The organism is Thalassotalea montiporae (genome assembly GCF_053485855.1).
In genome coordinates this window covers 115344-230686 of the sequence record NZ_JBQRUO010000006.1, presented here as the reverse complement: position 1 = coordinate 230686, position 115343 = coordinate 115344, and the positions used below count along the sequence as shown (strand labels likewise).

The 115343-nt window shown below is 42.7% G+C and carries 93 protein-coding genes and 1 pseudogene (1 of these 94 only partly in view); 37 read left to right on the top strand and 57 right to left on the bottom strand.

The genetic code is table 11. From position 1 onward, the window contains the following. Window positions 1-1501, bottom strand: the 5' portion of a protein-coding gene (locus tag ACSLUR_RS16280; RefSeq protein ID WP_448556289.1) for a methyl-accepting chemotaxis protein. The gene continues 470 nt to the left of window position 1, outside the view; the window shows 1501 of its 1971 coding nt (coding positions 1-1501); its start codon is at window positions 1499-1501; the stop codon falls past the left edge of the window. 284 nt (window positions 1502-1785) lie between these two features. On the opposite strand from ACSLUR_RS16280, the pseudogene ACSLUR_RS16275 reads away from it, so the two are divergent. Continuing rightward, window positions 1786-2304, top strand: a pseudogene (locus ACSLUR_RS16275) (peroxiredoxin); the annotation flags it as partial. A 188-nt stretch (window positions 2305-2492) separates the two neighbouring features. Here ACSLUR_RS16275 and ACSLUR_RS16270 read toward each other — a convergent pair. Next, window positions 2493-4085, bottom strand: a complete 1593-nt coding sequence (locus ACSLUR_RS16270; RefSeq protein WP_448556287.1) for an isocitrate lyase — start codon at window positions 4083-4085, stop codon at window positions 2493-2495. A 266-nt stretch (window positions 4086-4351) separates the two neighbouring features. Between ACSLUR_RS16270 and ACSLUR_RS16265 the strand changes: the two genes are divergently transcribed. The 3 genes from ACSLUR_RS16265 (at window position 4352) to ACSLUR_RS16255 (ending at window position 8900) form a co-directional block, all read left to right on the top strand. After that, window positions 4352-5287: a LysR family transcriptional regulator gene (locus ACSLUR_RS16265; protein ID WP_116001058.1), complete on the top strand. Its 936-nt coding sequence runs from the start codon at window positions 4352-4354 to the stop codon at window positions 5285-5287. Between the two features lie 328 nt (window positions 5288-5615). Continuing rightward, complete coding sequence (locus ACSLUR_RS16260) at window positions 5616-7778, top strand: malate synthase G (RefSeq protein WP_448556285.1); 2163 nt, start codon at window positions 5616-5618, stop codon at window positions 7776-7778. Window positions 7779-8420: 642 nt separating this feature from the next. Further along, window positions 8421-8900 (top strand): hypothetical protein, encoded by a 480-nt coding sequence (locus ACSLUR_RS16255; RefSeq protein WP_448556283.1) that lies wholly within the window; start codon window positions 8421-8423, stop codon window positions 8898-8900. 114 nt (window positions 8901-9014) lie between these two features. Here ACSLUR_RS16255 and ACSLUR_RS16250 read toward each other — a convergent pair whose 3' ends face one another. The 10 genes from ACSLUR_RS16250 to ACSLUR_RS16205 all read right to left on the bottom strand — a co-directional run bounded on the left by ACSLUR_RS16250 (window position 9015) and on the right by ACSLUR_RS16205 (window position 21100). After that, window positions 9015-9962 (bottom strand): hypothetical protein, encoded by a 948-nt coding sequence (locus ACSLUR_RS16250; protein WP_448556281.1) that lies wholly within the window; start codon window positions 9960-9962, stop codon window positions 9015-9017. A 15-nt stretch (window positions 9963-9977) separates the two neighbouring features. Continuing rightward, window positions 9978-10718, bottom strand: a complete 741-nt coding sequence (locus tag ACSLUR_RS16245; RefSeq protein ID WP_448556279.1) for a hypothetical protein — start codon at window positions 10716-10718, stop codon at window positions 9978-9980. Beyond that, window positions 10705-11259 carry an RNA polymerase sigma factor gene (locus ACSLUR_RS16240; RefSeq protein ID WP_116017460.1) on the bottom strand — a complete coding sequence of 185 codons (555 nt, stop codon included), beginning with the start codon at window positions 11257-11259 and terminating at the stop codon, window positions 10705-10707. The genes ACSLUR_RS16245 and ACSLUR_RS16240 overlap by 14 nt, the downstream gene beginning before the upstream one ends. A gap of 223 nt (window positions 11260-11482) precedes the next feature. After that, the gene (locus tag ACSLUR_RS16235; protein WP_448556277.1) at window positions 11483-12748 is read right to left on the bottom strand and encodes an inorganic phosphate transporter; all 1266 of its coding nucleotides are present in this window, start codon (window positions 12746-12748) and stop codon (window positions 11483-11485) included. 11 nt (window positions 12749-12759) lie between these two features. After that, complete coding sequence (locus tag ACSLUR_RS16230; RefSeq protein WP_116001065.1) at window positions 12760-13440, bottom strand: TIGR00153 family protein; 681 nt, start codon at window positions 13438-13440, stop codon at window positions 12760-12762. A 205-nt stretch (window positions 13441-13645) separates the two neighbouring features. Further along, entirely contained in the window at window positions 13646-14347 is a 702-nt protein-coding gene (gene phoU / locus ACSLUR_RS16225) for a phosphate signaling complex protein PhoU (protein WP_116001066.1), read from the bottom strand. Window positions 14348-14385: 38 nt separating this feature from the next. Further along, entirely contained in the window at window positions 14386-15210 is an 825-nt protein-coding gene (pstB, locus tag ACSLUR_RS16220; RefSeq protein ID WP_116001067.1) for a phosphate ABC transporter ATP-binding protein PstB, read from the bottom strand. A gap of 116 nt (window positions 15211-15326) precedes the next feature. Then, complete coding sequence (gene pstA / locus ACSLUR_RS16215; RefSeq protein ID WP_116001068.1) at window positions 15327-16964, bottom strand: phosphate ABC transporter permease PstA; 1638 nt, start codon at window positions 16962-16964, stop codon at window positions 15327-15329. Between the two features lie 16 nt (window positions 16965-16980). After that, window positions 16981-19125: an ABC transporter permease subunit gene (locus ACSLUR_RS16210; RefSeq protein ID WP_448556273.1), complete on the bottom strand. Its 2145-nt coding sequence runs from the start codon at window positions 19123-19125 to the stop codon at window positions 16981-16983. Window positions 19126-19372: 247 nt separating this feature from the next. Next, on the bottom strand, window positions 19373-21100 hold the full coding sequence (locus ACSLUR_RS16205; RefSeq protein ID WP_448556271.1) for an AMP-binding protein: 1728 nt from the start codon (window positions 21098-21100) through the stop codon (window positions 19373-19375). A gap of 448 nt (window positions 21101-21548) precedes the next feature. Here ACSLUR_RS16205 and ettA point away from each other — a divergent pair, with 448 nt between their 5' ends. The 6 genes from ettA to ACSLUR_RS16175 all read left to right on the top strand — a co-directional run bounded on the left by ettA (window position 21549) and on the right by ACSLUR_RS16175 (window position 28993). Next, on the top strand, window positions 21549-23222 hold the full coding sequence (ettA, locus tag ACSLUR_RS16200; protein ID WP_448556269.1) for an energy-dependent translational throttle protein EttA: 1674 nt from the start codon (window positions 21549-21551) through the stop codon (window positions 23220-23222). Window positions 23223-23307: 85 nt separating this feature from the next. After that, window positions 23308-23682, top strand: a complete 375-nt coding sequence (locus tag ACSLUR_RS16195; protein WP_116001071.1) for a PilZ domain-containing protein — start codon at window positions 23308-23310, stop codon at window positions 23680-23682. A 70-nt stretch (window positions 23683-23752) separates the two neighbouring features. After that, window positions 23753-24250: a glycine cleavage system transcriptional repressor gene (locus ACSLUR_RS16190; RefSeq protein WP_448556266.1), complete on the top strand. Its 498-nt coding sequence runs from the start codon at window positions 23753-23755 to the stop codon at window positions 24248-24250. A gap of 260 nt (window positions 24251-24510) precedes the next feature. Beyond that, window positions 24511-26634 carry a polyphosphate kinase 1 gene (ppk1, locus tag ACSLUR_RS16185; protein WP_448556264.1) on the top strand — a complete coding sequence of 708 codons (2124 nt, stop codon included), beginning with the start codon at window positions 24511-24513 and terminating at the stop codon, window positions 26632-26634. Window positions 26635-26639: 5 nt separating this feature from the next. Continuing rightward, window positions 26640-28190 carry a Ppx/GppA phosphatase family protein gene (locus ACSLUR_RS16180; RefSeq protein WP_448556262.1) on the top strand — a complete coding sequence of 517 codons (1551 nt, stop codon included), beginning with the start codon at window positions 26640-26642 and terminating at the stop codon, window positions 28188-28190. A gap of 128 nt (window positions 28191-28318) precedes the next feature. Further along, entirely contained in the window at window positions 28319-28993 is a 675-nt protein-coding gene (locus tag ACSLUR_RS16175) for a type 1 glutamine amidotransferase domain-containing protein (protein WP_448556260.1), read from the top strand. 226 nt (window positions 28994-29219) lie between these two features. On the opposite strand, the gene ACSLUR_RS16170 is transcribed toward ACSLUR_RS16175, so the two are convergent. The 5 genes from ACSLUR_RS16170 to ACSLUR_RS16150 all read right to left on the bottom strand — a co-directional run bounded on the left by ACSLUR_RS16170 (window position 29220) and on the right by ACSLUR_RS16150 (window position 34833). Next, the gene (locus ACSLUR_RS16170; RefSeq protein ID WP_448556258.1) at window positions 29220-30101 is read right to left on the bottom strand and encodes a LysR family transcriptional regulator; all 882 of its coding nucleotides are present in this window, start codon (window positions 30099-30101) and stop codon (window positions 29220-29222) included. A 190-nt stretch (window positions 30102-30291) separates the two neighbouring features. Next, the gene (locus ACSLUR_RS16165) at window positions 30292-31257 is read right to left on the bottom strand and encodes a PstS family phosphate ABC transporter substrate-binding protein (RefSeq protein WP_116001077.1); all 966 of its coding nucleotides are present in this window, start codon (window positions 31255-31257) and stop codon (window positions 30292-30294) included. A gap of 263 nt (window positions 31258-31520) precedes the next feature. Beyond that, window positions 31521-32822: a phosphate regulon sensor histidine kinase PhoR gene (gene phoR, locus ACSLUR_RS16160; RefSeq protein WP_448556256.1), complete on the bottom strand. Its 1302-nt coding sequence runs from the start codon at window positions 32820-32822 to the stop codon at window positions 31521-31523. Between the two features lie 4 nt (window positions 32823-32826). Further along, the gene (gene phoB / locus ACSLUR_RS16155) at window positions 32827-33522 is read right to left on the bottom strand and encodes a phosphate regulon transcriptional regulator PhoB (RefSeq protein ID WP_116017438.1); all 696 of its coding nucleotides are present in this window, start codon (window positions 33520-33522) and stop codon (window positions 32827-32829) included. A 387-nt stretch (window positions 33523-33909) separates the two neighbouring features. Beyond that, window positions 33910-34833 carry a porin gene (locus ACSLUR_RS16150; protein WP_116017436.1) on the bottom strand — a complete coding sequence of 308 codons (924 nt, stop codon included), beginning with the start codon at window positions 34831-34833 and terminating at the stop codon, window positions 33910-33912. Between the two features lie 295 nt (window positions 34834-35128). Here ACSLUR_RS16150 and ACSLUR_RS16145 point away from each other — a divergent pair, with 295 nt between their 5' ends. Next, window positions 35129-36880 (top strand): sensor histidine kinase, encoded by a 1752-nt coding sequence (locus tag ACSLUR_RS16145; RefSeq protein WP_448556253.1) that lies wholly within the window; start codon window positions 35129-35131, stop codon window positions 36878-36880. Between the two features lie 95 nt (window positions 36881-36975). Next, window positions 36976-37905, top strand: coding sequence for a recombination-associated protein RdgC (gene rdgC / locus ACSLUR_RS16140; RefSeq protein ID WP_116017432.1), 930 nt, complete (start codon window positions 36976-36978; stop codon window positions 37903-37905). Window positions 37906-38028: 123 nt separating this feature from the next. Here the strand turns inward: rdgC and ACSLUR_RS16135 are convergent, their stop codons facing one another. Beyond that, the gene (locus tag ACSLUR_RS16135) at window positions 38029-38871 is read right to left on the bottom strand and encodes an HDOD domain-containing protein (protein WP_448556250.1); all 843 of its coding nucleotides are present in this window, start codon (window positions 38869-38871) and stop codon (window positions 38029-38031) included. A 256-nt stretch (window positions 38872-39127) separates the two neighbouring features. Here ACSLUR_RS16135 and trhP point away from each other — a divergent pair, with 256 nt between their 5' ends. Together trhP and ACSLUR_RS16125 are read left to right on the top strand one after the other, a co-directional pair. Beyond that, entirely contained in the window at window positions 39128-40501 is a 1374-nt protein-coding gene (trhP, locus tag ACSLUR_RS16130) for a prephenate-dependent tRNA uridine(34) hydroxylase TrhP (RefSeq protein WP_448556248.1), read from the top strand. 22 nt (window positions 40502-40523) lie between these two features. Continuing rightward, window positions 40524-40775: a YfhL family 4Fe-4S dicluster ferredoxin gene (locus ACSLUR_RS16125; RefSeq protein ID WP_116017426.1), complete on the top strand. Its 252-nt coding sequence runs from the start codon at window positions 40524-40526 to the stop codon at window positions 40773-40775. 194 nt (window positions 40776-40969) lie between these two features. Here the strand turns inward: ACSLUR_RS16125 and ACSLUR_RS16120 are convergent, their stop codons facing one another. The 7 genes from ACSLUR_RS16120 to minC all read right to left on the bottom strand — a co-directional run bounded on the left by ACSLUR_RS16120 (window position 40970) and on the right by minC (window position 50962). After that, window positions 40970-42217, bottom strand: coding sequence for a putative porin (locus tag ACSLUR_RS16120; protein WP_448556246.1), 1248 nt, complete (start codon window positions 42215-42217; stop codon window positions 40970-40972). Further along, on the bottom strand, window positions 42218-44482 hold the full coding sequence (locus ACSLUR_RS16115) for a bifunctional diguanylate cyclase/phosphodiesterase (RefSeq protein WP_448556244.1): 2265 nt from the start codon (window positions 44480-44482) through the stop codon (window positions 42218-42220). 84 nt (window positions 44483-44566) lie between these two features. Next, a complete protein-coding gene (locus ACSLUR_RS16110; protein ID WP_147302303.1) occupies window positions 44567-45226 on the bottom strand; it encodes a cupredoxin domain-containing protein in 660 nt (219 codons plus the stop codon). Window positions 45227-45598: 372 nt separating this feature from the next. Continuing rightward, the gene (locus ACSLUR_RS16105; RefSeq protein ID WP_448556241.1) at window positions 45599-48274 is read right to left on the bottom strand and encodes a TonB-dependent receptor plug domain-containing protein; all 2676 of its coding nucleotides are present in this window, start codon (window positions 48272-48274) and stop codon (window positions 45599-45601) included. An 864-nt stretch (window positions 48275-49138) separates the two neighbouring features. Next, a complete protein-coding gene (minE, locus tag ACSLUR_RS16100; protein ID WP_116001090.1) occupies window positions 49139-49399 on the bottom strand; it encodes a cell division topological specificity factor MinE in 261 nt (86 codons plus the stop codon). Window positions 49400-49402: 3 nt separating this feature from the next. Beyond that, window positions 49403-50209: a septum site-determining protein MinD gene (minD, locus tag ACSLUR_RS16095; RefSeq protein ID WP_116017416.1), complete on the bottom strand. Its 807-nt coding sequence runs from the start codon at window positions 50207-50209 to the stop codon at window positions 49403-49405. Between the two features lie 12 nt (window positions 50210-50221). Next, on the bottom strand, window positions 50222-50962 hold the full coding sequence (gene minC / locus ACSLUR_RS16090; RefSeq protein WP_448556238.1) for a septum site-determining protein MinC: 741 nt from the start codon (window positions 50960-50962) through the stop codon (window positions 50222-50224). Window positions 50963-51364: 402 nt separating this feature from the next. On the opposite strand from minC, the gene ACSLUR_RS16085 reads away from it, so the two are divergent. After that, window positions 51365-52384 (top strand): XdhC family protein, encoded by a 1020-nt coding sequence (locus ACSLUR_RS16085; RefSeq protein ID WP_448556236.1) that lies wholly within the window; start codon window positions 51365-51367, stop codon window positions 52382-52384. A gap of 100 nt (window positions 52385-52484) precedes the next feature. Here ACSLUR_RS16085 and fdx read toward each other — a convergent pair whose 3' ends face one another. From fdx to trmJ, 9 genes are all read right to left on the bottom strand, one after another. Continuing rightward, window positions 52485-52823 (bottom strand): ISC system 2Fe-2S type ferredoxin, encoded by a 339-nt coding sequence (gene fdx, locus ACSLUR_RS16080; protein ID WP_116001094.1) that lies wholly within the window; start codon window positions 52821-52823, stop codon window positions 52485-52487. Window positions 52824-52827: 4 nt separating this feature from the next. Beyond that, a complete protein-coding gene (gene hscA / locus ACSLUR_RS16075) occupies window positions 52828-54690 on the bottom strand; it encodes a Fe-S protein assembly chaperone HscA (protein ID WP_448556234.1) in 1863 nt (620 codons plus the stop codon). Between the two features lie 144 nt (window positions 54691-54834). After that, entirely contained in the window at window positions 54835-55362 is a 528-nt protein-coding gene (gene hscB / locus ACSLUR_RS16070; protein ID WP_448556232.1) for a co-chaperone HscB, read from the bottom strand. Window positions 55363-55465: 103 nt separating this feature from the next. Beyond that, on the bottom strand, window positions 55466-55789 hold the full coding sequence (gene iscA / locus ACSLUR_RS16065) for an iron-sulfur cluster assembly protein IscA (protein ID WP_116001097.1): 324 nt from the start codon (window positions 55787-55789) through the stop codon (window positions 55466-55468). 51 nt (window positions 55790-55840) lie between these two features. After that, window positions 55841-56224 (bottom strand): Fe-S cluster assembly scaffold IscU, encoded by a 384-nt coding sequence (iscU, locus tag ACSLUR_RS16060; protein WP_116001098.1) that lies wholly within the window; start codon window positions 56222-56224, stop codon window positions 55841-55843. Between the two features lie 26 nt (window positions 56225-56250). After that, window positions 56251-57465 carry an IscS subfamily cysteine desulfurase gene (locus ACSLUR_RS16055; protein WP_116001099.1) on the bottom strand — a complete coding sequence of 405 codons (1215 nt, stop codon included), beginning with the start codon at window positions 57463-57465 and terminating at the stop codon, window positions 56251-56253. Between the two features lie 36 nt (window positions 57466-57501). After that, window positions 57502-58005 (bottom strand): Fe-S cluster assembly transcriptional regulator IscR, encoded by a 504-nt coding sequence (iscR, locus tag ACSLUR_RS16050; protein WP_116001100.1) that lies wholly within the window; start codon window positions 58003-58005, stop codon window positions 57502-57504. A gap of 196 nt (window positions 58006-58201) precedes the next feature. After that, window positions 58202-59011: a serine O-acetyltransferase gene (gene cysE, locus ACSLUR_RS16045; protein WP_116001101.1), complete on the bottom strand. Its 810-nt coding sequence runs from the start codon at window positions 59009-59011 to the stop codon at window positions 58202-58204. A gap of 201 nt (window positions 59012-59212) precedes the next feature. Beyond that, the gene (gene trmJ / locus ACSLUR_RS16040; protein ID WP_448556228.1) at window positions 59213-60049 is read right to left on the bottom strand and encodes a tRNA (cytosine(32)/uridine(32)-2'-O)-methyltransferase TrmJ; all 837 of its coding nucleotides are present in this window, start codon (window positions 60047-60049) and stop codon (window positions 59213-59215) included. Between the two features lie 498 nt (window positions 60050-60547). Between trmJ and ACSLUR_RS16035 the strand changes: the two genes are divergently transcribed. Beyond that, a complete protein-coding gene (locus ACSLUR_RS16035; protein WP_448556226.1) occupies window positions 60548-61390 on the top strand; it encodes an HDOD domain-containing protein in 843 nt (280 codons plus the stop codon). Between the two features lie 152 nt (window positions 61391-61542). Beyond that, a complete protein-coding gene (suhB, locus tag ACSLUR_RS16030; protein ID WP_116001104.1) occupies window positions 61543-62346 on the top strand; it encodes an inositol-1-monophosphatase in 804 nt (267 codons plus the stop codon). A 135-nt stretch (window positions 62347-62481) separates the two neighbouring features. Here the strand turns inward: suhB and ACSLUR_RS16025 are convergent, their stop codons facing one another. Continuing rightward, complete coding sequence (locus ACSLUR_RS16025; protein ID WP_448556224.1) at window positions 62482-63924, bottom strand: M28 family peptidase; 1443 nt, start codon at window positions 63922-63924, stop codon at window positions 62482-62484. A 231-nt stretch (window positions 63925-64155) separates the two neighbouring features. On the opposite strand from ACSLUR_RS16025, the gene cobA reads away from it, so the two are divergent. Further along, window positions 64156-64959: a uroporphyrinogen-III C-methyltransferase gene (gene cobA, locus ACSLUR_RS16020; RefSeq protein ID WP_448556222.1), complete on the top strand. Its 804-nt coding sequence runs from the start codon at window positions 64156-64158 to the stop codon at window positions 64957-64959. A 107-nt stretch (window positions 64960-65066) separates the two neighbouring features. On the opposite strand, the gene ACSLUR_RS16015 is transcribed toward cobA, so the two are convergent. The 3 genes from ACSLUR_RS16015 to gshA form a co-directional block, all read right to left on the bottom strand. Next, window positions 65067-66641: a DEAD/DEAH box helicase gene (locus ACSLUR_RS16015; protein WP_448556220.1), complete on the bottom strand. Its 1575-nt coding sequence runs from the start codon at window positions 66639-66641 to the stop codon at window positions 65067-65069. Between the two features lie 146 nt (window positions 66642-66787). Continuing rightward, window positions 66788-67408 (bottom strand): transglycosylase SLT domain-containing protein, encoded by a 621-nt coding sequence (locus ACSLUR_RS16010; RefSeq protein ID WP_116001108.1) that lies wholly within the window; start codon window positions 67406-67408, stop codon window positions 66788-66790. A gap of 908 nt (window positions 67409-68316) precedes the next feature. Continuing rightward, on the bottom strand, window positions 68317-69888 hold the full coding sequence (gene gshA / locus ACSLUR_RS16005) for a glutamate--cysteine ligase (protein WP_448556217.1): 1572 nt from the start codon (window positions 69886-69888) through the stop codon (window positions 68317-68319). Between the two features lie 190 nt (window positions 69889-70078). Here gshA and ACSLUR_RS16000 point away from each other — a divergent pair, with 190 nt between their 5' ends. Together ACSLUR_RS16000 and ACSLUR_RS15995 are read left to right on the top strand one after the other, a co-directional pair. Next, window positions 70079-71437, top strand: coding sequence for a Na+/H+ antiporter NhaC family protein (locus ACSLUR_RS16000; protein WP_448556215.1), 1359 nt, complete (start codon window positions 70079-70081; stop codon window positions 71435-71437). Then, window positions 71437-72138 (top strand): TIGR01621 family pseudouridine synthase, encoded by a 702-nt coding sequence (locus ACSLUR_RS15995; RefSeq protein ID WP_448556213.1) that lies wholly within the window; start codon window positions 71437-71439, stop codon window positions 72136-72138. Before ACSLUR_RS16000 ends, ACSLUR_RS15995 begins: the two co-directional genes overlap by 1 nt. A 257-nt stretch (window positions 72139-72395) precedes the next feature. On the opposite strand, the gene ACSLUR_RS15990 is transcribed toward ACSLUR_RS15995, so the two are convergent. Continuing rightward, window positions 72396-73745, bottom strand: coding sequence for a sodium-dependent transporter (locus ACSLUR_RS15990; protein ID WP_448556211.1), 1350 nt, complete (start codon window positions 73743-73745; stop codon window positions 72396-72398). A gap of 257 nt (window positions 73746-74002) precedes the next feature. After that, on the bottom strand, window positions 74003-74485 hold the full coding sequence (locus ACSLUR_RS15985) for a YajQ family cyclic di-GMP-binding protein (protein ID WP_116001113.1): 483 nt from the start codon (window positions 74483-74485) through the stop codon (window positions 74003-74005). A gap of 205 nt (window positions 74486-74690) precedes the next feature. Here ACSLUR_RS15985 and ACSLUR_RS15980 point away from each other — a divergent pair, with 205 nt between their 5' ends. Both ACSLUR_RS15980 and ACSLUR_RS15975 read left to right on the top strand, forming a co-directional pair. Continuing rightward, the gene (locus tag ACSLUR_RS15980) at window positions 74691-75080 is read left to right on the top strand and encodes a VanZ family protein (protein WP_448556209.1); all 390 of its coding nucleotides are present in this window, start codon (window positions 74691-74693) and stop codon (window positions 75078-75080) included. Next, a complete protein-coding gene (locus ACSLUR_RS15975) occupies window positions 75077-76108 on the top strand; it encodes a ketopantoate reductase family protein (protein WP_448556207.1) in 1032 nt (343 codons plus the stop codon). The genes ACSLUR_RS15980 and ACSLUR_RS15975 overlap by 4 nt, the downstream gene beginning before the upstream one ends. Before the next feature lie 148 nt (window positions 76109-76256). On the opposite strand, the gene thiI is transcribed toward ACSLUR_RS15975, so the two are convergent. The 4 genes from thiI to pomA all read right to left on the bottom strand — a co-directional run bounded on the left by thiI (window position 76257) and on the right by pomA (window position 80357). Next, window positions 76257-77711: a tRNA uracil 4-sulfurtransferase ThiI gene (gene thiI / locus ACSLUR_RS15970; RefSeq protein WP_116017374.1), complete on the bottom strand. Its 1455-nt coding sequence runs from the start codon at window positions 77709-77711 to the stop codon at window positions 76257-76259. Window positions 77712-77823: 112 nt separating this feature from the next. After that, window positions 77824-78411, bottom strand: coding sequence for a cytochrome b (locus ACSLUR_RS15965; RefSeq protein ID WP_448556204.1), 588 nt, complete (start codon window positions 78409-78411; stop codon window positions 77824-77826). 210 nt (window positions 78412-78621) lie between these two features. Next, the gene (locus ACSLUR_RS15960; RefSeq protein ID WP_448556202.1) at window positions 78622-79581 is read right to left on the bottom strand and encodes a flagellar motor protein MotB; all 960 of its coding nucleotides are present in this window, start codon (window positions 79579-79581) and stop codon (window positions 78622-78624) included. A gap of 11 nt (window positions 79582-79592) precedes the next feature. After that, window positions 79593-80357, bottom strand: coding sequence for a flagellar motor protein PomA (gene pomA / locus ACSLUR_RS15955; RefSeq protein WP_448556200.1), 765 nt, complete (start codon window positions 80355-80357; stop codon window positions 79593-79595). A gap of 342 nt (window positions 80358-80699) precedes the next feature. Here pomA and xseB point away from each other — a divergent pair, with 342 nt between their 5' ends. From xseB to dxs, 3 genes are read left to right on the top strand one after another with little or no spacing between them, the layout of a single operon-like run. Next, a complete protein-coding gene (xseB, locus tag ACSLUR_RS15950) occupies window positions 80700-80945 on the top strand; it encodes an exodeoxyribonuclease VII small subunit (RefSeq protein ID WP_448556198.1) in 246 nt (81 codons plus the stop codon). A gap of 18 nt (window positions 80946-80963) precedes the next feature. Continuing rightward, the gene (gene ispA / locus ACSLUR_RS15945; protein WP_448556196.1) at window positions 80964-81854 is read left to right on the top strand and encodes a (2E,6E)-farnesyl diphosphate synthase; all 891 of its coding nucleotides are present in this window, start codon (window positions 80964-80966) and stop codon (window positions 81852-81854) included. 14 nt (window positions 81855-81868) lie between these two features. Then, window positions 81869-83731 (top strand): 1-deoxy-D-xylulose-5-phosphate synthase, encoded by a 1863-nt coding sequence (gene dxs / locus ACSLUR_RS15940; protein WP_448556194.1) that lies wholly within the window; start codon window positions 81869-81871, stop codon window positions 83729-83731. 99 nt (window positions 83732-83830) lie between these two features. Here the strand turns inward: dxs and ACSLUR_RS15935 are convergent, their stop codons facing one another. The 6 genes from ACSLUR_RS15935 to acs all read right to left on the bottom strand — a co-directional run bounded on the left by ACSLUR_RS15935 (window position 83831) and on the right by acs (window position 92328). Next, entirely contained in the window at window positions 83831-85864 is a 2034-nt protein-coding gene (locus ACSLUR_RS15935) for a methyl-accepting chemotaxis protein (protein ID WP_448556192.1), read from the bottom strand. Window positions 85865-86422: 558 nt separating this feature from the next. After that, window positions 86423-87532, bottom strand: a complete 1110-nt coding sequence (ribBA, locus tag ACSLUR_RS15930; RefSeq protein WP_116001123.1) for a bifunctional 3,4-dihydroxy-2-butanone-4-phosphate synthase/GTP cyclohydrolase II — start codon at window positions 87530-87532, stop codon at window positions 86423-86425. A 24-nt stretch (window positions 87533-87556) separates the two neighbouring features. Next, entirely contained in the window at window positions 87557-88213 is a 657-nt protein-coding gene (locus ACSLUR_RS15925) for a riboflavin synthase (RefSeq protein WP_116001124.1), read from the bottom strand. A 57-nt stretch (window positions 88214-88270) separates the two neighbouring features. Further along, the gene (ribD, locus tag ACSLUR_RS15920) at window positions 88271-89395 is read right to left on the bottom strand and encodes a bifunctional diaminohydroxyphosphoribosylaminopyrimidine deaminase/5-amino-6-(5-phosphoribosylamino)uracil reductase RibD (protein ID WP_448556189.1); all 1125 of its coding nucleotides are present in this window, start codon (window positions 89393-89395) and stop codon (window positions 88271-88273) included. 74 nt (window positions 89396-89469) lie between these two features. Further along, complete coding sequence (gene nrdR / locus ACSLUR_RS15915) at window positions 89470-89925, bottom strand: transcriptional regulator NrdR (RefSeq protein ID WP_116001126.1); 456 nt, start codon at window positions 89923-89925, stop codon at window positions 89470-89472. 459 nt (window positions 89926-90384) lie between these two features. Continuing rightward, window positions 90385-92328: an acetate--CoA ligase gene (gene acs, locus ACSLUR_RS15910; RefSeq protein ID WP_448556187.1), complete on the bottom strand. Its 1944-nt coding sequence runs from the start codon at window positions 92326-92328 to the stop codon at window positions 90385-90387. Window positions 92329-92911: 583 nt separating this feature from the next. Here acs and ACSLUR_RS15905 point away from each other — a divergent pair. The 4 genes from ACSLUR_RS15905 to ACSLUR_RS15890 all read left to right on the top strand — a co-directional run bounded on the left by ACSLUR_RS15905 (window position 92912) and on the right by ACSLUR_RS15890 (window position 97164). Then, complete coding sequence (locus ACSLUR_RS15905; protein WP_448556185.1) at window positions 92912-94531, top strand: methyl-accepting chemotaxis protein; 1620 nt, start codon at window positions 92912-92914, stop codon at window positions 94529-94531. A gap of 73 nt (window positions 94532-94604) precedes the next feature. Continuing rightward, window positions 94605-95795, top strand: a complete 1191-nt coding sequence (locus ACSLUR_RS15900; RefSeq protein ID WP_448556183.1) for a porin — start codon at window positions 94605-94607, stop codon at window positions 95793-95795. 9 nt (window positions 95796-95804) lie between these two features. Next, complete coding sequence (locus tag ACSLUR_RS15895; RefSeq protein ID WP_116001131.1) at window positions 95805-96212, top strand: type 2 periplasmic-binding domain-containing protein; 408 nt, start codon at window positions 95805-95807, stop codon at window positions 96210-96212. A 235-nt stretch (window positions 96213-96447) separates the two neighbouring features. Next, complete coding sequence (locus ACSLUR_RS15890; protein WP_448556180.1) at window positions 96448-97164, top strand: ZIP family metal transporter; 717 nt, start codon at window positions 96448-96450, stop codon at window positions 97162-97164. A gap of 148 nt (window positions 97165-97312) precedes the next feature. Here ACSLUR_RS15890 and parE read toward each other — a convergent pair whose 3' ends face one another. From parE to ACSLUR_RS15865, 5 genes are all read right to left on the bottom strand, one after another. After that, on the bottom strand, window positions 97313-99199 hold the full coding sequence (gene parE / locus ACSLUR_RS15885; RefSeq protein WP_448556178.1) for a DNA topoisomerase IV subunit B: 1887 nt from the start codon (window positions 99197-99199) through the stop codon (window positions 97313-97315). A 30-nt stretch (window positions 99200-99229) separates the two neighbouring features. Continuing rightward, window positions 99230-99811, bottom strand: coding sequence for a YqiA/YcfP family alpha/beta fold hydrolase (locus ACSLUR_RS15880; RefSeq protein ID WP_448556176.1), 582 nt, complete (start codon window positions 99809-99811; stop codon window positions 99230-99232). A gap of 82 nt (window positions 99812-99893) precedes the next feature. Next, entirely contained in the window at window positions 99894-100745 is an 852-nt protein-coding gene (locus tag ACSLUR_RS15875; protein WP_448556174.1) for a metallophosphoesterase, read from the bottom strand. Between the two features lie 47 nt (window positions 100746-100792). Further along, window positions 100793-101260 carry a DUF1249 domain-containing protein gene (locus ACSLUR_RS15870; RefSeq protein ID WP_448556172.1) on the bottom strand — a complete coding sequence of 156 codons (468 nt, stop codon included), beginning with the start codon at window positions 101258-101260 and terminating at the stop codon, window positions 100793-100795. Beyond that, the gene (locus ACSLUR_RS15865) at window positions 101247-101894 is read right to left on the bottom strand and encodes an NUDIX domain-containing protein (protein ID WP_448556170.1); all 648 of its coding nucleotides are present in this window, start codon (window positions 101892-101894) and stop codon (window positions 101247-101249) included. Before ACSLUR_RS15865 ends, ACSLUR_RS15870 begins: the two co-directional genes overlap by 14 nt. Before the next feature lie 154 nt (window positions 101895-102048). Between ACSLUR_RS15865 and tolC the strand changes: the two genes are divergently transcribed. Further along, on the top strand, window positions 102049-103425 hold the full coding sequence (gene tolC, locus ACSLUR_RS15860) for an outer membrane channel protein TolC (RefSeq protein WP_116001137.1): 1377 nt from the start codon (window positions 102049-102051) through the stop codon (window positions 103423-103425). Window positions 103426-103677: 252 nt separating this feature from the next. On the opposite strand, the gene hldE is transcribed toward tolC, so the two are convergent. Beyond that, the gene (gene hldE / locus ACSLUR_RS15855) at window positions 103678-105105 is read right to left on the bottom strand and encodes a bifunctional D-glycero-beta-D-manno-heptose-7-phosphate kinase/D-glycero-beta-D-manno-heptose 1-phosphate adenylyltransferase HldE (RefSeq protein WP_448556168.1); all 1428 of its coding nucleotides are present in this window, start codon (window positions 105103-105105) and stop codon (window positions 103678-103680) included. Window positions 105106-105152: 47 nt separating this feature from the next. Between hldE and lpxL the strand changes: the two genes are divergently transcribed. Further along, a complete protein-coding gene (lpxL, locus tag ACSLUR_RS15850; RefSeq protein ID WP_448556318.1) occupies window positions 105153-106097 on the top strand; it encodes an LpxL/LpxP family Kdo(2)-lipid IV(A) lauroyl/palmitoleoyl acyltransferase in 945 nt (314 codons plus the stop codon). A gap of 97 nt (window positions 106098-106194) precedes the next feature. Continuing rightward, window positions 106195-106917, top strand: coding sequence for a TcpQ domain-containing protein (locus tag ACSLUR_RS15845; RefSeq protein WP_116001140.1), 723 nt, complete (start codon window positions 106195-106197; stop codon window positions 106915-106917). A 64-nt stretch (window positions 106918-106981) separates the two neighbouring features. Here the strand turns inward: ACSLUR_RS15845 and glnE are convergent, their stop codons facing one another. Continuing rightward, complete coding sequence (gene glnE, locus ACSLUR_RS15840; protein WP_448556165.1) at window positions 106982-109870, bottom strand: bifunctional [glutamate--ammonia ligase]-adenylyl-L-tyrosine phosphorylase/[glutamate--ammonia-ligase] adenylyltransferase; 2889 nt, start codon at window positions 109868-109870, stop codon at window positions 106982-106984. A gap of 275 nt (window positions 109871-110145) precedes the next feature. On the opposite strand from glnE, the gene ACSLUR_RS15835 reads away from it, so the two are divergent. The 5 genes from ACSLUR_RS15835 (at window position 110146) to ACSLUR_RS15815 (ending at window position 115281) form a co-directional block, all read left to right on the top strand. After that, complete coding sequence (locus tag ACSLUR_RS15835; RefSeq protein WP_245961490.1) at window positions 110146-111192, top strand: hypothetical protein; 1047 nt, start codon at window positions 110146-110148, stop codon at window positions 111190-111192. Window positions 111193-111209: 17 nt separating this feature from the next. Beyond that, on the top strand, window positions 111210-112115 hold the full coding sequence (locus ACSLUR_RS15830) for a DUF350 domain-containing protein (RefSeq protein WP_116001142.1): 906 nt from the start codon (window positions 111210-111212) through the stop codon (window positions 112113-112115). Window positions 112116-112242: 127 nt separating this feature from the next. After that, window positions 112243-113937 carry a polyamine aminopropyltransferase gene (locus tag ACSLUR_RS15825; protein ID WP_448556162.1) on the top strand — a complete coding sequence of 565 codons (1695 nt, stop codon included), beginning with the start codon at window positions 112243-112245 and terminating at the stop codon, window positions 113935-113937. A 206-nt stretch (window positions 113938-114143) separates the two neighbouring features. Further along, the gene (locus ACSLUR_RS15820; protein ID WP_448556161.1) at window positions 114144-114557 is read left to right on the top strand and encodes a YjfI family protein; all 414 of its coding nucleotides are present in this window, start codon (window positions 114144-114146) and stop codon (window positions 114555-114557) included. A 28-nt stretch (window positions 114558-114585) separates the two neighbouring features. Next, window positions 114586-115281 (top strand): PspA/IM30 family protein, encoded by a 696-nt coding sequence (locus ACSLUR_RS15815; RefSeq protein WP_448556159.1) that lies wholly within the window; start codon window positions 114586-114588, stop codon window positions 115279-115281. Window positions 115282-115343: the final 62 nt, after the last annotated feature.

Below are 115343 nucleotides of genomic sequence, written 5' to 3'. Positions count from 1 at the left end.
TAGTTTGCTCTGCTATACCACGAATAACTTCTAATACCGCACTGATATTATGAGACTCCTGCTCTAGGGCAAGAATAACATTGTGAGCTTCACCAATTTCCTGATCTAACTGGTTAATGTCTGTAATGGTATGTTGTAACTGCTGATTCGAATTACCCGACTGCTGCTGGGCATTGTGCACCGATGTCGCCACTTGTGACGCATTGTTAGCAACTTCACTAATACTCGCAGACATTTGCTGAATAGCAGTTGCTAACTGTTCAATTTTCTTTTGTTGCTCAGCAAGGTTATTCGACGCTTGCAAGCTAGCAACACTGCACTCCTCAGAAGAGCTTGCCAAACTATTACTATCATCAACAATTTCACTGATCATCGCCTGTAAACGCAGAGACATCTTATTCATAGCCAAGTAGACACCGCTTGCGGAATCACCTTGTTCAAATTCTATCGTTAAATCACCATCTGCTATGGTGTTGGCAATATCGACCATATCATTTGGCTCTCCCCCTAATGGTTTTGTCACCGTTTTTGCCACATAAACGGCTGTAGCAATAACCACTAGCACACAGAGCAAAATCACCAATGAGATTGTAAAATAAAGCTCGTCTATTGCTGCAAATGCCTCTGCCACGTCAATTTCAGAGAGCAATGCCCAACGAATACCGTGAATATCAATTGGTGTATATGCAGAAAGCACTGGATTACCGTTATAATCAATGATCTCTTGTGTGCCACTATTACCAGCAATGGCAAGTTTAGCGGCTGTAGTATCAACGCCGTTATTACTAACGTTTCCAGCAAAAGAAGCTATCACCGAATGCCCTTGTGGATCTAAGTAGGAGTCTGAGCGCATCAGAAGATCACTGCCCACTAGATAAGTTTCCCCAGTCTCCCCCATACCAGAGCGTTGTTGCATAATTTGGTTAATACTGTCGATCGACAGTTGCAAGGCAATGACAACCGATTCACCGTTAATTTGAGCTGCTAAGCTAATAAAGCTAGCCGGCTCATTGTTACTAGGGGCATAGCGGCTAAAATCTTCCATCGCGAATGCTTGGTGATTTATGCTCGTATTAAATGCCTTTCCTAGACCTGAATTAGCATATGGGCCAGTGATCAAGTTAGATTGATAGTCAGCCTCTTTAGTGACGCTATAAAACACATCACCATTTTCATCGACAAGAAAAAAGTCGTAGTAGCCATAAGATTGAATGAAGCCTGAAAAGTAGTCATGATGCTGATGTGCGGCTTCTGCCAAGGTTAATTGGGAAGACGATAATAACTTACTAACGCTTCGTGCAAGTACTTCAATATCGCCTTTGCGTTCATTGAAATAGCTAGTGACTTGAGCGGTTTTGATGTCTCTAACGGCAGTTAGCTGAGCAAATGCTTGCTGTTCAATTGACTGGCTCGCGACGTAAGTAGAAGTAATACCTATAATCAGTGACGGTAGTAATGCTATAAATAAGAAGGTAATGATAAGCTTGTTTTTTAACTTCATCGTTAATCCCTGTCGGATGAGTAACCACGTGTATTAGTGTAGTAGGTAACTGTTGATAAATAGCGTGGCCTTAGCAATAGGTTCTCGCCAATTATCAAATGATAATTAATCGCAGTAACTTTACCAGCATTTCCTGACTAACTGGTCAGTCTTTTACATTCTTAAAAGGACTAAACATATAGCATTAGGTTATTGCAAGATATGACTTTTCTCCTATGGTTAAGATAGACTTAGCCACGTATATTTCATTCACCACACATACATTAATTTCAAAGAGGATAAAAATAATGAGTAATATAGTCCCTCAGGTCACTTTTAAAACCCGCGTTCGCGACGAGGCCGTTGGTGGCGACAACCCATTCCGCTGGCAAGATGTTACTACTGATGATATTTTTGCCGGTAAAAGCGTTGTTATTTTTTCACTGCCAGGTGCATTCACTCCAACGTGTTCAAGCACTCACTTACCAGGTTACGAAGCTAACTTTGACAAGCTGCAAGCATTAGGCGTTGATGATGTTTACTGCTTAAGCGTTAACGATGCCTTCACTATGTACCAATGGGCACAGCGTTTAGGTGCGGACAAGGTTAAAATGTTACCTGACGGTAACGGTGATTTTACTCGTTTAATGGGTATGTTAGTGAAGAAAGAAAACCTAGGCTTTGGTGATCGCTCGTGGCGTTATTCAATGCATGTGGTTGATGGCGAAATCAAACAAATGTTTGTTGAGCCAGGCAAAATGGATAACTGCCCTACTGACCCATTTGAAGTGAGTGATGTTGATACTATGCTTGCCTATCTAAGCAAGTAATAGACATAAAGCAAGCAATAAACATAGTGTAGTTAAATAACACGTTTATTTAACTACACAAATAAAACACAAATAAAAAGAAGCCACTTAGCGGTTGGGAGCTAGCGGCTTCTTTGACTACTTAACTGATTGTTAGGCTCAGCGTGTTGAACATGCTGAGCTTATTTCTTCTAAGTTCTAGATTAGAACTGGTTCATGGTGTTGTCTTTACCACCAGCTTTTAATGCAGCTTCACCAGCGAAGTATTCTTTGTGATCATCACCGATATCAGAACCTGCCATGTTTTGGTGTTTAACACACGCGATACCTTGGCGGATTTCTTTACGCTGTACACCTTTCACGTAACCTAGCATACCTTGCTCACCGAAGTACTCTTTCGCTAAGTTATCAGTTGATAACGCCGCAGTATGGTAAGTAGGAAGTGTGATTAGGTGATGGAAAATACCCGCTTCACGTGCTGCATCAGCTTGGAAGGTACGGATTTTCTCATCAGCTGCTGCAGAAAGTTCGCTATCGTCATACTCAGCGCTCATTAAGTTGGCACGCTCGTAACCTGATACATCTTTACCTTCTTCAGACCATGCATCGAATACTTGTTGACGGAAGTTTAATGTCCAGTTAAATGAAGGCGAGTTGTTGTAAACAAGTTTCGCATTTGGCACAACTTCACGGATGCGGTTAACCATGCCACCGATTTGACCAACGTGTGGCTTCTCAGTTTCAATCCAAAGTAAGTCAGCACCGTTTTGTAGTGACGTAATACAGTCAAGTACACAGCGATCTTCACCAGTACCTTGACGGAATTGGAATAAGTTACTTGGTAAGCGCTTAGGACGAAGCAACTTGCCGCCACGGTTGATAACAACATCACCGTTCGCCATGTTCGCTACATCAACTTCTTCACAGTCAAGGAAAGAGTTGTATTGGTCGCCTAAATCGCCTGGCTCAGTTGTGTAAGCGATTTGCTTAGTTAGGCCAGCACCTAAAGAGTCAGTACGAGCAACAATAACACCATCGTCAACACCAAGCTCTAAGAATGCGTAACGCACTGCGCGGATTTTTGCTAAGAAGTCTTCGTGTGGAACCGTAACTTTACCGTCTTGGTGACCACATTGCTTCTCGTCAGATACTTGGTTTTCGATTTGGATACAACAAGCACCCGCTTCAATCATGCGCTTAGCAAGTAAGTAAGTTGCTTCAGCGTTACCAAAACCTGCATCGATATCTGCAATAATTGGCACAACATGCGTTACATGGTTGTCGATCTTGTCTTGGATTTCAGCAGCTTTAGCGCTGTCACCTGCTTCACGAGCATCATCTAATTCGCGGAATAAACCACCTAACTCACGCGCATCTGCTTGGCGTAAGAAGGTGTAAAGCTCTTCGATAAGACCAGCTACAGAGGTTTTCTCATGCATTGACTGATCAGGTAATGGGCCGAAGTCTGAGCGAAGTGCTGCAACCATCCAACCAGAGAGGTATAGGTAGCGGCGGTCAGTGTTTTCGAAGTGCTTTTTAATCGAAATCATTTTTTGCTGACCGATGAAACCGTGCCAACAACCTAATGATTGAGTGTACTGGCTAGGGTCTTTGTCATATGCTTCCATATCTTTGCGCATGATCGACGCAGTGTATTTCGCAATGTCTAAACCGGTTTTGAATTGGTTTTGTAAACGCATACGCGCTGCATACTCAGGGCTAATAGCATCCCAACCTTGGTTTTGAGTTGCTTTTAAGCTTGCTAATTGCTCGATGTTTTCATTGTAGCTAGACATAGGTATACCCTTCTCTTCTGTCTGTTAAATTCTTTACTGCGTTAATTGTTGTTCTTAACGCTTGCTAACCATCCTATGCCACCAACAACCAATCATCATAATTTATACATTTTATCACTATCATTCACATGATTTATTAAAAGAATGATTAGATCAATCTAAGGCATACCATAAAAGAATAGCACTAGATTTCATTCAGGTGTTTACAAACGAAAACAAGACAAATATATTCAGTAGAAATAACAAACCCCAAAAGGATATATTTGGTGAATATTTCTAAAATAGATCTAAATTTACTTATCTACTTAGATGTTCTGTTGCGCGAGAAAAACGTAACGCGAGCAGCGAGTCAGCTAAATATCACTCAACCTGCCATGAGTAATGGTTTAAAGCGTTTGCGCAACCTGTTTAACGATCCGATCTTAGTGAGAACATCTGATGGTATGGTGCCAACCGAACGCGCCCGCTCATTGTCGCCAGTTATCCGAAAAATTCTGTTGGAATTGGAAGAAGCGCTGCAAGGTGAAGAAGATTTCAATCAAGAGCACAGCCAACGTGTGTTTCGTATCATGGCGAGCGATTACGCCGCTTCAACCTTACTGCCTAAGCTTTTGAAAAAAATTAATAAAATCGCCCCCAATGTCACTATGGATATCATGACGCCGAGTGACGTTAACTTCCATGACGTGGAAGCTGGCAAAATTGATATGGCGATCAACCGCTTTGACGAGTTGCCACAATCCTTCCATCAAAAAACCGTGTGGCGCGACAGCTTCTCTTGCTTACTGAGCGCTGACAACGAGGTAGTCACTAAATTCAACCTTAACAGTTACTTAGCCTCAAAACATGTTTGGGTGTCGAAAACAGGCTTTGGTGTCGGTGTCGGTATGGACCCTAAAGACGTGCAAAAGCTAGGCTGGGTAGATGAAGCGTTAGCACGTCTTGGTAAAAAGCGTGATATCAAAGTATTCACACGTAACTATCACGTTGCGATGCAATTGGCGTATGAAGACGATTTAATTGCAACGTTACCAACGAAGGCTGCACTGCTACACAAAGACGATGCAAACTTTACTATTGTAAAACCACCATTTGATATTCCAGACATTGAGCTGAAGATGATTTGGAGTCCACTGCTGCACCATGATGCTAGCCATATCTGGTTCCGTGGACTGGTCATGGAAGCAGCGGCAGATTGCTGATGCTAGCAGTTGATTAAGTTGTAATGAAAGCGCAGTAAGATCATTACACAAGATCGCGCTTTCACTAATAACTAGTATGACTAGTAGAAATAGCACCAAATTTAGCAAGCTAAATATAATTAACTAGAATACCAAAGATAACAATCAAAAATAAAAGTTATAAAAGATTCTGCAACAAGCTTAAGTCATTGTAATAAATAACTTTTAAGTATTTGCTCAGTTAAAATGGCAAGATTATATTTCGTACATTTATATTTAACCCCTTGCGATTATAACCTTGAGTGAATAGATTTTATAATCATCAATAAATAGAAGTGATGTTACCGCCATGAGTGAACGAATTTCCCAATTTGGTTTACAAGTTTCAAAAGAGCTTAACCAATTCATCGAACAACAAGTATTACCGTTAACCGAATACAACGCAGAGCAATTTTGGCAACAAGCTGCCGACATTATCCACGACCTAGCGCCAAAGAATAAACAGCTGTTAGAAAAACGTGATGCGCTGCAGTCACAAATTGATCAGTGGCACCAAGAAAATACCTACAGCGCTGACACCTTTGCTGACTACAAAGCGTTTCTAACCGATATTGGCTACATCGAGCCTGTCGTTGAAGACTTTAGCGTCGATACAGAAAATGTTGACGCTGAGCTCGCAACTATGGCAGGTCCACAACTCGTTGTACCTATTATGAATGCGCGCTTTGCGCTAAACGCTGTAAATGCGCGTTGGGGTAGCTTATACGATGCGCTTTATGGTTCTGATCTTATTCCTGCAGAAGAGAATCAAGCAAAAGGTTACGACCCGGTACGCGGCGCAAAAGTTATCGCGTTTGCTAAAGACTTTTTAGATAAGCGCTTACCATTAGTATCAGGTAGCCACGCTGACGCCAAACAATACCAAGTTGACGGTGAGCAAATCGTGGTGACATTAGCCGATGGTAGCCAAACTCAGCTGCAAACAGCTAGCGCATTTGTTGGCCAAGCACAGCATTCTGATAGCTTCCACAGCTACCTGTTCAAACATAATCAACTGCTGATTGAACTTTGTTTTGATCAATCAAGCCCAATTTCACAGCAAGACCAAGCACAACTATCAGACATTTTGCTCGAGTCAGCATTAACCACCATTATGGATTGTGAAGACTCGGTTGCGGCCGTTGATGCCGCCGATAAAGTGCTGGCTTACAGCAACTGGTTAGGCTTGATTAAAGGTGATTTAACCGAAGAAATCTCAAAAGGCGGAAAAACCACTACTCGCCGTATGAACCAAGACAAACAATTTGTTGGTGCCAACGGCGAGCCATTATCGGTGAACGCCCGCAGTGTTATGTTCGTGCGCAACGTTGGTCATTTAATGACAAACAATGCGATTTTAGATAAAGACGGCCAAGAAGTACCAGAAGGTATTTTGGACGCAATTGTTACCAGCTTGATTGCAAGTCTAGATGTTCAAGGTGAGTTTGCTGGCCAAAATAGTCAGCAAGGCTCTATCTATATCGTAAAACCCAAAATGCATGGCAGCGAAGAAGTAGCGTTTGCTAATGAGCTATTTGGGCGCGTCGAAACGATGCTGTCATTACCAGCCAATACAATCAAAATGGGTATTATGGATGAAGAGCGCCGTACCAGTTTGAATTTGAAAAACTGTATTTACCAAGCGAAATCACGTGTCGTGTTTATCAACACCGGCTTCCTTGACCGCACTGGTGACGAAATTCATACCTCGATGTTAGCAGGACCAATGACGCGCAAGAATGATATTAAGCTAACTCAGTGGATAGGCGCTTACGAGCAAAACAACGTTGATGTTGGCTTAAGCTGTGGTTTAAGTGGTAAAGCGCAAATTGGTAAAGGTATGTGGCCTGTGCCAGATAACATGAAAGATATGTATGAAGCTAAAATTGGTCATGTGCAATCGGGCGCTAATACCGCTTGGGTACCATCGCCAACAGCAGCAACCATTCATGCGCTGCACTACCATGAAATTAGTGTTGCTGACCTACAGCAAACATTAAAATCACGCACACCAGCAAACATTGACGATATCTTAAAAATACCACTATCGGAATCAACTGACTGGACTGAAGCAGAGATCACCCAAGAATTAGATAATAACGCCCAAGGTATTTTAGGTTATGTAGTTCGCTGGATTGATCAAGGGGTTGGCTGTTCAAAAGTACCAGATATCAACGATGTCGGTCTGATGGAAGACAGAGCAACATTACGTATTTCTAGCCAACATATTGCTAACTGGTTGAAGCACGATATCTGTACTGAAGCACAAGTCATGGCCAGTATGCAGAAAATGGCGAAAGTGGTTGATCAGCAAAACCAAGCAGATCCACTTTATGTTGCCATGGCGGATAACTTTGATAACAGCATCGCCTTTAAAGCGGCATGTGATCTAGTATTTAAAGGTGATGTCCAGCCTTCAGGATATACTGAACCATTGCTACACCACTACCGCCAAGTTCATAAGTCAGCCTAGTTATATCGCTGACTCACTAGGCGACAAGGTAATACAAATAGTGAGTTAGACAAGGCTATACAAAGTAGCTTGTGCGATTAAACGCATAAAAAATGCCGAGCAGTTGCTCGGCATTTTCATATTGGCTAGCAACAACTTTGTTCTGACTAACAATTTAGTCAGGCTAGCTTTCAAATTCACTTTGCAAATTTACCTTGTAAAGTATTCCAACAAAGCCATACAACAAACAGAACTAACACTAATCGCAATAGCTAGCCACCAACACTAGTGACAATAGAAGTAACTTTTTTGACAAACAGCAAGTTACTAAGTTGAACTAATAAAAGGTTAATACGTCAAAGCATTGCCCGAGAGTTTTTCGTGCTAGTAGGCTGTCTAATGAGTAAGCTTTTAGTAGCAGTTAACCCTATAACGTTAACTGACTGTTAATATAAAATTTAAGTTCGCTGCTTATCTCAACAACATTGCCGTTCATCCCATAAGGCTCGCGCAATCAGTCGTAACAATTTATAGTAAAATGGTGCAGTTTAGTTACATACGCAGTTCTTTTTTACTGCCTTATGTATTACGTGACAAAGTTATTACGTTACAGAATTATTAACACAATAGAATCTTTTTAACATTGGGTTAGAGGATGAGACGATGAACAACAAACTTAAAGGAATTACCAGCGCAATTGCGTTAAGTACAGTCGGTTTATGTTTTGCTGTTTCACATGCCGCTCCAACCATCAGTGATAAAGAAGAAGCCAAATATTTTGTTATCAAAAAAGTGTCGATAACTACTGCTCCTGTTATTTCTGCCAACAAGCATTTCGACGCGCTGCGCGGTGTAGAATCATCAACGCTCTTTCAACGTGAAGTGTTTGCTCAAATGTTCGACAAACCGCTTGTTCGCATTCCGCTAGACCAGCAACATATCGCTGATAGCCAAGTGGCAAAATCAAAGCCGCAAAAAACCAACGACTTTTTTGCATTAGCAACCGTGTTGAATGACAAATTACAGCAACTTATTGCTAAATTTACCCAGAGTTCACCAAGTTATTCAGTGAATGAGGAAGGGGTTATGGCGCTGAACAAGCCATCAAATGAAACCTGCAACGTAAAAAAAGCACGTTTTTAAAACTAATTCATTTAAAACCAGCTTTCCCTAGCGGTACTAGCTCAGCAGATACATTCATAAAAAAGGCCACGCATTTGCGTGGCCTTTTGCTTTCGATTGAACCGCCCTAGGCGATTAAAACTGATACGCGCTACTCTTTTCCAGTAACTGCGCCGTTGTAATTTTATCGGTGGCACAGCCATTAATATCTCGTTTGCTGAACACGTGAATTTTATCTTGATAATGTCGGCCAACTCTATCGCCACCTGACTTCAACACCACAGTGACATACTCCCCTTTTGGTAATGCTTTAAGGCCATTACCATACAAACATAACGCTTCGGCAATTTCACCGCTCAGCTGGGTAAAATAGCTTTGGCGAGCCTGTTCAGACTTCTTGGCGGATTCCGCCTGCTTTACGCGAAATTCTTGACCGCGCTTGGCGAGCGCCTGCTTACTTTCTAGAAGAGCTTTCTTCTGTTTCTCTAATTGCTTTTGCTTTTCTTTTAGCTCAGCTTTCTGTTCTTTGTCTGCACGGCGAATTTGAAATTCTACGTCGCGGTTTTCACGTTCTACATCCCTTAACTCGTAAACTATATCGCGCTCTTCTTCACGCAAGTCGCGATACACCTCACGCTCATCACGATGAATTTCAATGACTCGCTCGTATGCACGTGAAGCACTCTCCATAGCTTTTGCCACTTCCCTTTCAACATCTATATTGGGGTACTCGTCGGCCACTTCGGCAACAGTGGCTTCAATATCGGCAATTTGATCTGGTGATAAAAGCGTAATTGGTGGTGCTGGCGGCACAGGAGGTACCGAAACTTGAAAGTTATAACTTCCCCAACTTCCTCTGCTGCTCTTGGACCTAACAGTAAACATCACACCTTGTTTTTGTAGATAGGTACTTTCAATACCGGATAATTTAATCGATTGTTTCGCTTTGCCAGTAGTGATCGACGATTCAATAATATTACTCATAATATCAAGCTGCTTGTGGAGCTGCTCATAGTTGACGTCTGCGGCGGTGGCAAGGTTTGCCGTTAAGGCACTCGACACTAACATTGCTAATTTTTTCATCGTAATTTCCCTCGCTTAATTAGCCCAGTTAGCAGGCTGCATCGTGGTTGTTTGATTGATAAAGGTGCTTTGCTGTAACAAGGCATCTTCAAGTTGTTGAAAACGTATACGCTGATCTAGCGCATCATCATTACGCTGGGCGTTAACAAACTGAATAAAGTCGCTAATATCTTCTTTTCGCTCTTGTCTTGAGGTTTCAAGAATATAGCTAGCAAGTTGTAAGTTGCTCTGCTGCTGCTTATCGCTCAATTCATTGGTGAAGTTGGCTAAAGCGAGCTGCTGGCTTTGCTGGTATTGGTTAAGCTTGTCGTCGACTAGCTGATTAACGCGCTCGGTAACTTGGCTTTCAATCACCTCGGGGTCAACCTCTGACTTGCCAAAGGTCAATAACATACCTTGGTCACTAACTGTGAATTGCACATTGAACAACACTAAAGCCATGGCAAAACAAGAAAATGCCATTGATAACGCGGGTAAACCACTCCACTGCCACCATTTGTGACTAGTATGTTGACTATCCATGTCCATCACTGCCGTGCGATCCCAGTTAGGAACCTTTTTTGGCGCTTCCTGACTGGCTAAATATTCCACGTATTTAGCCGTTGCAATATGCTGTTTCATTGCGCTCTCATGTGCGTGATTATTCTCAAATTCGGCAGCTTGCTCGGGCGACAATTGCTTGTCGAGCCACTTTTCAAATTGCTTATCTTCGAATTGCTTATCTTCGAATTGATCAGATTTATCATGCGGCGACATCTTCCACCTCCAAATAATCTTTCAGTTTATCAAGGGCACTGTACAGTCGAGACTTGGCGGTATTGGTCGATATGCCCAGTTGCTGTGCAATTTCCTCAAAGGTGAATTGTTGAAAAAACTTCATCTCCACCATAATTTTTTGATTAAATGCCAAACGTTGCATCGCTTGATGCAATGCTTGGCTCTGCTGTCCCTGAGTAAGCCCAGTATCTAAACAAGCATCTTGGCTTTCATCTACTTGCTCAGGCACATCATCTATCGACTGCAGTGGCCTTTTCTTTCGATAATATTCAATGCAACGGTAGTGGGCGATTTTAAACAACCAGCCTTTAAATGGGCTGTCGCCACGAAACGTACTTAAATTACGGTAAACCGCAATAAATATATCCTGCATTAAATCCATAGCATCATCTGGATGATTGACCATGCGGTAGGCGTAGTTATAAATGCCACTTTCGTAGCGTTTTACTAAACTCACCCACGCAGATTTTTTCCCTTTGAGTGCTTGCTTGATGAGCGACTCATCGCTTCGTTCGAACACTTATCTTCCTGCGATATATTGGCTTTGTTATTTAATAAGGTAGAGGCAAGCATATAAAAAGTTTGAAAATAATTTAAATTTTTAAACTTTTTTATTTTTTGTTTTTCTTATTTTTCTTACTTTTTCTTATATTGAGTGAGAGCGCCCTTATTGCAGGCACAAAAAACCGCTTAGCAAGCTAACTCACTAAGCGGTTTTTAAATGTTTTTTTTGGGGCTTGGTTTTAGCCTAGCGAGCTAGATAAAATCCAGAAGAACACAATAGATAAACCTGCACCTACTGGTAAGGTAATAACCCAAGACACAACAATATTGCGCACCACACCTAAATTAATTGCTGCGATACCACGCGCCATACCAACACCTAATACAGCACCAACTAATGTTTGTGTTGTTGAAATTGGTAAGCCAGTACCTGAAGCGATAACTACCGTACATGCAGCCGCTAATTCAGCAGCGAAACCACGGCTTGGTGTTAAGTGAGTAATACCTTTACCGATAGTTGCGATAACGCGATGACCGAAAATCGCAAGGCCGGCAACAATACCTAAGCCACCTAAAGGTAGAATCCACCACTCTAGTGCAGCTTTCTTAACGATTTGACCTTCATTGCCAACAATACTAACAACAGCCGCTAATGGGCCAATAGCGTTAGCAACATCGTTTGAACCATGGGCAAATGCCATACAACAAGCAGTAATAACCATTAATACCGCAAACACTTTCTCAACGTTAACGTAGTGGCTTTGCTTGTCAGCTGTTTCATCGAACTTGATGCGTGCGATAAAGAATTTACCCACTATTGCAACAATTACCGCAACGGCAACTGCGTAGACATAACCTTCAACAGTACCTACGTCTAAACCAATGTGCTTCAAACCTTTTTTGATCGTTACTAGCGATAATACGAAGCCCGCTAGGAACATGTATAACGGCACCCAACGCTTCGCTTGGCGAAGTGGTTGTTCAGTGTCGAAAATAAGTTTTTGTGCACTGTTGAAGATAAGGAATGCAATCACACCAGATAGCAATGGCGTAACAATCCAACTACCGACAATGCCACCTACTTTGCCCCATACAACCGTGTCCATGCTCACGCCAATCGCGGCAAAGCCAATGATAGCGCCAACAATAGAGTGCGTTGTAGAGACTGGCCAGCCTAGTGCTGATGCAACCAATAACCAAGTTGCCGCAGCTAATAGTGCTGAAATCATACCGTAAACAAGTAAATGAGGAATATCAGTAAAGTAAGACGGATCGATAATCCCTTTACGAATAGTTGATGTAACTTCACCACCTGCTAAGTAAGCACCAGCGAATTCAAACACCATCGCGATAATAATCGCTTGCTTAATGGTTAGTGCTTTTGAACCAACCGAAGTACCCATGGCATTCGCTACGTCGTTCGCACCAATACCCCAAGCCATAAAAAAGCCGACAATAGCGGCTATCATGACCAACATTGGGCCATGTGTAATTAAAATGTCCATTAAAACGAACCTTAGTTTTTCGCTAATAAAATTTCTAAACGAGCACCAACACGCTCAGCTAAATCGGCTAGATCGCCGACCCATTCGATGATTTGATAAAGAAACATCACATCAACTGGGTTTAAGTCTTTTTCGATCGCTAGCAGTCCTGTACGCAAACCAATTTGCATTGAGTCTGTGTCGTCCTCAATTTCATCAAGCTTGTGGATCATTTTTTCAACTAAATCGACTTCACGGCCTCTAAAGCCCGTTTCTAATAAGTCATCCAATTCATTAATCGCGTCAGCCGCCATATCAATGGCATCTAAACAACGCGCTAAATATTTGAAAAAGTCGTTCTCTAAGTCAGCAGGAATAGACAATTCGCGACCGATAACACGACCAGAAATATCTTTTGCTTTATTAGCAATGCGATCTTGCTGAGTAAGTAGCTCTAATAAGTCAGCACGGTCAACAGGCATAAATAAGCCACCTGGTAACTCTAAACGTAACTGTCTTTTTAGTGCATCGGCATCCTTTTCAAGTTGCGAAATTTCTTTGCGCATCTTCGCCGCTCGGTCCCAATCCTTGGCTTTTACCGCATCAAAAAACGGATGTAACTGGCGAGCACACTTATTCACGATGCGAATGTGTTTCTCCAGCGGTTTAATTGGTGATTTAGCAAATACACCTAGTATTGAATTGTTCGGCATAATCTTATGTCCCGGATACAAATCTCTGTTTTATTTTTCGACGCGGATTCTAGCTGAATGTCCACCATTTGCAACTAATTCCCGCATTTTAGTTGACCAATCAGTCATGAATTTAATTAAAATCAAACACAAAAAAAGGTACATAAACTATGTACCTTTTCTACTTTAACTATAGTTCTTTTAAGATATATTTAAAAACAATGAGTTAGACGTTTTTCATATCTTCTGGGCTGGTGTGACGGAATACTTTACCTTTCACGAAATACATAATGTATTCACAAATATTCTGACAGCGATCACCAATGCGCTCTAGCGCACGTGCTGACCAAATAACACTCATAATTTGTGGAATTGAACGCGGGTCTTCCATCATATACGTCATTAGTTGGCGCATTAATGCTTCGTATTCACGGTCAATTTTACTATCGCGTTGATGCACTTTCATTGCTGCATCAAAGTCCATACGAGTGAACGCATCTAACGTTTTTTGCAACATTTTCAATACGCTATTACCTAGATTCTCTAGGTTTAATAGCAAGTCACGTTGTTCTTTAGAGAAGCTTTCTTGTGCCACGTTGGCAATTTTCTCAGCTTCATCACCAATCCGCTCTAAATCAGTGATGGTTTTGATAATCGCCATAATCAAACGCAAGTCACCCGCCGCTGGTTGACGCTTAGCAATAATACGCGAGCACTCTTCATCAATGTAAACTTCAAATTCATTGATTTTGTAGTCGTTTTTTAGAACTTCTTTCGCAAGGTCTTCATCTGCCTCAATCATTGCCGTGATAGAGTCTTGTAGTTGCTTTTCAACCAAGCCCCCCATCGACATCACGTGATTGATAACCGTTTCTAAGTCTTCGTTAAATTGCCCAGAAATGTGACGGCTAATATTGATAGTATCCATAATAAACTCTTATCCACCCTTTACCTTAATTATAACGATTAACCGTAACGTCCGGTAATGTAATCTTCGGTTTGTTTCTTCGCAGGTGTTGTAAACAGCGTGTTAGTGTCGCTGTATTCAATTAAATCACCCATGTACATAAACGCTGTTTGATCAGAAACACGTGCCGCTTGTTGCATGTTGTGAGTCACGATAACAACGGTGAATTGTTTCTTAAGGTCGTTGATTAGCTCTTCAATCGTTAATGTTGAAATCGGGTCAAGTGCAGACGTTGGTTCATCAAGTAATAACACTTCTGGCTCAATCGCAATCGCACGCGCAATTACCAAACGCTGTTGCTGACCACCCGATAGGCCAAGTGCACTGTCGTGTAAACGGTCTTTAACTTCGTCCCAAAGCGCCGCGGCTTTTAATGAGCGTTCAACTGCTTCATCAAGTACACGACGGTTTTTCTCTCCAGTAATACGCAAGCCGTAAATCACATTTTCGTAGATACTTTTCGGGAATGGGTTAGGACGTTGGAACACCATGCCCACTTTACGGCGAAGCGCTGCAACATCAACATGCTTGCCGTAAATGTTCTCACCGTGTAAGTGAATGCCACCTTCAATACGACACGTATCAACTAAGTCGTTCATACGGTTGATACAACGCAATAGTGTTGATTTACCACAACCACTTGGACCGATAAATGCTGTTACCTGACCTTTTGGTATTTTCATATCAATGCCGTGAAGCGCTTGTTTGTCACCGTAGAACAAGTTCAGGTTCTTAATTTCCAGTGCTGTTTGCTCTGGTGACAAGTTCGCTAAATCTAATGGTGCAGGTACATCACCGAGTGTTTTTGGGGTTACTGTAATCATAACTAATTCTTTTAACCTTTTTTACGGCGCCGCCAGTGCAGCGCTGATGAAATCTTTGTCTATTTTCAGCCGCTAGCCTTTTGGAGCTAGCGATTTACTCTTTGCTGTTATTAGTTCTAGTGCTCTAGTGCGCGATATTTTTCACGTAGCTTGTTACGAATATTAACCGCGGTCATATTCAAGCTAACGATAATGGTCACTAGCAGTAATGCAGTTGCATAAACTAATGGGCGCGCCGCTTCAACATTCGGACTTTGGAAACCAACATCATAAATGTGGAAGCCAAGGTGCATAAACTTGCGTTCTAAATGTAAGAACGGGAAGTTGCCATCAAGCGGTAATGTTGGAGCCATTTTTACCACACCAACCAACATCAGTGGTGCTACTTCACCCGCAGCACGGGCAATTGCTAAAATAATACCGGTCATAATTGCAGGGCTCGCAATTGGCAAAATAATACGCCATAAAGTTTCCGCTTTCGTTGCGCCTAGTGCCAAGCTACCGTGACGCATTGACGACGGAATACGTGCTAAGCCTTCTTCCGTTGAAACAATCACAACAGGTAGCGTTAGAATCGCTAATGTTAGCGCTGACCAAAGTACACCTGGTGTACCAAATGTTGGGCTAGGCAATGTTTCTGGGTAGAACAAACGGTCTAAGTTGCCACCAACCATGTAAACAAAGAAACCTAAGCCAAATACACCGTAAACAATTGATGGTACACCGGCTAAGTTGATTACCGCGATGCGGATCAGCTTAGTAAAGGCATTTTTCGCCGCATATTCATGTAAGTAAATCGCGGCAATCACACCAAATGGTGCCACAATCACTGTCATTAACAGTACCATTAAAACCGTACCGAAAATCGCTGGGAATACCCCGCCCTCGGTGTTAGCTTCGCGGGGCTCATCGAAAATGAAACCAGCGATTTGGTCAAAGAAAGTCGCTACTTTGCCGAAAAAGCTCAACTGGTTATTGAATGAGATCTTGATGATTTGATCAAAGTTAATCGTCACTAGCTCGCCGCCCATCGCGCGCATTACCACTTGGTCGCGTGATACTTGGCTGCGCAGTGCCATCAAGTCTTTTTCAAGCACTTCATATTCTTTGCGCAGCTCTGCCGCTTGTGCATCTAATTCAGCTTTAACTTCGTCAGTTAACTCGCCATCAATAATGTATTTGCGCTCTCTTAAACGCAAACGCTCAAGGTTGTAGTTAATTGCACCAATATCAACTTTTTGTAACTCGCTGATCTCTTCTTGGAACTCATTAACACGCTCTAGCAATTCATCAAGCTTTGATGCATCGGCTTCTTGACCATCAAGAATCACTTTTTCAACAAAACCATAGAAGTTACCGTTGCTACGACGCTCAACTACAGCAACGTCAGCAGGTAGGCTACGCTCAGTAATTTGCGGCGCTAAAATCCAACGGAAATCTAGGCTAACCAATTCACGGTTACCAGTTTTTACCAATAAACGTTCAATGGTGTCTTCGGTAATTTCAACACCTAAGTCAACATGCGATAACTGGCTCGCTGGTATACGCTCACGGTCGTAAACTTCACCGATCACTACTAATTGCTGACCTTTTTCATCCACCATATTGAACTGATGAATTTTCGACGGCCAGAAGTACGATAAACCGTTTGAGGCAATTAACCACAATAGGCCAACTACTGAGATTAAACTTAAGCTAACCCCACCCGCTGATAACCAAACCCAAGGGGAGCCTGTTTTAAACCAATCTTTCATTTAATCAATCCTTCCCTTACAACGAGCTGTATTTTTCTCTGAGACGTTGGCGTACAAATTCCGCCAGCGTATTGAATACGAATGTGAACACGAATAGCACGAATGCGGCTAAGAATAGAATGCGGTAATGCGAGCTACCTACTTCCGATTCTGGCATTTCAACGGCGATATTCGCTGATAAAGTACGCATACCTTGGAAGATACTCCAATCGAGTACTGGCGTATTACCCGTTGCCATTAATACGATCATGGTTTCACCAACCGCACGACCAAGCCCCATCATAATCGCTGAGAAAATACCTGGACTTGCCGTTAATAAAACAACTTTTACCAGTGTTTGCCATGGCGTAGCACCTAGTGCTAGTGAACCACTGGTTAAGTGCTTAGGTACACTGAAAATCGCATCTTCAGCCATTGAGAAAATGGTTGGAACTACGGCAAAGCCCATTGCAATACCAACAACTAGTGCATTACGTTGGTCAAATGAAATACCTAAATCGTTCGTAATGTATTGACGAATATCGCCACCAAAGAACAAGCTTTCCATCACTGGTGATAACGCGAATGCTAAGAAGCCCGCTAAAATCAGAATAGGAATCAAGATGATAGGAGCCCACTCTTCAGGCAGTTTCGCCTTGTATTCACGTGGCAACTTGAACCAAGTGAAAGCAGTTAAAAACGTCGCTACAGGTAGGAAAATTAGCAGTAGGACAATTGCAGGCAAGTAATCTTCAATCAATGGTGCTAACCAAAGACCCGCTAAGAAACCAAGAATTACCGTTGGTAATGCTTCCATTAACTCGATGGTAGGTTTTACTTTTTTGCGCAATGCTGGTGGCATAAAGTAAGCCGTGTAGATTGCTGCACTTAATGCTAACGGTACAGCAAATAGCATCGCATAAGCAGCTGCTTTCATCGTACCGAATGAAATAGGAACTAACGAGAATTTCGATTCGAAATCATCGGCACCACCGGTTGATTGCCAGATGTAGTCTGGCTCAGGGTAACCTTCATACCAAACTTCTTGCCATAACGCCTTCCACGTTACTTCAGGGTGTTCATTGTGCAGCGCGATTAGCGCTAAGCTGCTACCGTCAGCGGCGATTAAGGCATCGGCACGTGGCGCAATCGCCAAGGCTTTTGGCATTTCTTTCGCAATGGCACCATGCCATAAGTCTGCATCACTTGTGGTATAGAAAATACCCATTTCACCAGATGCGGTCATGGTGTAGAAACTCTTACGGAACATCTCAGTGTAGATGCCTGCAACCGCTTCAGTTTCGCTTGCGGTAAAGCGACGGATTTCTTGGAATTGACGGCCTTTTTTACCCGCGACTTCAAACCACTGGCTAACTTGGCCTTGGCTATCACCAAACAGTACTGATGAACCACCAGAAAGCAAGGCCATCGCAGTAATATCAACGTTTTCGGCAACAATGTTCGTTAGCTCGGCTTTAACATCTACGCTGAATTCATCGTCCATGTCGTAGACAGTAACTTGATTGCCAGAACGAACAAACGCCATCATTAAGTCAGGTGTGATCATGATGTCATCAACCTTTGTGCCGTCAAACTCAATTTCTTGATAAACAGGCTCAAATGCAGGGTCATAGTTAAAGTCATCATCTGCAACTAAGGTTGTTTTGATCAGGCGCTGATCATCAGTAAAAGCCACAAACGTTGCTTTTTCATCGTTCATCGCAAAACCAAGCTTAGTAATACCTTGTTCTTGCTCATCAATTGGCAAGGCTTCTTCACCTAACGGGTAGATAATTGAAGGCGTAATATCACGGCTATCTCTTGGGTAAATTGCCGTAAATTTCGCTGCGATTAAGCTAACTTCACCTTCGTTATCGATAATTAAGTGGCGACCGTTATCCGCTGCAATAACCTTAGCAATACCGCCAGCAAACAATTGCTCAGACAAGATTTGGCTACCTTGTGCGCGAAAATCACTTTCCGACATTTGGTAGAAAGTCATATAACCTTCTGAATCTAGTTGATAAGCAACTTCTTTTAGCTCATCTAGGCCCGTTGCCAAAATGTTTCCATTGGCTTGAACACTGATTTCATTAACTGGCTCGACGTCAGCTGATTCGAAAATCGGCTTAATCACGTAAAGCAAGTACAAGAAGATTAAGATCAAAGTAAATAGCACCATGACACCTCCCAAGGAGATGAACCATTTGGCTAGCTTATTTTTCACCTGACGTATGTCAGCTGATTGAGACGCTATAGACACTCAATTTACCTACATTAAATGATGGGATTAAAAAACTGGCGAGAGTATAAGACAGAAATATGACAGTTATGTGACAAAGAGAAATTCACAAAACTGTCATAAATAGAGATACCCCTTATTTAATCAGGGGTATAGGGATTTTTGACCTTTTGGTCAGTTGTGATTTTTACGCGCTTCTCAGCTCACGGCGTAAGATTTTACCAACGGTAGACTTTGGTAACTCATCAATAAATGCGACTTTCTTCGGTACCTTGTATGGCGTTAAGTGCTCTTTACAAAAGCCTCGCACGTCTTCTTCAGTTAAGCCTGCATCAGGTTTTAATACCACGAAGGCAGCAACTTTTTCACCCGTACCGTCGTCAGGTTCGCCAATTACCGCCGCTTCCAAAATATCATCGTGACGGCTAAGCACGTCTTCTACTTCATTGGGGTAAACATTGAAACCTGAGACAATAATCATATCTTTTAGGCGATCAACAATGCGAATGCGTCCATCTTCATCAATAACACCAACATCGCCGGTTTTAAAATAACCATTAATAATAGATTTAGCCGTTGCTTCTTCTTGTTGCCAGTACCCTGACATCACTTGTGGGCCTTTGGCAACAATTTCACCCTCTTGACCCTGTGCTACGGCTTGGTTGTTTTCATCCCATATCTGCAGGTCAGTATCGACAAGCGGGAAGCCAATTGTGCCTAAGCGCTCATTACCCGGTTGGTTAAAGCAAAGTACCGGCGAGGTTTCTGATAAGCCGTAACCTTCAGAAATCGTACAGCCGGTAACTTTTAGCCAAATATCAGCAGCACTATGGGTTAGCGCCGTACCGCCAGAAATCGTCATACGTAGCGAGCTGAAATCTAACTTCACGAAATCTGGATGCTGGCACAAGCCAACGAACAAAGTATTAATACCAGTAAAGTGGGTAAAGCGATATGCCGATAAGGTTTTGACAAAGGCATCAATATCACGAGGGTTTGGAATGAGTACATTGTGGGCGCCATGAGAAGCAGCCAAGATCAAGTTCACTAAGAAGGCATAAATATGGTAAAGCGGCAGTGGACAAATATAGACATCTTCGCCATCGACACATTTAGGCTTAAAGCGCTGGAATGATTGTTCAGCATTTGCCAGCAAGTTAATTTGCGACAGCATAGCCCCTTTCGATAACCCTGTTGTCCCGCCTGTGTATTGCAGCACCGCCAAGTCGCTTAGCTCACCAGCGACAGGTGTTAAGCTTTCAACCTTGGCGCCCTGCTCAAGACAATCTAAAAGAGAAAGGTATTCACCTTGGTAGCGTTTATCAGGCATTAAAAAGTCAGTTGCCTGTGTGACAATCACCTGCTCAATGTCAGTATTATCGATAATTTGGGTAAGGTTAGGTAACAAGTCCGCCAGAATAACAATCGCTTTGGCGCCAGAATCTTTAAACTGATGCTGCATTTCACGTGGCGTGTAGAGCGGGTTAGTGTTAACTAACACAACACCAGCAAGCAAGGCACCGTATGCAACAACAGGAAATTGGATCAGATTAGGAAGCTGCACCGCAATACGGTCGCCAGCCTTAATATTGGTATGCTGTTGTAAGTATTTACTGAAATTTAATGCCTGCTCGTAAGTTTGTGCGAAAGAAAATGTTTGGCCTAAACAACTAAATGCGGGCTTGTCGGCAAACTTTGTACAGCTTTCTGTAATAAGTTCAGCCAGTGACGAAAGACCATGAAGATCAATATTATTTTCATTTTTTGTCATTTTGTTATTCCCTGTATTTACATCAAATCGGTCAATCAATGATGCAACAATTTCTATGATGCTAAGATCATACCCCGTGAACTGTTTGGTAAGAATGATCAACATGTAACCCATTGTTGAAACATTCAACAATAGAATGTGCATTCCCTCTCGCCTAATGTCAACAATGGTAATTTTATCAATCACTTTTGCGAACAATCAGTTACATAACTGACAACAAGACTTAGCACCTAGCCTAACTCTTGTCGGCACTGGCTAGCCAAGTCACTTAAGCAAATGATTTAAATAGGCGTTTTAGCTAGGCTATCTAATACATGTAAGACAATCGTTCAGCAAAAGAGTGTTTAAACACCTACTTGAAATAGCACGCTGGCAAGTACGTAAACAAACTTAAAACTGTTCTATAACGTGTTAAGTCGGTGCACTGTGCTACGACGCGTTAATCTTCTATTGCCTATTTCTTTGGCTATTTCTTTGGCTATTTCTTTGGCTATTTATTTCATTATTTATTTGTCATTGAAACTCGCATCTTACCTAGCCTTGGGTATAAAATATTGGTCATTCAAACATTCATTTATTAAGAAGGTTTTTCATGGCATTGCCAGATAAATTTATTTACTCGATGCACCGTGTCTCAAAAGTGGTGCCACCTAAGCGCACTATATTAAAAGACATTTCATTATCGTTTTTCCCTGGCGCAAAAATTGGTGTGTTAGGTTTAAACGGTGCTGGTAAGTCAACATTACTTCGCATTATGGCGGGCGTTGACAGGGAATTTGAAGGTGAAGCGCACGCGTTAGCTGGCACCAATATTGGCTACTTGCCGCAAGAACCTGAGCTTGACGAAAACAAAACTGTTCGCGAAGTGGTTGAAGAAGGTGTTTCTATTGTAAAAGATGCTATGGCACGCCTTGATCAAGTTTACGCAGCCTACGCTGAACCTGACGCAGACTTCGACGCATTAGCTAAAGAGCAAGGTGAATTAGAGGCTATTTTAGCCAGCGCTGATGGTCACAACTTAGATAACCAACTTGAACGTGCTGCTGATGCCCTTCGCCTACCTGATTGGGACCAAAAAGTTGGCGTATTAAGTGGTGGTGAGCGCCGCCGTGTTGCACTTTGTCGTTTATTACTGCAAAAACCAGACATGTTGTTACTCGACGAACCGACTAACCACTTGGATGCAGAATCTGTTGCTTGGTTAGAGCGCTTCTTACACGACTACACAGGTACTGTTGTGGCTATTACCCATGACCGTTACTTCCTTGATAACGTTGCTGGCTGGATTCTAGAGCTTGACCGTGGTGAAGGTATTCCATGGGAAGGTAACTACTCTTCATGGCTAGAGCAAAAAGAAAAACGCTTAGAAATTGAAGCGAAATCTGAAAGTGCTCGCCAAAAAACCATCAAGCAAGAACTTGAATGGGTGCGTCAAAGCCCGAAAGCACGTCAATCAAAGAACAAAGCCCGTATGGCACGTTTTGAAGAGCTTAACAGTCAAGATCATCAAAAACGTAACGAAACCAACGAGCTATACATTCCACCTGGACCGCGTTTAGGTGACAAAGTACTAGAAGTTAACAACCTGACCAAATCATTTGGCGATCGCGTACTGATTGACGATTTAAGCTTCTCAATTCCTAAAGGGGCGATTGTCGGTATTATTGGTGCTAACGGTGCGGGTAAATCTACACTATTCAAAATGTTGTCAAAGACTGAGCAACCAGACTCAGGTACCGTCGAATTAGGGGACACGGTAAAACTGGCCAGTGTTGACCAATTCCGTGACGACATGGATGGCAAAAATACCGTTTATCAAGAAATTTCTGAAGGCCACGACATTATTGAAATTGGCACATACGAAATTAACGCCCGCGCCTATTGTTCACGCTTTAATTTCAAAGGTAATGACCAACAGAAATTCATTGGTGACTTATCAGGTGGTGAGCGCAACCGTGTACATTTAGCTAAGCTAGTGAAAACTGGTGGTAACTTATTGCTACTGGATGAGCCAACCAATGACCTTGATGTTGAAACCTTACGTGCACTTGAGGAAGCTTTATTAGAATTCCCAGGTTGTGCCATGGTAATTTCCCATGACCGTTGGTTCCTTGACCGTATTGCCACCCATATCATTGATTACCGTGACGAGGGTCAAGTTAACTTCTTCGAGGGCAACTTTACCGATTACGATGCATGGCTGAAAAAAACGCTTGGACCTGATGCAAATCAACCACATCGCATTAAATACAAAAAAATCAGTTAATTGATAAATTATTAAGGCACCTAAGGGTGCCTTTTTTAGTTACAAAGGCTATGCTAAAGCTAAAATCGGTAACAAAATTTAAGTAATGGAAAATCGACGTCAATTCACCCGTATTCTGTTTTCTATCAAAGCGACCTTGTATGTTGAGGAGCAATTAGAAGAACAAGCATTTCCTGTTTCTATTCACGACATTTCCCTCAACGGCGCGTTGGTCACTAACCCGAAATGTAATACACCACTGCAAGGTAAATTAGGTCGTTTAGTGTTTAAATTAGGCGACAGCGATGCTTTAGTGGAAATGCATATTGGCGTGGTACACCAAGAGGCCGATACCATGGGGCTGCAGTGCAACGCCATTGATATTGACAGTGTGACGCACCTACGTCGATTGGTAGAACTTAACTTAGGTGACCAATCTCAGTTAGAAAAAGAACTTTCCCAACTTTCCAAAAGCCAATAGCAGTGATAAAAATCACACCATATTCAATCAACAATTGGCGCCTTTAAGCAACTCATTCAGCGAGGAAATCATGGATCATTTAGTTATAAGTTTTGTTGGTAAAGACCAACCAGGTATCGTTGATCAGCTATCAGCCATTATTCAGCAGCACCAAGGTAATTGGCAAAACAGTAGCTTGCACCACCTGACCGGTACATTTGCTGGTGTTATTGAAGTGTCAGCAAGCGCTAATGATATTCAAGCACTCGATAGCGCATTAAAACAGCTGCCTGACTTGCAAGTGCAAACTCAAATCACCTCACCTGCAGATAGCGATGAGCAGGCCGCAATCACGTTAGAATTAACGGCCAATGATCGCCAAGGTATCGTACAAGACATTTCTTCTGTGATTCATCATCAAGGTGGCAACTTGATCAAATTAGTCAGTAAACAAGGGGCGGCGCCACATACTGGCCAAACCATGTTTAACGCCAAAGCGCAAATTCAAGTGAATCAAACTCAGTTAGACGAGCTTATCTGTGCACTTGAAAACCTAGCGGATGATTTAATGGTAGATATTAGCCAGTAGTATTCTGGCGCTAGACTCTACCCCTAGATTCTGGCGCTAGTACTTTGACGTAGCATTCTGGCAGTAACATTTGGGCAATAAGCAGCACCACCTACTGGGCTTTTTCTACTGGGCTTTGCTGCATTAAAATGCGCAAATTGACCTGCCACCTCAGGCGAGTAACGGAAAATACATGACAATTTAATGACAAGTGTCGTTTGATTGTCACAATTTTCAGATAACTTATCGGTATTAATGGAAATAAGCAGTATAAGTAGTAAATGAACGACTCACGCATCTATTTTGATAAAGAACTCAGTTGGCTTTCGTTTAACGAACGAGTATTACAAGAAGCCGCAGACCCCAATGTCCCTTTAATTGAACGAATCCGTTTTCTTGGCATTTACTCATCTAATCTTGATGAATTTTTTCGCGTTCGAGTTGCCAATATCCGACGCAAACTGATTGTTACCCAAGCCACAACGACCGACAGTTCGAGCCAGCTCAATGAAGATCAAACCTTACTTGATGAAATTATCGTCAAAGTAAAACAGCTTACGGATAAATTTCAGCCGATTGCGGCCGAAGCATTTGAACAATTGCAAAGCCACAATATTGAATTGTTGTTTAACGATGAAAAATCAAAAATATTCAAAAAGCAGTTGTCTAAAAGTCAAAAAACTTGGCTAAAAACCTTCTTTGAACACCAAGTTGTTCGCCATATTACTCCTATTATTATTTCGTCGAATACACATTTAGTTAACTGCTTGGATGATGATGGCATTTATCTTTTGGTTGCGCTGAAACAAGGGAATAACTTGCAATATGCGCTGATTGAGATCCCTCGTGAAGAGGTCAGCCGATTTATCATATTGCCCAAAGAAGACGACGAGAGCATGCAACGCGTGGTAATGCTTGATGATATCGTGCATTACTTTTTAGACGATATCTTTAACGGTATTTTCGAATACGAAGATATGGACGCCTATTCCGTTAAGTTAACCCGTGATGCGGAATATGACTTAAATGACGAGCTAGATCAAAGCTTGCTAGACAAAATGTCAAAAGGCTTAAAACAAAGGCTAAACGCAGCGCCGGCTCGTTTAGGCTTTGACCGTCATATGCCGGAATACATGGTTAAGTTTCTGCGCAAAGCACTGAAAATTAAAGATGAAAACAACCTAGTACCCGGTGTACGTTATCGCCATTTTAAAGACTTTATCGGCTTTCCTAACTTGGGTGATGAAACGCTCGAAAAGCAAGAGATAACGGCATTAGACTCTGAGCGTTTTTCTGCTTTCAATAACGTATTTGATGCCATCAGCCATCAAGATGTACTGGTGTATTACCCCTACTATAAGTTTAGGCACTTTACCGAATTTGTTCGCCAAGCATCGTACGACCCTTCGGTCAGGCATATTAAAATTAATATCTATCGCGTTGCCAAAAACTCTGAAATTTTAAACTCGCTGATGGAAGCGGTGAAAAACGGTAAGCAAGTGACAGTGGTTGTTGAGCTGCGCGCCCGTTTTGATGAAGAAGCCAATATCGAGTGGGCAATGCGGATGAAGGATGCGGGCATTCACGTTGAATTCGGTATCGAATCACTCAAAGTACACGCCAAGCTTTGTATCGTGTCCAGAGTCGAAAACGAACGCCTTGTTCGTTACGCTCATATCGGCACAGGTAATTTTCACGAGAAAAATGCGCGTATTTATACCGACTACTCACTGTTTACCAAACACAAAGAGATCACCCAAGAAGTAGATAACGTTTTCTCTTTTATTGCCCACAGTTATAAGCGTTTTCGCTTTAATCACTTGATAGTGTCGCCACTAACATCGCGTCGTCGCTTCTATCAGCTTATCGACAATGAGATTGCCCAAGCCGAGCAAGGTCATAAAGCGCAAATTACCATCAAGATTAATAACCTTGTCGATAAAGGGTTGATAGACCGCTTATACCGCGCCAGCAGCGCAGGCGTAAAAGTTCGTATGATAGTGCGTGGTATGTGTACGCTAATTCCGCAAATGGCGGGTGTGAGTGACAATATCGAAGTGATTTCCATTGTCGACCAGTTTTTAGAGCATCCACGGGTATTAATGTTTCACAACAATGGCGAGAACAATCTCTTTATCAGTTCTGGCGATTGGATGGAGCGCAATATCGACCAACGTGTGGAAGTCGGCTGTCCAGTCTATGATGAAACCTTAAAGCAACGCATTATTGATATGCTAGAACTTCAGCTTTGTGATAACCAAAAAGCGCGCATCATTAACCAAGCACAAGACAATCAATACGTGAAACAAGGTAAACGTGAAGCGGTACGTTCACAAATGGCAATATATGATTACTTGCAAGCACAAGAACGCCTTGATAAAAAGGCGCTGAAAAACGTGGAGTAGCCTGAATGACCTTAGCAAATGACAAACAATTAGCGTCTGATATTAATGCCCAAAGTATCAACAGTGCCAACAGTGATAATTATCATATTGGCGCATTAGATATTGGCTCCAATAGCTTTCATTTTGTCTTTGCTCGCGTCGTTAATGACAACTTGCAAATTTTGCACTCAGAAAAGTATCGCGTGCGGTTGGCTCAAGGGCTTGACCACGATGGCATGCTTGATCAGGCGGCAATAGAGCGCGGCGTCAAAGCACTAGGCGATTTGGCACCGTTAACTGAAAAACTGTCACCAGAAAACTTTCGGGTTGTTGCCACGTTTACCCTACGACAAGCGCGCAATGCTCAGGCTTTTCTAGATGCTGCTGCGCAAGTGTTTCCGTTCGACATTGAGGTTATCTCAGGCCATGAAGAGGCGCGTTTAATTTATCAAGGTGTTGCTCATTATCTACCGCCAGCAACCCAACGTTTAATCATCGATATTGGTGGCGGCAGCACAGAATGTGTGATTGGCAAAGATTTACAAACGTCACAGCTCACCAGCCTTAACATTGGTTGTGTCAGCTTTTCGCGCTTTTACTTTGCCAATGGCGAGATTACAGAACAAGCCTTTGCCAGAGCAATTTTGCACGCCAAACAGGAAATTGAATCTCACGTCAGCCGTTTTAAAAATGCTGGCTGGCAAGAAGTGATTGGCACTTCCGGCACGCTAAAGACTATTTTTCAGCAACTCAACCTTAGTCGCGGCAATAACCAAGCCTTTAATTTAGCAGAGTTACACAGCTTTAAAGATCAGTTAATCGCTTTTGGTCACGCCGACAACATACAACTGCCCAGCCTTAAAGAAAGCCGTCGCCATATTATTGCCCCAGGTGTTGCAATTTTAATTGGTATTGCCGAATTGCTGGCGATAGACAGTATTGATTATTGTGATTACTCATTGCGAGAAGGCGTACTTTCCGAACAACTTGAAGCCATTCAGTTTGACGATATTCGCGATCGCACGATTAATAGCCTATCTACTCGCTTTAATATTGATCAGCAACAAGTCGAGAAAGTAGAGCAGCTGGCGACTCGCATATATCAAGCAACCCGTCGATTGTGGCAACTGGACAAGAAAACCTATCAGCAACTACTCAATTGGGCAATTTGGGTGCATGAAATCGGCTACGACATTAACCCTTCCGCTTATCATAAACACAGCCGCTATATTTTGCTAAACGCCGACTTACCAGGCTTCAACCTTGAACAACAACAAGCACTTGCGTGGTTGGTGGGCAATCAACGTAAAAAAATACAATTTGAAGACAACCAGTTATGGTACCTGCTTGATGAGCTTCGCCTAGCCAAGTTGCTCGCTATTTTGCGTCTATCCATTTTACTCAGCCAACAGCGTCAGCTAACAGAGCACGCTGACATACAAATGAACGTTGAAAAAGACACCCTAAACTTACATTTTCCCGCAAACTGGCTAAACGAAAAACCACTTGTTGAGGCGGATTTAGCGCAAGAGCGCAAACAACTTAGCCTAGTTGGTATTACCATCAACTTTCATTAGTTCGTATCCTTGCAATATAACTATTGCTGTATAGCAATAGTTATTTTCTTATTGCCACCATTATCAGCCATATGAAAACACTTTATGATAGTTGCCACTATTAGATTGATGTTATTACTGAGGCAAAAATGAAAAAAGTTCTTATTCCATTAACAAACCACGCGACACTTGGCGAAACCGATCAAGTAAACGGCACCTACGCGCCAGAATTAACTCATGTTGTTGATGTGTTAGACGCCGCAGGTATTGCTTATCAACTTGCCTCTATCAAAGGTGGCGAAGTTCCCGTTTATGGTACTGATATCGAAGACGATAACATTAATACAAAGGTACTTTCACAACCCGATTTTCAAGCGCAATTAGCTGATACAACACCTGTTTCAGAGGTTAATATCGACGAATTTGATGCTGTTTTCTACCCGGGTGGTTTTGGCCTACTATCTGATCTAGCTGAAAACCGTGAGTTTGGTGCACTAGCAGCCAAGCATTATGAACAAGGTGGCATTATTGCTGCGGTCTGTCATGGCCCAGCATGTTTACTGCCGATTCAACTTTCATCGGGTGACAAGCTGTTATCAACATTAGCGGTAACCGGTTTCACTCGCGAAGAAGAAATTGATTACAACACAATTAATGATATTCCGTTTTTGTTAGAAGAGTCGTTAGCACGAAATGCTGCACAATACCGTAAAATTCAGCCATGGGGTGAATTCATTGTTGAAGACAAGCGAGTGATCACAGGCCAAAACCCAGCAAGTGCTCACGCAGTGGGTAGTGCACTAGTTAATCATTTAAAAGGCTAATCACTTAAAAGACTAGTCACTTAAAAGGTTAATCACTTAAAAGTGATAGTCGATTAGCTGGCTCAATCTCAGTGACTTTCTACAGGCGACATAGCTATTGTCGCCTGTAATACCACTCAAGCGCTCATGACGCTTTGTTTACTAACCTATCTCTTTAGCAATCTTTCCCTTTAACAACCTCAACCCGAACCAATCTCAGCCCTAACCAATCTATCCCTCTACCAATCTACTCATGCCAGTTTTCAAAATACGTAACTAAATGGTCAATAGCGGCGCGTGCCCTACTGGGTAAATAGCGGCGATCTTGATAAACAATTGAGCTACTAATATCGGTATTCCAGAAAGGCTCTAGTATCGGAACAACAGCTTTTTCAGCGAGCAATTGAGTAAAGTTACTTTTGGGTAAATAGGCAATGCCGTGCCCTGCTTGGCAAGCATTCATGACTGCGTTGGCATTATTACAAACAAATCGCCCAGTCACTTTAGTCACAACTTCTTGCCCATCTTGCATAAACCGCCAATGGTCATTGTTACTGATGATGCATTGGTGTGTTTTTAGCTCATCAATCGATTGCGGTTCACCAAACTGTGCTAGATATTCTGGACTTGCGGCTGCCATCATGGACCGGTTAACCAACTTCCGCGCAATTAACCCAGAATCCTTTAACTGGCCATAACGTATCGCGAAATCAAAACCGTCTTCGACAAAGTTCACCATGCGACTGTTAAAGTCGATCTCTAACCTAAGCGCAGGGTGTTTATTGATAAAAGCTAATAATGCCGGCACTACATACATTTCAGCAAACGTACCCGCAACACTAACTCGTAATGTGCCACTCAATTCTACTTGCTGGCTACTTACTGCTTCATTGGCTTGTTGCAAGCCGAGCACTAAGTCTTTGCATTGCTGGTAATAGGCCTCACCAGCTCGTGTTAAACTTACCATGCGGGTGTTACGCGCTAATAAGGCACAACCTAGTCTTGCTTCTAAACGATTGACCTGACGGCTAACATGGCTGGTACTGCACGCTAAATGCTTTGCCGCCGCGGTAAAACCTTGCTTTTCAGCGACAGTAACAAATTCAATAACACCTTCAAAGCTTTCCATTAAGTACTCAAGTCTAGTTCAGATAGTTGCGCGTTATGTTATCAGCTTTGCATTAATGACTAAAAACTCACTCGCAGAAATGCTGCGTGTATAAAGAAATAGGCACAAAACTAATGCGCACAAAAAAGGCCAGCAATGCTGGCCTTTCGAAACTTATCCGCTAAGAGATTAGCGAATCAGCTAAATTAGATTAAAGCGTAATACCTAACTTTTTGAATTCTTTTGCTACAACTTTAGCTGGCAATGGAATGTAACCGTCTTTTTCTACAATCTTTTGACCAGACTTAGACAATACCATTTTTAAGAACTCAGTTGTCATTGGATCTAATGGCTTGTTCGGGTGCTTGTTCACGTAAACGTATAAGTAACGAGAAAGTGGGTACTTACCAGAAACAGCGTTGTTCATTGAAGCTTCAACAAAGTTGTCGCCTTTCTTAGCTAGTGGTAATGCGCGAACACCTGAAGTTTTGTAACCAATACCAGAGTAACCGATACCGTTAAGTGATGCTGATACTGATTGTACAACAGATGCAGAACCTGGTTGCTCGTTTACCGTGTTTTTGAAGTCGCCTTTACAAAGTGCTTTCTTCTTGAAGTAACCGTATGTACCAGATACAGAGTTACGGCCGTATAATTGAATGTCTTTACCAGTCCACTCGCCGCTTAGGCCTAAATCACCCCAACGATCTGCATCTTCAGCTGCGCCACACTTGCGGTTGCTAGAGAAAATGGCATCAACTTGGTCGATACGTAAACCTTCGATTGGGTTATCTTTGTGAACAAATACTGCTAACGCATCAATTGCAACGCGAACAGCTGTTGGCTTGTAGCCGTAACGCTTTTCGAACGATTCAATTTCACGAGATTTCATCTTACGGCTCATTGGGCCTAAGTTTGAAGTAGCTTCTGTTAATGCAGGTGGCGCAGTAGAAGAACCCGCCGCTTGGATTTGTACATTAACATTTGGGTAAGTGCGCTTAAATTCTTCTGCCCAGAACGTCATCATGTTAGCTAAAGTATCTGAACCAACAGATGATAAGTTACCAGAGATACCACTAACCTTGTTGTACTCAGGTAAGTCTTTGTCGATAGCAAGGGCTGAAAAGTTAACTAAGCTTGCTAAACCAATTGCGCTTAATGCACGTTTGAAACTCATAATATTCTCCAATGAGCGTTTGTAATAATTAGCACCAAATTTGCACTTTCACGTATATGCATAACTTGGTCATATGTAAGATTTGTGAACACTATATAAATCAATTATGACAATTATATTTCCACTTTGTGACACTTATATTACAGCCAACAAACTAAAATAAATTGCTCAAAAGGATGGAGAAAAAGGCGCTTAAAGCGCGCCTTTTAGATGAGGTTGTCACCGGCGAAAAGGTGATTATGCAACCCTAGTACAGAAGGTTTTTACACCGAAGTCACAGAGTTTTCTTCAAAGACAATGGAAAATTCACTGCCTTGCTGCCAGCGACTGCTAATCACCAACTCGGCATTGTGATGGTGCAGCACGTGTTTGACAATTGCTAAGCCTAAACCTGAACCGCCAGTATTACGCGAACGTGACTTATCAACCCGATAGAAACGCTCAGTTAATCGGTTGACATCTTCAGGGCGAATACCTGGACCATTGTCTTTCACCGTAAATTTCGCTTTGCCGCCATAGCGCTGCCACGATACCAATATATCACCACCTTCCTGCGTATAGGCAATGGCGTTTGACAGCAAGTTGGCAAAGGCACTTTTAATTTCTGTATCAATACCGAGAATGCCCAAACCATCGGCAATTTCAGCACTGATAGCATGTTTCTTCTCTTGGTTAAGCCAATGCGCGTCTTTGAGCAATTGTTGCAGTATTTCAGGAACGTTTAAAACCTGCTTAATTTCATCATCAGTATTGACTTCAACTCTTGATAACACCAAAAGCTGTTCAACCAAGCGATCCATACGAGACACTTGCCCTTCAATAACATCAATCGCTTGCTGCCAATGCGGTGCTAAGCTGCTGCCATCAGCTTGGATCATTTCAACATAACCACGCATTACCGTCAGCGGTGTTTTTAGCTCGTGCGATACATTAGCAACAAAGTCACGGCGCATCTCTTCAACGCGATGCACTTTACTTACATCACGCGCTAGTAACAATAAATCGCCTTTACCGTAATCCATAAAGCGCAATTCTAATTGAATATCCGTATTGACTGGCGAAGCCAACAAACAAGGGTTTTCAAAGTCGCCTTTGTCTAAGTAGTGGGCAAATTCTGGTGCACGTAGCAAATTGTCAATGCGTTGACCCTGGTCGCCTGGCCAGCGAACACCTAGAAACTTCGCTGCACGCTTGTTGCTCCATTGAATCGTTAAATCGCTGCCCAGCACAACGCCACCATCAGGAATTGCTTCAGCGCCATCTCGAAAGCGGCGAATGCGCTCATTCAAGCGCTTTTGTTTCTTTCGATGTTTGCGCACTAATCGATCTAAGCCATCAAAAATTCTCCCCCAAAGGCCATCTGCCTCTGGTGGTGATATTGACTTAGTGCGCCAAAGCCAGGTCGACAAAGTAAAAATGTATTTATATTGATACGCTATTATCGCTAACGCGACTAACAGCATTACAAAGAAAACGTGCCCTATTAGAAAACCTAATAGAGCACTGATAGAGAAAATAAAGACAAGTTTAACAACAACTTGTCGTGTAGAAATTCTAAAGGGCATACAACTAGTTTAGTATCTTTCCGGAAAACCGATAGCCGGCTCCACGCACAGTTTGAATAAAGTCTTCATGACCATGGCCAGAAATTGCTTTGCGTAGGCGACGAATATGAACATCAACGGTTCGGTCTTCCACGTAAACATTCGTTCCCCAAACATTATCAAGCAATTGCTCACGCGAATATACGCGCTCTGTATGAGTCATAAAGAAGTGTAGCAAGCGAAATTCGGTTGGACCTAGATCAAGATCACTATTATTGATAGTAACGCGATGAGCTACCGGATCTAATTTCATGCCATGAAATTCAATCGCCTCTTCCAACGCCGTTGGCGAAACGCGACGAATAACTGCTTTGATGCGAGCGATTAGCTCTTTGGGTGAAAACGGTTTGGTAACGTAATCATCAACGCCCGCGTCAAAGCCTTTTACTTTGTCTTCTTCATCGGCACGCGCCGTTAGCATGATAATCGGAATGTTGCGCGTGTATTCGTTTTGCTTCAACGTTTTAGCTAACTTTACACCAGTGCCACCAGGTAACATCCAGTCAAGTAGAATCAAATCTGGATACGGTTCAACTACCTTAGCCATCGCTTGATCAATGTCTTGCGCTTCTACTGCATTAAAGCCATTTTGCTCTAATACAAAAGTTATCATTTCCCTGATAGGGGCTTCATCCTCAACCACTAAGATTTGTCTGTTCATTCAAAATGTACCTGAAATAACTTAATCAATAATTAGCTCGCCACATCACTGAATGGGTTATCAATAATAGGAATTGAACAATGGTAATTATTGATTCAGTCATTAAAGCAATAATTAACTCGACTCTACGTTCCCACTATTATTACAGAAATACTGTGACTAGCTCTAGTTAATAAGTCCATTGTGATAAACTTTGATTACACTTTTATTACACTACAAGCAATAACTGCAATCGTCGCGTAATATCAAAATTCACAAGGCCGTTAGCTAATACATATGACTGATTAAGCAATTTATTAAATGATTTACTAAATGACTTACTCAATAAAAATTGCAATAAAAAAGCCGCACAGGGCGGCTTTTCTTATTTCAAACTAACAACGCAGTTTAGAATTTGTACTCTACACCAACTGCTAAGTAATCTTCGTCTGCTTGGCTATCCATATCAAATGATGTGAAGTAACCGAATACTTTTGTGCTTTTCGCTAACTTGTAGTCAGCACCAACTGTGAAGCCAGACTTGTCGTCACCGCCATCAGTGTCAGCAGTTTGAACTTGTGCTTTAAGGTCTAAGTTCTTCATAACGCTGTATTTAGCAGAAACCATGAAGCCGTCTGTTTCAACGTCGCTATCAACTTTCTCTTGAGTTTGAGCAATAGCACCTAAAGTAACACCAGCCACTTTAGTTGAAGCAACAATACGCGCTACGTCGTAACCATTAACTTCTGAGTCAACAGCAACTGCTGCGTAGAATTTTGACTTCTTAAGGCCTGCATCACCGTATGCTAATGAAGCAGAAATACCGTCTTCCGCATCAAGGCTGTCTTCAGCAATGTATGTTAGTGCTAATTTGAAGTTGGCAAATTTTGGCGACTTGTAAGTGATGGTATCAGCAAGACGGTTTTCACCTTTCCAAATTTGCTTAATATCACCATCAAGGTCGCTGAATAAATCTACTTTACCTTGAGCTTTTTTCAATGCCGTATCGTTTTTACCTAACAATACTTCACCGAAACCACCTTTAAGGCCAACGTATTGATTACGAGAACTAATGTTGTCATCGCTATCACCGTCCATATCAACTTTGAACTCAGCCTTGTAAACAACTTCTAAACCATGGCGTAACTCGTGGCTACCTTTTAAACCAATGCGAGAGTTATGGCTTTTAACTTCAGTGAAAGAACCTTCGCCTTCGTCAGAGTTTTGCACTGTTAGAATAGCTTTACCGTATACATCAACAGTAGCCGCAGAAGCTGCGAATGAAGAAGCAGAAAGAATCGCTAAAGCGATAGCTTGCTTTGTAAATTTCATGCTCATTACCTTTAAATCAATAGGCGGTTTTCAATTGCCGCGCATTGTGACAATCCTATGTGACACTTTTATTACAGTGTGTACTTTTTTTGAAACTTTTATGACTTTTTAAAGTCTTTTACGTTGCAATATTGTTACAAGTCGCTGATTGTAATGAACAATTACCTTTATTGCACGCAATCTCTGAAATTGATGAAGACATGTATTCAGAAACCGAACACGTGAAAAAAGGCTGTTAACTTAACGTAAAGTGGCTAGAATCAAATACTAAGAATAAGAACCCGAAAGGCACTCAATGAAGGTTACCAGTATATCACGTAAGCTATTGGCGCGTGTGCTGTCGTTATACTTTGTTCTCACACTTATCGTTACTTGTGTTCAGATTGCGGCGGAGTATTACAACGCCAAAAGCCACATTAACAGCGAATTATTAACGCTTGAAAAAACATTCAGCGGTAGTTTAACGCGTGCGGTATGGGAGTTAAATACACAGCAAGCTATTGATATTGCAGAAGGCTTAGTCGCTATTCCCATGATCAAAGGGATTAAGGTAACCGACGAAAATAACCAAATAATCACCGAACTAGGTGAGACACAAGCGCTTAACGGGCAAGACTTTGATAACACCCTCATCGATATAAACGCTGAGCGGCATCTTGATATGGGAACGCTCGCGGGTCGCTCATTCGGCCACACGTTTCCGTTAGTTTTCGAGTTTTCTGGCCGCACCACTACAGTTGGCTCTGTAACCTTATTATCGAGTAACGAGGTTATTTTTAATCGTATTGAAGTAGGTATTTACTTTTTAATAGGCAACGCCATGGTAAAAACCGCGGCGCTAGTGATCCTATTTAGCCTTGCCTTTAACAAGCTCCTCACTGTGCCACTTAGCGGCTTAACTGAGCAGCTTAACCGGCTAGACCTTGACGACCCTGAAGCGTCAAAATTTCACTCTGCGAACTTTGAAAGGAACGAGTTAAATATACTGGAAGATGCGTACAACAACTTGATTGACGAATTAGTACAATTTAAAGAAAAGCTTGCGCTAGCACAGACCGATTTATTGAACGCCAACCAACAGTTAGATGAACAGAACCTGCTGTTGGAACAAGAAGTTGCGAAAAAAACCTCATCTTTGAGTACCAGTATGCTGCGCATGGAGATGCAGCAAAGAGAGTTACTAAAACAACAAGAGCAGCTAACCGAAGAAAACCAACGCCGTAAAAAAACAGAGCTAACCTTAACGCAAACCAACCGCGACCTAAAAGATTCCATTATTGAGCTAAATAAAGCGCAGGCGCGATTACTTGACGCAGAAAAAATGGCTGTACTTGGTAATCTATCGGCAGAAGTTTCACACGAAATAAATACGCCTATCGGGGTGAGTATTACTTCGACTAGTTATTTGTCAGACCTGCTCAACAAATTAAAGCGTGATGTTGATGAACAAGTGATCACCAAGCGCAGCATGGACGACTTTTTATTAAATGCCGAGCAAAGTATCAATTTATTGCTCAATAACCTGAGCCGTGCCTCTGATTTAATTGCCAGCTATAAACAAGTCGCTGTTGACCAAACCAGCGATAAAATTCGCCCAATAAATATGGCCCAGTATGTTGATGAAGTAATCCAATCGCTGCACCCTAAGCTCAAGAAAACGACCCACCGCGTGAAAGTAAACTGCCCAGGTAATATAGATGTTCATGTCCATGCCGGTGCAATTTCGCAAATATTCACGAATTTAATTATCAACTCAATCATTCACGGCTTTGACGGCTTAAACCGCGGCGAAATTCAAATAGATATTAGCTACCAGCAGGAGCGCATTTATATTGACTACCGTGACAATGGCCATGGCGTAAAACCAGAAGCCCTGCCCTATTTGTTTGAACCGTTTTACACCACTAAATCAAGTGAAGGCGGCACAGGTCTTGGCACTCATATAGTCCATAGCCTAGTCACTGACACGTTAAATGGTGTAATTCGTGCTGAAAGTGAGCCTGACCAAGGGTTAGCTTTCCATATTGAATTTAACAATATGAAATAATTCACCTAAAACGACCATTCGAACTGCGTGATTCACGTATTTAATTACGGTATGATCTCGGCCGTTTTCATATTTACCCTAAAAGGATAGCTTTGATGTGGTTTAAAAACCTTTACTTCTTCGCTTTTACGCGCCCATTTAAATGGAGCGAACAAGAACTAGAACAGCATTTAGCGGAGCACCCGTACACACCATGTGCATCGACAGAGCAATCTCACTTTGGTTGGGTAAATGCACTGGGTAAGCATGGCAACACGCTAGTACATGGCGCAAACGGCAATTTTTTAATGTGTGCACGTAAAGAAGAAAAGATTCTGCCTGCACCTGTCATTAAAGAAATGCTTGAAGAGCGCTGCGCCAAGCTTGAAGAAGAACAAGGGCGAAGTGCAACGAAAAAAGAAAAAGAACAATTTAAGGAAGACATCACCTTTGAGTTACTGCCTCGCGCTTTTAGCCGTTACAGCGACACACACGGTTATGTTTCGCCACAGCACAACATTATCGTAGTTAACTCAAGCTCTCGCGGCAAAGCCGAAGACTTTCTTGCCCTGCTTCGAAAAGTACTAGGTACGCTGCCAGTCACTAGCTTTAGCCCTGACCAAGCGCCAGATGAAGTCATGACAGATTGGATCACCGAGCGCAGCTTAGGGGAAAACTTCCAACTTGGTATGGAAGCTGAATTCAATGCATTGGGTGATGACGGAGCGGTTGTTCGCGTTAAAAACCAAGACCTGACCAGCGATGAAATCAAAACGCATATTGATGCGGAAAAATATGCGGTAAAAGTTGCCCTAGAGTGGGATGAAGCGATGTCATGTATTCTTTGTGATGACTTGGCTGTGAAACGCTTGAAGTTCTTTGATGTACTGCATGAACAAAACGACGACATTGATAAAGACGATATCGTTGCACGCCTTGATGCCGATTTTGCGTTAATGTCTGGTGAAATAAATCGTTTCATCACCGATTTGTTAGCAGAATTCTCGTTGAAAACGACTGACTATCTTGATGACGAAGATAAGTAATATCATTAATTTAAGTTAATAAAACTAGCGTATCCCCAATGGCTGCGCTTAATGGATTGTCCGACTAAAAAAGCCGCATCTGCGGCTTTTTTGATCGTCTTTTAACTAGAGTAGAAATCAGCGCTATATAAACATTGAGCGGGCACTTTCGTACATTTCGATAAACTCTTCAGTTTTCATAAAGCCTTCATCCGGCATAATGCCTTTCCCTACATAGCTTCTCAGTAAAGCTTCTTGAGTAGACTCATTTTTGAAAATTCCGTGATACACAGCGCCAGCACGTATAAAGTCCAAATAATGTACTTCTGTTGGCAATACCGTTAAATCACTCCAACTTTCCACTAGTTCACTAAACTCTTCAGAAAAACCCCAAGCTTGAGTTACAGCCGCCCCTATTTTGCTACCCAGCTTAACTATCGCCTGCTGCAAGAACGTTGGATTGGCAAAAACATCAGGGTGCTTTTCCGCCTCGGTCAATATCGGTAAAACCCCAATATTATGCACCAGTGCGCCAAGCGCTAAGGTATCTAGCCCAAGTGACGTATGTTTGTTGTCTTTTAGATAAAAAGTCATTAAGGCGATGGCCACAGACGTGACATCTATAGTTTTTTGCCATGAGCTTTTCATATGCATAGCAACAATTTCATTTTCAGATACGAAAACTTGCTCTATTGCCATGGCGGTCGCAATACTTTTGATCTCTCTTAAGCCAATTCGAGTAACCGCTTGGTTGACCGTTTCAACTTTAACTGAACGCCCCATTAGTGCGCTGTTAGCGACCTTAAGCATACCAAGTGATAATGCAGGGTCTTGAGAGATGATATCGCTCATGCGATTTAAATTAATGTCAGGATCATCAGCCGCTTCACGCACTTTTAGTGCAATCTCAGGTAAGGTAGGTAAAACGAGTGCATCATGCTTAATTTTTTCCACTAAAATGGTGTACAGAGCATTTTCCGTAGACATGAATTATCCTTATGTTTTGATATGCTTATCTAAAAAAGTAGCACAGTTATCACTATTTCGACGAGTTAATTTTTACGGATTTATTCAGCACTAAACAGACATTAAATAGTCACAGCTTAACCCAGCGCACAAAACTTGATTTACATCAAACTTTCCTCAAGTAAGTGACTCACATATACATATTTAATTGCCGTTTGTTTTTCAGACACTAGAATGTGCGAACTTTTACGTTCCCATAATTTATAGAAGTTGTTATATGTTTAAGCCAGAACTGTTATCACCGGCAGGAAGCCTTAAAAACATGCGTTATGCCTTTGCATACGGTGCGGATGCTGTATATGCAGGCCAACCTAGATATTCTTTACGCGTAAGAAACAACGAATTTAATCACCAAAACTTAGCACAAGGTATTCAAGAAGCCCATCAGCTGGGTAAAAAGTTTTATGTGGTCAACAACATAGCACCTCATAACAGTAAATTGAAAACTTTTATTAAAGACCTTAAGCCTGTCATCGAAATGCAACCCGATGCGATGATTATGTCTGATCCTGGTCTTATCATGATGACCAAAGAAGCATTCCCCGATATGCCATTGCACTTATCAGTGCAAGCGAATGCAGTAAACTGGGCAACAGTGAAGTTCTGGCAGCAGCAAGGCATAGATCGCGTCATTTTATCGAGAGAGTTATCGCTTGATGAAATTGAAGAGATTCGTATGCGTTGCCCAGAAATGGAAATTGAAGTTTTCGTACACGGTGCACTTTGCATGGCTTACTCAGGCCGCTGTTTATTATCAGGCTACATGAACAAACGCGATCCAAACCAAGGTACCTGCACCAATGCTTGTCGCTGGAACTACAACGTTCATTCGGCAACACAAACTGAAACAGGTGATGTCATTGCCAGTGCACCTGTAGAGTTTGATCCGCAAGCGGGTAAAGGCTTTGATGATGTAGTACTAATTCAAGAGCAACATAAGCCGGATGAGTACATGCCTGCGTTTGAAGATGAGCATGGCACTTACATTATGAACTCGAAAGATCTACGTGCTGTAGAACATGTAGAGCGACTGGTGAAAATGGGCGTGCACTCGTTAAAAATTGAAGGTCGTACAAAGTCATTCTATTACTGTGCGCGTACTGCACGTGTTTACAATCAAGCGATATTAGACGCTATGGCAGGCCAATCATTTGACCAGCAACTTAACGGCGAGCTTGAGCACTTAGCACATCGCGGTTACACCGCAGGCTTCTTACAGCGCCACAAGCACACTGAAACACAAAACTATGACTATGGTTATTCAAAAAGTGACACCCAACAGTTTGTTGGTGAAGTGCTTGGCCGCAACGAAGACAATGGCTTAATTGAAATTGAAGTGAAGAATAAGTTCTTGGTCGGTGACGAACTTGAGTTAATGACGCCAAATGGCTGTCAGACCTTCACTTTAACACACATGGAGTCACGCAAAGGTGAAGTTATTCGTGATGCCAAAGGTTCAGGCCATATCGTCAACATTTCGCTCGATACCGAGATGAAACTTGATTTCGGCATATTAATGCGAAACCTGGACAATGGTGAGACAACTCGTCATCCGTTTTCGCAAAATCAAGCAGCCGGTCAATCTGCATAGCTACTGACAGGAGCACCTCACAATGGCACTGAAGATTTTAGCGAGTTGTATTAACTGTGATATGTGTGAGCCTGAGTGCCCAAACCAGGCGATCGCATTAGGTGAAGAAGTCTACGAAATCGACCCTGCCCGCTGTACTGAGTGTTTAGGGCATTACGATGAACCAACGTGTGTCAAAGTATGCCCTATTGACTGTGTCGTGCCAGACCCAGAGCATGAAGAAACCGAGGAAACCTTGGTGAAAAAGTTTGAGCTTCTATATCAATTGAATTAACGAGTTGAACAATTATGGCGTAGGAAAAAGGTTTATAAATAAGGCGTTATTTTTAGTAACTAGTCGCTCTAATTTCAAAAATAACAACGCAATTTATAAGCGCTTTAACAAGCCAGAATGTTCAAGTGGTTATTGAAATTGATATTGTATCAGCTCGACGTCAAATCAGCGTAAAAGACCTCTATTTACCGCTACTAGAAGTAGTAGCGGTAACCTATCTGGAATTGGCGCTCAATTAATTCAATTGGTTGTTCGAGATAAGCTCGGGCTTGGCGATCAGAGTCAATCCAATTGTATTCTGCCAGCATAAAGCTCTTTTTGTTCAAACGGTAGCGGTAAGCAATAGAAATAGCGTTACCATTTTCGTTGTTGTTGTCGCCTTGCGTATCATCAAGATCATCAACGTTAAAGTGTTCTAATCGCAGTGCAAGATGATGGTTTGACCAAAAATGACGAAGCATCAAAAAGCCACTGTCGTAATCATTATTAACGACATCTTCAAACGTTGGTGATGTCATATAGGTGCTACCTTGCATATACTGCCCAATCAATTCCCATTGCTTGGCTAAGCGGTACTTGACCCCGATATGACTAAACTCGGTTGTCCAAGTGTATTGCCCTTGTTTAACAATACCCTCTTGCGCATGGTTATCGTAGTAGCCAATATTAACTCGCAACGCTCTATCATATCGCCATGAGGCGGCGACATGGACTCCCCAGCGATCATCCAATTCACGAAATGGATCTGAGTCGCGCGCTTGCTCATCTAATTCGCCACTTAATGCAGGAAAATAGGGAATGCGGAGTTTTTCGTGTAGCAATGTTTGGCGACTGCCAATTGTCCAGCCATGCCAAGCTAACATAGCGCCTGCTGGGTCATTATTTTGGAACAAAGAAACGGTTGCACCAAATGAATGTGCGGAGTCTGTAAATTTGCCTAGCTTCTCAAGCGTTAGTTGTCCGCCAGTACTTCTGAGCTCTTCACCAATCCAGTTGTTAATCGTACTAGAGGTAAGGGTGTAAGGAGTAGACCAAGCAGTAGCAATGTTTTCCATACTGATCTGTGGATAAAATATGCCTAATTTAGATTGCCAACGCCAACCTTTTTCACTAGGTACACCTTTATATGATATGTAACCTTCGGTAAAGCCAATAGCGTTGTTTCCTCGATCAGCAAAGCCGTTACCGACCAAGGTCAAAGAAACGTTATTTTCCCAATCGACGTGGTATTGAAGCCCTAGCTGACCAATAGCAACACCTGCACCGTCATCAAAACGGAACTTTCCATAATCGCCTTTTAAGTAGCTATTTCCATCTGCGCTACTGTTAACATTGTAAAATCGTAAATCGACAAGTCCTTTTATGGAGGCATCAGCTGCCACAGCTGTGCCACTTAGCATTAGTCCTGAAAATGCTAAAACCTTAAAAAGCGATTGGTGCATTTAATTTTTCGTTCTGCTTATATGGTATGGGGTATTCTCAATCCATTGCTCAAATACGTCAGCGGGTAATGGTTTACTGATGAAATATCCCTGTGCTAATTGGCACCCTTGCGCTTTTAACCACAGCAAGGCTGTTTCGTCTTCAATGCCTTCAGCCACCACAGAAAGCCCCATATTATGTGCAAGTTCTAAAGTTGACCGTACTATTATCTTATCACTTTCATCAGTTGAAAGGTGTTGAACAAATGACCGATCGATCTTTAATTCATGAACAGGCAAATGTTTTAGCTGTGCCAGTGATGAGTAACCTGTACCGTAGTCATCTATTGATAGCTTAAAGCCATGTTCACGTAAGTAACAAAGGATCTCTGTTGCTTTTTGTGCGTCTTCAACCACAGCCTCCTCAGTTACTTCCAAGGTAATTGCGTTGTCACATAGCTGGTGTTGCTCTTTGAGACTGATAACATAATCAGGGTAAGACTTGTCCATGATATTAGCAGCAGAAATATTGATCGCGATATTGATATCAAAACCCATTTTTTGCCAGCTAACATACTGACTTACTGCCGCGCTGGTAACCCATCGTGTTAACGCATCCATTTGCCCAGTTTTCTCAGCAATGCTAATAAAAGCGTCCGGCGGAATAAGCCCTTTCTCTGGATGCTGCCAGCGAACCAAAGCTTCAACATGGCTTATTGTCATGTCTGAAAGCCTAAGCTTTGGTTGATAGAATAGCGTTAGTTCATCCTGCTCAATCGCTTGTTTTAAACTATTGGTTAGGAATAAGCGTTCAACAGCGTGTTGGTCGAACTGCGGATCGTAGACTTGATAGGCTTGCTTATTCTTTTTGGCATGTTGCAAAGCAACGTTAGACTTTTGCAGTAATTCAGTTTCATCGCCGCCATTGTGCAGTGAAGAAATCGCGATACCAACCGCAAACTGTAAATGCAAGCTTATGTTCTCGTATTGGCACCGAATAGTTAATTGTTGAAGCAATTGTTCAATCAGGGGCTCCACTTCTTGCATATCAGCTAATAATACAAAATTTTCACCGCCAAGATGGAAGCACGAAAGCCCTAACTTGGTTTTTACAATGCGCTCGGCGACTTCATTAATGACATCGTCACCGACTTGATAGCCCAGTGTGTCAGTAATATCTTCAGCGCCTAAATAGCAAAGTTGGATAACAATAAAATCTTGCTGAGCTTGTTTACGCTTAGCTAAAGCCTTGATGAGTGAGTTGCGGTTTGGTAAGTGTGAAAGTGAATCATGGAATGCTTGGAAGCTTATCGTTTGCTCACGAGAAACAATGGCCTCAGTCATATGGTTAAATTCATCAGAGAGCTCTTTAAGTTCTTTACTACCATCAACCGCAACGCTTTTGTCGTAATTTCCTTGTGATATTAATTTCACTTGGCTTACAAGCTGCGTAATCGGTTGGGTTAAGCCACGTGCAATTGCTACAGCGCCAATGACTGAAAGAGCAACTGTCAGTGCAATAAGCAGTGCTAAACGCAACCATTCAACACCGATACTTGCTAACAAGTCTGCTTTTGACTTATAAAGCACAGCATTAATATTGGAATCAACTAACTGCCCTACTAGCACCTCTTCGTGGACATAAGCGCCATCGTCGTTTTTAAGAATATTGTCGATGCTAACTATGCCATCGCTCAAACGCTTGTATTGGTTGGCTGCAATCAGCTCTGAGCTTTCCCCGTCATTGAGCACAAACGCAATATTAACATCAGTAAGGTTAGCTAAATCTAAGGCAAGGTCTTCATCAATCAAATAACCAAAACCAATCCAACCGATATCGCGGCTACCACTTTTAATCGGTGCTAAGCTTAACTGATACAATCTATCGTTTAGCTTGATTAGCTGGGTATTGGCCTCGGCAAATAATTCTCGCTTTTGGCCAAAATACGCACCTTGCCCTTTACCAACAACAACACGTGTTTTGCCTTCAGGCGTTTTAAGGGTAACAAGTTGCGCAAACACTAATCCATCATTATCAATCGCCATCGCAAGATCACTATTAATGCGTTTTCGATGATTGTTAAGCGCAACTAAAAAGCTTTTGTTATCTTCTTGCAGGACTGATTTAAGACCGTAGTCCTTCGCGGCTGTTTCAGCGAACGCTGATAAATAATAGCTACGATTGGTAAACTGGGTTTCAAAAACATCTTTTGCATTGCTAAGACGATTTGTTAATTGGATGTCCTCAAGCTGTTTACTAGCTTGAAAGGTAGAAAAAAAAGACACCAGTTGAACAACCAAGAGCAAAAATAGAAAGAGACTTAAAATTTTGCTCTGAATGCTACGGATTTTAAAAAAAGACATACGTGCTTAGTACTCTTCTAAAAAGTCAAACTCTTCTTGGTTCTCTTGCAATGGGATTGGCAAAAGTTTATCAGCTAATCGCACTTGATAAGTATTACTTAAGGTACTTTCATTAATCACGGTGATACTGCTTTGCTGTCGATTGTCATTGTCTAGCTGAGGATGCCAAACAGAAACTTGGTATTCACCTAGGTTAGCCAGCACAAAGCTAACAATTCCTTGGCCGTTTGTTTTTCCGAAATAAGGGGTGTCAACCACTAGAGCATAGCCACTCATCCAATCGTGGATATTACACCCCATAGCGATTTCTTCTGTCGCCTGCATAGCTTCAGTATTTTTGCTTTTGCCCGCTTTTAATTTGAACTCAAAGCGGTTTTCACCCGAAACAGAGTAAATATGGTGGGTAATATCATCGCGATTACTAAACTGGATAGTTTGCCCTTTTTGCATCACGCTTAAATACGGTGCAAACTTTTTTCCTTTCTGGTCGACAATCAACTGCTCGGTATTAGCTGCTAAGCCTTCAATCCCGTTTGTTGGCGTAACAAAAACAACAATATCTTGTTGCGGTTGACCACTTTTATTCAACACTTGTACATTGAAATTGTTTGCCCACAAAGGTGCTGAACTCAATGCGCAGGCAAAAAATATAAATAATCTATTCAATTCAAATTCCACTATGTTAATTAGCGACTACGGAGAATAGTTAATGCTACCGATTATGCTCAACAGAAAAAGGTGAGCTAATGTCAGCACTATAACAGCTAATTTGGTCGCTAGCAGTTAAACCTTAGATGTAATATGAGCGGATAATCAAGAAAAAACTTCTAAAATTTAATCAATTAACTAAAGTTTTGAATACACTAACACTTATCAGACCAGCTTACAGGGCAATTAAATTGGGAACTGTATTTAAATGTTATTAACATTTATGAAACCTTATTCAAGAGAAGTCTAAAAAATAAAAGGGAGCAATTGCTCCCTTTTATTTTTTATTTTCAAGCTATCGCCCGAGATTTTGTTTTAACATTGGTTACACTAAAACTCTATTGCCACTCGTGCATACAACTGGCGACCTCGTGGGTCGTGCACTTTTGAGTCAAAACCAGAGTTGGTAAATACTTGCGGTGGATCTTGATCAGTAATATTCGTACCGCCTAGTGTTAACACGTAGCTGTTTTCGGTATCGAACATGGCGCCAAGGTTTACGTTATATTGAAAATCAACAGTTACGTGACTATCAATCTCTCTAAAACCATCTGGACAACCGTCAGCCAGTGCACTGCCGTCAGCACAGTTTTGATCGTCATCGTAACTATCAATGTAACGGACAAATAAGTTAGCCGAATGATTCTCAACCGCCCAGTTCAAGCCAAAGTTCATTCTCAGCTCAGGCGTTGATACGCCGATATTGCCGAAGTTCCTAAAACCTACGCCATCAATACGACCAGCTTGTGGGTCATCTAGGTCATAGTCAAGAATATAGGTAGCATGAAGACTAGGGGTTAGCTGACCAAAATCAGTGTCAATGCGGTAGCTACTGACTAAATCTAAACCTGCAGTTTCTAACGATGTAGCATTCACGTAGGTGGTATTAACCTGCAGTAGCGGACCATTTAGAGGATCACCCGCCCTAATAACGCGGCTTGTATCTTGCGGGTCTGCATTTAATATCGCTTGGAAGTTTTCTTGGATAATTAAATCCTCGAACTCAAAATTCCAGTAATCAATTTCTATTGAGAAATCATCAACAGGCTCTAGAGAGAAACCAAGGTTATATGCTGTAGACTCTTCCGGCTTCAAGTCTTCATTACCACTTGCTCGAGCCGCAGCGAAAGCCGTCGCACCAGTAAGTGGATCAACCATTTGGTTTAATGAAGTTGCACCACCATCACGTTGGAAAATAGAAGGCGCACGGAAAGATGTCGAATATGAACCACGTAACGAGAAGCTTTCATTAACTCGCCATGAAGCCGCAACTTTCGGGTCAACCGTATCACCTGTGCTTCCGCCATAGTCTTCATAACGAACAGCAAGTTGCACGTCTAAATCTTCAGTAAGCGGTAATGCCACTTCAGCAAATGCAGCCCAAGTATCTTGATCACCTTTTACATCAGGGTTACCAATAACAAATGAGAATCTATCCTGGTTAGATAAAGCGTCGTAATCTTGCGTTAGATCTTGATAGCGGTACTGAATACCAAACGCGATACCTGCCGCACCGGCATCCATTTCAAATAAATCAGTTGAAATTAATGCTTCAGCAACTTCAAGGTTCGATTCAGAGTCAATTTGCTGTTGTGCAGTAAACGAATCAATAACGTTTTGCGAATTAGGCAACACAGTATAAGAAGTTGCAAACGGGTTGAAGTATTCACAAGGACCTACACCTGCACTACCAGTAAATGGGTCACAACCTTGCCCACCAAAACCATTTAACGCATTTTGAAACTCCTGCGCTAACGTGTCGTTAACCGTGAACAAAAAGTCATTACGCGCTGCCGTATAACTCAACTCCCAAAAACCATCTTCTAACTCACCCGTCAATGTCGTGCTAAAGCGTGCTGTGTCAGATTCAGTGTTGGCAGGGTCGCCAGGAGCACCAAAGCCAATAGCTCGGCCAAAGAATGATACTGGGGCCCCAAAGACGTTACTAGGGTGATCTGCTGGTACCGTTGGGAAAGTTAGTATAGGGAACGATGGAGAGCCACCACGCTCGGCTCTGTTGCGCGCATAACTGACCTCGGTTGTCCATTTGATGTCATCAGAAAACTCTTTAGTGGCCTTAAAGTAAGAAGATACACGCGATTCATCCGCTACGTATGAATAGGTTCTTACGAAGTCAAACCCACAAAAACCAATATCTAGTCCAGGAACAGTACCTGAAGGAGCTAATAATTGCGGGAAGCCGCCAAATTCAGAACAGCCTGTTGGATCAATAAATGGCGTCGCGCCAAGGAAGAACGAACCAGGGTTACCTAGCGCACTGATGTCATCCTCAATCCGGCTTAGCCTGCGATCAGTCAGAAACATCGGTGAGCGGTTAGTATAGCTTACTGCTGCCATCAAACTGCTGTCATCACCTACCGTTCCCCATAAGCCTTGAATTACGTATTCTTTGTTGTCACCGTACTTACCGTCTTGATATTCGGCCGTTACTTTAACGCCCTCGTAGTCATTTTTGGTAATGAAGTTCACTACACCAGCAACCGCATCAGAGCCATAAAGTGCGGAAGCACCATCTTTTACGATCTCCATACGACCAATAGCAATCATAGGAACAAGTGAGCTGGTATCAACAAAATTCACACCGCCATTGTTGGGCTGCGCTGTAACTACTTGCCGTTTGTTGTTAAGCAATACGAGTGTTGACGCTACACCAAGCCCCCTTAGGTTAATATTCGATGTACCTGCTGTTGCGTTTTGCGTAAAAGCATCAGGGTTGTTTTCTGCCCCCGTATTAATCGTTAAGGTTTGTGTGATATCACTGATGTTTTTCGCCCCTAGCGCATCAATTGCAACACTGTCGACAACAGCCAAAGGAGAAGGTGATTCGAAGTTTTCACTGCGACGGACAAAACTACCGGTAACAAGAATAAGTTCAACTTCTTGTTCATCGGCACTAGTTTCTTGTTGAGCGTAAACTATTTGGGTCGGCAATAGGGTTGCAGCCACTATTGCACTAATAGCGCTTATTTTAGTTTTTAGTTCCATGTAGACACCTGAATGTTGTTGTTATAATTAGCCATGGCGTCTTGTTTTGTCATATTTATAATTGAAAACGCACAGCTAGTTAAAATATAGACACGTGCGCTAGATTGTTCAAACTGCAACTTTCTTAAAAAACAGATAGATACGCAATATTTTTGAAGTATTTATTCTATTTTTATCATGCCAATTCTCAAATCCAAATGTGTCATTTTTTGTACAAGATAAACATCATGGTGTTTATTTATTCATCAACCCCTTGAGTAATAAAGGATAGGTGAGTCTGGGTGTCTTGCTGATCACGATTAAAACACTGGTTAAATAACAAGCAACCATTAACACTCAAGTACGCCAAATATCACCCGTACTTATTGTGAAAATTCATTATTTTTATCTATAAACACAAAGCTAGAGCTAGCTTGACCTGTAGAAGAGAATTTAAAAGCTTTTTAAATCGCCACTCTAAATAATTCACATGAATTTAAGAGTATAAATAGCCCTTATAGCTTCGACAGATTTAAAGCTTTGGTTGGAGCGATAGCAGTTGCCATTTAGGAGGCAATATTTATTCGCTTTTAATAGATAGTTTCTCTGGCTTTAGCACATCGGTTAGTGAACGTCATAAAGCGAGTGAATAAAAAGAGGGGATATTGCCACACAGTTTTTGAATATTGGTGACTCTTTAATATTTGCGGCAGCAAGTCCTACAGCAATCGATAGTTTAAGAGAGTAAAGCAATCAAGAGCAGGCGTTATTGGTTCAAATAAATATCTACCAACAACGCCAATTTAAGCTGAATAAGCTAGCACTGATAAAGCGCTTCCATGCACCGCAAAGCAAGGCAAAGTAAGGCAACGCTTTAAAACTAGGCTAGTTTTTTTCAGGCAATGTAACGTTGAGTTCCAGTACTGCTAGATCATCGTCTTTTTGTTCCAGCTGAACAGACACTTGATCAGAGTTGATGCTTGGCACATATTTACTGATAACTTCAATGATGTCACGCTTCATTTGCGGCAAATAATCAGGGCCAGAGCGGGCATTTCGCTCATGGGCAACAATGATTTGCAAGCGCTCTTTGGCTAGCGACGCTGAAGTTTTCTTTGACGAACGAAAATAATCTAATAAAGCCATCACTTAACTCCCAAATAAGCGGTTTAATAATCCTTTTTTCTTCGCCGTTAAGAAGCGAAAATCAACTTTCTCACCAAGTAATCTTTCAACTGCATCAATGTAGGCTTGGCCAGCATCACTTTGCTCATCCAAGATGACTGGTTGTCCGGCATTTGAAGCACTAAGCACAGCTTTAGACTCAGGAATAACCCCAATGAGCTCAATCGCCAAAATTTCTTTTACGTCTTCGACACTCAGCATTTCCCCCATATCAACGCGCTCTGGATTGTAACGGGTTAATAATAGATGTTCAGGAATACTGCTACCTTGCTCTGCATGGCGCGATTTACTTTGCAAAATACCTAAAATACGGTCTGAGTCACGCACTGATGATACTTCTGGGTTAGTGACCACAATTGCCTCATCGGCAAAATAAAGCGCCATTTGCGCGCCAGCTTCAATACCCGCTGGCGAATCACATAGAATGTAATCAAAATCTTTACTTAAATCGTCTAGTACCTTGCCGACGCCTTCTTTCGTTAGCGCATCTTTATCACGCGTTTGTGAAGCAGGTAGAATATACAGGTTGTCCACGCGCTTATCTTTGATTAACGCTTGGTTTAAGTTGGCTTCACCATTGATAACGTTAACAAAGTCATAAACTACGCGACGCTCAACGCCCATAATCAAATCAAGATTACGGAGGCCGATATCAAAATCTAGAATAACGGTTTTTTTACCTTTTAACGCCAAACCTGTGCCAATTGCCGCACTTGACGTAGTTTTACCAACACCACCTTTACCTGATGTCACTACAATAATTTTTGCCATACAGCTCTTCCTTTATTTTAAATCTTCTACGGTTAACTGATCATCAACTAATCTAACGCTTGCCGCTTGTGCCCATGCTTTCTCTTGCAAGGAATCACTTAACCAATAATTACCATTGATTGACACCAACTCAGCTTGCAAATTGCTACAGTAAATTCTGGCTGTCTTATCGCCTTTAGCGCCTGCAATGGCTCGCCCCCTGAGCGTGCCATAGATGTGAATATTGCCGTCGGCAATAACTTCTGCGCCAGCACTAACCTGACCTTTAATTATCAAGTCGGTATCTTTTGCATAAATTTGCTGACCAGAGCGAATAGTGTGCTCAATAACTTTGGCAGGCTGAAATACCGGCTTTTCAACGAGCTTTTCTACTGTTTTCTCGACAACCTTTTCCACAATTTTCTCAGGTTTAGCCGCCACATTTGGCTTTGCTGTACCCGCTTTATCTTGGCTATGAGCGACTACCGCCAATCCTGCTTCTTTCGCAGCTTCCTTCTGTGCCTTGCTGCCACCGCTAATACCAACGAAAATAAAATCGTGACGCTCAACCACGGCTTTAACCGCGGCGAAGTCAATAACGCTTTCCGCCACTGCGGCTATATTGATGATTAAGGGAGCTCGGTAGAAAAATCCTGGGGCTTGTTCAACTTTGGCTTTTAGCCAAGCCGACAACTTATTTAAATCATATTCAGTCATCTGCAGCGCAGATAATGTAAATAAGCTACCTTTGAGTTCAAACTCAGCTTGCGACATAAACTAGAAAACTCCAACAACCTAACAACCAGATGTCAAAAACTGATCTAAACGAGTGCCTCAATAAATCCAGCTAGCGGTAAGCTATGTATCAAGGCTTGTGAATAATGAAATGGTATAGTTAGCGATCTGCGATAGCAAGTAAAAATAGTGCCTTGAGCAATGTAATCTACAAAATTTGGTACATAACAAGTACCCATCTGAAAAATTATCGCGCAACTATCAAAAAAGTTGGTTTACAGTTAAGCCAAACCATAACAATAGAGGGCTCGTATAGGCCTCTCGTAAACTTTTAGTGCACTTCTCGTACATTAGAATAATTCGACTGAAGTGCCCTGCTAGGATATAAATAAGCGCATTAACTCAAAACCTAAAACTACGTTTAATTAAACTCTGTCATCTATGTCAACTTCCTTACAAGATATTTTAACCACTTGGCACTCTCGAAAAGACCAAACTGAATGGGTACTTTGCACCCTCTATAAAACTGAAGGATCTAGCTATCGCAAGCCGGGTGCCATGATGATGTTTTCCGGAGATGGCGCCCAGTTAGGCTTGCTATCTGGTGGTTGCTTAGAAGGAGATATTCAGCAACATGCTAAACAAGTCATTGCTAATCAGCTAACGAAACAACTGACCTATGATGCCACAGATGAAGACGACCTCACGTTTCAACTCGGGATTGGTTGTGGCGGTATTGTCCATATTTTAATGCAACCAGTTAGCAAAGCGAACGAGTACCTAGCGTTAGACAAGCTGTTGGCATCGCTTCAGCAAGAAGGTAGTGGTATTTACCGCCAGCAAATACCGGGTAGCCCTAGTGCAGCGATAGGACAATTTGAAGCTATTGAACAAACAGGAAAATGGTCTACTGATCGCAAGGCGACATTAGTGGAACTAGATAATACCACTTGGCTAGAAACTCACATTTACCCCGACCCTCACTTGCTAATCGTTGGCGGTGGTTATGATGCTCGGCCATTATCAAGCATGGCAAAAAACATGGGCTGGCAAGTTTCGGTATGGGATTCAAGAGCAGCAAATGCCCGTAAAGCCTATTTTCAAGATGCCGATCATATCCTTAACGGCAGTATTGAAGCGCTCGCAGAATTTACTCACCAGCATAAAATTGCCGGTATTGTCTATATGTGTCACAGCGTTAGCTTAGATGCTAAAACACTGGCAGCACTCCATCAAATGCCTGTTGCTTACATGGGGTTACTTGGCCCTGCACATCGTAAGGACCAGGTAATAGAAGCTAGCTGTATTGATATCAATAAAGTATCAGCGCCACTTTCAGGGCCAATAGGGCTAAATCTAGGCGGGGAAACACCAGAAAGTATCGCACTGGCGATCTTGGCAGAAATGCATGCGGTGATTTGCCAAAGAGATGGGAGCTCGTTAAGTAACGTTATCCAGTAGCTCTTTGGTTAGCTATTTCGTTAGCGCATCATTGAGAAACAAAAAGGGTAATAACATCGCTGTTATTACCCTTTTAATTTTCGAATTTTAACGCTAAACGCTAGTGATTTTCAGACACCATATTCACTGTGTACTTAGGAATCTCTACCACTAAATCTTCATCTTTAATAATCGCTTGGCAACCTAAGCGAGATTCTGGCTCTAAGCCCCATGCTTTATCAAGCATATCGTCTTCAAGTTCATCTGATTCATCTAATGAGTCAAAACCTTCACGAATGATTACGTGACAGGTAGTACAGGCACAAACTTTTTCACAGGCGTGTTCAATGCCAATGTCATTTTTAAGGGCAACGTTTAATACGCTTTCACCCTGCTCTGCTTCAACAACAGCGCCATCTGGGCAAAGCTCTTCATGTGGTAAGAAAATAATTTGTGGCATGCTTTTACACCTTATCTACCGATTGGCCAGCCAGCGCAGTGCGTATTGATGAATCCATACGCTTTTCGGCAAAGCTTGCCGTTACCTGATTAACCACTTCAATTTGTTGTTCAATATCGTTAGTTGCCGTTGTTTTTGCAACCGCTTCTAACGTCGTTAACGCTGCGTCAATCTTTTCGATTTCTTCAGCATCTAATAAATCTTTATCTGCATCCAGCGCGGCGCGCACTGACTCTAATACACGAGCAGCCTCTACTTGTTGCTCTTTAAGCATACGCGCTTGCATATCTTGCTTGGCATTAGTCATAGAGTCTTTGATCATATTGGCGATTTGATTTTCCTCAAGGCCAAATGATGGTTTAACTTCAATGCTGGCTTCAACACCCGTCGATTTTTCCATGGCGCTAACTTCTAACAGGCCATCTGCGTCCACTTTAAAGGTCACACGAATATGAGCCGCACCCGCCGCCATTGGTGGAATACCGCGAAGTTCAAAGCGCGCCAATGACCGACAGGCATCCACAAGTTCACGTTCACCTTGTAACACATGAATAGACATCGCCGTTTGGCCGTCTTTAAACGTGGTGAATTCTTGCGCCTTAGCGACAGGAATTGTGGTGTTACGCTGAATAACTTTTTCCACTAAGCCGCCCATAGTCTCTAGACCAAGTGATAGTGGAATAACATCAAGCAATAACATATCACTGTCAGGTTTATTACCTGCCAAAATATCGGCTTGAATCGCAGCGCCAATTGCGACCACTTTATCAGGGTCGATTGAAGTTAGTGGCAGTTGACCAAAGAATTTTTCTACTTCTGTGCGCACAAGTGGCACACGTGTCGAGCCTCCGACCATGACCACTTCAATTACTTCATCGGTCGCAACATCCGCATCTTTTAAAGCGCGGCGACAAGCACGTAAGGTTTGATTAACCAGCTTGCCAATTAAAGCGTCAAAAGTAGCTTTAGTTAACTCATGCTGCCACGACTCACCATTTTCCAGCGCTAAACTTACTGTATGTAGTTCGGTGTTCGACAGAGCTTCTTTGGCTAAGCACGCTTGTTGGTTGATTTGGCGTTCCATTGAAGCGGAAAGTGGTCGCTGTAAGCCGGCTTGCTCAACTAGGTAGTCGGCAACCGCAATATCAAAATCATCACCACCTAAAGCTGAATCGCCACCGGTTGCTAATACTTCAAATACACCTTTATTTAAGCGCAGAATTGAAATATCAAAGGTACCACCACCTAAGTCGTATACCGCGATAACGCCTTCTTTGCCTGAGTCCAAACCATAAGCTACCGCTGCAGCAGTTGGTTCGTTCAGTAAGCGAAGCACATTCAAACCAGCTAATTTCGCTGCGTCTTTTGTGCTTTGGCGCTGTGCATCATCAAAGTAGGCAGGTACTGTGATCACCGCACCTACTAGTTCGCCACCTAAAGCAGATTCCGCACGTTCGCGTAACGTTGCGAGTACTTCACCCGAAACTTGTACTGGGTTGATTTGCCCTTGGCGGGTAATTAATTCAGGGTGATTCTCATCACCGCCGAACTCATACGGTAAGGTAGGATATTTACTTTGAATATCAGCCAATGAACGACCAATTAAGCGCTTGGCAGACACAATCGTATTTTGCGGATCGGCTACTGAAAATTCTTTGGCGGCATAGCCCACTAACGTTTGGTCTGCTTGATAGCTAACGATAGATGGCAGTATGTCTTTGCCATTTTTATCTTTTAAAGTGGTACTTTCGCCACTTTGGACACTGGCAACTAAGGAATTGGTGGTGCCTAAGTCAATACCCACGGCAAGGCGATGTTCATGAGGGACAGTACTTTGTCCAGGTTCTGCGATTTGTAGTAACGCCATGGCGGTCTCTAATGTCGATATTCTTAACTAGTTTGGTGGTATGGCTAGGTATTGAGAAAGTTGTCAGCCTTATTAACTTGTTCAGTTATTGGCGAAACCCTAGCCGAATAATTGTGCTTTCTTTTGTTTTGCTTGGCTTTTTTGTTAGCTCTCGAACAATAAGTCTTCTAAGCGATCAAGTTCTACATTCAATTTATGATAAAACTTGAGTTTGCGTAAAATCTCACTGGCTGCTTGATTAGCATCAGCCGTTTGCTCTGCCAGTTTTACCTGCATCGCTTTGTAAAGCTCAGTAAATTCACTTTCAAGTACCTGATTAGCTTCAAAGATAGCGGCATCGATATCGTCGGCAAACTTCACTTCTGCCAGCATTTCGCGCAATTCCATCTGGCGCATCAAAAACATATTGTCTTTAAATGATGCTTGCTCGTTAGGCATTTCGGTGCCGCGCAGCGTCAGCATATATTCAGCACGTTTTAGTGGTTTTTTCAGGGTTTGGTAAGCATCGTTAATGAGCGATGACTTTTGCACCGCTAACATTTGCTCTTGGCTTGAGGCATGCGCGAAGCGATCAGGGTGAACGCTTCGCTGTAGTTGTTGATAAACTTGCGTTAAGTGAGAGGTATCAATGTTGAATTTCTCGTCAAGCGCAAACAATTCAAAGTAATTCAAAACAACTCCACTTATGTCTTACAAATTACAATCTGACTTAATTAAAAGTTAAGTTAAAAGTTAAGTTAAAAGTTAAGTTAAAAGTTAAACTACAATTAACGGCTTAAACGTTAAAGCTTTCACCACAACCACATTCACCTTTGGCATTCGGGTTGGTAAATTTAAAGCCTTCGTTAAGCCCTTCCTTAACAAAGTCTAACTCAACACCTTCAAGATAAACTAGGCTTTTACCATCAATGATAATATTCACATCATCGATATTGTAAAGCTCGTCATCTTCATTGAGTTCATCAACAAACTCTAAAACATAGGCAAGACCGGAGCAGCCAGTGGTTTTAATACCTAAACGCAAGCCAAGACCTTTACCTCGGTTGGTTAAGAACGATCTAACGCGATCGGCTGCTGCTGTTGTCATGGTTACTGCCATAAATACCTCTTAGCTGTATGCCTTCTTTTACTGAACCGACTATTATCTTGGCTAGTTTGCTTGTTTAGTCTGGTAATCTTCAAGCGCAGCTTTAATTGCGTCTTCCGCTAAGATAGAGCAGTGAATTTTCACTGGTGGTAATGCTAGCTCTTCAGCGATTGCTGTGTTTTTAATTTCAGCCGCTTCTTCAATGCTCTTGCCTTTTACCCACTCTGTTACCAGTGAGCTTGAAGCGATTGCTGAACCACAACCGTAAGTTTTGAATTTTGCATCTTCGATAATACCTGCATCAGATATTTTCAACTGCAACTTCATTACGTCACCACAAGCTGGTGCACCCACCATGCCAGTTGCAACTTGTGGATCGTTTTTGTCTAGAGAGCCAACGTTACGTGGGTTCTCGTAATGATCGATTACTTTTTCACTGTATGCCATTATTCTTTACTCCTAGCTGTCAGCGCTTAGTGCGCTACCCACTCAACTGATTCTAAATCGATACCATCTTGGAACATTTCCCAAAGTGGCGACATTTCACGTAGGTGACCGATTGCGTTTTGAATAAGCTCAATTGCGTAGTCAATTTCTTCTTCTGTGGTGAAGCGACCAAAGCTAAAACGAATTGAACTGTGTGCTAACTCATCATTTAAACCTAACGCACGTAATACATACGAAGGTTCAAGGCTGGCGGATGTACATGCCGAACCACTTGATACGGCTAAGTCTTTCAACGCCATAATGAGTGATTCACCTTCAACAAAGTTGAAGCTTACGTTTAGGTTACCTGGGTAACGCTTATCAAAATCACCATTTACAAATACTTGCTCCATATCCTTGATACCCGCCCATAAGCGGTCACGCATTTTGATTACGTGTTCAAGGTCTTGTGCCATTTCTTCTTTGGCGATACGGAATGCTTCCCCCATACCAACGATTTGATGCGTTGGTAAAGTACCACTGCGCATACCACGCTCATGACCACCACCGTGGATTTGCGACTCTAAACGGATACGAGGCTTACGACGCACGTATAAGGCACCAATGCCTTTCGGGCCGTAAATTTTGTGTGCAGAGAAAGACATTAAGTCAACTTTCAAGGTCTGCATATCAATTGGTAATTTACCTGCACTTTGCGCCGCATCTACGTGGAATACGATTTTGCGAGCACGACACATTTCACCAATTTCTTGAATATCTTGAACCACACCAATCTCGTTATTGATGTGCATAATAGAAACCAACACGGTGTCTTCACGCATTGCCGCTTCTAGTTTAGTAAGGTCGATTAAACCGTTTGGCTCTGGGTCAAGGTAAGTGACTTCATAACCGTGACGCTCAAGTTCACGAGTGGTATCAAGTACCGCTTTGTGCTCAGTTTTACTGGTAATAATGTGCTTACCTTTTTTGCTGTAAAACTGCGCAGCACCTTTGATCGCCAAGTTGTTTGATTCGGTTGCACCAGAGGTGAATACGATCTCGCGCGAATCAGCATTAATTAGATCAGCAATTTGGTTACGAGCGATATCAACCGCTTCTTCTGCCTGCCAACCGAACTTGTGCGAGCGTGACGCTGGGTTACCATAATGGCCATCCGTTGTAAGGTACGCCATCATTTTTTCGGCGACACGTTTGTCTACTGGGGTAGTAGCTGAATAGTCAAAATAAATCGGTAATTTCATGGAATCGTATTCTCCAATATTGGTAACAACTGGTCCTTACCAGTCATTTACTATCTTTTGTGTTGCAATCAAGGTTTCGAGTCCGCTATCAGCGATACTTTGCTGATCTTTGTCCTGTCGCTGTGAAACCGATTTCACATCTCTTTGTTCTACGAGCTCAGCCAAAGAAATGTTTTGTAAAAACTCTTCGATGCGTTTACTTAAATCTGACCATAACGTATGAGTTAAACATTGGTGCCCGCCTTGGCAGTTACCTTGTCCCATACATTTAGTGGCATCTACGCTTTCATCTACCGCACTGATGACATCAGCCACGGCAATTTGCGCAGAGCACTTACCTAAGCGGTAGCCACCACCTGGGCCACGAACACTGGTCACTAAACCGTGTTTGCGTAAACGCGAAAATAATTGCTCTAGGTAAGAAAGAGATATCCCTTGTCTTTCGGAAATATCAGCCAGAGGCACAGGACCAGAGGCAGCATGAATCGCTACATCTAACATCGCTGTCACGGCATAACGCCCTTTGGAAGTTAATTTCATAGTGTGCCCTAGTTAATTTGCCGCGCAATTTTACATAACCTAGTAAATTAGTCAAACAAATACCTGAGTGATTTACTCAGGTATTTTAGATTCTTTACTTGAATACAGTCAAGAAATACTTGAGTAAAACACTCAAGTATTTTTCAGGGGACAAATTTTAAAGGAAATTAACGAACAATTTGAACGAACTAGGCAATTAGATTTTAGGGTCAAATGACTCTACTGTTTTTAAACGTCGGGCCGCAGCCTTTTGCTCATCTTCTACAAATTCACCAACGCGTAATTCAGGTAATTCTTTGTCGCAAACGTTACCACCTAGATTGTTCACTTCTTTACATAAATCACCCACTTTATTGTCCATCAAGTGGATGTGGTCAAGTAAGCGGCCTATCGCTTTAGCCACAGGATCTGGGTTGTCTTCAGATACAGCGTAAGCGTCAAAGCCATACTTTTTGGCGACTTCATCGCGAGTGCCGTTGCTTTTCTTCTTGCCGTTTGAGTTCACAATTTTACCCGGAATACCAACTGCTGTTGAGTTAGCAGGCACATCTTTAACCACGACAGAGTTCGAGCCAACTTTACCGCCATCATCAATAAGAATTGGGCCTAACACTTTGGCGCCTGCGCCAATAACCACATTGTTGCCCAAAGTTGGGTGGCGCTTACCCTCTTTCCAGCTCGTGCCGCCAAGAGTAACGCCTTGATAAAGCGTCACATCATCGCCAATTTCAGCCGTACCACCAATGACCACCCCCATACCATGATCGATAAAAAAGCGGCGACCTATGGTTGCACCAGGGTGAATTTCAATGCCTGTTAACCAGCGTGAAAAGGTTGAAATCGTACGGGCCAGCCATTTCCAATCACGTTTCCATAGCTTGTGTGCAAGGCGATGAAACCAAATGGCATGCAAGCCTGGGTAATTGGTTAATACTTCAAAGCTGTTGCGCGCTGCTGGGTCGCGATCAAAGACACTGTTAATATCTTCTTTGATTCGGCTAAACATATTTCTTCCTAATATCTAAAAATCGAATGAATCGATAACGAATCAATAACGAATCGAAAGTTAAAGCGATTTATTTTCATTATTGTTGGCTAAAAGCATTACGCTTATTAAGCGCTAATCTAGCGGCAAACGCGACCCTGATTACAATTTAAAACAATTATTTGGCCTATTCGCCCAGCTTATCGGCTTTTTATCGTCTTCTTACTGGCCCTTTGACTCAGCGTCACCTTTGTCAGAGCCTTCGCCAGTTAACTTGGCAAGCTGCTTAGCCGTTTTCTCAACTGACGACAAAATACCGCGCCACATTTTCACTTCTTTGGTGTCTGGACGTGCGCGGTTGATAAAGCGACGTAACTTAGTCATTACCAAACCAGGGTGACTCGGCACGATAAAACCAGTGGCTTTTAGTGCTTCCTCAAAGTGAGTAAACATACGCTCTGTTTCTTCTACAACAGGGTATTCTTCTTCATCTTCAGCACTCGCCGGCTTAGCAAACTGCGCTTCATTGGCAGCTAAATATGCCATACGCACTTCGTAGCTTAACGTTTGTACCGCCATTGCAAGGTTCAATGAACTGTACTCAGGATTTGCTGGAATTTGCACATGGAAATGACAAAGCTGCAGTTCATCATTGGTCAAGCCACTGCTTTCGCGACCAAATACTAATGCCACTGGATAATTAGGCACTTCTTCAATCAGCTTTTCACCGCAGCTGCGAGGCTCGAGCATCGGCCAAGGCAGGGTGCGCGAGCGAGCACTGGTACCAACGACAAGGCCACAATCTTCAATCGCTTCTTCAAGCGTGCTAACGACTTGCGCATTGGCTAATACATCAGTCGCACCTGCCGCTAGTGCTTGCGCTTGACCATTTGGCATTTCGATAGGATCAACTAAGACTAATTGGCTTAATCCCATGGTTTTCATGGCGCGTGCTGCCGAGCCAATATTACGGCAATCGGAGGTATTCACGAGCACAATTTTTACATTGGCTAGATTTGGCGTATTGGTTGATGCGTTTGCTGTTGAGTCGTTTGACATTATAACTATCTAGATGGCTAAAAATCCTGACATTTTATCACAAGAATATCAGGGGTGATTAGCGTATTTTGCATTTTATCAATAAAGCCCGCTATTTTGATTCGATCTCTATTAGTGCGTTTTGTTCTATATTCGAACTTTTCATACAGGATTAAGATCTTCTATTCGTCTGCTCTAGCCAACTGGACACAATTCAAACTAACTACTCAACCCTGTCGGCTTTTTCGCTTTCAACTATACTTTTCTATGATTTAAATCATGTTCAGCTACATATTGATACAGGCTTAAACTAGCGACGCACAATGGTGAGTAGTAAAATAGCGCGCGAAAATTTGGTGGGTGGTCATACCATTTATGTTTTGATTAATAATGCAATAAACAGCACGTTAAGTTTCTTCGTTATTGATCCGAAAATGAGCAGACCTTATGCAACCAAATCAATTTAAAATTAACGCGAAATTAAAAATTACCACAACAAAGTGAGGACAAAAGCAGGCCATGTTCAACCTTGATCAACAACAAATTCAATCGGTAATGTCGAGTTTTCAAATTCCAGTGAAGCCAGAAGTGCTATCGGAAATTGAAAACTTAATGGACGAGGAATACCCAGATTTGGGTAAGATCTCTGACGTAATTGCCCGTGATGTTGGTCTATCAGCCGCTATTTTAAAAGTTATCAACTCACCTTTTTACGGTATGAATCGCCGTATTTCTGAAATTAAGCAAGCGGCGATGATGCTTGGGCTAACCACCATCAAAGCACTCGTAACAGCCTTATTGTTGAAGAAGTCATTCTCTGGCAATGCCAGTATTTCACTAGAGCGTTTTTGGGATGACGCTATCGATACTGCCAATGCGATGCAGTTTATTGGCAACCGCGTTAAAAACGAAGTGCCGGTAGACATGCTATTTACCATTGGACTATTTCACGATTGCGGTATTCCTTTACTAGCACTTAAGTATGACAACTATAAAGACATCTTGATTGCCGCCAACAATAATCACGAAAACCCAATTGCCTTAGAAGAAAAGCATTACGGCTGTAACCATGCTGTATTGGGCTATTACGTTGCGACTTCTTGGCACTTACCGAAAGATATTTGCCAATTAATTTTGCGCCACCATGACTTCAGCTTTATCAAGTCAGCGACCTGTGGCAAAGAAGAGTTAGTTTTTTGCGTATTAAAGGCAGCAGAAAACTTAACAGAAAACGTGAAACGTTATGGTAATTCACCTGACTGGCAAATTATCAGCAATCAAGCTTTATCTATTTTAGGTTTATCCGAAGAAGATTATCGCGACCTAATGGACGATTACACAGAACTTTATCACGAGCAGTAATTTCGCCATTAACAAATATTGACCATTTATTAGGCGCATTCCGGTAGTAATTACTAAACTTAGCTGCTAGAATGCGCGCCGCTTTGACGACGAGTGCGTTCGTCAACCCTGTTCTTTGACATGCTGTTTTACAAATTTAAATAGGTAGCCCTATGCATCCAATGTTAAATATTGCTGTACGTGCCGCACGTTCAGCTGGAAATGTTATCGCTCGCGCATTCGAGCAATTAGATAAAGTGGAAGTTGAGTCAAAAGGCACTAACGACTTAGTGACCAACATCGATAAGCAAGCTGAACAAGTGATTATCGATACGATTCGTAAAGCTTACCCAAACCACAGTATTGTTGGTGAAGAGCACGGCATTTTAGAAGGTGAAGATACGGACTACCAATGGGTTATCGATCCACTCGATGGCACAACAAACTTTGTAAAAGGCATTCCTCACTTTGCTGTATCTATTGCTTTAAAAGTAAAAGGCAAATTAGATCAAGCTGTTATTTTTGACCCGATTCGCGGCGAACTGTTTACTGCTAGCCGTGGTAAAGGTGCGCAACTTAACGGTTTCCGTATTCGCGTATCAAACGCAAAAGAACTTAATGGCACCGTATTAGCGACTGGTTTCCCATTCAAGAAAAAACAACATACCGATGCTTACCTAAACATGTTTAAGGCAATGTTTACTAAAACTGCGGATATGCGTCGTGCTGGCTCTGCAGCGCTTGACCTAGCTTATGTTGCTGCTGGCCGTATTGATGGTTTCTTCGAAATCGGCTTAAAACCTTGGGATACTGCCGCAGGTGAACTATTAGTTGTTGAAGCGGGTGGTTTAGTCAGTGACTTTGCTGGCGGTAACAACCACGCAAAATCAGGCAACATTGTTGCTGGCAGCACCAAAGTACTACGTGAAATCTTAAAAGATATTCGCCCTTTCCTAGGCGACAGCCTTAACAAATAGGTGAAAGCCTAAATAGGCGATAGCTTAAACAAGTAAGCAAGACTTTATAGTCGAATAACTAAAAGCCGCTTATCGAAAGATAAGCGGCTTTTTTATCTCTAATTCTTTTTGTCTCTTACACCTGCGCGGACGAAACTAGTTGTAAGCACCAAACGAACCTGCTGGCCCTGGAAAAACTACAGGCGACTCAAAACCATCTTTAGCAACACTACTGACACCGAAGAAGTAGTTATCAATGACGATATTCTCTAGTGTAAATTCACTCACATCACCGACATATTGGCTTTTTGTCCATGTTGGTTCAGTGGTTAAACGCCAGTGAATACGATAGCCCGCAAGATTATCAGCCATTTTACCCGTCGGCTTTTGCCAGCTAAGCGTGGTTGAGGGCTGAACAGCGCCTTTAATTTGTACATTGGCTGGCGGCGCTGGCGCCCATGCCATCGAAGCCATTGTCACCGCATTAAGCGAAGTTAGCTTGGCATTAAAATCAAAATCAACGCCCGCCAAGACATCACCATATTCGCGGCCATTTTCTGTGCGCAAATCTTGGTGTTGGCGATCATAGTGCTCATTGGTTTCCATAATTCTTACCGCTGGAAAACCCACTTCATTAAATGGGCGATGATGGCCACCACGACGGAAACGGTCTAAACGATAAACCATCATCACATCTAGATTGGGAATATAATCATCGGCGATTTTATCAATGTAGCGAGCAACATTACGCGATGGTGAATCTACTTCGCCACCAGCAAAACGACGTAATCTCGCTTCTTCTGGAGTTTCAATAACACGCACACCTTCTGAAAATACTCGTGCTGTGGTGTTATTAATCACCCCATTGATACCCGCGATATTGCCGATCATGTCATTATTAATAACGGCTTCAACTCGCCAGTTTTCCTGTTTGGCAATATCCGCCATAATTTTGCCACCAAACAAGCCTTGCTCTTCACCCGAAAGCGCCGCATAAACAATGGTGCCATCAAATTTGTATTGCGAAAGTACACGCGCTGCTTCTATCGCGCCAGCAACACCAGTAGCATTATCGTTGGCCCCTGGTGAATCACTGGTAAAGTCGAGAGGGTCACTCACCCTTGAATCTATATCACCGCTCATCACAATATAACGATTAGGGTCGGTTTGGCCGCGTTGTATCGCCAGCACGTTTACCACTTCAGTTGGGTTAGGAATTCTTGTTTCACCCGAAAAAGTGCGTTTTTGATAGACCACTTCCAAACAACCACCACATTCAGCTGATATTTTTTCAAACTCCGCCTTTATCCAACGTCGTGCAGCGCCAATACCACGGCTATCAGACTTTGTTTTTGACAAGGTATGCCGTGTACCAAAACTCACTAACTTAGTCACATCTTGCTTTAATCGCTCAGCGCTTATCTGCTTTTGAATATCACGCAGCACAAGCTGCTCACTAGGTGGTACCTGCACAGCACTAGCTGCAGCACTGACGAATGTTGCACAAATAGCACTAGCTATTAGGCTGATACTTTTTGCATAAGTTGCTGAAGGGCGCTTTAAATTAACATGCGCTTGAAGACTCAATTGTAGACTCATAAGAAGGCCTTACCTTTTATAATCGTTATTAGTAATGGCAACCACGTTACCTGCTAAGCTAAATATCGAATAGTTTAATCAGCTTAATCGTCAGTTTATTGAGATAAACGTCTAGTCACCAAAACTTATATTTTAAATTGATATATGAAACCATCTTTTAATATGGATAGTGTTATAAGGGGTGTTAGAATGGAACATAATTCAGCACATCAGTAGTAGGCCAGTGTCGTTATGCCAAAAAACTTCAATCCCAATAAACAAGCTTTTACCGCAGGAGAAGCTGCCTTAGTCGGTGCCGGCCCTGGCGATCCTGACTTGCTAACCCTGCAAGCCTATCGTTTTATTACTCAGGCAGAAGTCGCGATTTACGATCGATTGGTCAGTGATGAAATAATGGCGCTGTTACCCGAAGGCTGTGAAAAAATTTATGTGGGTAAGAAGCAAGCTGAGCATAAAGTACCGCAAACGCGCATTAATGAAATTATTGTTGAACAAGCTAAGTTAGGTAAACGAGTAGTCCGCTTAAAAGGTGGCGACCCACTCGTCTTTGGCCGTGGTGGCGAAGAAGCGCAATACGCACTCAGCCAAGGCGTGGCCTGCCATATTGTGCCAGGTATGACAGCAGCATCTTCTTGCGCGGCTTATGCTGGAATTCCATTGACTCACCGCCAAGTGTCACGCGCGTGCACCTTAATTACTGGCCATGTCCAAAATGATGGTAGCTTAGATTTACCCTGGTCATCACTGCAAGATCAGCAGCAAACCATTGTTTTTTACATGGGCGTAAAAACACTCGGTACGATAGTGCAGCAGTTAGAGAAAGCAGGACGACCACTATCAACCCCTGTCGCGTTAATTGAACGCGGCACCACACAAGCGCAGAAATTAGTGAAAGGCACTTTGGAAAATATTGAAGCCCTCGTCGCAGAGCACCATATTAAACCACCATCATTGATTATTATCGGCGATGTGGTAACCACCTTTGAACAAGCACAACTTGCTAATTTAGGTTACCTTTTACCAAGTAACAATTAATACCAATTCACTCTTAACTCAAATAAAACGGCTATAGCACAATCAAAAAGAGCGACAGTAAGTCGCTCTTTTGGGATTAGTATAGATATCAAATAGTATTCGCTGCTTTAGTTACTACCAGTATTTTTCGCATTGTTCACTTTACGTGGCTTAGGCTTCTTGACTTGTGGACTACTCGCGTATGGGGTGTTTGCTTTAGTGCCACTACGAGCGCCACTGCCCTGCTTGCCTGACGAAGCAGAGCTTGATTTACCTCCTCGCTTATTTGAGCGAGTTTCTGAATTCTTGCTACTGCCACTTTTATGCCTGTCATCAGCACTTTTTGCATTTGGCTTTCTGCCCTTACTAGAGTTACTGCCGTGCTTAGGCTTGGTGTCGCTTCGCTTCTGCGATTTTTGCTCTTTGCCTGCTTCACTGGCATTGCCTTGAGTGTGCTTACCAGCTTTAGCATTAGGCTTGTGAATAGCTTCAGGGGATTTAGCTTTTTTCGGCTTTTTCGGTTTCTTTTTCTTTAGTGGTCGAATCGGGCGTGATTCATCTAATGGATTGGCAGGCGTAAAACCATCAACTTCTTTTCTCGGAATGTGCTGCTGAATAACGTGTTCGATATCAACTAATTGCTTATATTCATCTGCTGCAACCAATGAAATCGCTTCACCGTCAACACCCGCGCGACCCGTTCGGCCGATACGATGAACGTAGTCTTCCTGCACATTAGGCAGCTCAAAGTTGACCACTACTGGCAGCTGACTAATATCAATACCACGGGCAGCAATATCAGTTGCCACTAACACTTGAATAGTTTTGTCTTTAAACTGCGCAAGTGCTTTGGTGCGTGCACCTTGGCTTTTATTGCCGTGGATTGCCAATGCTTTATGGCCTTGACCGTCAAGGTAACGAGTTAAACGGTTAGCTCCGTGTTTAGTACGGGTAAAAACCAAGACTTGTGACCACTGTTGACCGGTAATCAGTTTATCTAGTAAGGCAGGCTTCTTCTTTTTATCAACTGCTACTAGCCAATGTTCAATGGTGGCAGCAGTCGTGTTCTCTTGGGCAACCGAAATCTCGACCGGCTGCTTTACTAAGGTTTTCGCTAACTCGCGAATTTCTGGTGAGAAAGTCGCTGAAAATAGCAAGCTTTGGCGCTGCTTAGGTAGTAACGCCAGTATTTTTTTGATATCGCGAATAAAACCCATGTCGAGCATGCGATCAGCTTCATCAAGCACGACCGCTTCAAGTTCATCAAATTTAACAGCATTTTGCTGATATAAATCTAACAAACGGCCAGGCGTTGCGGTCAGCACTTCAACCCCAGCGCGCAAGCGCATCATTTGTGGGTTAATTTTGACGCCGCCAAAAACTACGTCACTGCGAATATTTAAATGTTGGCTATAACGCGACACATTATCTGCAACCTGCGCCGCTAGCTCGCGCGTCGGCGTTAATACTAAAACTTTTACTTGGTTCGCAGACGAACGTGATTTGTTGCTTGCTAGCTGATGCAAAATGGGCAAGGTAAAGCCCGCAGTTTTACCTGTGCCTGTTTGCGCGGCCGCCATGATATCGCGGCCAGTAAGAATCGCAGGGATCGCTTTCGCTTGAATGGGAGAAGGTGTTTGATAGCCTTGCTCAGTTACCGCTTGAACTAATTCAGGTAATAAGCCTAATGCTGAAAACGACATAGAATTCCTTAACGCAAGCCACCCCGAAAGATTTCTTGACAGCAGATAATAAAAAAGCGCGGCAGTCTATCATATTCACAGCTGCCGCGCTTATTAATTAAACGTTAAAAATTGTTTGTCTATGCCTATTAGTTATAGCTGACGATTTAACCAAAGAATAATCGCCATAACCAGCCATGATCTAATTCTTCTTCACAGCTTTTTAATTGGCTTGAGTAGCGGCGAGCACGGTTGTCTACCTTACGCGACACCTTCACCAACCAAGGTTTTTTCTTGTATGTTTTACGTTTAAAGCCGCCCCAGCCTTCGTGATAGTTCAAGTACTGATTGTAGGCATCCCATTTTGATACTTTATTGATTTTTTGCGTTTTAAAAATAAACCAGCCCATAAAATCAATTGCATCATCAAAGTCATCGCGATCGGCACCCGAGTTATCGGTTTCGCGAATGTAGTCATCCCATGTCATCGTCTTAGCCTGAGAGTAGCCGTAGGCACTACTTACGCGCCCCCACGGAATAAAACCAAGCAAGTAATCACGCGGTGGCAGCGCATCATGCCTAAACGAGCTTTCTTGATACATCATCGCCATTGGCACATGAATAGGAACGCCCCAGCGCTCGCGTGCATCTTTTGCAGCAAAATACCAATCACGGTGCTCGCGAAAGATTTCACAGATATTTTCAGGATTTTTTGGAGGAGGCGTTGCACAGCCAGCAAGTAATATTGTGCTGAGCAAGCTAATCAGAAACAGCTTAGTTTTACGCATAAAACAACTAAATTGAAAAAGTAAGCGACTTGGTATGGTTATGATGCCAGAGCATTAAAAAAAAATCTTACCTTTCTTGGAACTTTTTGTTTTTACATCACTCTTACTAAACGAGAGACTTTTGTTATATTCCCCTTTTGGATATTCATCGCGCTATTCTTTTTAAGCATAGCGCGTTTTTTTTGCCCTGAATTTGCTGCCCAAATCACTATTCAAAACTTAGCCACACATCTCACTTTTACTTTTCTTAAAATTTTTTCAATTTAATTGAACTTTACTATCAAGCATGACTCAAACAAAGTGAGAGAATTACTCCCTTAGTGTTTTTATGCTTTTGAGCGCGTTTACCTGATAACAGTGTAAACGCGTTTTTTTTGCCTGTTATTTATCTCTGCTTTTATCTCAGCTTTCGACAATTCTTATTGTTTAACGAAAAAGTCAAAACTTTGTGAACTTTTAGCGCAATACCCTGTCCTATTAATTGAGAGACTTATTTTCCCTTAGTGTTTCATGAGATTTGATGCGTTTAACTGATTTTTACCAGTAAACGCATTTTTTTTGTCTGAAATTTGAGAGTTTTTGAAAAGCTAGAGAGTTGTTAGAGAAAAGTCAAATAAGAACAATGACTTGCTATTAGATTCAGAGAATAAGTTAGCGATTAGAGAAATATAACAGAAATATATTGAACATTTTTTGAACTAAATGGGTTGCTACTGGTCGAAGTGTTTGAGAGCAAAACCTCCCTGGACTGCTTTCATATTTTAGTAGCGCGTTGCCCTAACGCGCTTTTTTTTGTCTGATACTTTCGTCTGATATTTTTCTGATCAGTGCCTAACGATTCGCAACACTAATTGTGGTAAGTGTATTTGCATTATCGAAAAAAGAGCTAGAGGTAACCCTAGCTCGCATTATGCTTTGAAATAGTCAGCTAAGAAGCTATCAAAGTCTAGCGTATCGCTTTCTTCAATCGCTTTCTGATCAAGGTGAGATTGTTTTGCCGCTTGCGCTAACATCGCCTGATCAAATGTTTGATAGCCATTAGCCATTTGCTGTTCGCGGTATTCACTCGCTTTACCTAATGCCAGTGCTGTGTATTTCGCTTCTTGATTGACCACCATATCCACTAACTTCGCAGAAGGCGTTAAGCTCGCATCTTTTACTTTGGCAAACTCGTTACTCGTCACTACTTGATAATCGTTTGCACCGTAGGCCTTATCTAACAGCTTAGCCACTTGCATAAACTCTTCAAATAGCTCACCGCCCCACTCTGGGATGGTTTTACATTGATTGTCATCGTTAAGCTTTAACTCAGGTTCGCGGCCGCGTAGCACCACTTTATCCATATTGTGCTCATAGCGTTTTTGTAGCTCAGCAGTCATCTCTGGGCTAGGTGCTAGCGCACAGTAGGTTAAAAACACATCGAGGAAACGCATTTGCTCAAGGCTAATGCCCGTTGCGGAGAATGGGTTAACATCTAACGCACGCACTTCAATATATTCAACACCGCGACGCTGCAATGCTTCTGAAGGCTTTTCACCTGACTCGGCCACGCGTTTAGGTCGAATAGGTGCATAAAGTTCATTTTCAATTTGCAACACATTGCTGTTTAGTTGGCGATATTCGCCATCTACCTTAACGCCAATTTTATCGAAATCATCTGAAGCCAATGAAATTGCTTCTTTAACCCCTTCAACATATGACGTTAAATTGTTGTAGCAAATATTCAGCGCTGATTGTGCGCTGTTAGTGTAGCCTAAATCGCTCATGCGCAGCGACGTGGCATGCTCTAAATACAAATACCCCGTTTTAGAGCGTTTGAATGGCAATTGATGCGGCTTGTCTTGCAAGAACGAACTACACAGTATTGGTGAACTGCCAAACAAGTAAGGAATTAACCAGCACAGTCGTTTGTAATTGCGAATAAGAGCAAAGTAACGCTCTGAAACAAAGGTTTGTAAATCTCGTGTATCACCATCTATTTGCTGAATAGCACGCCAAAAGTCTTCAGAAAAAGAAAAATTAAAATGAATGCCCGCGATTACCTGCATCATGCTGCCATAGCGGTTTTTCAGCCCTTGGCGATATACGGTTTTCATACGGCCAACGTTAGAGCTGCCGTATTGCGCTAGCGGAATTTGGTCATCGTCTTCAACAAAGCAAGGCATACTTAATGGCCATAACAACTCACCATCAATATTTTCGTAGGCATATTTTTGAATATCTTCCAGCTGAGCAATGGTTTGCTCTGCTGAATCACTTACCGGCGTAATAAACTCAAGTAAAGTTTCTGAATAGTCAGTCGTAATGTATGGATGTGTTAGTGCAGATCCTAAATTTTCGCGATGAGGCTGAGTTGATAGCCTTCCCTCACTTACCACCCGCAAAGCTTCGCGCTCAACACCACGCTTGATTCCTGAAACGGCAGCTAAATGTTCATCGGCTGATAAGGCTTGTAAATACTGATTAAGAGATGAGATCAAAATGGCTCCGCCGCCTAGCGTATAATTCGAATTGCTTACAATGTAAGGGTAATTGATGATAATTCAATACGCTAGCTAGTAAACTTTACCAAAAGTTACAAAATAAAAAGATGCGCCCAGTGTCAATGGGTGCGAAAATAACATCCATTATTAGTATTTCGTATAAACAGCCCAATTTAAAGAACACTTTATGCAAGACTCCGCTCTCAGTTTACTTCCTCCATTTGTCGCTATTTTAATTGCCGTTTGGCGACGCAATGCCTTAATGGCACTGCTCGTTGGTGTACTACTTAGTCATTTAATGGTTGCGAACTGGCAACCGTTGAGTGGCGCATCAGGTGCGATTTCCGGCTTTGCTGACGTGTTTTCGTCAACGGGTAATGTTTATATTATTTGTTTCAGTTTATTAATTGGCGCTATGGTAAAGCTGCTCAGTGAAGCTGGTGCAGTTAATGGCTTTATTGAACACTTAGCTAAGTTAAAACTGGTTAAAACCAAGCGCCAAGCCAGCATGTTGCCGACACTGATCGGTTCCAGCATTTTCACCGACACAAATCTGAGTATGTTTACAGCCGGCATGGCAAGCCAACAGTTATTCGATCGCCATAAACTAAGCCGCGCTCGCTTAGCTTATTTGCTCGACTCTACTTGCGCCCCGATAAGCATTTTGTTCTTAATTAATGGCTGGGGCGCTTATGTTCTTGGCTTGCTAGATGGTTTTAGTTTTGACGACCCAGTTAGCGTACTAATTGGCACAATAGGCTATAACTTTTATGCCATTATTGCCGTTGCTCTGGCTTATTACACCGCTTATTCAGGTAAAGCTTTTGGCCCTCTGGCAAGCGCAACAAGCTTAGTGAACACACCAAATGAGTCAGGCGACACAAAAATTGGCCCTGCACGCGTGATGTGGGTGCCATTAATTGCACTACTAGCAATTACTTTAACCTTGTTATTTATCACGGGTGACGGCGACATGCGTCGCGGCTCTGGCTCATTCTCAGTGTTTTGTGCCATCGTTAGTAGCTGCGTGTTAGTGATTGGCATGATCAGCTATTACCGCCTGCTTAGTGTGCAAGCAATGGCTAAAATATTCGTTAATGGGCTTTGGTATATGGCACCTGTGGTCATGATTTTAGTATTGTCGTTCGCCTTTGGTGATGTCATTAAAGCGCTTGGTACTGGCACTTATGTTAGTGAATTAATGCAGGTGGAAGTGCCACTATTTTTAATTGCACCAATTATCTTTTTAGTTGCTGCGGTAATGGCATTTGCCACCGGGACCTCATGGGGTACCTTTGCAATCTTGATCCCAATTGCCGTACCAATTGCCATGCAAACTGGGCTGCCCGTGTCTTTCCTTGTTGCGGCTGTGCTAGGTGGCGGTATTTTTGGTGATCATTCTTCGCCAATTTCAGACACCACAGTGGTTGCTTCTATTGCCAGCGGCTGTGATCATTACGAACACGTAAAAACCCAACTTCCTTACGCTTTATTTGGCGCCATGTTAACGATAGTGATCTACATCTTGATTGGTCTTAGTTTTTAATGGCTTGTGGTTTTGAACTGGTCGATGAGCAACCAGATTTTGTGTTAGTAAACAAAGCGCCAAACGTTAACTTTCACGATGAGGGTGAGCTTGGCGCAGGCTTATTTTCACAAGTAAAAAGCCAGCTTGAACTGACTGAGCTTTACCCGGTTCATCGACTAGATAAGCTAACTTCAGGCTTAGTTATCTTTGCCAAAAACCTTGCTGCAGCGCGTACCTTTGAGCAGCTTTTTCGTAAACATCAAATTGATAAGTATTACATTGCGTTAAGCGATAAAAAGCCGAAAAAAAAGCAAGGGCTAATCAAAGGCGATATGACGAAAAGCCGCCGTGGTATGTGGAAGTTAATGCGTACTATGGACAATCCGGCGATTACTCAGTTTTTTAGCACCAGTTTAGTTGCTGGCCTGCGCGCTTATTTGCTTAAACCACACAGTGGCAAGACTCATCAGATTCGCGTTGCACTAAGCAGTAATGGTGCGCCCATACTAGGAGATACTTTGTATGGTAATCCTAGTTCAGAAAAATTTGTTGCCGATCGCGGTTATCTACACGCCTACGCGCTGCGCTTTACTTACCAAGATAAAGTCTTTGAATACCTTCAAGAACCGACTTTTGGAAAACATTTTCAGTCTGCTGAGGCGTTAGCATGGCTTTCGAGTATTTCGCCACCATGGCAACAGGCTTGGCCTAAGTGCTAGAAACTTTGCTAAATAACCTCAGCTCTGGATAACTAATGTGCTTCTAGCGGCTATTTTTACTGCTACCAGCGTTAAATTTACTTGCAATAGACCAGCTATTGACGCGCAAATTTGCCTTGATATCAGCAAAAATTTCTCGCAAGAAGATAAAAGCCAACATCAGTATTTGAATTGATTTGTTATTCACTATTTCTTATCCAAACCTGAGGTTAAATAAAAATGGCAGTCAATTGACTGCCATTTTTGTTTGATACCTATTAGAGCAAGCTATGAACAAACACGCCACCAATTGCCACAGGGCAAACAAACTTGGTATACCACGGCCAGACTTTCCAGAACAAGCTGTCTTCAACCGTTTCATTGCCTTGCTTTATTTCTGCTAATAGTGAGCTACGTTGCCAGATCCAGCCAGCAAACACACAGCAAAGCATGGCAATAATTGGCTGACCATATTCTGTTGAAAGGGTCGCCACAAAACCTAACATCACACCTAGATTAGAAATAATACCGAAGCTTATGAGTAAAATAACCAAGCCAATGATGGTTGTTGCCTTCTTGCGATCGATATTATGGCGCTCAACCGCATAAGAAACTGGCCCTTCAAGCATTGAAATAGAGGAAGTTAGCGCTGCAATTGACATTAACAAGAAGAAGGCTAAACCAATAAACAAACCTAAACTGCCCATACCATCAAACAGGCTAGGTAACACGGTAAAAACTAAAGTCGGCCCTGCAATTAAACTACCGTCGTCAGCAAAAATTTGCACGCCTTGTGCTTGTGCGACATACATCGCAGGGATAATTAACAAGCCAGCAAGGAAAGCAATAGAAACATCAATCAGGGTAACTTGCGCCCCTATGGTGACCATGTTTTCTTTCTTGGCAATATAGGAGCCGTAAATCACCATCACCGAGGTACCAAGTGACAATGAGAAGAACGCCTGACCTAAAGCACTAACCAGTAGGTTCGGCTCTAACACACGGCTGATATCAGGGTTTAGATAAGCTTCTAACCCTTGCATTGCACCGTCTAGGGTCATGACATAGCCAATCAGCAATATCAATAAGCCGATCATCATTGGCATTAAGCGCTTTGACCATTTTTCGATGCCTTGCTCGACACCGCGGCGAATAATAAACACGGTGAGAAACATAAATAAGGTGGTGAAAAAGACATTACGGGCAACGGAGTCGTTCACCGCCCAAGACGCGATAGATTGCAATCCGGCGATTTCAGCGGCAGATTCAACGGCAAACGACATCATCCAGCCGGCTAAAATGCCGTAAAAACTCAAAATGAGTGAGGCACAGATAATACCGCCAAAGCCAACTATAAACGCAAAGCGCTTTTGCCAAGCCTTACTCGACATTTTTTGTAAGCTAGTAACGGCATTTGCTTGGCCATAGCGACCAATTAATATTTCTGCCATGAAAGCGGGATATGCTAAACAAAACGCCAGCACTAAATACACTAGTACGAACGCTGCACCACCATTACTCGCAGTTTGTGTAGGAAAGCCCCAAACGTTACCCAGACCAACCGCAGAGCCTGCGGCCGCCATAATAAACCCGATGCGCGAGCTAAACTCGCCTCTAGAAACAGCCATAAACTATCTACTTTTATTATTATATTTACGTTGTTAGCGACATAATTTACGTAAAACCGACCCTCGAAGACAAGCCAGTGGCGTAAAATAGTTGACTGACAACTTAAATAGACTGTGCACAATAATGTGCACAAAGATCAATCAATTTCTTTACAGGTAAGCATGCAGCTAGGTTGTAGTAACTCAAAGCAATGTAAACCTGTAAATGGGCGCAACAAAAAACGAGCTTAACGCTCGTTCTTTGTTTACATTTTTGACTAGTCGCGGAAGTTGTTAAACTGGAATGGCTGGTCTAACTCTGCTTCACGTACTAACTGCATTACCGCTTGCAAATCGTCACGCTTTTTACCGGTAACGCGTACTTGTTCGCCTTGAATAGCTGCTTGAACTTTGATTTTGCTATCTTTAATCAACTTAACAACTTTCTTAGCCACGTCTTTTTCAATGCCTTCTTGAAAAGTAACACGTTGCGTACAGTTCTTGCCCGAAAACTCAGGATCAGAGATTTGCATTGCTCTTGGGTCGATTTGTCGTTTAACCAGTTGATTACGCAAAATATCAACCATTTGCTTAACCTGAAAATCACCTTCAGCTTTAACTGCCACTGCTGGCGACTTCCATTCAAAGCTCGCCTCTACTCCGCGAAAATCGAAACGAGTGCTCAACTCACGTGTTGAATTTTCCGTGGCATTGCGCACTTCTTCTAAATTAATTTCTGAAACAATATCAAATGACGGCATAGTGTGCCCTTCGCTAAAATTTTTCGCCAGTTTATCAAAATAGCCAAGAATTTCTAACTAACTCAACCGTTTTTTCTTACCTTTGCCATGATATGATGATGCTTTAGAGCAATTGCCAATTATCTGGCTCAGTTTAAGAGCTACTAAGAACAACAAAGGCAGTATTGAAGCCCAGTTTTACAACAACGTTAAGAAATAATTTAGTTTGAAAAATCTCCATCACATTCTATTTTTTCTCATACTTGCACTTACCAGTATCGCATTCTTTTTCTCACCAGAATTACGCGACATTGTCGTGAGCAACACGCAAATCGACACGATAGGTCATGCCATCGGTTTTTTCGTGCTGACATGGCTACTCAGTAGTTTATTCAAACTACCTGCTTGGCCACTGACCATAGCGTTAATTGGCTATGCAGCACTCAGTGAAGTTGCACAATACTCTTTAGGTTTTAGAAATGGCGAATTCAAAGATTTTGTTGGCGATACAATTGGCATTTTACTCTTTATGTTACTGAAATGGTTATGGTTAGTTTACGGCCCAGCCAATACCTCGAGTGTTGAGAACCAAAGCAAAAGCCAAATGAAAGTATGAGTAAAACACCTGAGATGAAAGCTTCCTACCCAGCAACTGACAAGTGTAAGCATTTAAACATTGTGGTGGCTGGACAAGGCGCTATTGGCTCACTTTGGTGTTGGTATTTAAACCAATGCTCGGCGGTTAATTTGTCGCTCGTCACCCGAGCACCTTCTCTTCCTACTTCTCCAACGCCCTCTAGTTTTGCTAATGTTCCTAGTTTCCCTAATGTCCCTAAGCTAAAAAAACAGCTCAGCTTTAGCCATTTCAACGGTCAAACTTACCAATATCACTGCCACCTAGCCGATGACAAAACACTAAACAATGCTGACTTGCTTGTTGTGTGTTTAAAGTCCTACGATGCTGCACAGCTCGTTAATAACATCGCCAATAAATTAGCACCGACAACCGATGTTTTATTAGTGCACAACGGCATGGGAGTATACGAAGCGCTGTCAGGTAAGACTAAGGCAACACATAACACCTATACATGCCTAACCACCCACGGCGCATTTCGACCAACAAAAAGCCACGTAATTCATACCGGCTTGGGCAGTTTTGATATGGGCCGTCATGCTTTCGTGCAAAACGAACCAGCACCTTGGTTTAACGCACTGAAATGCGCACTCCCAAATGCCCACTGGCAATCAGATATCAAAACCAAGCAATGGCAAAAATTAGCGATTAACTGCGTGATTAACCCATTAACGGCGCTTAACAATGTGTGTAATGGTGAAATTACGCAAGCTCAATATTTGCCGCAGATATCGGCCATCGCGAAAGAGGTCTCGGAAGTTGCAAGTAGCCAAGGCATTACGCTTGAAGCGAACACTATTGTTGAACAAGCATTAGCGGTTGCCCAAGCCACCGCCAACAATGTTTCATCAACATTAGCAGATGTTCGCGCTGATCGAACAACCGAAATCAATGCCATTAATGGCTACATTTGTCAGTTAGCGATAATGGCTGGTATTAGTGTTCCGAGCAACTCGGCATTAGTTAAGCAGGTGAATGCGTTATTAAAGAGTGCTGCACCTAGTCAGTGATTTGCTAGCGTCAATGAGTTGTTAGCGAAACAGTAAAATAAAAAAAGCCGTGGTTAGCAAAGGCTAACCACGGCTTTTTGTGCTTTGGCTGACCCGCCCTAAATAAAGGGGGTTAACTAGGCCACTTTTCTATGGGCGATAAACGTGTCTATGGGCGATAAACGTGCACATTGCTAAAGCCATTATCGTGCAGGTATAGCGCTTGTAGCTTACTCATCACACCGCGATCACAGTACAACAAGTACTCTTTTGATTGGTCCAGGTCGCCAAACTGAGTACCGAGCTTAAAGAATGGAATATGCTTAACTTCAATACCGTCTAGCTCCAGTGGGCTATCATCTTCTTCCTCTGGGCTGCGGATATCCAAAATTACGGTATTTTCACCAACTTCTGCTAGCTCTTTAACGGCATGTACTTCTTCTTCGGTTTCTTGACCAATATCGCGAATATCAAATACACGGGCATTTTCAACAACTTGGTCGATAATGTTTAAGTCAAACTTAGTTTCTTCTTCTTCAACTTTCGCCAATACCGCTTTTACTGTTGGCTTTTTGGAAATAACACCACAGTACTCTGGAATGGTTTTCGCAAAATCTTCAGTGCCAATAGCGCGGGCAATATCAATAATATCTTGCTTATCGTAAGCCGCTAAAGGGCGCAGAATAAGGGTTTCTGTAACTCGATCAATAACGTTTAAGTTAGTCAACGTTTGGCTAGAGACTTGACCTAGCGCTTCACCAGTTACCAGTGCTTGAATACCTAGTTTTTCCGCGACTTTTGAACCAGCACGCATCATCATGCGCTTAAGTACAACGCCCATATGGCCATTGTCTATTTTTTCTAAGATTTCAGTCACTACTGGATCAAAGTCAACTGCAATAAATTTCACGCGGTGAGATGCGCCAAATTTATTCCACAGGAAATGACTCACTTGCTTAACACCCACTTCATGAGCACTGCCACCTAAGTTGAAGAAACAAAAGTGAGTACGCGAGCCCTTTTTGATCATTTGGTAACTAGAAACACCAGAGTCAAAGCCGCCTGACATCAACGACAACACGTCTTCTTGTGTTGCAATTGGGAAGCCGCCTAAACCTTTGTGAAGCTCAGTCACGATAAATAACTTGCTCTTGTTGATTTCAAGGCGAATCGTGACGTCCGGCTTTTTCAATTTTACCTTAGCTGACTCAACCGCTTGATTTAAGCCGCCGCCAATATATTGCTCTGCTTTAATCGAGTTAAAGTCGTGTTCACCACTGCGTTTAACTCGCACACAAAAGGTTTTATTTTCAATTGTGCTGGCATGTACCGCTAAGGTTTTTTCGTAGATGTCATGCAAATCGGTGAATTCGTCTTGCTGAACTTCTAAAAACGAGGCAATACCCGGAATACACTTTAGCGTTTCAACTAACGCAGCACGGTTCTGTGCAGTGTCATTTTTGGTATTAATTTCAATGCTATCCCAGTTAAGTTGCGTGGTGACTTGCTCGTCTATACGTCTTAAAACATTCTTGATATTTGACTCAAGCATCTTAGTAAAACGTTTACGAACAGAGCGACTTTTAACGGCGATTTCAGCCTGCAATTTAACGATGAATTTCATTGATTCCCCCAGCGCTGGATAAAGTGGCGCGCATTATACACTATTTCTAAGAAAATGCGCGTTAGTCAGCTTCACGGGATAAGTAAGTACTCTCAAGTGAGCGCTTTAGAACTTATGGCTTACCTGATGTCATTTTCTTAAGGGTACGATCGCCCTTACCGTAATGATGATAAAGCGCCGCTAACACATGACCTAGAATTAGTAGCCATACCAACCAAGCACCGAATATCTCTTTATGGATAAAATCAATCGGAGTTTCAAAAGCTTTAAACGACAGTCCCATCAAATCCTGAACGATGACAGTAAATAGCCATGTATCTTCAAATTTTGGTATATCAAATAAGAAGAATTCGGTATTAACACCTGTTCCTAAATAGCCGGTCAGCGGCATAATAATCATGACCGCATACAGCGCATAATGACCAAGGTGGGCAGCCAAGTGCTCTAGTTTGCTGCCAGGTTCAGATTCAGGAGCTTGATTCATCCCCCGCCAGATAATGCGCAAAACAACGATAACCCCAAGCGACACACCAACTGATAGGTGAAGTTGTAATGCGGTCCAATTCTCCGGCGTTTTAGCCTCGGTAAACCATTGGCGGTAATAAACACTCACATAAGATGCTAAAAATAAAAGTGCCGTTCCCCAGTGAAAACACTTGGCAATGAAACCATAGTCGGTTGATGAATTTTTTAACATCATAAAGCTAGTCCTGTAATTTATGTCTGATTAGCGAATAAACATTGAGTTTAGACTATGCTAACCAAGCGCTAGGCGTATAGCAGATTTACCTTTATTTACATCGACAATGCATTAAGCTAGGTGAGCTGAAAAAAGGCAAAAAAATGGCCGACTATACAGGTATAGTCAGCCATTTTTGGTGCACCTTAAATTCTGTTAGAGAATCAGTCGTTAATTGCCACTGCTCTCACTGATAGAAATAGGTTCAGTGACTTTCGCTTTACCTTGGTTAATCGAAATCTCGACTCGGCGATTGCGACGGCGATTCAAGGCATTGGTGTTTGGCACTAACGGACGCGTGTCAGCGTGACCCACAACAAGTAATCGCGTGGGATCAAAATTCGGCACTTTCACCATTTCATGAGCAATTGCCACAGCACGTTGGCTAGAAAGATCCCAATTTGAGCGGTAAAGCTCTGAATCAATACCTTGGTTATCGGTATTACCTGAAATCATGATCTCGCCCGGTACATTGTTAAGCAAGACACCAATCTCTTGAATAATTGGCTTAAACTTCGGCTGCAAAAATGCAGAGCCTGAAGGGAACGAGCCATTTTCGCGAATACGTATGGTGATTTGTTGCCCTAGTGACTCCAGTTCAATCGCACCGTCTTGAATTTGTTGTTCAAGCTGCTCGGCAATTTTCTTGACGAGCTCATTCACTTGCTCTTGTTGCGCCTGTTCCAGTTGTTGCTGAGCTTGCTCAATTTGTTGTTGTGACATTTGCGTGTCGGTGCTTTGCGATTGACCACCACGTTCAGTACCGCGTTGCTCTTGGCGACCACCCGCAGAAGTTTCATCGCCCGCTTGGAATTCCAACATTTGTTGAGTCATTTCCATGGTTTGCTGCTGGATAACTTCTATCGGCGTTGGCTCAGGCTTACCTGGGCGAAACTCTTTCGCAATGATGCTGGTTCCCTTAGGAATATCTTTCACCTCAATTTTATTTTGCACACCGAAGGCAAACTTCATCGAGCCAGCAATTTGCTTGAACTTCAATACGTCCATTTCCGAGAAGCTCAATAGCAAAACGAAAAAGCACATTAACAGTGACATCAAATCCGCGAAAGTTCCCATCCACGCAGGTAGACCTGCGGGCGGGCACTTACACTCAGGAGGTGGAGATGACATGGCTTACCTCACTACTCTTCAGTGGTGTCTATTTTTCGCTTACTTTCTGCTAAATAGTTTTTCAGCAGACCTTCAATAACACGTGGGTTTTGGCCGTCTTGAATCCCCAAAACCGCATCTAAGATAAGCTCTTGGTTTAACTTTTCTTCTGCCATTCGAAGCGATAACTTGTTCGAAATTGGAATGGCAATAACGTTTGCTAAGAAAGCACCGTACAACGTCGTTAATAGTGCAACCGCCATCGCGGGACCAATCGCCTTAGGGTCATCCATGTTAGATAACATCGCAACCAGACCAATCAAGGTACCAATCATCCCCATCGCTGGTGCAACTTCAGCAAGTGCGCCTAGCATGCCAACGCCAGTATCATGACGCTCAGTTGTTAGTGCGATGTCTTTTTGCATGGTGGCACGCACCACGTCGGCATCGTGACCATCAACCAGCATGTCGACACCTTTTTGCATAAAGGCATTAGATATCTCGGCCTCTTCCAGGGCTAAAAAACCGCCTTTTCGCGCTGCGTCCGCCATTTCAACAGACTTTTCAATCAACTCTTCTGGCTTTTCCAGCTTGAACATAAATGCCTTGCCAATGATCTTACCAATGGTAAAAAACTGGCCAAGGTTGTAATTCGATAAGACAACGAAAATTGAACCACAGAATACGATAAGAATTGATTGGGTATCGACAAACATTGAAATGTCGCCACCTAAAATCATCGCCATCACGATGAAACCAATTGCGCCTAACATCCCAATTAGCGTAGCTAAATCCACAAATGCCTCCTAATGTGTGTCTTTAACGAGCAGAACTCTGCTGATAATACATTATCAATAAATGAATCGCGACCTGTATTACAGCCTGTTACACAGATAGTATCGCCCGCAAGGTCAATAACTTAACTTGTTTTTGATTCAGTTCAGCTATCGTTACTATAAGCGGGCGAATATGTGCCATTGATTGACCTAGACGCGCCGCTCATGTACCTTTGCGCCTTATTACTAGGTTGCAATGCTAAACTAACCTTAACCAATCGAAGCGATGCTTATTAAACAGGCAGAGAGTACGTTTGGTCATCACTTGTTTATCATCAAAAACGGGCTATCCGTGGTATAGAAATGGCAAAGAAGAAACTGGAAAATCTATCGTTCGAAGAGGCGCTTGGCGAACTTGACACTATTGTTCAACAATTAGAACAGGGTGAATTAAGTTTAGAAGAGTCAATGGCGATTTTTGAACGCGGCTTAAAGCTTAGTCAATTAAGTCAGCAAAAACTGCAAGGCGCAGAGCAAAAAGTGCAAATGCTGATTAATCAAAATGGTCAAGGTACTTTAACGAACTTTGAACAAGACGATAACGCTTAGTTTAAGGCGATAAAGATTTTGACGACTTTACCTCAACTTAGTGAATATCAAGCACGCGTTAACCAGTTACTTGCCAACAAACTTGATAGTTTACCCGTTAATGACACTAAGCTATTAGAAGCGATGCGCTATGGCCTGTTAATCGGCGGTAAACGCATGCGTCCATATTTGGTCTATACCACAGGTCTAGCTTTAGGTGCCAAACTTGAAGATTTAGACGGCATTGCCTGCGCCTTAGAGTGCATTCATGCGTATTCATTATTACACGATGATTTACCAGCAATGGACGACGATGATCTACGACGCGGCCAACCAACTTGTCACAAGGCTTTTGACGAAGCAACAGCTATTTTGGCCGGCGATAGCTTGCAAACACTGGCGTTTGATTTTCTTGCCAATCACCCGTTTTCAGACTTTGGTCAACAAAAAATGCCAATGCTGTTACAGCAACTAGTTGCCGCGGCGGGTTACCAAGGCATGTGTGGTGGCCAAGCACTGGATTTAAGTGCAACCGATAAGCATGTTTCATTGAACGAGCTTGAAACCATTCACAGACTCAAAACCGGCGCATTATTAAAAGCCTCGGTTACGATGGCCTCAGAATGTGCACCACAAGTTACTGATGAGCAAAAAACGACGCTGGCAACATTTGCCGAGCTCATTGGGCTGGCTTATCAAGTGCAGGACGATATTATCGATATTACATCGACACAAGAGCAGCTTGGTAAGCCTAAAGGCTCAGATATTGAAGCCAATAAATCAACTTACCCAGCACTACTTGGCTTAGCAAATGCTCAACAAAAAGCAGAAACGCTATACCAAGAATCGCTTCAAGCTTTAGCTACTTTGCCCTACAATACCGACACTTTGGCAGACTTTGCGACCTTTATTGTTCGCCGTACTCATTAATTACTAATAAGACTATGACCATTAATCTAGCTGATTATCCTTTATTATCAACGATCAATTCCCCTGACGATTTGCGTTTACTGAGCCAAGATCAGTTAACTAAAGTCAGTGATGAGTTACGAAGCTATTTATTAAACTCTGTCAGTAAAAGCAGCGGCCATTTCGCCTCTGGTTTAGGCACAATCGAGCTAACGGTTGCACTGCATTATGTTTATCGCACGCCGTTTGATCACCTAATTTGGGATGTTGGCCACCAAGCCTACCCACACAAAATTCTAACGGGTCGTCGCGACCAACTACACACGATTCGTCAAAAAGACGGCTTACACCCGTTCCCGTGGCGCGAAGAAAGTGAATACGATGTGCTGAGTGTCGGTCACTCAAGTACGTCAATTTCTGCGGCACTAGGTTTAGCCGTTGCTGCCGAAAAAGAAGCCAAAGATCGCAAAGTAGTTGCCGTTATTGGTGACGGTGCGATGACAGCAGGTATGGCTTTTGAAGCATTAAACCACGGCGGTGACATCAACAAAGATATGTTAGTCATCTTAAATGACAACGAGATGTCAATTTCGGAAAACGTGGGGGCGTTAAATAATCATTTAGCCAAACTACTTTCGGGTAGTTTATTTACGGGCTTTAGAGAAGGTAGTAAACGCTTACTAAACAACATTCCGCCGATCAAAGAATTAGCCAGTCGTGCAGAAGAACACCTCAAAGGCATGGTAGTACCTAGCACTTTCTTTGAAGAATTGGGCTTTAACTACATAGGGCCAATTGACGGCCACGACGTTAATGGCTTAGTTGATACCATTCGCAATATGCGCAACCTGAAAGGGCCGCAAATTTTGCATATCGCAACCAAGAAAGGTAAAGGCTACCAAGCAGCAGAGCAAGACCCGATTAAGTACCACGCGGTACCTAAATTTAACCCTGCTGAAACGTCACTGCCGAAAAGCAAACCAAGCTTACCAACTTATTCTAAGATTTTTGGTGACTGGCTATGTGGCATGGCCGAGCGCGATAGCAAGTTAATGGCAATTACGCCAGCGATGCGCGAAGGCTCGGGTATGGTTGAATTTAGCCAGCGTTTCCCTGATCAATATTTCGATGTTGCCATTGCCGAACAGCATGCCGTGACCTACGCAGCAGGTCTTGCCATTGGCGGCCAAAATGCCGTTGTCGCAATTTACTCAAGCTTCTTGCAACGCGGTTATGATCAGCTGATTCACGATATTGCCATTCAAAACTTACCAGTTTTATTTGCAATTGACCGTGCTGGTATTGTCGGCGCTGACGGCCCTACACACCAAGGTGCGTTCGACTTAAGCTTTATGCGCTGCATTCCAAATATGGTGATTATGACACCGTCTGACGAACGCGAGTGTCAGTTGATGTTAACCACAGGCCACCTGCATAATGGCCCAGCAGCAGTGCGCTATCCACGTGGCAGTGGCACGGGCGCTGAATTGCCGACGCTTGATGAAACCATCACACTAGGCAAAGGCGTGAAAAAGCGCCAAGGTGAAAAAATTGCGATTTTGAACTTTGGTACGGTGTTGGGCGAAGCCTCACAAGCTGCCGAAGCACTTGATGCAAGCTTAGCTGATATGCGCTTTGTTAAACCAATTGATGAAACACTTATCAATGAACTTGCCGACAATCACGATGTGATTGTAACGGTTGAAGATAATGCCATTGCCGGTGGCGCAGGCTCTGCGGTAAATGAGTATTTATTAAGCCAAGGGCGTGCAATAAAAGTGCTTAATATTGGCTTACCAGATGTTTTCATTAAACACGGTACGCAAGAAGAAATTCACCAAGAGTTAGGCTTAGATTGTCAGGGTATTATCGATAAAGTTAACGCGTTTATTGGTTAGTCTCTACGACTCAAACTTCTATGCCTAAAAACCAAAAAAGCCGCTATTGCGGCTTTTTTGGTTTTTCAGTCCATGATCTTCAATTCAGTTAATATTAGCCTAGGTACCTGTTCTAACATTAAAAGCATCAACCGCGCTTTCTAGCGATTGAGCAAGTTTTGCGACCTCTTCACTGTAGCCAAGAGTTACTGTCGATTTTTCACTACTTTGCTGACTCACTAAGGCTACTTGCGAAATACTGTCGTTGATTTCACTACTCAAGTTATTCTGCTGTTGTGCTGCACTTGAAATATCAATACTCATTGAATGCATTTGTGAAATCGCTTGGCTTATCGTCGTCAGTGTTTCTAACAGTAACTCAGTGTCTGTCTGACAACGGGTTGCGTTGTTTTTCCCTTGCTCAATCTCCTCTACAACACTGCTCGTTTGTGCCTGTAGCGAATCAATCATGGCATTAATTTCAGAGGTTGATTCTTGTGTACGACTGGCAAGCATACGTACCTCATCGGCAACCACTGAGAAGCCTCGACCTGCTTCACCAGCACGTGCAGCTTCAATTGCAGCATTAAGCGCCAATAGGTTAGTTTGATCAGCAATACTTTGGATGGTTTCTAAAATACTACTGATATTGGTTGCTTCTTGATTCAACAAGCTGACTTTGCCAGCGGTATTTTGCAGCAACATCGTCAAATCATTAATCTTACCTGCCGTGCTATTAGCACGCTGTTCAAGTTCATTACTGCGATTTAAAGCCTCAGTCATCTGATTTTCAGCATCGGTTGACTTAGCCAATACTTCGTCCGCATGTTCACTGAGCGACAGGGTATTATGATTAACTTCATCAACCGTTGATTGCTGAGAATCTAGTGAGGTAGCTACCGCTTGTAACTCAGTTTGTGAGCGATTAGCCGCTTGCGCCAGTGCATTAGCATTTTGCCCAATATCATCAATTAGGGTTTTTAAGTGTGATACCACAGAGTTGACGTTTTTCGATAGCTGACCGTATTCATCCTCACTAACCACATCCAACTGCTTAGTCAGATCCCCCTGAGCAATACGATTCAACACTTCATTGATATGAAAGAGCGGCTTGATCATCGCACGAATTGTCAAAATTGCGATGGTGACACTGACAAGCATAATAACCGCCAAAATAATTAAGGTTAGTGCTTGGCCATTATCAACATCGTCAAAAACATTTTGCTGTAAATTCGATAAGTTAGAATCAACTTGTTCAAGCAGTTTATCTATGGTCGCGAGCGCTTGTTCTATTTGCTGTTCAGAGCGATTAGCAGCCTGTATTAGGTTTGCTCTGTTTTCCAATTGTTCACGCTTGATAACAAACAAACTACGTTCATTGGTGAGCTTGTCATTCGCCTGTTCAAACTCACTGACAAACTGCTCAATAAGCCCTTGCGTGTCATAGTCTTCGCCTTGCCTAACCAAATAGCCGACTAAATCTTTAATATTCAATAAAGACTGTTCGATTAGCTCTTGGCTTTGATTTAGCTCCTCTAAATCATTGATACTAAGTACACTATTAGCGGCATCGGCAAGGTTGATTACATAACCCTCTATTTGCCCAGCAGAGCCGATAATCCGGTCGACAATTGCTTGCTCTTTATCATCTTCCAAATACGTTAAGTCAACGAGCAAAGCTCCCGCTTCATTAAGATTAGCACCAACCTGTTGCTCAACACTTGTGAGTGACTGGGCTAGAGAAAGTGATTTAGACTGAAAGCTAAACATATTCGTCACTGTTTGTGCGAATAGTGACTGCTCTTGCTCAAAGGCGCTTAGCTGCTGGGCTAGCGCAGTAGGTAATGATAATCGATCGAGGTTTTGCTTTGCTTCGCTAAGCCTGACGCCTTGATTGCCAAAGCCTGATTTAAGAATTGAAAGCTGCTGCTCGCTATCTACGGTGGTAATTTGGGAAGCTTGCTTAGCTTGTTTTAGCAAGCCGATTTGCAGCCCAGTACTTTGTTTTTGCACGGGTATCGCAATACTGTCAACTTCTTTAGTCGCCTGCTCGATATCGGCGAGAATGCCAATGGAGCTGACACTAGCAAAGATGAGCAGTAAAAGTATGACAACGAAGCCAAGAATGATCTTATGGGCAACCTTTACATTCATATGAACACCTACTTGTAATATCTGTATTTATTATTTTTTTGCTGAATTACTGCTATTCAAATTACATTATTATGTAGCTGAATTTATTAGCTTATTTTTTATATCAGACACGGTTATTAAAACAGCGATACAGGTAAATGAAAAGATAAAATGAAAGTTTTTTGAGCGAAACTATGTCGTTATCTTGTTAGCGGTTGTGTCAGACGTTTAGGCTTATATCATTAATTAAACGTGTAGGCATAAAAAAAGCTACTGACATCAGTAGCTTTTAATACCAACTTGAATAATTATTTGATCACTCAGCGAGAATTTAAAGGCTCATAGACAAGGCTTGGCGTGTAGAGAATGGTTATTCCCTTGTCAAACGCCATAACGCAGTATATGAGCCTTTAAAACTCGCCCTTGGGAATGCATAAGCAGCATGATAACTGCACAAAATTCACTTGATGTAGAACAACTATATCGTCATACATTTCGTTTGTTCTAATACTGCTTATGTCATTCTGAGAGACTAAATAATTAATCAAGTTGGTATAAATTGGTTAAATCTTATCTAACTTACTCTGCAAGATACTCAACTACTTCTAAACCAAAGCCCGACAGTGAGTGGTATTTGGTTTGTGAACTCAATAAACGCATCTTGCTAACACCTAAGTTAGCTAAAATTTGCGAACCGACACCAACGTTACGCGAACCAATATGGCGCTTCACTTCTTTGATAGTCTCGCCAGCATCAAGCTTGGCGTATTTTTCAACTTGCTCAATTAAGCTTTGCGGTGACTCGTGCTTACCCAGTAACACCAATACGCCACCTTCTTCAGCAATGCGCTCTAACGCTTTGCCAATTGGCCACTTATTGATGCTATCGCGCTGGCTAAATAATAGATCGCGGAAAGTGTTTTCCAAGTGCACACGAACTAAGGTCGGCTCTTCAGCTTTGATTTCACCTTTGGTCAGTGCGAAATGTGTTTGGCCATCAATGGTGTCTTTGAATACCGTTAGATCAAAATCACCAAAAGCGGTTGGCAGCTTACACTGTGAAATACGCTCAATCGTGGTTTCATTAGCATTGCGGTATTCAATTAAGTCGGCAATGGTGCCCATTTTAATACCGTGCTTTTCTGCGATTTTTTCTAAATCAGGACGACGCGCCATGGTGCCGTCTTCATTCAAAATTTCAACAATCACCGCTGCTGGCTCTAAGCCTGCTAAGCGCGCTAAATCAACACCTGCTTCGGTATGGCCAGCACGATTTAACACGCCACCGTCTTTAGCAATCAACGGGAAAATGTGGCCCGGTTGCACAATAGAGTTTTGGTCGGCATCTTTTGCCACCGCCGCTAAAATCGTGGTTGCGCGATCCGCTGCTGAAATACCCGTTGTTACACCCTCAGCAGCTTCAATTGATACGGTAAAGTTAGTGGTAAACTGTGCGTCATTTTTTTCTACCATCAAAGGTAACTTAAGCTTTTGACAACGCTCAGCCGACATAGGTAAACAAATCAAACCACGACCGTGAGTAGCCATAAAGTTAATCGCTTCTGGCGTTACCAACTCGGCAGCCATAATGAAGTCACCCTCATTTTCGCGATCTTCATCATCCATCAAGATCACCATTTTACCGAGCTTGATGTCATCAATAATTTCTTGTGGCGTATTTAATTGCATAGCTGCCTCTTGTTTAGCCTTTCGTTACTTAATAAAGCCACTGCGTGCTAGTAAGTCATGACTAACACCAGAGGAAGTGGTTGGCTGATGGGATTTTGTTAATAAACGCTCGATATAACGAGCAACCACATCAACTTCAATATTGAGCTTAGTGCCGACTTGGTAGTCAGCAATGATAGTTTCTTGCGCTGTGTGTGGCACAATCGTTAAGCGGAATTGGTCACTGGCAAGGCTATTAACCGTTAAGCTTACGCCATCAATGGTAATAGACCCCTTTTCCGCGATATAAGGGGCGATATCCGCCGCCATCGTAATCCAATAATCCCAGCTATTACCTGATTGTGTAATCGACGTTACTTCTGCTACCGCATCAACATGGCCTGAGACCATATGACCGCCAAAGCGCGTTGTTGGTAGCATGGCTTTTTCCAAGTTAACCTTTTGGCCTACTTGATAATTCGCAAAGCCGGTGCGCTTTAAGGTTTCGTTTGAAACATCTGCGGTAAAGCTGCTATCGCTATAGTGCACGACCGTTAGGCATATACCATTGGTGGCTATTGAGTCGCCTAATTTGACATCAGCCATGTCTAATTTACCGACATTAACGGTAATCGCAGCCCCTTGCTGGTTCATTTGAATCGCTGCGATGGTGCCCACAGCTTCAATAATTCCGGTAAACATATCTTTTCTCTTTACGTTATAAGCTCAATGACTTACCGCGCTTAGCTTTGACAAAGCTTAACGACTAGTAAATTGCGCGGTCACTTTAATATCTGTGCCAACCATAGTGACATCACGAATATTAAGCGCCTTTGCTTGCTTAAGTTTTGTAATACTTGGCATTGCGCATAAGCCTTTGCCATCAGCCCCCATCAATTTGGGCGCTTGATACAAGATTAATTCATCTACCAAGTTTTGTTCGATAAACGCACCAGCTAAGCGCTGACCCGACTCAAGTAAAATATCGTTTAAGCCAAGCGTGCCGAGATAAGCCAACGCCGCCGCTAAATCAATTTTTCCATCATGTTCTTTTATCGCTACTTGGCTGACAAAATGCGGCCAGTCTTGCTCATTTTCAACCTTAGTTCGCAGTAAAATTAAGGGATGAGGAGATTCGAACATCGGCAAGTCTGGTGTTAAACGCTGCTGACCATCAATCACTACTCGCACTGGCTGACGTAAAGCCTCTGCAGGATAATCGCTGGCAAGTGAGCCAAGCTCTTGATGTCGCACGGTCATTTTCGCACCATCCATTAACACAGAGTCAGCACCCGTCAGCACAGCACAGCTTTGCGCGCGCAAACGTTGTACGTCTTTACGTGCTTCTGGAGAGGTAATCCACTGACTTTCACCGGATGCCATTGCCGTTTGACCGTCCAAGCTGGCTGCAAGTTTACAACGAACATAAGGCATTTGGGTGCGCATCAATTTAAGAAAGCCTTGATTGAGCTGCTCGGCTTCATTAGCAAGTAAACCATAGGCAGTTTCAATACCTGCGCCTGCGAGCATATCAAGGCCACGACCGGCAACTTGCGGATTAGGGTCAACGTTGGCGGCAATCACTTTTGCCAAGCCATTATCAATCAAGGCCTGTGCACAAGGTGGTGTGCGGCCAAAGTGTGAGCAAGGTTCCAATGTGACATATGCTGTGGCACCACGTGCCTGCTCACCTGCTTCACGCAATGCATGAACTTCAGCATGTGGCGTACCAGCTTTTAGATGCGCACCTTGGCCAACAATTTGACCGTGTTTAACAATGACACAACCAACACGAGGGTTAGGTGAAGTGGTGTAATGCCCTTGTTTTGCCAGCTTTATGGCTAGTGCCATATATTGATGATCTTGGTTGCTAAATTGTGTCAACGTTGTTCTCAATCAAACCTAACTTAAACTTTAAAATACACCTAAAAAACTTAGATATTCTGCTTGGTGTTTTGTTACTTCTCATCGCCCAGACGAGCAATCTCTTCACCGAACTCTTTGATATCTTCAAATGAACGATATACCGAGGCAAAGCGAATATAAGCAACTTTGTCGAGTTCTTTAAGCTGCTCCATAATTAAGTTACCTAGCATTTCTGAGTCTAGCTCGCGCTCACCGGTTGCACGCAATTGCGATTTAACCTTATTTACCGACAGCTCAATTTTTTCGATGCTAACAGGTCGCTTTTCCAGTGCACGTTGCAAACCGCTGCGCATTTTGTCTTCGTTAAACGGCTCTCTTGAGCCATCGCGTTTAATAATACGCGGCATCACCAATTCGGCAGTTTCAAAAGTGGTAAAACGCTCATGACACTCGCTACATTCGCGACGACGTCTGATTTGGTGACCATCAGCCACAAGTCGTGAATCGATCACTTTAGTATCAGTTGCAGAGCAAAAAGGACAATACATGAAATCGCTCGATAGGTTTTAAATTGTCGAGCATTTTAATCGAAAACAAACAGTTAAGCGAAAGCTTTATGATGCCTTTTATCGCAATTAGGTGAGTAAATGATATACCCATGCTGTTTCAAGATGCTTGAGGTCAGCGCTGTCACAGGGATTCAATGTCAAGGCGCAGCTTGCCGGAATGGTCACTCCCTTTCAATAAGCTGCAACGCAGAGATTGAATTCCTGTGAAGCGCCCTCTCTCTACCTCAAAAAAATGGGTTGGATTAAAAGCGATTTATGCTGCTTTATTGATTTTGCTTTCCATGCAACAAAAGAGGTGCGTTCATTCTCTGTAATCAATGCCTTCCCTAAAGCGCTTTTAATTCCAACTGAAACAAGCACTTTGAAGTAGCATGGGTATTTGACACACCGAAAACAGCAAACTAGCAGCACTCGGTGTGTTTTAACTAACTAAGACAGCTAGCCATGAACGATGCGATTGTCGATAAGATCATTAACGACACTTGGGTCGGCTAAGGTTGAAGTATCGCCGAGATTCTCCAACTCATTTTCCGCTATTTTACGCAAGATACGGCGCATGATTTTACCAGAGCGTGTTTTTGGTAAACCCGGCGCAAATTGAATGTAATCAGGCTTAGCAAAGCGGCCTAGCTCTTCTGCGACCAAGGCTTGCAACTCTTCGGTAAGGGATTGTTGGCAGTCAACTCCCGACATCAAGGTAACGTAGCAGTATATGCCCTGTCCTTTGATTTCATGCGGATAGCCAACCACTGCTGCTTCAGCCACTTTAGGGTGCAAGACCAACGCACTTTCGATTTCTGCTGTTCCTAATCGGTGACCGGAGACATTAAGCACATCGTCAATGCGGCCGGTGATCCAGTAAAAATCATCGGCATCACGCTTAGCGCCATCACCTGTAAAATAATAGCCCGAGTATTGGCTAAAGTAGGTATCAAAAAAACGCTGATGATCGCCGTATACAGTGCGCATTTGTCCAGGCCAGCTGCCTGTCATCACTAAGCGACCACGTGCTTCACCCTCAAGAACGTCGCCCTCTTTGCTGACAATCGCTGGTTTTACACCAAAAAATGGTTTGCCCGCCGCACCTGGTTTCATATCGACAGCCCCAGGTAGTGAGGTAATTAAAATGCCACCAGTTTCAGTTTGCCACCAAGTATCAACAATTGAACAGCGGCTTTGGCCAACCACTTCATAATACCAGTGCCAAGCCTCAGGGTTAATTGGCTCGCCAACCGTGCCTAACAAACGAATACTTGAGCGGTCATGCTTTTCTACCAGTTCATCACCTTGCCCCATTAGTGCACGTATTGCCGTTGGTGCGGTATAAAAAATATTAACCTGATGTTTCTCACACACCTGCCAACATCGTCCTGCATCTGGATAAGTCGGTACGCCTTCAAACACTAAGGTCGTTGCACCATTGGCCAATGGACCATAGAAAATATACGAATGACCCGTTATCCAACCGGCGTCAGCGGTACACCAATAAATCTCACCTTCTTGGTAGTCAAACACATATTTATGCGTCATCGCGGCATACAAAATATAACCGCCACAGGTATGCAGTACCCCTTTAGGTTTACCGGTTGACCCTGAGGTATAAAGAATAAATAAAGGGTCTTCAGCGTCCATCACTTCAGGCTCACACATTGGCTCGTAGTGATTAATCACTTCCTGATAATTGACATCTCGCTGATCTTGCCAGTTAACTTCAACGCCAGTACGTTCGACCATGATCACCGAGTGGACATCGGGGCAATCAACCAGCGCTGCATCAACATTTGCTTTCAGCGGTATTTTTTTACCGCCACGAACACCTTCATCAGCAGTGATCACTACCTGACAGTCAGCATCTAGCACACGTGCTTTTATCGATTCGGTAGAAAAACCGCCAAACACCACTGAGTGCACCGCGCCAATGCGTGCACAAGCGAGCATGGCATAGCCCACTTCGGGGATCATCGGCATGTAAATACAAACTCTATCGCCTTTGTTAACACCGCGAGCTTTTAACAAATTAGCCAAACGACAGACGTTATCGTGCAACTCTTGATAGCTAACTCGAAAGTCATCCGTTGGCTCATCACCTTCAAAAATAATGGCGGTTTGGTTTGCTTTACTCGCTAAATGGCGGTCGATACAGTTGTAGCTAACATTGAGTTGCGCCCCTTTAAACCAACTGATGCCTGCGGTTTGAAAATCAACCTCAGAGACTTTTTCCCAAGGTTTATACCAATCAATAAATTGCTCTGCTTGTTCAGCCCAAAATACGTCTGGTTGTTCAATCGATTGCTGATACATTTGCTGATATTTATTAGCGTTAATATGTGTATTTTGTGTTGCCTGTGGTGATACCGGATAACGGCTCAATAGTTCCTTCATATCCTGACTCTTATTGTTGTAATAGTTTGCTGTATTAGCGTGTATATGTTGTATTAGCGTGTTGTAATCGTTTGTTTTTATTATTTTTTGATAGTGGATAAAAACGTCTGCGCTAGCTGTTCATTTATGTTTCTTCTTGTGCTGTATTCGAATGTTTTGGCTTCATTCTTAATCGCTTTGTATAAACTATCATCAAATTATCATTAGCACTACACCTTGACTTCTGTCTGTACTACTACAGCAATGCATCTAGCTACGCTTGCCGAATAGCAACTTCTTCCGCTCCTCATTGAAATGCTATTCGACCACTTACTTAGCAAGTGGCGCCAGCTAATTTTATGAAGTTTTTGTTTAACTATTTATCTAACTAATTATCTAACTATTTATCTAACTAAAAGGTTCGTTGCAGATTTCTAGTTTTAGAATTTTTCCCAACCGCGCCATTGCTGCATTTAAAGTGCAAAAAAGCAGGAAAAGTCAACAGGATATATTAGCGAATCGGAACGCTACTTTTAGTGGCAAAACTTCTCAAAATTGAAATTTATGTTCTACAGTTTAGATAGCTAAAATTAGAGGACAAAGTATGAATTTTCTTTATCGACTTTCTATTGCTCAAAAAATTTATTTGATACCAGTAATAGGCACGATCAGTTTTACCATTTACCTCGCCCTCTCCATTTTTAATGCCACTAACAACGTTGAACAGCTTTCACGCGTTAAAGACGTTCAGTTTCCTGTCGTCCAGTTATCTGAAGCTGCTGCCGTTGATATTGTAAGGCTATCGGAAATTCTCAATGCTGCGGTAACCACAGGGGATGAAGATGGTATTGCTTCAGCAGACGAGTTATCAGAAAAGATCATCGATTCCATCACCCAAATAGGTGCAACTGACCAGCAGTTTATATCTGATCAGCAAAGCCTGTTAAACGACTTCAATAGCTATTACCAACAGGCTAGAACGCTGAGCAGTGGCATGATCAATGACACCATAGATTTTGAAAAATTGCCCGAAATGGGTAAAGCCATGAATGCTGCCTTTGAGCAGGCAAAAGGTGGTCTGGAAAGCTTTAATAAAACGCGAGTACAAGAATTTGAGCAGGCAATTACCGATGCTAATAGCTCCGCAGAAACCTTAGTTAATATTGGGTTTATTGTCGGTATTATTACGATTATTCTGCTATTTGGCACCGCAATACCGATTATTTCAGGCATTAGATCGTCGTTATCGAGCGTAGTTAATTCTTTGCAAGACATCGCAGAGGGTGAAGGAGATCTAACGGTACGACTAAACTCGAAAAGCATCGATGAAATAGGTGAGCTTGTTAATCGCTTTAATATGTTCATTGAAAAGCTGCAAAACACCATCAAACAAGTGGTCGATATCGCCTTACCGCTTTCACAAATGGCAAACTCAGTCAGTGCTAATGCGGAACAAACCAATACCATTACTCAGCTCCAACAAGATGGTGCACACAACACCAAAGCCGCTGTTGATGATTTAAACCACAGTGTCAAAAGCGTTGCTGATAGCGCCGCCCTAGCTGCCGACACAGCAACACAAACTCGTACAATTTCTACTGAAGGCGCGGATGTTGTTGCCAAGACGGTTGAAACAATTCACCAACTGGCGAAAACCGTTGAAGATTCTTCCGAAGTGATTGACCACCTAGATAGTGACGCTAATCAAGTAGGCGTTGTGCTTGACGTGATCAGAGGCATTGCCGAACAAACTAATTTATTGGCGCTTAACGCAGCAATTGAAGCGGCGCGAGCGGGCGAGCAAGGACGTGGTTTTGCCGTTGTTGCTGACGAGGTGAGAACGCTGGCTTCTAGAACACAAGACTCGACGGTTGAGATTCAAACCACCATTGAAAAGCTTCAGCAAGCTGCCCGTAAAGCTGTAGGAGCAATGAGCAATGGTCGATCGTTGGCGGAAAGCAGTGTTGAACAAGTGACCATGGCGGGCACTTCGCTTGCAGAGATTACTACATCAGTTTCTCAAATCAGTGAAATGACCACCAATATAGCTCACGCGACCGATTCGCAATCACAAGCTGCAGGCCAAATCGTGTCGCATGTAGACGATATCAGCCAAAGCACCAATCAAACTCACAGTGCTTCTCAAGAATTAGCGTCAGTGAGCAGCGAATTAGCGGGCTTAGCACACAACTTAGAAATTATTGCCAAAGGCTTTAAGGTTTAAAGGTTTAAAAATTCATGCAAAAACAAACCATTTAGCCTTAATTATTAAATTATTCCACAGAGGGTCTCTCATAATGAAGAAACAATATCTCGCAACCGCAATTGCCACAATATTGTGCGCTCCTCAAGTGCTTGCTCAAATAGAATTTAACGGTTTTGGCTCAGTTCGAGCCAGCTATTCGGATTCTGACGAGGGGGCTCCACCCTTTACTTACCTTGATGAAGGCGAGGTCACCTTTAAAGGCGAGTCCTTGTTCGCCTTGCAAGCCAGAGGAGAGCTGGGCGAAGGCCTGTCAGCGACAATTCAACTTTTCGCCGAGGGCAGAGAAGACTTTGATGTCGAGGCGAGGTGGGCATACCTTAGCTATCAAATTAACGATATACACCAAGTACATATAGGTAAGCTCGCTAACCCAATCTTTCACCAATCCGAATATGAAAAAGTTGGTTACGCCCACAACTTTTCGCGACTGCCAACAGCGGTTTATTCGAATTTCGAATTTGCCACAATGGAAGGTATTTCACTAAACAGTCAGTTTTCACTCGCTGATGGTGATTATACCTTAGATACCAAATTGTCATTTGGTAACTGGGATGGCGGCTTATTTCTATCAGCCATTGGCGGTGAAGTACCCTTAGCACTAGATCAAATAATCTCGGTGAACCTCACTTTATCTAGCGATTGGTGGAAAGTGTTTGCTGGGGTATTCACAGCTGAAATTCAAGCAGAACAGTTTGACCAAGCAGTGGTGTTGGCAAGCGTTCAACCTGGTATCGATTTAGCCCTTGCTCAAGGAGCAACCGCCAATGATGTTAATAACTTTATTAACGGTTTGGGCTGGCACGAGAAAGATGGCCTTTATTGGTTTTCCGGTTTTGGTATCGACTACAATAATATATTGCTTGATGCAGAATATGTTAGTTACGGCGTTGAAGAATCTTCTGACTCGACAAATGAAGGTTGGTACGTCGCACTTGGCTATCGCTTTAATGAATTTGTCATTACTGTTCACGCAGAAGAACAAACACAGGAAATTGACTACAGTGAGGGATTATCTGGGGTGCAATCGCCAATTTTATTGGCAACGGGGCAAACTTTTATCGAGGTGTTAGGGCAACCAGAATTTGATGCGGTTGGCATTACACTGCGATATGATTTTCATCCCAATGCGGCATTCAAAGTCGATTATATTAGTGGAGATCATACTCGCCCAGATATAGGTGATTACTCTATCATGTCCGCTGGCATTGATGTTGTTTTCTAGGAGCTCATTATGAATAAATTAAAATTATTATTGTTGTCTTCGTGTTTCACGGCCTTTAGCAGCCAAGCAGTCACTGTTATTGTGCACCCTTCCAATGCCGATGCCCTTGATAAAAAGGCGGTCAAAAAAATATTCTTAGGAAAAACTAAGAAGTTTCCTAATGGCGATGAAGCAATTCCTATTGATCTAAAATCTGGGCAACTCAGAGGAGATTTTCTCAAAGCCGTTGTTGGAAAATCTGAAAGCCAATTTAAAGCTTACTGGTCAAAATTGGTCTTCACTGGTAAAGGCCAAGCCCCGAGAAGTGTTGATTCTGAAGCCGAGATAGTCGATCTGATCAGTAAAAATCCAAACTTAATCGGCTATGTCAGTGACGGGGCTGTCAACGATAGTGTTAAATCGGTTGGACAGTTCTAACTAAACATTAGTCATATCTAACTAACCATTGGCGAGCTCTAAATAAGTTAAAAAACACTTATAGCGCTACTCTATTGCCGAATACTGAAAAGCTTCAGTATTCGGCTTTCTTTATCCTATTCACTTTCCATAAAACAACGTGCAAGTGATAACACTTTTCCATAAGACTTTTTACATTCTGATTTGTACTATTAACGTAGAATAACCACTTTATCTTATTGTTATCTGGTGATTTATGAGTGACACACTGATCATAATTCTTCTCACGACCTTAGCGGGCTTATGTATTCCACTCGGCGCCTTTTTCGCCAGTCACGAAAACATTCAAAATCAATGGTTGGAACAAGAGTTTCGCCATTTTGTTATCGCATTTGGTGGCGGTATTTTACTCGGGGCGACAACACTCGTACTAATTCCCGAAGGCAGCTACTATATTGAGCCTGACTCACTAAGCGTAGCTATTATTTTGGCTGGTGGTATATGCTTTTTCTTACTAGAGCGTTACCTAGGATTAAAGCGGCGGGAAAACCCTCAGCTAATGGGCATGATTCTAGACTATATTCCGGAAGCCATTGCATTAGGCGGCTTAGTTGCTACGCAATCACCAACCGCGTTGCTACTGGCAGTGTTAATAGGCTTACAAAATTTGCCGGAAGGCTTTAATAGTTATAAAGAACTGCAAGCCAATAAAGTAAAAAACACAACAATTTTTAGCTACATGTTCATTCTTGTTTTTGTTGGCCCTGCTGCTGGTTTAGCTGGATTTTATTGGCTCTCAAGCAATCAAAGCTTGCTGGGCATTATGATGCTATTTGCGGCTGGTGGTATCTTGTATTTAATCTTCCAAGATATTGCCCCACAATCTCGCCTAGAAAAACACTGGGCGCCACCACTAGGTGCAGTACTTGGTTTTTGTTTAACACTCTATGGTCAACAACTGCTAGGACACTAACCGCAGCCCTAGCGTCTATTAGAGAGACAAAACAACTAAATTAAACTAAACAAAACAATTGAATAAAAAACCGAGCAAACTAAAAAGCCCGTAACTATGAGGTCACGGGCTTTTTTAGTTACTTGTTGAAATTAGTTCAACATTAGAACTAAAGCTGAACCATATCACCTTTACTCTGCAGCCAATCTTTGCGATCACCAGAGCGTTTTTTCGAAAGCAGCATATCCATGGTTTCCATGGTTTCATCGTGTTCATCTACAGTAAGCTGAACTAAACGACGCGTATTTGGATCCATGGTGGTTTCACGTAGCTGCATAGGGTTCATTTCACCCAAGCCTTTGAAGCGCTGTACATTGACTTTACCGCGTTTCTTTTCCGCTTCAATACGGTCTAACACACCTTCTTTCTCACTTTCATCCAGTGCGTAATACACCTCTTTGCCGATATCGATACGGTATAAAGGTGGCATCGCCACATATACATGCCCCGCGCGAACTAGTGGTAAGAAGTGTTGCGTAAAGAGCGCACACAATAATGTCGCGATATGAAGTCCGTCTGAATCCGCATCCGCAAGAATACAAATTTTACCGTAACGCAGTGCAGATAAATCTTCACTGTCTGGATCAATACCCAGTGCAACGGAAATATCGTGAACCTCTTGCGAAGCAAGAATTTGGCCTGACTCCACTTCCCAAGTGTTAAGAATTTTACCACGTAGCGGCATCACCGCTTGGAACTCGCGATCGCGAGCCTGTTTGGCACTACCGCCAGCTGAGTCACCTTCCACTAAAAACAGCTCGGTTTTTTCTGGATCTTGGCTACCGCAATCGGTCAATTTACCCGGCAGAGCAGGCCCTTGGGTGACCTTTTTACGGACAACTTTTTTACTGGCTTTTAAGCGGCGTTGAGCGTTTGAAATACAAAATTCAGCAAGCGCTTCGGCAATTTCAGTATGTTCATTTAGCCACAAGCTAAATGCGTCTTTAACCACACCAGTAACAAAAGCGGCGCATTGTCGCGATGACAAACGCTCTTTGGTCTGACCGGCAAATTGCGGGTCTTGCATTTTCACCGACAAGATAAAGCTACATTTATCCCAAATATCATCAGGCGTTAGCTTCACCCCTCTAGGGATCAAGTTACGGAACTCACAAAACTCACGCATCGATTCCAACAGGCCTTGGCGTAAACCATTAACATGTGTACCACCTTGAATGGTTGGGATTAGGTTTACATAACTTTCAGAAACCGTTTCACCACCTTCAGGTAGCCAAGTAACTGCCCAGTCTGCTGCTTCATGCTGTGCACTAAAGCTGCCAATAAATGGCTCTTGTGGCAGGCTAACACTGTCACCAACGCTTTCTTTAATGTAGTCACTTAGGCCATCTTCATAACACCAAACGTGCTTTTCGCCTTCGTTTTTGTCATGGAATTTGATGGTTAAGCCAGGGCATAAAACAGCCTTCGCTTTAAGTAAACGTTTTAACTTAGTGGTTGAGAATTTAGCCGAATCGAAATAACTAGCATCTGGCCAAAACTTCACGCGAGAGCCAGTATTTCTGCGACCTACTGTGCCAGTTTCTGTCAGTTCTTGTACTTTTTCACCGTGCTCAAACGCCATTTCAAACACTTTGCTGTCGCGTCTTACCGTCACTTCAACGCGTGTCGATAGCGCATTAACGACCGAAATACCGACCCCGTGCAAACCACCAGAGAACTGATAGTTTTTATTAGAGAATTTACCGCCAGCGTGTAGCTTACAAAAGATCAGTTCCACGCCTGAAACGCCTTCTTCAGGGTGAATATCCGTTGGCATACCACGGCCATCATCAATCACTTCTAACGACTGATCTTTATCTAAAATAACCGTGATGTTTTGGGCAAACCCCGCTAAGGCTTCATCCACCGAGTTATCAATAACCTCTTGCCCTAAATGATTAGGTCGATCTGTGTCGGTATACATGCCAGGACGGCGGCGTACGGGCTCTAGGCCACTTAAAACTTCAATGGATTCGGAATTGTATTGTTCACTCATCGGGTTTTCTAATCGTCGTTATTATTTTAGTTAGGCGTTTACTAAATCTAGGAAATCAGTGATTGCTGGTAACATATCAGCGAAATTAATAAAGCTGTGATCACCACCTTGCTGCACAATTAATTGGCTATTGGAGAATTTGTTCACGGCAAGTTGGTAATCTAACACTTCATCCCCTGTTTGTACCATGACTTGATACAAGTTTTCTGTGATTTTTTGCTGTTCAAGCAGCTTAAGTTCGGCCATATGTGCTGACTTTACTTCATAGCGCTCTTGCGTATAGGGGTTGGTTTGCCAACCAATATAATCGCTAAGTAACAAATAAGGTGTAATTGCAGGATTAACCAGAACCGCTTTACATTGATACTTTTGTGCTAAATAAGTTGAGAAATAACCTCCCAACGAAGAGCCGATAAAGTGCCAGCTAACATCAGTTTTGCTGTTGATGATTTCTTCTAACTGCGCAATCGCAGCATTAGGTGAATTCATTATTTGTGGGCAGTGAAACTCCACTTCTGGGCAATGTTTTGCCAAATAGGTGCGAGTGAGTTCCGCTTTCATTGATTGTGGCGAAGAATTAAAACCGTGAATGTATAAAACCTCTTTAGACATAATAAAGACTCATCATAATGTGCTTAATAACCTCAAGTTAGATGGACAACCTTAAGCTAAATAAACTTTGAGCTAAACAAGCTTAAGTTAAATAAACAACCTGCGTTTTAATATCACCATTGGCGAAGAAATCAAACAAACGATACCCGGGTTGTAAACTCTCTGCGATAAGTTGTTCTGTATCGAGAGCAAACTTAATTGACGTTGCTGGGCAGGTATAAACCGGTACATTTCTCAGTCCCGATTGTGCAGGAATATCAAAAGCACGGTGCACGTGACCGCAGGCAATACCTTTGAGTGAACGCCAGTTGTTCATACATTGCCAAAATTCACTATGGTTGGTTAACCCATGGCGATCAATAAAGTAACCCAGATCAACTGGGTGGTGATGCATAAAACAAAACTGAAACAGTTCTTCATCTGCTTTATCATTTTCTAGGCTACTGTCATCGCTCACGCTATTTTCTGCGTTGCTATTGTTCGTGCTTAAGTTTACCGCAGCAGAAACAAATTCACTCAGTTGCTCAATATCAACATAGCCAGCTGGCGTAGCAGATTTCGAATTAAGCAAATGAAAGCGCCAGTTTCTCTGTGAAAATGATCTTGCTTGGTTAAATGGTTTACCCGTCAGCACATCATTTAACACAGTAATATCATCGTGGTTACCAGCAAGAAAGTAGACGGTTTTATCGCATAACAGGGTTTCAACAAGTGCCTTAAAGCGGTGATAAGACTCTACTGTATGATCTTGTGTTAAATCACCAGTGAACACCACAATATCAATCGCCTTGTTATTGGCAATGTGGTGACAAGTCTTAACAAGGTTTTGATAAACATCTGCGCCATAATGCATCGCTTGCTTATCAGCAAATAAATGGCTGTCGCTAAACTGAGCAATCGTAAAACAAGGCGCAGAGTCAAGGTGTTTGGTCATGGTGTTTCAGCAAAGTTAAAGCAACATAAGAACTAATAAATAAGACGCTATTGCGCAGTATTGCTCACCGCTGAGCGACCGTGCATTAAACAAACTTGCAACCACTCTTTTAAAAACGCATTAACTTGCAATTTTTCATCTGGCAGTAACATTAAATCATTCGGGTAATGATACTTAGGCTGAATGTTGCGAATAGCTTGGCTACTGATGACCTCTGCAGCTTGTGCATCGTGATACAAACGGATCATCATCTTAGGAGCGAGTAAATTATCTAGGCCAGAAAAATCAAACTGCTGAACTTGCTCAACCGTAATAAGTGACGTGTACTTGGTAACTTCTTTAACCGTAATAGCATAGTGCAGCTTATCGGCGATAAAAAACTCTCTGACCTCTCCCACTTCTTCCTTATTTGCCAGTAACTTTAGCGCCAGCATATAGTTGACAGCACATAGCTCCATCAAACTGGGCAAGTTAGGGCGATAAGCAGGTTTTGCTGATGCATTAGTTGAGGTCATTGATATTCCAGTGGTTAACAAGCTGTTGCGCGTTTAATGCCAGCCACTGTATACCAATGATGGTCATCGCATTGTTAATTGTACCATCATTTACTAGAGCGAGCGCATCAGTAAGCGATAAGACGTGTACTTTTATATCTTCGCCTTCGTCATCTAGCCCATAAACGCCGCCAAGGTTTTCACTGTCGATTGGCGCAGCAAATAAATGAATTTGCTCAGAAGTACCACCCGGTGATGAAAAATAACTGGTGAGGTGAATAAGTTGCTCTTGCGATAGATTAAGGTTCGCTTCTTCTTTTGCTTCGCGCACTGCAACTTCCTCTGGCGCTTCGTCTTGGCCGAACATGCCCGCAATAAATTCAATCAACCACGGATTTTCTGCTGAACGCAGCACCCCTGCTCGGAACTGTTCAACAACAACGATTGAATTGTTTTTGGGATCAAAAGGTATCACCGCAACGGCATCACCTCGTTCAAAAATTTCACGAGACAAAACTTTGCTTTCACCACCATTAAACAGTTGATGACTCACTACGTATTCATCAATGCGAAAAAAGCCTTGATAACGGCATCGCTGCTCGTGCAAGTTCACATCGCATCTATCGTATTGATGAATTTTGTTTTTAACTTTCACGCGAAATATCCTATCATTCCACTGTTTAATAATATTTTGTTACATAAGCATAACACTGGTAAACACTTATTTGTTTCAGTTAGTTATTTAAGCCTAGTACCATATCCGGCTTACAAGAATAAGAGTAAATCGCACACTAAGGAATTGCTTGCCCATGAAAAAAACACTAACTTCCCTGGTTGTAGGGATGTCACTTGCGATGAGCGCGACATCAGCATTTGCTGATGACCTAATGCAAGTCTACCAACAGGCACTAACTAATGATCCTGTGCTACTAAAAGCCGCTGCGCAATTTGAAGCATCAAAAGAAGGCATTGAACAAGCTCGTGCGGTATTGCTACCACAGATCAGTGCAACTGGCTCATATACAGAAACCGATGTAGACAATATTGCTCGTCAAAATAACGGTTTTGGTATTCCTGCGGGCGCAGTATACACCGCTGAGAATGACAACATTTCGTACGGTGCTAGCCTTAGCATGCAACTTTATCATCACGATACTTGGTTGCGTTTAGACAATGCCGAAAAATCAGCGCACCAAGCTGACCTTGCTTATCAAATCGCGCAACAAGATTTAATTATCCGCGTGAGTGAAGCCTACTTTAATTTACTAAGCGCAAAAGACACCTTAGAGTTTGCTGAAGCGCAAAAAGTCGCTATTGAGCGTCAACTTGAACAAACCAAGCAGCGCTTTTCGGTAGGCTTAACTGCCATTACTGACGTGCACGAAGCACAAGCGCAATTTGATGACTCTGTAACTCAGGTAATTCGAGCTCAGAACGATATCTACAATGCGGAAGAAGCGATTCGCGTATTAACGAACGTGTACCCGCGCGATATTTTCGTGCTGAATACAGATCGTTTTTCTGCCTCTCGCCCAATGCCAGACAGTGCGAACGAGTGGCAACAAACAGCAGAAGCGAAAAGCTTAGATATTATCTCGCAGAAAGTATCTGTTGATATTGCCAAAGAAAATATCAATATTGCCCGTTCTGGTCACTACCCAACACTTGATTTATCAGGTCGATACTCAAATTCAGAAGACACATTCCGCTTGCCGAATATTCCAGAAATAGAAGATCCTGATTTAGATACCAAGTCGATTGGCATCACGTTAACTGTGCCTATTTACTCAGGTGGTGCAACATCAAGTGCTGTTCGTCAAGCACAGCACAACTATGTTGCCGCGAGCCAAGATTTACAATTTGCATACCGCGATACCGTTCGCAACACACGCAACGCATACAACACAGTAATTGCAGGTGTATCGGCTATTAAGGCACTTGAACAGTCAGTATTAAGTGCGGAAAAAGCATTAGAAGCGACAGAAGCTGGCTTTGAAGTGGGAACGCGTACTATTGTTGATGTGCTAAACAGCACGCGTAATCTGTACGATGCTAAGCGTAACTTATCAAGCACGCGCTACCTATACATCAACTCAATTCTTGCGTTAAAACGTGCCGCAGGCACATTAACAGGCAAAGATTTGAAAGATATTAACGCCGGTTTAGCCGCAGAAGCAGCAAAATAAAGCGCTCTACTTGATGATAAATAGTAAAAAGGCAGCTTAGGCTGCCTTTTTCGTATCTGGAATTCTGCGGTTACGCAGTTTTGCGGTTATACCAATTGAATTAATTAGTTGATCAATTATGGCGTAGGAAAAAGGTTCATAAACAAGGCGTTATTTCTTGTTAACTAGTTGTTCTAATTTCAAAAATAACAACGCAGTTTATGGGCGTTTTAACCAGCCAGAATGATCAAGTATTTATTGAAATTGGTATTATTAGTCTTCTAACCTAATGGTATTGATTATCTCTGTGGTTGAGATGCCTTGCTCAAAGTTAAGTACTTTAACTTCACCGCCATTGGCAATAACTTCTTTGCCGCCGGCAATGTCTTCAACTTTATAATCGCCGCCTTTAACTAAGACATCTGGCAAAATATTAGCAATTAAACGTTGAGGTGTATCTTCCCCAAATTCAACCACCCAGTCTACCGCGCCTAACCCGGCGAGAACCGCCATACGGCGATCACTTGGGTTAACCGGTCGGCCAACACCTTTTAATGCTGTTACTGACGCATCGCTATTAACCGCAACAATCAATCGGGTACCAAGCTCTTTTGCATTGCCGAGGTATGACACATGACCGGCATGCAAAATATCAAAGCAGCCATTGGTCATAATGATTTTTTCACCACGCGCCTTCGCTGCCTTTACTGCGATCGCCAATTGCTCTTCAGTTACGACACCGTAGCCACTTTCTTGACCACCATGTGTTGCGGCAAGTAACTCAGCTTCGCTCACGGTTGATGTGCCTAACTTACCAACTACAATACCCGCTGCTAAGTTGGCTAATGCTGATGCTTGGGTCAAGTGCGCTTGGCTCGCAACTGCAAGTGCTAACGTGGCAATAACCGTGTCACCAGCACCCGTCACATCATATACTTCACGGGCAAGCGCAGGTAAGTGAAACTCTTCACAGTCTTTGCGAAGCAGTGTCATCCCTTGCTCACTGCGAGTAATAAGCAGCGCATCTAATTCCAAGTCAACAAGCAACTGTTGACCTTTATCAACGATGGCTCGTTCGCTATCGCAAACACCAACAATCGCCTCAAATTCAGACATGTTAGGCGTTAACATTGTGGCGCCGCGATATTTATTAAAATCGCTACCTTTCGGGTCAACTAATACGGGAATATTCTTATTCTTGGCGAGCTGAATAAGCTGTTGAACATCAGACAAGGTGCCTTTGTCATAATCAGACAGCAGTAAGACATCGTGATCCGCCAGCTTAGCGTTAATTAATTCATGAAGTGCTTGTTTATCAAGCGCTGCCATCGATTCTTCAAAGTCTAATCGGATAAGCTGTTGACTACGGCTTACCACACGTAGCTTAGTAATCGTTGGCGCTGAGCTTTGCTCGGCAAAAGCACAGTCAACATTCACAGCAGATAAATGGCTATTTAGCGTCTGCGAGGCTTCATCTTGTCCGGTAATCCCAGCTAATGTCACTGAGCCCCCTAACGAAGCGATGTTTAACGCTACGTTAGCAGCACCGCCCGGACGGTCTTCATGTTGATTAATTTTAACCACAGGAACTGGCGCTTCTGGAGAAATACGCTGGGTTGAACCTTGCCAGTATCTATCTAGCATAATATCGCCTGCAACTAGCACGCGCGCTTTGGCAAAGGAAGGAATATCTACTTTCATCCTGACTTCCAAAATATGTATAATGCCAATAGTTTATCATGCCTAGAATGTATCCCGTGAGCAAAAATAAAATATTACAGCCGAACTTTAAACTGTCTTTTTTCCTACCTAAATATTGGCTCACATGGATTGGCGTATTGGTGATGTACGCTATTTCTTGGCTACCTTATAAATTGCAGCTCGCACTGGGCAAGCAACTTGGCCGTTTACTCTATAAAATTGGGGGCAAACGCAAACATGTTGCCCAGCGCAATTTGGCATTATGTTTTCCTGACATGCCAGAAGAAGAACGCCAACAAGTCCTTAAAAAGAATTTTGAAAATACAGGAATTGCCCTGCTTGAAACGGGCATGGGCTGGTGGTGGCCAGATTGGCGGGCAAAACGCAAAGTCAAGGTTGTCGGCCTTGAACACTTAGAAAAAGCTCAACAACAAGGTCATGGCGTGTTACTGCTAGCGATGCATTATCTCAGCGTTGAGATTTGCTGCCGAGGGGTTGGTTACACTCACCCTATGGTGGTATTTTATCGCGCTCACAACAACGCTTTAATGGAGTATTTTCAATACCGTGGTCGTGGCCGCTCAAACAAATACATGCTAAGCAAGCGTGATATTAAAGGCTTAATTGGCGCACTTCACGAAGGCGAAACTTGTGTTTACTTGCCAGATCAAGACTACGGTAAAAACCGTAGCTTGTTTGTACCATTTTTCAGTGTGCCTGACGCTGCAACAACAACAGGTACATTGATTTTTGCTCGCCAACCAAATGTTCAAACGCATATGGTTATTCCGACAAGAAACGACGACGGCTCAGGCTATACCATTGAAATTACACCTGCGCTGAAAGACTTTCCAACCCAAGATGACGTTGCTGATGTCACGCGTGTCAATCAAGAATTAGAGCAAGCTATTAGCCGTAAACCCGAGCAATATATGTGGCTACATCGCCGCTTTAAAACAAGGCCAGATGAAAATTCGCCACCGCTCTATTAACAGTATTCAACCTGCTCATTTTTAGAGAAAATTGTATAAATTTTGATTTTTCAGTATGGTTATATTGAGTTGCACTTGATATATGAATGAATAATCAATGAATTTTTGGATCCGTAATGGGCTTTTTGCCATTGTGCTTTCTGGCTTAGCCTACTATTTATTGGCTAACCACGAGCTTATTGCCTCGCTTGGTGATAGCTTTGCGGAATCCGAACCTGAGCAGGTAAAACCGGCTGAGGCAGCAGCCCCCGCTGAAGCATCACAGGTGACTGAGCCACCACAACACGCGAAAAAACCATTAACCAACTCAAAAAACAAAGCAGCAGAGGGCTTGTCACGCTTCTACGCCAGCATCCAAGGTCCCGACGAGAAAGGCAGCGGACCGAAAATTAGAAATAATGTGGTATATCTTCCCGAACCACGCGGCGATCTAGAAAAGATTTTAGAAGCCAAAACCGTAATCACACGACCATTAAAAAAAGATTGGCAAGGCTCAACAGAGTCACGCCCCTTTAGAACTGGCTCAACACTTTTTCAAAAGCTGGTTGAGTATGCAGAGCAAGATGGCCTAGAAGTTATGTGGCGATTAAACCGAGATTTAGTCATCAAAGATCCATTTCGCATCAACAAAGAAATTTTGGCGACCGCATACCAAGTAGGTAATGCGATTAGCGGCCACTTTCCTGAAGGCGTAGACGTATACTTTTGCTACCAGCAGCGTACGATTGTGTTCCAAACAGGCCCACAAGACTACCTTGCTAAAAAATGCCGACTACTCAGTTCAACAGGTAATATCAGCAATTCCCGTAGCTACTATTAAAGATGAGTTACTGCCACTGCCGATAATGTGTAAGTCATTAGGGAACTCTGATGCTTAGCTTTGTTTATTCCATAAAACGTTGCCAAATCTGTGCAACTGAGCCTGCCATCTGATTAAACATTGCTTGTGATAGCTGAGCTTTACCGTCTTGTAATACTGCCCGATGGCTAGCATTGCGAAGCTGGCAATAGCTATCAATTAAGTGCTGAGCCGACTCGTCAGACACTACCCCCACTTTCGCTAGCCCTTCAATAATTCGAATATTGTCTGAAAATTCCGTTAGCTGTGGATATTGCCCACTAAATCTCAAGACTAAATATTGCGTTAAAAATTCAATATCTACCAAGCCACCGTGACCGTGCTTGATATCGATACATTGCCCTGACGATGTATCAATGTGTTTACGCATTTTCTCGCGCATCTCGACAACTTGCTTTTTCAATTCACCGTTTTCTCTAGGATTAGTTAATACCCGTTTTCGAATAGCGGAAAAATTATCTCTAATATCGTCATGACCATAAACCATGCGGGCTCTGACCAAAGCTTGATGCTCCCATGTCCAAGCTTCAGTTAGCTGGTAGTCAGCAAATGAGTCGATGTGAATCACTAATACGCCGGAATTACCAGACGGCCTTAAGCGCATATCAAGTTCATACAAAATGCCGCTACTCATCCGAGTATTGAAAATATGCATCACTTTTTGCGCCAACTTCACGTAAAACTGGCTAGCAGCAATTTCCCGTTCACCATTGGTGGTATCGTTAAGTGGACAATCGTGAACAAAAACTAAATCTAGATCTGAGCCATAGCCTAACTCAATGCCGCCCATTTTGCCGTAGCCAAGTACGGCAAATCCTTTGTGGTTAGTACCTAAGGTAGATTTGGGTTGGCCAAAACGCGCTGTTAATTGATGCCAAGCCTGTTGAATTACCTCGCCAATCGTAGCTTCTGCTAAGGCTGTTAAGTGGTCGCTTACTTTCATTAGCGGTAACACACCGCTGATATCCGCAGCAGCGATACGCAGTTGTTGCGCTTGTTTAAATTGCCGTAAGCCATTCATTTGGCTTTCAACATCATCTTCTGGAATACGCAACATGGCTTGTTGTAATTCATTGGCATAGTCAGCCAACGCTGGCGGGTTATGCAGTAGCTTAGGGTCAATAAGCTCATCTAACAATATTGGAAATTTCGCAATGTAATCACTAATCCAGTGGCTTTGCTGGCACAAACGAATTAAGTGGATAAGTGCGCCGTCGTTTTCATAAAGCAGTTCAAGGTAAACCGTTCGACTCGCTACTTTTTGGATAATTTGCAATACCCTAGGCAGCACTACCTCATAAGCATTCTCGTAAGCGTTCTCGTATGCATTGTTACTATGTAGGTGAAACAAGACACGTGGCATGAGTTTGTCTAAGACCACTCGACCTCGTTGACCAATAGGCTGCTTCTCTAACTCTTGCTTAAATTCGTATAACGTTTGCCAAATACCGTCTTTTTGCCAATTTGAAGCAATCGCTTTTTGCCAGGTGAAGTCGTCAGTATCATGCCAGCTATCGTGCCAAAGCGTTTGCCACTGGGCTTCAATATCTTCATGATTGGGAGCTTCTTCTCCAATCAGCTGATTAAACTCATCGTGCACATAGCCTAGATGCGCATTGAGCCTAGTTAAAAACTCCTGCCAAGTATCAATGCCAAGCACGTGTAATAATCGCGCTTGATCAAGCTCACCATCAGGTAGTGTTTGAGTTTGCTGGTCGTCTAACGCTTGAATCACATTCTCGACACGGCGCAAAAACCGATAAGCATTGGTCAGTACGCGGGCACTTTCCGGCGGCACTATTTGATGCTCAACTAGCAGTGGCAATACGGTCAAAAGATTACGCTGCTGAAGTTCTTTGACACGACCACCGCGGATTAACTGAAAAACCTGAACAATAAACTCAACTTCGCGAATTCCACCCGCTCCCAGTTTAATATTATTGGTTAATTGCTTGCGCCTAACTTCACGGCTAATCATCAGTTTCATTTTGCGCAAGCTTTCGATGACACTAAAATCGATATAGCGGCGATAGACAAACGGGCGCAATAACTGCGAAAGCTCTTGGTGATGTTCGCCCTGACCTATTGGCCGAGCTTTGAGCATGGCGTAACGTTCCCAATCTCGACCTTGATCTTGGTAGTAGTCTTCCAGTGCAGAAAAACTTAGTACCAGTGGCCCACTTTCACCAAACGGGCGCAGTCGCATATCCACGCGATACACAAAGCCATCGGCTGTTTGCTGATCTAAAGCTGCAATGAGTTTTTGCCCTAGTCGTGTGAAAAACGTTTGGTTGTCTAACGATTTTCGAGCGCCACGCGTTTCACCAGCTTGAGGATAAGTGAAAATAAGGTCGATATCGGAAGAAAAGTTGAGTTCACCGCCACCTAATTTTCCCATTCCGTAGACAAGCAACGTTTGCTGATGACCATCAACGCCATAGGGCACGCCCCAGCGTTCTTGGCAAAAAAGAGTAAGCCAGTTAAGCGCCGATAAAATCAGCGCATCGGCTAGTTTGGTTAGGCGAGCAAGTGAGACATCAAGATCAGCATGCCCAACCATATCTGACACGGCAATATCGACCATCGCCTGTTGGCGAAATTGGCGCAGCACTCGATGCAAGCAGGCTTCGCTGTCGCACTCTCGCAGTAAGTTGGCGAGTTGCTCCTCATAATCGGGCACATGACTGTCAGTGAAATCTCGCTCGGTAAACAACTGAACAATAGCCTCAGGCTGTTGCTCAAATGCACGAAAAACAAAATCGCTCAGCGTGACTGCTTCCATTAAATTTGCCACCGCATTGCTATCAAGCGGTTCAATGTAGTTTTGATAGTCATCAACTAAATGTTGGTTTCGCTTTATAGCAAGTGCAGCTAATTCATCAAAATGTGTATTTATGATCGGCAGATTTGGCATACATTTCCCTTCAACATCGCCCGAAGTAGCGTGGTTGGTTATCGAGCGCTCAAGTCTTAATCGTTAGAAACTTTTTGAAAGATATTGGCATAAAAATAATGTTTCAATAAACAACGGATAAGATTTAGCATAACAAGTATGGACTGGACTTATTCTAGGTCATAAAACTATTACGATCGGCTATTGAGTCAAAGGATATCGCTATGTCTACAACAAGGCATAAGAGTAACCTTGAGCAGGGTTTCAATAGACATATTATGTCATAGATGTTATTAATGAATGATAACCATAGCATTTTTAAGGATGAGATGGCACAAATGCAAATCACCAAAACCTTAGTCTTAGCATTCGTTTTGCTGCTGAGCGCCTGTGGCGATCCAGTACAAGAGCAAATTGATGCACAAATTCCTTTAACTGAACAGCGTGTTCAACAACTTGGCGACATGCTTGATAGTGGCCAAATACGCAATGCTAAATTTATCACCCAATACGCTGATACCGTGGCAAAAAAATCGCCACAGTTACTTAGCATTGTTGATGAATTTCGCAAAGACGCCACTTCCAGTGGCCCGTTATACCAAGCACTGCTTGAACGCGTTGATTTGGTAAAAACACAGCCGCAAATGTTTGCTAACAAACAAGCGCGATTTGAAGAGCTTTTGAACATCTATCAGGCGGCTGATCCTATCCTATATTCTGATGCGCTTAGTGACCCTCTTAATGTTTTAGCAGATATGTCTGACGGTGAGTTACCGCGCGTTAACTCGATGTCAAAAGCGCAAAGTATGGCTGCGAATAATGCACAAGACTTTGGCGTTGGTGAACAGCTTATTGGCAACCCAGCATACGGACAATGGCAAACCGATAGTAATGGCATGTCGTTCTGGGCTTGGTATGGTGTTTATCGCCTGCTTGACGATGTGTTAGATATCGATCGTAAGCGTCGCGGTAAAGTGTATTACAGCCGTTGGGGAAAATCGCGAAATTATAGTTACTACCACGATTATGGTCGTACCCGATATAGCTCTCCGACTCAGCTGAGCAAGCAAACGCAATTAGAGACTCGTACTCGTAAGTCATTTGAAAGCCGCGGTCAACGATTCACTAGCGCTTACGGTAAAAATCGCAGCGGTGCATCAGGTGTTTCGAGCCAGAGTAAAACGGCACAAGCTAGTGCTTCACGATTTTCATCAAACAACACTAATAAAAGTAAATTTGCTAAGTCATCAAGCACCACTTCAAAAAGCAAATATAGTAAAAGTAATGCCAGTTTCAGAAACAGCAGCAGTAGTACATCACGCGGATTTCGTCGCGGTAAATAAGAATTAGGAGAATAAAAATGTTAAACACCTTATTAGAAATTACTGCGTTGAATTCGAATTTAATGACATTCCTCGCCGTTGATATTGCCATTGCCATTGTCTTGTTGAGTGCGATGCGCTTCGTTTCTGGCGTAACGGCTAAAGTTAACACTACTGACGAATTGGCTAAGCAAGATAACTTTGCCTTTGGTATTAGTGTCGCTGGCTCAATTGCCGCTCTGGGGATTGTGTTAACTGGCGCGATTACTGGCGAGGCAGCCGAAAGCTTAACGATGGAAGTTATTGGGATGACTTCTTATGGCATTTTCGGCTTAGTATTAATCAAAGTTGGCCGACTTATTCACGACAAATTTGCACTCAATCAAATTGACAAAACAGAGCAAATAAAGGCTGCAAACATCACTGTTGGTATTGTTGACGCTGCCGGTGCCATTGCAACTGCGATTATCATTAAAGCGGTTCTGATTTGGGTTTATGGCTTAGATGTAAACACCTTTATCGCCATCTTCAGTGGCTTTGTTGTTTCACAGGCAGTGCTGATTATCGCGACGCGTATTAAAGAGCGTCAATATGCCAAAAACAACCAAGGCGACTCAATGCAACAAGCCTTTGCCAACGGTCAGGTAGCGCTTGCAATTCGCTATGCAGGTCAAGTCATTAGTACTGCACTTGCCGTGACCGCCGCGAGTTACTTCTTTAGCTATAGCCCGGAAACGCTGGTCGTCAATTTAGCTGGCTGGTTAGTGTTTGGTATCTTAATGACGTTATTGGTTACCCTACTTACCTTTATCGCCAAAAAGTTAATTTTATGGGGTATTAACCTTGTTGAAGAAGTTGATCAGCAGCACAACATTGGCGTTGCTGCAATTGAAATGGCGATTAGTATTTCAATTGCGATGATTTTAACTGGCCTAATGGCCTAACACTGTTTCACAAGTAGCCATTAATACTTGTGATGGCGGTATGATTGAAGCTTATAAAAGTTAACGGTACCAAAGTTAACATTACCAAATCGGGCAATCATACCGTCAGCAACTCACGGTTTATCACATGAACAATACTCGTCGTCTATTACTTGACGACACAATCCTTATTCTAACCATGGCTGTGCTTGCTGGCTGTGGGCTTATCTATGAATACCTACTCTCCCATTACGCGGGCCGTGTACTTGGTGTAATGGAAAGTACTATCTACACCATGATTGGTTTGATGATAGTTTCAATGGGATTAGGTGCCTTCGCGGCGCGTAAAATATCCTGCCCGTTTAATGGGTTTGTCTGGCTTGAAGCCATTATCGCCCTACTCGGCTGCAGCGCGATTTTATTAATTGGCGGTGCTATTGCCGCCACGCAATTACTGCCTCAATTGATTGCTGACACTTTCTTGTTACCACCTGACGCCATGCCACGTGGTGGATTATTTCAATCACTAAGCTGGCTCGCGCTCAAGCTTCCTTACATTTTTGGTGTGCTACTAGGCTTTTTCATTGGCATGGAAATTCCACTGATCGCCAAAATTCGCGAGCATGTGCACCAAAAACACCTACAACATAACTTAGGCACAATATACGGCGCCGATTATATTGGTGCAGGCATAGGCGCAGCGATTTGGGTTATTTTTTTACTTGCGATTGATATCAGCAAGGCTGGCGCGCTGACCGCGGCATTAAACCTATTGGCTGGAACCGTCTTTATTACGCGCTTTTGGCAGCAATTAAAATGGCGAAAGGTTTTGGTAAGTTTGCATGTTTTATTGGGTATTATCATGATGGTTGTCTACCAGTTTGGTAACGGCTGGCTTAATCAGATGAACAACCTACTTTATCTCGATAAGGTCGTTTATACCGATAAAACCCGTTACCAGCAGTTAACCTTTACCGAACGTAATATGGGTTTGGATAATGAGTCGGTCATTAGCTTTTACCTTAACGGTCGCCTGCAATTTTCGTCTATTGATGAAGACATTTATCACGGCTACTTGGTCTACCCTGTCATGGCAAGCTCAGCGCGTACTGATAAAGTATTAATCATTGGTGGCGGTGATGGGCTAGCCTTGCGAGATGTACTCAAGTGGGGCGCAAAAGAAGTCACTTTAATTGACTTAGATGAGCAGTTACTCGATATTTTTGCTAAGCCGAATGAACACCTGCCTGCACCGCTTGCCAGCAAGCTCACTCAACTTCATCAGGGCAGCCTAACTGATGACAGAGTAACACTGATGCCTGCAGATGCCTTTATTGCCATCGACCAACTTATTGCTAGTCGCCAGCACTTTGATGCTATTTTGGTAGATTTACCTGATCCAAGCCACCCTGACTTGAATAAGCTTTATTCCGTTAACTTTTATGCGCGGCTTAACCAATTGCTCTCTAGCGACGGGGTTATTGGTGTGCAATCAACCAGCCCTTATCATGCAAAAGCTTCTTTTATAGCTATTGGCAATACGTTGAAGGCAGCTAACTTTCTACATGTTGAGCAATACCATGACAATGTGCCTAGTTTTGGCGAATGGGGTTGGAGTATTGCATCAAAAGCTGGGCTTTCACCTTCACAGCGACTGAACCAGCTAACAGATTTACCTATTGAGCATAACTGGCTTACGCTCCCTTTGATTCTTTCATCATTTAATTTTCCGCAGGGATTTTATGATGAGCAAGAGCAGTATGGCATCAATTATCTGGGCAGCCATACGATATACCAATTGCATCAACAGGCATGGAAAGATCAACAAGGCATTGTCCAGTAATACGTTATTTAAAGGCTATCTAAAGATATTTTCATTTTTTGGAAAGCCTATATTTAACAAACAAAGGTAATAAAAAGTAAAAACTTCACCGTAGCTGCTTGACATATTATGTCTGAGTGCTACATTAACAACCAATGACATATTATGTCGTTTAGCAATTAGTGCCGATATCGCCACTTTGCTACTTAGTTAACATGAGGATAAACATGAATATACATAAGATAGCTGATCACTTAAATGCGCTAGCAGACAACTCTGAAACCGGGATGGTTTTTGATTGCCAGCCTATTTCAGGTGATGTTGATGTGCTGCAAATAACTGTTGAAGGTCGTGAAGAGTTACCTATTTTTGTATCGGTAACCGATGATCAAATTCTTTGCATTACCTACCTTTGGGGTAACGACGAAGTTAAGCAAAACAAAATCGCTGATATGCACACCGCTATGTTAGAAATGAGCATTCCAATGCCATTGTCTTCGTTCTCAAAAATTGGCGATAAGTACGTTATTTTTGGCGCCTTATCAATCGGTTCAACGTTTGCAGACATTGAGCACGAGCTAGCCGTTTTGAGTAACAACGCTATCGAAATTATCGACGATATGAGCGACTACCTAGTTTAAATTTGACCATCATTGAGGAGCAATTTTTATGAGTATTTTTAAGAAAATTATGACAGCGATCCGTGGTGGTGCTACGGAAGTGGGTGAAGCAATTGTTGATGCCAATGGCACTCGAATCTTTGAACAAGAAATTCGCGATGCGGAGCACCATTTAACAAAAGCTAAGCGTGACCTAACCAATGTGATGGCGCAACAAATGGCAGCAAGTCGTGAAGTTGAGCGATTAAACCGTGAAGTTACCGAGCATGAAGGCTACGCTGCACAAGCACTTGAGAAAGGTGACGAGTCGTTAGCGTTAGCAGTTGCTGAAAAAATTGCGAGTTTAGAAACTGAACTTAGCTCGCAGCAACAAGCGTTAACAAGCTTTGAAACCAATGCTAATCGCTTAAAAGAGCTAGTTCGTAAGAGTGAACGCCAAATTCAAGAGCACAAACGTCAATTGTCTATGGTAAAGACGACTGAAAGTGTACAAAAAGCCACTTCAGCCATTACCGATAACTTTTCGTCAAGCAATTCTAAGTTATTGAATGCTAAAGACTCATTAGAGCGCATTAAAGCTAAGCAACAACAGTTTGACGACAAGATGAAAGCGGCTGAAGCGCTTGAAGCGGAAACCGGCGACGGCTCGCTAGAAGCACAGCTGAAAGCAGCGGGTATTGGTGCTGCCGATAACAACGCAAGCTCAGTGTTAGATCGTATAAAAGCGAAACAAAACAAAAGCTAATTGCGCGAGTGTTACCCAACCAACTCAGTCTGTCTTGTCGTTCCCCCTGCGACTTGTTAGGC

Coding starts and splice junctions, on each gene's coding strand:
- ACSLUR_RS15820 (WP_448556161.1), top strand. CDS start 114,144: ATGAATATACATAAGATAGCTGATCACTTAAATGCGCTAGCAGACAAC.
- ACSLUR_RS16175 (WP_448556260.1), top strand. CDS start 28,319: ATGAAAAAAGTTCTTATTCCATTAACAAACCACGCGACACTTGGCGAA.
- ACSLUR_RS15935 (WP_448556192.1), bottom strand. CDS start 85,864: ATGAATGTAAAGGTTGCCCATAAGATCATTCTTGGCTTCGTTGTCATA.
- iscA (WP_116001097.1), bottom strand. CDS start 55,789: ATGGCAGTAACCATGACAACAGCAGCAGCCGATCGCGTTAGATCGTTC.
- phoR (WP_448556256.1), bottom strand. CDS start 32,822: ATGCCCTTTAGAATTTCTACACGACAAGTTGTTGTTAAACTTGTCTTT.
- ACSLUR_RS16165 (WP_116001077.1), bottom strand. CDS start 31,257: ATGAGTTTCAAACGTGCATTAAGCGCAATTGGTTTAGCAAGCTTAGTT.
- ACSLUR_RS15835 (WP_245961490.1), top strand. CDS start 110,146: ATGAATGATAACCATAGCATTTTTAAGGATGAGATGGCACAAATGCAA.
- ACSLUR_RS16210 (WP_448556273.1), bottom strand. CDS start 19,125: ATGGTGCTATTTACTTTGATCTTAATCTTCTTGTACTTGCTTTACGTG.
- rdgC (WP_116017432.1), top strand. CDS start 36,976: ATGTGGTTTAAAAACCTTTACTTCTTCGCTTTTACGCGCCCATTTAAA.
- ACSLUR_RS16250 (WP_448556281.1), bottom strand. CDS start 9,962: ATGAAAAAATTAGCAATGTTAGTGTCGAGTGCCTTAACGGCAAACCTT.
- ACSLUR_RS16245 (WP_448556279.1), bottom strand. CDS start 10,718: ATGTCGCCGCATGATAAATCTGATCAATTCGAAGATAAGCAATTCGAA.
- ACSLUR_RS15925 (WP_116001124.1), bottom strand. CDS start 88,213: ATGTTTACCGGAATTATTGAAGCTGTGGGCACCATCGCAGCGATTCAA.
- iscR (WP_116001100.1), bottom strand. CDS start 58,005: ATGAAATTAACTTCCAAAGGGCGTTATGCCGTGACAGCGATGTTAGAT.
- minD (WP_116017416.1), bottom strand. CDS start 50,209: ATGGCAAAAATTATTGTAGTGACATCAGGTAAAGGTGGTGTTGGTAAA.
- ACSLUR_RS16125 (WP_116017426.1), top strand. CDS start 40,524: ATGGCACTGAAGATTTTAGCGAGTTGTATTAACTGTGATATGTGTGAG.
- dxs (WP_448556194.1), top strand. CDS start 81,869: ATGACCATTAATCTAGCTGATTATCCTTTATTATCAACGATCAATTCC.
- ACSLUR_RS16105 (WP_448556241.1), bottom strand. CDS start 48,274: ATGGAACTAAAAACTAAAATAAGCGCTATTAGTGCAATAGTGGCTGCA.
- ACSLUR_RS16230 (WP_116001065.1), bottom strand. CDS start 13,440: ATGCCGAACAATTCAATACTAGGTGTATTTGCTAAATCACCAATTAAA.
- hldE (WP_448556168.1), bottom strand. CDS start 105,105: ATGAAAGTAGATATTCCTTCCTTTGCCAAAGCGCGCGTGCTAGTTGCA.
- pstB (WP_116001067.1), bottom strand. CDS start 15,210: ATGATTACAGTAACCCCAAAAACACTCGGTGATGTACCTGCACCATTA.
- ACSLUR_RS15825 (WP_448556162.1), top strand. CDS start 112,243: ATGAACAATACTCGTCGTCTATTACTTGACGACACAATCCTTATTCTA.
- ACSLUR_RS15880 (WP_448556176.1), bottom strand. CDS start 99,811: ATGTCTAAAGAGGTTTTATACATTCACGGTTTTAATTCTTCGCCACAA.
- cysE (WP_116001101.1), bottom strand. CDS start 59,011: ATGTTTAGCCGAATCAAAGAAGATATTAACAGTGTCTTTGATCGCGAC.
- parE (WP_448556178.1), bottom strand. CDS start 99,199: ATGAGTGAACAATACAATTCCGAATCCATTGAAGTTTTAAGTGGCCTA.
- ppk1 (WP_448556264.1), top strand. CDS start 24,511: ATGAACGACTCACGCATCTATTTTGATAAAGAACTCAGTTGGCTTTCG.
- ACSLUR_RS15870 (WP_448556172.1), bottom strand. CDS start 101,260: ATGACCTCAACTAATGCATCAGCAAAACCTGCTTATCGCCCTAACTTG.
- phoB (WP_116017438.1), bottom strand. CDS start 33,522: ATGAACAGACAAATCTTAGTGGTTGAGGATGAAGCCCCTATCAGGGAA.
- ACSLUR_RS16085 (WP_448556236.1), top strand. CDS start 51,365: ATGTCAACTTCCTTACAAGATATTTTAACCACTTGGCACTCTCGAAAA.
- ettA (WP_448556269.1), top strand. CDS start 21,549: ATGGCATTGCCAGATAAATTTATTTACTCGATGCACCGTGTCTCAAAA.
- ACSLUR_RS15845 (WP_116001140.1), top strand. CDS start 106,195: ATGAATTTTTGGATCCGTAATGGGCTTTTTGCCATTGTGCTTTCTGGC.
- ACSLUR_RS16205 (WP_448556271.1), bottom strand. CDS start 21,100: ATGCACATTCTATTGTTGAATGTTTCAACAATGGGTTACATGTTGATC.
- ACSLUR_RS16145 (WP_448556253.1), top strand. CDS start 35,129: ATGAAGGTTACCAGTATATCACGTAAGCTATTGGCGCGTGTGCTGTCG.
- lpxL (WP_448556318.1), top strand. CDS start 105,153: ATGTATCCCGTGAGCAAAAATAAAATATTACAGCCGAACTTTAAACTG.
- ACSLUR_RS15960 (WP_448556202.1), bottom strand. CDS start 79,581: ATGTCATCTCCACCTCCTGAGTGTAAGTGCCCGCCCGCAGGTCTACCT.
- ACSLUR_RS15985 (WP_116001113.1), bottom strand. CDS start 74,485: ATGCCGTCATTTGATATTGTTTCAGAAATTAATTTAGAAGAAGTGCGC.
- ACSLUR_RS15975 (WP_448556207.1), top strand. CDS start 75,077: ATGAGTAAAACACCTGAGATGAAAGCTTCCTACCCAGCAACTGACAAG.
- ACSLUR_RS16000 (WP_448556215.1), top strand. CDS start 70,079: ATGCAAGACTCCGCTCTCAGTTTACTTCCTCCATTTGTCGCTATTTTA.
- trmJ (WP_448556228.1), bottom strand. CDS start 60,049: ATGTCAAACGACTCAACAGCAAACGCATCAACCAATACGCCAAATCTA.
- hscA (WP_448556234.1), bottom strand. CDS start 54,690: ATGGCGTTACTACAAATCGCAGAACCTGGACAAAGTACTGTCCCTCAT.
- ACSLUR_RS16120 (WP_448556246.1), bottom strand. CDS start 42,217: ATGCACCAATCGCTTTTTAAGGTTTTAGCATTTTCAGGACTAATGCTA.
- iscU (WP_116001098.1), bottom strand. CDS start 56,224: ATGGCATACAGTGAAAAAGTAATCGATCATTACGAGAACCCACGTAAC.
- ACSLUR_RS16195 (WP_116001071.1), top strand. CDS start 23,308: ATGGAAAATCGACGTCAATTCACCCGTATTCTGTTTTCTATCAAAGCG.
- ACSLUR_RS16035 (WP_448556226.1), top strand. CDS start 60,548: ATGTTCAACCTTGATCAACAACAAATTCAATCGGTAATGTCGAGTTTT.
- acs (WP_448556187.1), bottom strand. CDS start 92,328: ATGAAGGAACTATTGAGCCGTTATCCGGTATCACCACAGGCAACACAA.
- ACSLUR_RS16180 (WP_448556262.1), top strand. CDS start 26,640: ATGACCTTAGCAAATGACAAACAATTAGCGTCTGATATTAATGCCCAA.
- ACSLUR_RS16025 (WP_448556224.1), bottom strand. CDS start 63,924: ATGAGTCTACAATTGAGTCTTCAAGCGCATGTTAATTTAAAGCGCCCT.
- ACSLUR_RS15990 (WP_448556211.1), bottom strand. CDS start 73,745: ATGGCTGTTTCTAGAGGCGAGTTTAGCTCGCGCATCGGGTTTATTATG.
- minE (WP_116001090.1), bottom strand. CDS start 49,399: ATGGCTTTATTAGATTATTTTCGTTCGTCAAAGAAAACTTCAGCGTCG.
- ACSLUR_RS15965 (WP_448556204.1), bottom strand. CDS start 78,411: ATGATGTTAAAAAATTCATCAACCGACTATGGTTTCATTGCCAAGTGT.
- ACSLUR_RS16055 (WP_116001099.1), bottom strand. CDS start 57,465: ATGAAATTACCGATTTATTTTGACTATTCAGCTACTACCCCAGTAGAC.
- phoU (WP_116001066.1), bottom strand. CDS start 14,347: ATGGATACTATCAATATTAGCCGTCACATTTCTGGGCAATTTAACGAA.
- suhB (WP_116001104.1), top strand. CDS start 61,543: ATGCATCCAATGTTAAATATTGCTGTACGTGCCGCACGTTCAGCTGGA.
- ACSLUR_RS15900 (WP_448556183.1), top strand. CDS start 94,605: ATGAAGAAACAATATCTCGCAACCGCAATTGCCACAATATTGTGCGCT.
- ACSLUR_RS16270 (WP_448556287.1), bottom strand. CDS start 4,085: ATGTCTAGCTACAATGAAAACATCGAGCAATTAGCAAGCTTAAAAGCA.
- ACSLUR_RS15895 (WP_116001131.1), top strand. CDS start 95,805: ATGAATAAATTAAAATTATTATTGTTGTCTTCGTGTTTCACGGCCTTT.
- ACSLUR_RS16010 (WP_116001108.1), bottom strand. CDS start 67,408: ATGCGTAAAACTAAGCTGTTTCTGATTAGCTTGCTCAGCACAATATTA.
- ACSLUR_RS15995 (WP_448556213.1), top strand. CDS start 71,437: ATGGCTTGTGGTTTTGAACTGGTCGATGAGCAACCAGATTTTGTGTTA.
- ACSLUR_RS16150 (WP_116017436.1), bottom strand. CDS start 34,833: ATGAAATTTACAAAGCAAGCTATCGCTTTAGCGATTCTTTCTGCTTCT.
- fdx (WP_116001094.1), bottom strand. CDS start 52,823: ATGCCACAAATTATTTTCTTACCACATGAAGAGCTTTGCCCAGATGGC.
- cobA (WP_448556222.1), top strand. CDS start 64,156: ATGCCAAAAAACTTCAATCCCAATAAACAAGCTTTTACCGCAGGAGAA.
- nrdR (WP_116001126.1), bottom strand. CDS start 89,925: ATGTATTGTCCTTTTTGCTCTGCAACTGATACTAAAGTGATCGATTCA.
- ACSLUR_RS16170 (WP_448556258.1), bottom strand. CDS start 30,101: ATGGAAAGCTTTGAAGGTGTTATTGAATTTGTTACTGTCGCTGAAAAG.
- ACSLUR_RS16190 (WP_448556266.1), top strand. CDS start 23,753: ATGGATCATTTAGTTATAAGTTTTGTTGGTAAAGACCAACCAGGTATC.
- tolC (WP_116001137.1), top strand. CDS start 102,049: ATGAAAAAAACACTAACTTCCCTGGTTGTAGGGATGTCACTTGCGATG.
- trhP (WP_448556248.1), top strand. CDS start 39,128: ATGTTTAAGCCAGAACTGTTATCACCGGCAGGAAGCCTTAAAAACATG.
- ACSLUR_RS15875 (WP_448556174.1), bottom strand. CDS start 100,745: ATGACCAAACACCTTGACTCTGCGCCTTGTTTTACGATTGCTCAGTTT.
- xseB (WP_448556198.1), top strand. CDS start 80,700: ATGGCAAAGAAGAAACTGGAAAATCTATCGTTCGAAGAGGCGCTTGGC.
- ACSLUR_RS15815 (WP_448556159.1), top strand. CDS start 114,586: ATGAGTATTTTTAAGAAAATTATGACAGCGATCCGTGGTGGTGCTACG.
- ACSLUR_RS15830 (WP_116001142.1), top strand. CDS start 111,210: ATGTTAAACACCTTATTAGAAATTACTGCGTTGAATTCGAATTTAATG.
- ribBA (WP_116001123.1), bottom strand. CDS start 87,532: ATGCAATTAAATACGCCACAAGAAATTATTGATGACATCAAGCTCGGT.
- pstA (WP_116001068.1), bottom strand. CDS start 16,964: ATGAAAGATTGGTTTAAAACAGGCTCCCCTTGGGTTTGGTTATCAGCG.
- ACSLUR_RS15890 (WP_448556180.1), top strand. CDS start 96,448: ATGAGTGACACACTGATCATAATTCTTCTCACGACCTTAGCGGGCTTA.
- glnE (WP_448556165.1), bottom strand. CDS start 109,870: ATGCCAAATCTGCCGATCATAAATACACATTTTGATGAATTAGCTGCA.
- ACSLUR_RS16015 (WP_448556220.1), bottom strand. CDS start 66,641: ATGTCGTTTTCAGCATTAGGCTTATTACCTGAATTAGTTCAAGCGGTA.
- ACSLUR_RS16255 (WP_448556283.1), top strand. CDS start 8,421: ATGAACAACAAACTTAAAGGAATTACCAGCGCAATTGCGTTAAGTACA.
- ACSLUR_RS15905 (WP_448556185.1), top strand. CDS start 92,912: ATGAATTTTCTTTATCGACTTTCTATTGCTCAAAAAATTTATTTGATA.
- ACSLUR_RS16260 (WP_448556285.1), top strand. CDS start 5,616: ATGAGTGAACGAATTTCCCAATTTGGTTTACAAGTTTCAAAAGAGCTT.
- minC (WP_448556238.1), bottom strand. CDS start 50,962: ATGTCGCAAGCTGAGTTTGAACTCAAAGGTAGCTTATTTACATTATCT.
- ACSLUR_RS16235 (WP_448556277.1), bottom strand. CDS start 12,748: ATGGACATTTTAATTACACATGGCCCAATGTTGGTCATGATAGCCGCT.
- thiI (WP_116017374.1), bottom strand. CDS start 77,711: ATGAAATTCATCGTTAAATTGCAGGCTGAAATCGCCGTTAAAAGTCGC.
- ACSLUR_RS16135 (WP_448556250.1), bottom strand. CDS start 38,871: ATGTCTACGGAAAATGCTCTGTACACCATTTTAGTGGAAAAAATTAAG.